The following is a 112,578-nucleotide window of genomic DNA, read 5'->3' as shown; positions in this document are numbered from 1 at the left end:
CTGGCCCCGCGATCTGGTGGGACTCACTGGCCTCCCTGGCCTGGGGCCCTACACCGCCGCCGCCGTGGGATCCATCGCCTTCCAGTGGCCCGCGCCCGCCCTGGATGGCAATGCCTTCCGGGTCCTGGCCCGGCTGCTGCTGATCGAGGGCGATCCCAAGGCGCGGGCCGGGGACCTGCGCACGTGGCTCGCCCCTGCCCTCGTGGCCCATGGTCCCTCGCGCCTGACCCAGGCCCTCATGGAGCTGGGAGCCACGGTCTGCGCGCCCGTCGCTGGCTGCGGATCCTGCCCCCTGGCGGAGATCTGCGGTGCCCGACTGGCCAGCCGAACGGCGGAGATCCCGCCCGTGGCGAAGCGGGCAGTACCGAAAGCCTCGGCCCTCTGGCTGGTGGCCATGGAAGCCGAGGGCCACATGCTGCTCCATGCCCCCGCCGCCAGTGGCCTGCTGGCTGGTCTATGGCGCTGGCCAACACTCGATGCGGAGGCGATCCCAGCAGGCAGCGTGGCCTCCGAGGCACCGGCCCTCGTCGCATGGCCCGGCTGGACCCAGGTCTACACCCATCGCCGTGAGGCCGTGAGTCCCCTGTACCTGCGCCTCGAGGCACGCTTCGAGGCCGCAAAGAGCCTGCGCTGGGTCCCCGTGGGCGACCTCACCCGCCTTCCCTTCGGAAAGCGGGATCAGCGCCTGCGGGACCTGCTGGCCACCCCCGGCCAGGCGCCCCTGGAGGCGCCGGACTCCGCCCTGCTGATCCAGAACCTGTCCAAGGCCTAGGAGGAAACCCCATGCCGATCCTGCGCCCCTACGGCTCCACCGGCATGGCTGTGAGCCTCCTGGGCTTCGGGGCCGGCCACATCGGCGATCCGGCTTTCGGCGAAAAGGACTGCGGCGCCTTCCTCCATGGCCTGCTGGACGCGGGCGTCACCCTGCTGGACACCGCCCGGGGCTACGGGCTTTCGGAAGAGCGCATCGGGCGGCACCTGGCCGGGCGGCGCGGCGAATTCATCCTCTCCACCAAGGTGGGGTACGGCGTCGAAGGGCTGGAGGACTGGACCCATGCCTGCGTGGCCGCGGGCGTGGACCGGGCCCTGAAGGTCCTCCGCACGGACCACCTCGACATCGTTCACCTGCACTCCTGCCCCCGGGAGATCCTCGCCCAGGGCGGCGTCATCGAGGCCCTCGAGCAGGCCAAGGCCGCCGGGAAGATCCGGGCCATGGCCTATTCGGGCGAGAACGAGGCCATGGCCTTCGCCCTGGCTTCCGGGCGCTTCGATGGGGTGCAGTGCTCGCTCAACCTCTGCGACCAGAGGGTCCTGGGCGACACCCTTTCCGTCACCCGGGCTCAGGGTCTGGGACTCATCGCGAAGCGTCCCCTGGCCAATGCCCCCTGGCGCTGGGCCGAACGTCCGGCGGGAGAATATTGCGAAGTCTACTGGGCGCGCCTGAAGGCCATGGGCCTTGATCCCGGGGACCTGGACTGGCCAGAGCTGGCCCTGCGCTTTGCCGCCTTCCACGTAGGCATGTCCAGCTGCATCGTCGGCACCACCAAGCTTGAGCACCTGAAAGCCAACTTCCGCCTTCTCGAGAAGGGGCCCCTTCCGGCGGACCTGGTGGCCGCCATCCAGGCTGCCTTCGCCGCCTGCGACGACGGATGGGACGGCCAGATCTGAAGTCCCGGCCTCCGATCCAGGTCAGGAGGCTTGGACCCGGTGCAGCCCCTGCGGCGTGATCCGCAAGTCCAGAGGGGGCAGGCCCATGTCTCTCAGGGCGGCTTCGGCGGTTTCCCGCATGCCATCCTTCACCACCAGCAGGCAGCAGCCGCCCCCGCCGGCGCCGCAGGGCTTCATGCCAGCGTACCAGCCCTCTCGATGGCCACGGTCGCGCACGGCGCGCATGGTGTCCGTCTCCACCGCCGGGGAGAGCCGCACCCGGGCCTGCCCCTCGCGCTCCAGCAGGGCGGCCACCGCGGCGGGGTCCCCAGCCAGGGCCGCGGCCATGTCCCAGGCGATCTCCCGGATCTCAGCCAGGGCCTGGCGGGTCTGGCGGTCACCCTCGACGAAGCGCTTGTAGGCTTCCCAGTTGGTGAGGCCCGAGTGGTGGGGCCTGCCGGTGTAGAACACCACCAGGTCCGCCAGCAGGCCGGGATGGGGCTCCAGGCGCTCCCAGCGGGGCTCCGGGCCGTCCCAGTGCAGGGCCAGGGCCCCGCCCAGGGCCGCCGGATAGTAGTCCTGCCAGCCCGCCGGAGCTTGAAGCTCCCGACTTTCCAGGTCCCTTAGAATCGGCACCTTGCGGGCCAGACTTTCACCGGCTTCCTCGCCAATGGCGGTGCCCAGCAGGCCCACGCCAAGGCAGGAGGACACCCCCAGGCCCGAACCCTGCGGCACGGGGCTGTGGATGGACAGGGCCGTCGGCGGCACACCCGAGGCGTCCAGCACTCGCCACACCCAGGACAACCCTTCCGGCGGTTCCGTCGGCCAGGCGCCGAAGGCAAGATCGATCGCCAAGTCCCGGCTGGTGATCCGGTGGCCGGCTCCGCCCCGCCTCACCTCCAGCTCGACCCACAGATCCACGGCGGCGTTCACGGTGACACAGCCGCCCATCATGGCGTAGATGGGCCAGAGATCCAGGGTTCCGCCCGCGAAATCAATGCGGACGGGGACCCGCCAGCTTTCGACGCTCATGCGCTCAGAGTCCCAGGTCGCTCAGTTCCTGCTGGGCCGTGCGGGCCTCGGCGCTGCCGGAGAACCCATCCACCAGCTCGCGGAAGGCCTTCACGGCCGCCGGCTTGAGGCCCTGCTTGAGCAGGCACTGGGCTCGCTTGAGCTTGGCGGGCAGGAACTGGGAGGAGGCCGCATGATCCTTGATGATCCGCTCGAATGCCTGCTGGGCCTTGTCGTAGGCCCTCAGGTTGTAGTGGGAGAGGCCGAGGAAGAACAGGGCGTCGGGACGCTTCGCGCTCTGCGAGTGGTTCTTCAGGAAGAGGTTGAAGCCTTCGGCGGCCAGCGGATAGTTGCCGCGGTTGTAGTCCAGCACCGCAGCGTTGAAAGCGCGCTCCTCGTCGGACACTTGCGCGGGTTGGCCCTCGGCGGCTGCGGGCCGCGCCGCCGCCCCTCGGGGCATGCTGTTCAGGCGGTTGTTCAGCACCCGCGTGGTGTCCTGCACCTGGCGCAGGCTCTCCTGCAGATCGGCCTGGAAGCGGCGGTCCTGGCCACGGGCCTCCTGGGCGGCCTTCTGCTCGGCCTCGGCGCGTTTGTTGCCGTCCTCGACCTGCTGGCGCAGCTTGAAGACCTCGAGCTTGAGGTCGCCGACTTCCTGCTCCACGCGGCGGAGCTGGTCTTCGGAACTGCAGCCAACGGCGAGGATCGCGGCCAGGACGGGGAACAGCATCGCGCGGGCGCTCATGGGGACTCCGGGACTTTCTTCATCCTAAACGAAAAGCGGGGGCCGAGGCCCCCGCTTCGCGTCCTTCGGAACGACTACTTCAGCTTGAACTCGCCGCGGCGGTTCTGGCTCCAGCAGGCCTCCTTGGCCTCGGTGCAGAGGGGCTTCTCCTTGCCATAGCTGATGGTGGTGAAGCGGGCCTCGTCCACGCCCAGGGTCTTCAGGTAGGCCAGGGCGGCGGCGGCGCGGCGGTTGCCGAGGGCCAGGTTGTACTCGTTGGTGCCGCGCTCGTCGCAGTGGCCTTCGATCTCGACCTTGGCGGCGGGGTAGGCCTTCATGAAGTCGGCGATGCCCTGGAGCAGCGCGCGATCGTTCTCCTTGATGTCCGACTTGTCGAAGTCGAAGTGGATGGTCTTGAGGGCGGCCTCGGCGGCGCGCTTGAAGGCGGCAGCCTTCTCAGCCTCGGCGGCCTTGCGGGCGGCTTCCTCGGCGGCGGCCTTCTCGGCGGCGGCCTTGCGGGCGGCTTCCTCGGCGGCGGCCTTCTCGGCGGCGGCCTTGTCAGCGGCATCCTTGTCGGCCTTGGCCTTGTCCCAACCCTCGTACCAGCCCGTCACCTTGTGCTGGTTCTCCTTGGCGTCCTTCGCGTTCACGTAGGGGTTGGTGTCGCGGGCCTTGCCATCCTTGAACGCCTGGTAACCCTCGTTGAACGCCGCCTGGGTCTCGGCCTTGATCTCTTCCGCGGTCTTGGGGGGCTTGCAGGCGAGGCTGCCGAGCGTGAGCACGATGGCAGCGGGGACGAGGTAGGTTCCGTATCTCATAGGGTTGTTCCTCCTGGATGAGCCTGAGTATAGATGGACAGTACTCAGGTAAATGCGATTTATTTTTTAACGCGCCCTAGTCCATTTGGGACTCTGGCAACCCGCAAGTTCAGTCATCCGCACCACCTGGCGGCCGGACAGATCTGTGGTGAAGATCTGCATGGAGCCGAAGCGATTGCTGGTGAACACAAGCCGGCGCTCGTCGGGGGACCAGGCCGGCGATTCGGAAGTGCTCACGCCGGTGGTGATCTGATAGGCCTTTCCTTCCCCCAACTTATAGATAAAAAGATCGAACTTGCCCTCGAATCGCGAGACATACGCGATCATGGCGCCGTTGGGGCTCCAGGCCGGGCTGGCGTTGTACAACCCTTCACTGGTCAGGCGGCGGAGGTTGGAGCCATCGTCCTGCATGAGAAACACCTGCGGGCCGCCCTCGCGATCAGAGGTGAACGCGATCTGTGTGCCGTTGGGGTTCCAGCTTGGTTCAGTATTGATGCCATTACCGTCGGTCAGACGCCGTGCGCGTCCCGTGTCCAGGTCCAGCACCATGATGTCGCTGTTGCCGCGCCGATCGCCCTGCACGAAGGCCAAGCGGCGGCCATCCGGAGACCAGGCCGGGGAGGAGACCATGACCCCGGAACCGGTCGCCGGATAGAGCTTCTCGTGGGCGCCATCCCTGCGGCGCTGACCCCAGATTTCGGGCGCCCCGCCCTTGTAGGTCACATAGGCCAGCCGGCCATCGGACGCCACCGTGGGCGACAGGGTGAGGCTGCCGTGGCGCGTGAGCTGCACCAGGTTCGCGCCGTCACGATCGATCTGGAACAGTTCCTTCACTCCAGGTGCTGTCTGGCGGACGAACACCACCCGGCTGGAGGCCACACCGCGCTCGCCCGTCAACCGGGCCACAAGGTCGTCGGCCAGCGCGTGGGCCATTCGCCGCAGGGGAACCATGCGATCCGCCTTGTAGGGCTTGGTGAACACGGCTTTCTCCGCGGCGGTGTCGATCGCGGAGGCTTCAAGCTGCAGGTCCCCCGCAGCCCCCCTCGTGAGACGGACATTCAGCAGCCACTGGGCGCCCGCCTCCTTCCAGGCTTTCACGGGGGCGCCATCGGCGGGCAGCCGCTCCTGCAGCACCGCGAACACGCCGGTCTCGTCGAGATCCCGCTTGAGCACGGCCGTGAATTCCGTGGCGACCTGGCTGTCCTCGATGCCGGAAACCTTCGGCGAAGCCATCCCCAGCACCAGTTTCGCGCTGCTGGATGCGCTCAACACCACTTCGGTCTGCTGGGCCTGGAGCGCCAGCGCGGTCAGCGCGGCCAAGGCGCACAGGAAGGTCCGAATGAAGAATCGAGGCATGGCAGCTCCGGGCCTGGGGAGAGTCCAGCCTATCAGATCAGTCCGCGACATCCGGAGACGGGACCCCATTGAGGCGGCCGATGAGTTCGACGTTGGCCGGCGGAATGGGAAGATGCGCCATCTCCTCCAGGGTGAACCACCCCCAGGCCAGCTCGGTCCGGGGGGCACCCGCCCCATGGACCACGAACGGATGGAGACGCACGGGCCCCTCCAGCGTCGGCAGCGCGGTGGCTGCTTCGGGCTTCATGCCGACCTCTTCCAGGAGCTCCCGGCGAAGCGCGTCGAGGGGAGTCTCCCGGGCCTCCACCTTCCCGCCCGGGAATTCCCACAGCCCCGGCATCACCGGATTCGAGGGCGCCCGGCGCTGGAGGAACCAGCGCCCTCGGGACTGGATCAGGGCCAGCGCCACATCGGTCATTCAAGACCTTCTTCGCTGGCGAACCGGGCGAGCCGATCCGCATACCGGCGGCGGAGCGTTTCCACCCACACGAGCTTCAGCCGGCCGTAGGCGGGCCGAAGGTCCGTCTGCACCCAGGCCTGCAGCTCCGCCACCGAGGCGCAGGTGTCCAGACTGTGGCGAAGCGCCTCGCGAAGGCCTTCATCCACCTGCTGCATGGCCGCGACTGGCGCATAGCTGATGCGGTGGATCGGGGAGACGCCCAGCTCGACGATCCGGGCCCGGTGAAGGGCAGTCCCGTAGCCTTTGTGCTGCCCGAAGCCGTAGCCAGGATGAAGCTCCTCCATGGCGATCATGAGCGCGTCCCGGTGGGCCTTGGCCAGGATGCTCGCGGCCCCGATGGCGCAGCTGATGGCATCCCCGTCCACCACCAGCCGCTCCAGCAGGCCCGTCCCGGGGGCACGGTTGCCGTCCACGAACAGGATGCGGGGACGGATGGAGAGATCCTTCGCCGCCTGCCGCATGGCCATCATGGTGGCCTCGAGGATGTTCTCCCGATCGATCGCCATCGGGTCCATCTCGGCGATGCCGTAGGCGGGGAGGATGGACTTCAGCTCTGCCGCCATGACCTCGCGCTTCTCGGGGTTCAGCTGCTTGCTGTCCCGGACGCCCCTCAGCACATGGGCCCAGCGTCGCACCGTGTCCGCGTCCAGCACCGCACAGGCGGCCACCACCGGCCCGGCCCAGGCCCCCCGGCCCGCCTCGTCCACGCCGCCCCACGGCACCCCCGGCGGAACATTGCCCAGGTCCCAATCCAGGGGATTCATCGGGCCCCGCCCCGCGCCTGCAGATCAAAAGATTCCATCGCCATGCGACCAAGGTACCCCCGAAGGGAATGGATCCCAAGTCCACCGGACGCGCTCCTTTTTTCGAATACACTCGAGCCATCCCCCCTCACGGATGGACCCAGGTCCCAGCCAGACGAAGGAAGACCCATGCGACTGCTGATCCCTCTGCTGCTCCCTTGCCTGGTGGCCGCCACCGCCCTCCTGGGCCAGGAGACCGCCCTGGCCCCGGCCGTGAAGGCCCGCGTCACGGAAGCCAGCTTCGAGGTGGTGGTCGCCCGCCCCGACCCCGCCAAGGACCCCGTGTCCTATGAGAAGGAACTCCCCTGGGACCTGGTCCCCTTCAACCTCCGGAACGATCCCTACATCTCCATCGGAACCGCCTTCGCCGTCTCGAAGAACGAGCTGGTGACGGCTCACCACGTGTTCCGGTCCATCCACGCCTCCAGGGGCTACACCACCTGCTACATCCGCGACGCCAAGCAGAACGTCTGGGAAGTGGACCGCATCCTGGCCCTGGATGAGCAGCGGGACGTGATCCGGTTCTCGGTCAAGGGGCGCACCTTCGACCGGTGGCTGGACCTGCGCCCCGGTTTCCGCGAGAACGAGCCGGTCTTCACCGTGGGGAACGCCTACGGAGAAGGCCTCGTGATCCGGCCCGGCGAGGTGATCGGCACCCTTCCCGAACCCATGAGCGGCGCCTGGAACCTGCTGAAGAGCAGCGCCGGCGTGAATCCAGGCAACTCGGGCGGTCCGCTGGTGGATCCCCAGGGCCGAGTGGTGGGCGTGGTCCTCGGGAAGAAGGACAACATCTGCTATTCCCTGCCCACCGCCGAGCTGAAGGCCATGAAACCCGACAGGGCCGCCTTCTTCAACAAGGTGACCTTCAGCTTCTCCCTCTTCCCCGAGAAATCGAAGGCGCTGGACCGAGTGTTCGATCTCCCCCTGCCGCGCCCGTACTCCGAGCTCAGGCAGGAAATCGCCGCCCGGGAGAAGACCTTCTACATCCAGTCCATGGATGCCCTGTTCGCGAGTCTCCGGGGGGAGCTGTTCCCCGAGGGCGAGGCCAGCGAGGCGGCCATCGGGGACATTCCCACCAGCGGCAAGCCCGAAGTGATCTTCCGCGACACGACCACCAAGACCTGGGCGATCTCGGGCCTGGAATACAAGAAGAACGATCTCCCGAAGAACGGCCGCCTCCTCTATGCCCAGGCCGACAATGTCTACCTCTTCATGCTCCGTCATCCGGACGACGTGGCCGTTGGCGATCTCCTGGCCAAGCCCAGGGTCGCCATGGACCTGCTGCTGAAAGGAGCCCGAGTCACCCGCACCGTGGGCGGGCAGGACATCCGGGTCACCTCCTTCGGAGACCCCTACCAGGTGCAGCCCCATGTAGACCGCCTCGGGCGCCCCTGGCAGCAGGCCATCTGGTTCACACCCTACGATGATGGCTCCGTCCTGACCTACACCACCCTGGTCCCCGGCGGCGTGGTCATGGCCGTCAAGTTCGTGGACTCGTCCAGCCTCATGCCCTGGCTCTACGACCTTCCCAAGTTTCTCGACTACACCTACATCCCCTACGCCGGCGAGCTGCGGGACTGGGTGGAGTACCTGAAGCACCGGGACCGCCTGCCCTCGGCCCTGAAGGACATGGCCTTCGACTTCAAGGAGGGCAAGCACCTCCGCCTGCAGGCGCTCTGGACAAGGCTCGAGCTGGATTCCAGCCAGGTCGAGCTCTCCCCGAAGGCCTTTCTCATCCTGAACATGGGCTTCTCCCGGAAGGGCGGGGATGTGGTCTGGGACCTGCGCCGCGTGAGCATTTCCGAAGACGAGGAAGACAACTACTTCGTCCTGCTGAAGCATCTCCACCCCACGCCGAACATGCCGAATGGCGATCAAAAGAGCTGGAAGGAGATCGCCAAGCAGCGTCACCCCTACACCCGGCGGACCTTCGAAGAGGAGGGTGCCAGCCGCATCGCCGCGGTGCACCAGGCCTTCCTGAAGCCGGGCACGACGAACGCGGACAGTCCCGATCTGTTCACCCTCTACCTGGCCCGGGTGGGCAAGGTGGACGACAAGGAGATGCAGACCCGTCTCCAGGCCCTGCTTCGCGTCATCACCCCCGCGACCGGCGCCTCCGAGGCCCAGGTGGTTCAGGCGCACGCGCCAGCCGCGCACAACGCCGCCAAGTGACCTGCCCGGCGCCGGTCCGCGAGGGCCGGCGCCCGTTCAGCACTTCAGGGATTCCCAGGCGATCAGCCAGGTCAACCCGGATCAGGCCCGAGCTTGGCGCTGCAGGGCAGCGCCAAGTGACAAGGCCTGACCGGGTTGAAGCCAGCTAGCACTTCAGGGATTCCCAGGCGATCAGCCAGGTATCCATCACGCCGCGGAAATGGCTCCTCACGGGTCCCGGCTGATAGATGGCCCGGATGGGCACGTGGACCCACCGCAGCTTCCAGTCGGCCGCCTTCATCGCGATCTCCATCTCGATGGCGAATCCGCGCGACTTCAGCTCCAGCCGATCCAGCACCTTCTTGCGGATCATGCGGAAGCCGCTCTGACTGTCCTCCCAGGTGACGCCGGCGATGCGGCCCAGAGTCCAGGTGCCCAGGGCGTTGGTGCGCCAGCGCTTGGCAGGGATCTTCGCCCGGTCCAGGAGACGCGAACCGATCAGGAAGTCTGCGTCCGGGTGTGAGGCGAGGTGATCCAGGAAGCGCTGAAGGTCGACCGGATCATGCTGGCCGTCCGCGTCCAGGAACAGGTAGAAGTCGAAGGCGTCGGGGCGCAGGCGGGCGATCCCCGCCCGCAGGGCCTGCCCCTTCCCCCCGCCCTGCCCCGGCTCCAGGCGCAGAACCTCGGCGCCATGGGCGGCGGCCACGGACCCGGTGCGGTCCGAGGAACCGTCATCCACCACCAGCACGCGCTGGAGGCCGAATGGCTTCAGGCCCTCCAGCACCGCTCCGATGTGATCCGCCTCGTCGTGGGCGGCGAGGATCGCGGCGATCCTCACCGGCGCCCGCCCCGCTTCACCGGCGCGGAGGGGAGGGCCTGGCCGTAGGACGCCGAGAACGCGATCCGCTGCGTGGTGCCGGCCCGGGAATCCACCGCCAGCCGGTGGGAGCGATCGGGGCTCTCGACCACGGGCACGTCAACCGCCAACACCCGGCCCCGGTCCGCCGCCAGGACCGCAACCGTTCCACCGGGTCCGGGGTCTGCGAGGTACCTCTGAGCCTCGGCGGCGGTCGTGGTGCGCCAGCCGTCCACCGCCAGGATCTCCATGCCGAAGCTGAGGCCTGCCCTGGCGGCGGGGCTGCCGGGAATCACGTTCTGGATGGTGGGTCCATTGGGGGTCAGCACCAGGCCCGTCCAGGATCGGGCCCGTCGCTGGGCCGCAGGGTCCTTGGCCTCTTCGGGGCCGAGGGATTCCCAGGGCGCCCGGACTTCCATCAACAGGCCGAAGGCGCGCTGGAGGGGCGCAGGGTCCAGCTCCGCACGGCCTGAGATGTAGGCGTCCCAGAAGGGCTCCGGGTCATTTCCGGAGAGCTCCCGGAAGGCTTGGCGCACATCCGTATCCGTAAGGCCGGCCTCGCCGTGGCGCGTCCAGAGCAGGGCGAAGAGATCCGCCAGTCCGGCCTTTCCGCGGCTGCCCTCCCGGAGGGTGGCATCCATGAGCCAGGCCACCATCTCGCCCTTGTCGTAGTAGCTGACCGAGCTGTTGGGGCTGAACTCATGCTGCTTGTAGAAGCGGATCCAGGCATCCCAGCTGGACTCCTCCAGACTCTGCTCCAGCCGCCCGGGACGCTGCACCTGCTCGCTCCAGCACTTGGCCAGCTCCTTCGCGGTGTGGCTCCAGGGCACCACGCCGGCCCGCAGGACGATCACGTGCTCCATGTACGACGTGAGCCCCTCGTGGAACCAGAGCATCTTCGTGGGGTTCTCCCGGCTGTAGTCGAAGGGCCCCAGGGCCGGATCGTGAAGCCGCTTCACGTTCCAGGCGTGGAAGAACTCGTGGGCTACGAGCTGATAGAGGGCGAAATAGCCCTCGGGCTTGTCGAAGGCATGGCTGTCGGCGATGAGGCTGGTGCAGTCCCTGTGCTCGAGGCCGCCGCGCAGCTTGGGCGTGAAGGTGACGAAGAAGACGTACCGCTTGAAGGGAAAGCCGCCGAAGATGGCGCCCGCGGCCTCCACGATCTTCCGCGTGGCCTCGGCCATGCGTCCTTCATCGCCGTTGTGCGGCCCGGTGAACACAAGCTCGAAGGTCGTGCCGCCCGTCTTGAAGGTTCGGATCCGGAAGGCGCCCAGCTCGAACGGCGAATCCACGAGTGTGTCGAAATCCTTCGCCAGGCAGGCGCCTTGCTTCCGCGGCAGGGCGGAAGCCACCTTCCAGTCGCCGGGAAAGCCCTCGAAACGGACCTCCACGGGCCGGTCGAGCTGATCCTCCAGGTAGAGGAAGGTGGCGGCGGGGATGATCTGCGCGTGGGCGGCGTCCACATGGTTCGTCCGCACCGTAAGGTCATTGCCATACACACGGTAGCGGAGGACGAGGTCCCGCTTGGACGCCGGCACCCGCCAGCGCTGCTTGTCGAGCTTCTCCAGGGGTCGTTCCCGGCGGCCCTCCAGAACCCGCACGCGGTCCACGAACCGCGCGTAGTCCCGCACCAGATACGAACCGGGCGTCCAGGCGGGCAGCGCGGCCACCGCGCCTGAACTCAGGGCTTCGGCGGGGACCGCCAGCTCGACTTCGAAGAGATGCTGGGGCAGGTCCAGCGGACGGAGGGTGGCCCTGATGGGGGCGAGCTTGGCCATGGTGCCCTTCCCTCGAATGTCAGCCCTGGACGCCGTGGAGCCAGCGCTGGGCCACCCACCGCACCTCATCCCCAGTGATCTGGTATTGGGGATCGCGCAGCTTCTCCTCGATGAGGGCGCCCACCAGGGAGGTGAACAGCAGCACTTCCTTGCGCGCCTGTTCCAGGCTCGTGCCGAACACATGGTTCATGAAGAGGCCCAGCGGGGCCAGCCCCTTCTCCACCAGGGGCATGAGGTCCCGGAATCCCGAATCCGGCGACGGCACGGCGATGGACCGCAGGATGAAGCCGGTGAACTCCTGACTCTCGAGGAGCAGATCGAGATAGGCCTGGGCGAGCTTCACGCTGGCCTCGTCAATGGCCTTGGCCCCCCGGATGGGCGACGCCAGGAACGGCTCGACCAGCCGCTGGATGCGCACGGCCATGGCCGAGAGGGACACGAGGCAGAGCTGCCGGAAGAGACCCTCCTTGCTGCCGAAGTGGTAGTAGAGGGTGGGCTTGGAGACGCCGGCTTCCTCGGCCACCTCCTTCACCTGCACGCCATCGTAGCCCTTGGCGGCAAAGTGGGAGAGCGCCGAGAGCAGCAGGCGGGCCTTCAAGTCGCCGCCCTCGCTGAGCCGTGCCAGCGCGTGGTGGAAGCTCACGCCGGCCTGGGCCCCGAGAGCGTCGGGCCCGAAGACCGGCACCATCTCTTTGAGACCGTGGTCGGGAACTGTGGACATAGGCTGCCTCGGAGGTAGTCCAGTCTGCCACGGTTGAGCCTACTTCTGGTTAAGAGACCTTAGGGCCTGTTTTCAAAGTGGGGCGTGGCCGCGCAAGGGGCGCCGCCCAAGCGAGGCAAGGAAAGCGACGAAGGCGATGGTGGACCCATCGACGAGGAGCTTGACGCAGCATCGCTCCGGGCGCCGCCCCTTGCCAGTTCCGCCCTCTGCCCGGCTTTCCGCCGGGCAGGAGCAGGCCCCGGGCGGGGCCTGCGATAGGGAGAGGGGGACGCTGCCCAGCCGCACCCCTGGCTGCGTTGCCGGCCTCGAACGATGTCCCGCATCGCCCTTCGGCCGCCGCCTTGCCATGAGCGCGGCTAGGCAGCGTCGCGGCGGCGTCCCACTTTGAAAACAGGCACTAATGGACAGCAGACCTCCAGGGCTGGATCCGGATCGCCTCCGCCTCCCGGTCCAGCCACCAGTCCAGCCGCTGCTGGGCGGCCTCCCGGCCGAACCGCTCCTCCGCCAGGCTCCGATAGGCCTGGGCGTGGCCGGCCTCGCACCGTTCCAGCTCCAGCAGGAAGGCCAGCCAGGGAGCGGACCCGAGGGTCGGATGCGTCGCGGCGGCGCGCTCCAGCAGCCAGAGCCGCTCGCAGCTGCGGGCCTCGATGAGGGCCGCGATGAGCAGCTGATCCAGCAGGCCCTTGGAGGCCGACCGGTGGAGCGCCTGGGCATAGGGGTTCCCCCGGTCCGGACGCAGGGTCCAGCCGAAGCCCTGGAGGCCCTCGAGCACCCGGCGGTGGTGATCCAGCTCCTCCTCCGCCAGCCGCTCCAGTAGCCCGGCGGCCCGGGCCATGTCGCCCAGGTGGCGGGCCAGGTTGAGGGCCGTGAGAGCGGCCTTCTTCTCGCAGTGGGCGTGGTCGGACAACAGGGCTTCCGGGTCCGCCAGGGCGGCCTCGGCCCATTCGGAGGGAGTCTCGGCCCGGAGGGCCAGGGGGGGCGTGAAGGCGTTCATGGCCTTGCTCCAGTGAGGCCGTTCAAGCCAAGGGCGCAGGCGATCACCGCGCCACCGGCCGCGAGCCTCGGCCAGTCCACGGCTTCACGGAACACCAGGCCCGAGGCCAGGATGGCCAGGGGGATCTTCATGTTGTTGAAGATGGCAAGGGTACCGATGTCCGTCCGCCGGGCCCCGGCATTGAAGAGGAAGAAACCCAGGCCCGACGCCACGGCGCCGAGATAGACCAGCACCGCCCATTGGCGCAGGCCCATGGCGGAGATGCGGACCCAGGGGATGGAGGGCGCGGCCATGGCCACGGCCACCACGGAGGCCCCCAGGTAGAGCAGGCCCATGAGGTCGCGATCCCGCTTGCCCGAGGCAGGCGCCAGGCGCCGGTAGAGCACCTGGCCAAGGGCGAAGCAGAGGTTCGCGGCCTGCATGAGCAGGAAGCCCAGGAGGATCCCGCGGCGCCCCAGTCCCGACCACACGCAGATGCCCGTCCCCAGCACCGCCAGGGCGGCCGTGAGGAGGAACATCCACGACATGCGGCCGTCCAGCAGGTCGCTCACCAGGGTCACGAAGAGGGGCGTGAAGATGGTGAAGAGCGCCACTTCGGAGGAGCGCAGCCAATGGAAGGAGGCGATGTAGAGCAGGTACATCAGGCCGAATTGGAGGGCGCCGATGCCCGCGAAGGCCAGGACCTGCCTCCGTGTGAGGCCCCTGGAATCCAGGAAGGGGAGGAACACCAGTGCCGCCAGGAGGGTCCGCATGGCCGTCACGAAGGGTGCCCCCAGCTCGCTCACCTGGGCCGTGAGGCCGAAGGACAGGGCCCAGAGGATCGAGACGGTCATCAGCAGGGACATGAGGCTCCGGGGCGGATTCGGTTCAGTCGAGGCTACGACCCAGTGTCAGGAAGATGTCCCGCCAGGGCTCAGGCAGGGCTTCGGCATCCCGGGCGATGGTGGCCTCGTCGCCGCGCGCGAACGGGCCTGTGCGTCCCGCGGCCCCGAGGGCGGCCACGTTGCGCAGCGTGGCCTCTGCCAGCGGGACCAGGCCCCGGCCCGGCAGTGCCACGCCCCGGGCGCGCAGCAGGGCCTCCGCCCCCAGCCACAGCGAGGCGGCGTGGCCCGAGGTGAGCACTGCCGCCGCGTGGTACAGAGGCTTCAGCTCAGCGGGCAGGTCGAAGGCCGCGAAGCCCAGGTCCCCGAAAGCCCTCCGCAGGCCGTCCGGCACCGCGCCCGTGATGGCCAGAGGCGTGCCCTTCCAGTCCCGGGCCTGCCCGTCGAAGCTGGTGAGCGGATGAGCACAGGGGACATCCGGCAGATGCAGGCTGCCCGCCAGGTGTACGCAGCGACCGGGGAAGGACCGGGCCAACTCAGCCACCGCCCGGTCCGGCACCGCCAGGAGCACCAAGCCTTCCGGCCGAGCGCCGTGATCCAGCAGGCCCGCCCGCGGCCCCCAGGCCGCCGCCAGCGCGCGGCCGGCGCGGCCCCGGCCCAGGATGGTGAACTCGGGAGTCATGGGGATAGTGTGGCGCAAATCAGGGTCCGGTCCTCGGTCTTCAGTCTTCAGTCTCTCTAGACTGTTCCCATGCCCCGTTCCTCCTCCGCCCCCTGGGCCCTGCCGCCCGAGCTGCCCTGGCCGCGGTTCCTGCGGATGCTCCGGCATCCGGAGCCGCCCCGGGGATGGCTGGAGGCGGCGGCGGACCTTCCGGACCTGAAGAAGCGCCCCCTGCTCCTCCGGTGGATCGCCCAGCACCCCAAGGCCACCGCCCACCTGCGCGCCTCGCTCATGATGCGCCTGCCCTGGCGGGCCCTGGCGGCAGTGGCGGTGGACCCGGCGGCCCACCCCCAGGCGCGCCAGCAGGCCATCGAAAAGCTCCAGCAGCAGTGGACGGCCATGACCACCGGCGAGCGCCGCAGCCTCGCCCTGCACGCCCCGCGGCCCCTGTGGGCCCTGGTGTGGCGGGCTCCCGACGCGGGCGTGCTGGCCGCTTTCCTCCAGAATCCCAAGCTGGGCCTGGAGGCCCTGGTGGCCCTCATCCAGCCGCCTCTGCGCCCTGCACAGGCCGAAGCTCTGGCCACCTCGCGCTGGCGCGAGGTGAGCCCCGTGGCGGACCAGGTGCTGCGCGCCCTGGACCGCAGCCTGGCCCTGCCGGAATCCGGCCTGGCCCTCGGGCATGCCGCCCCCTGGATCAGGGCCCTGGACGAGGAAGCCCGCATTCTGGCCGCCAGCCGGATCCTGACGCCCGCCCTGCGCCGGATGGTGCATCCGCGGCGGGAACCGGAGGGCTGAAGGCGCGAGAGAAGCCTCCGGGACGGCCGATTACTCGAAGACCTTCTCCTCGGGAGCCTCGGCGTTCACCGCATCGGCCTCCAGGTCGCGGCCGGGCAGGGGCGCTTTGAGGAACTCGTGATAGAACTCGTGCTGGATGACGAGGTCCATGATCTCGTTGGTGCCCGTCCAGATGAGGATGAGGCGGATGTCGCGCAGGAGGCGCTCCAGCGGGTAGACATTGGTGTAGCCGATGCCGCCCAGCACCTGCATGGCGTGGTTCACCACAGTCCAGGCCGTGTCCGTGGCGAACTTCTTGGACTCGGACACCATGCGCCGCACGCGCCCCGGGGCGACGCCGCCGTGGTCGATGGCGCGCCCCGTCTCCCGGCAGAGGGCGCGGGCCGCCTCGAGCTGCGTGAGGGACTCGGCGATCTTGAAGGAGACGCCCTCGAAGCGCCGGATCTCCTGCCCGAAGGCCTTGCGCTTCGCCGCGTAGCGCGCGGCGATCTCCAGCCCGGCCCGGGCCATGCCCAGGGCCCCGCCCGCGCTGGTCATGCGCTCGGGGATCATCATCTGGTCGAAGACCTCGGCCCCCTGCCCGATCCCGGCTTCGCCGCCCAGCACCTGGGCCAGGGGCACGCGGCAGTTTCGGAACCGGAGCCGCCCGGTGCCGCCGCCCCGGGTGCCCATCAGGCCGTACACATGCTCCACCGTCAGGCCCTCGCCCCGCTCCACGAGGAAGGCCGTGATGGACCGCCGGGGATCGCCATCGTCCGAGGTGCGGGCGTAGACCAGGAAGACATCCGCCCCCTCGGCGCCCACCACGAACCGCTTCTGGCCGTCGAGGATGAAGGCATCCCCGTCACGGACGGCACGAGTGGCGGCCCCGAAGAAGTCCGATCCGCCCCGGGGCTCCGTAAGCGCCTCCGCGGGCGCGAGTGTCCCCGCGATCATGGGCGCCAGGTAGCGGCGCTTCTGCGCCTCGGTCCCGAAGTGGACGAGGGCCTCGCCCACGATGGACACCAGCGAGTAGAGGCAGCCGAGCGAGGTGCCCAGGACGCCGACCTCCTCCAGCGCCGCCAGCTCGGTGGTCCAGGGCAGCGCGCGCCCTCCGTAGGCCTCCGGAAAGCGGAGGCCCAGCAGGCCCCGCCGGCCGGCCTCCGCCAGGTAGTCCTTGGGGTACCGCACCCGCTCCGCGTCCATGTCCAGCAGGAGGTCCCGGGGCACGGCCTTCACGAAGGTCCGGACTTCCTCCCGCAGGCTTCGGGTCCGCTCGTCCAGCAGCTCGTCCGGGCAGGTGGTCATGGGGCCTCCTTTGGAGTGCCTAACAAAACCCCGACGGGGCCGCGAGAAAACCAGGTGGGATGCACCGCAAGAAAGGGCCCGCAGGGCGATGCGGGACATCGTTCAAGGGCCGTGACGCCGCGAGGCGCCCACCTGGCTTTCTCCCTCCGGGCGAGGGCCGGCGGGGAGGCTCCACCTCCGCGAGGAACGAGCGGGAGGGCCCTGCGGGGCAGGGCCCACCAGGTGGAGGGCGATGCCGCTACGCCCTCCGTCTGACGGCACGCCTTGCGTGCCTCCCACTCGCCTACGGCTCGTGGAGCCGGAGCCTCCCTCGTGTTCCTCGCCTCGCTCGCCCGGCGACCCTCGCGCGGCCCCATGGGGGGTTTGTTAGGCACTCTCAGCACCGCTTCAGCACTTCGGCCACGCAGCGCTCGATGCCGACCCACACATCGCTCAGCCGTGCGTCGTCGAACATGTAGGCCGGTGTGGTGACGAGCTTGCAGGTTTCGTCGATCACGATCTGCCGGGAATCCGGCGTGTCCTTGTGCCGCTGGCCCAGCTTGGTGACGGCCGCGGCGCAGCCCGCGTCGTTGCCCAGCGTGAGGTCGGCGGAGGCCTTCCCGGAAAGCGCCAGGGCCACCAGGGCCGGGGCGATGCAGATGGCGCCCACGGGCTTCTTCGCGTCGAAGAAGGCCCGCACGAACGCTGCCACGTCCGGCCGCACGTCGGCCTCGGCGCCCTTGAAGGCGAAGCTGCAGTGGTTCTTGGCCACACCGTAGCCGCCGGGCATCACCAGGGCGTCGTAGTCACCGGGCTTGGCCTGGGCGAGATCCAGGCACTGGCCCACACGGGCGATGCGGCTGGACTCCTCCAGGATGTTGCGGGTGGCGCCGGGCACGGGCTGGCCCGTGACGTGGTTGATGACGTGGTGCTGGTCGGCGTTGGGGGCGATGCACTGGAAGGCGGCCCCGTGCTGGTCCAGGGCCAGCAGCGTCAGCACCGCCTCGCGCACCTCCGCGCCGTCCAGGTGGCCGCATCCGGCCAACAGCACTGCGACCTTGGGGGTCTTCGCCATGGGAGCCTCCTGATTTGTGGGTCGATTATCCCTCTAAAGACAAACCGCCAACCGCAGAGAACGCGGAGCGCGCAGAGAAAAACATTCCTTCCTCAGCGTTCTCCGCGGTGAGCCAGCGGTTCGATTAACCTAGCCCCATGCACCTTTCGTCGCGCCTCCCGCACGGTTTCGAGCCCAACGCCCTGTCTGCGGCGCTGGCTCGCATGCGGCGGGAAAGCCGGGATGTCCTGGATCTCACGGTGTCGAACCCCACCCGCTGCGGGTTCGCCTATCCCGAGACGGACATCCGCGCGGCGCTGTCCACGCCCGCGGTGCTGGCTTACGATCCCGATCCGTTGGGTTCCCGGGTCGCCCGGGAGGCCGTGGCCGCCCACCACGGGCATGGGCTGCGGGCGGAGGACCTGCTGCTCACAGCCTCCACCAGCGAGGGCTATGGCCTGCTCTTCAAGTTGCTGGGCGACCCCGGCGACGAGATCCTGGTGCCCAGCCCCAGCTACCCGCTCTTCGAGTGGCTGGCGCGCCTGGAGGGCCTGCACGCCCGTCCCGTGCCCTCCTACTTCCATGACCGCTGGCACCTCGACCTGGGCGCCCTGGAAGACGCGGTGGGTCCCCGCACCCGGGCCATCGTGGTCGTGAACCCCAACAACCCCACGGGACACTTCCTGTCCAAGGGCGAGTGGGACGCCCTCACGGCCCTCTGTGCCCGCCGGGGTCTGGCCCTGCTGGTGGACGAGGTCTTCGCGGACTACGCCCTGGAGGCTCCGGCGGACCGGCTCCCCACGGCCCTGGACGATGCCGCACCGCCCTGCCCGGTCTTCCTGCTGTCGGGGCTCAGCAAGGTGGCCGCCCTGCCCCAGCTCAAGCTGGGCTGGATCGCCGTGCGCGGCGTCGGCGCCGAGGCGCACCTGGAGGCTCTTGCCTTCCTGGCGGACCAGTATCTTTCCGTTTCCGCGCCGGTCCAGGCCGCGGCACAGGCCCTTCTGGCCCTGGCGCCCGCGATCCGTTCCCAGGTGCGCGCCCGGCTCTCCGCCAACCTGGCAACCCTGGACGCCGCGCTCGCCCGACACCCCCGCCTCACCCGGCTTCCCGTGGAAGGCGGCTGGTCGGTCCTGCTGCGTCGCCCCGCCGTGGACGCGGATGAGGCCTGCGCCCTGCGCCTGCTCGAGCAGACGGGGGTGCTCACGCATCCGGGTTCCTTCTTCGACCTGCCGGGGGACGGCCACCTGGTGCTCAGCCTGCTCACGCCGGAAACGGGCTTTCGGGAAGGCCTCGACTGCATCCTTCCGATCCTCTGACATAATTCGGCGATCCCCATGAGCCCCCTCACCTCCTGCCCCAGCTGCGGTGCCCCCCTGAGCTTCCGGCCCGGAACCATGGTGGCCGTCTGCTCCTACTGCAAGGCCCTGGCGGCCCGGCGCGACCGGGATCCCGAGCTCATCGGCAAGGTGGCCGACCTGGTGGACACGGGCTCGCCTCTGGGCCTGGGTGCCACGGGGCGGCATGCCGGGCGCTCGTTCACCCTGGCGGGCCGAGTGCAGCTGAAGCACCCCCTCGGCGGCGTGTGGGACGAGTGGTACCTGGCCCTCGACGACGGCCGCTGGGGATGGCTGGCGGAGGCCCAGGGCCACTTCTACCTCACCTTCACCCAGGCCCCCCACGGGGCCCTGCCCGCACCAGCAGACCTGCAACCGGGCGGCCTGGCGGATCTGGGACCGGACGGTCTCTGGACCGTGGACGAGGTGAGCGAGGCCGCCTTCCACAGCGCCGAAGGCGAGATCCCCTGGGCCGTGGAGCCGGGCGCCACCTACCGCTACGCCGACCTCTCGGGCCGCAACGGCGCCTTCGCCACCCTGGACTACGGCGAGGAGCCGCCCCTCTTCTTCCTGGGCCGCGAGGTGTCGCTGGCGGAGCTGGGAATCCAGGGCGGCACGCGGAAGCCTCCAAAGGTCGGCACCCAGGCCCTCAACTGCCCCAAGTGCGGCGGAGCCCTGGCGCTGCGCGCTCCGGACCAGACCCAGCGGGTGGGCTGTCCCAGCTGCGGCAGCCTGCTCTCGGCTGAAAACGGAAAGCTCGCCTTCCTCAAGAGCCTGCAGCAGCCCCGCCAGGATGTGGTCATTCCGCTGGGTGCGGAGGGCAATCTGCGTGGCCAGCCGGTCACCTGCATCGGCCAGCTGCGCCGGAGCTGCGCCATTGAGGGCACGACCTATCCCTGGAACGAGTACCTGCTGCTGGATGACCGCCACGGCTTCCAGTGGCTGGTGCAGAGCGAGGGCCACTGGAGCCTGGCCGTGGCGGTGGCGCCCGGCGAGATTCCCCAGGCCCGCGACGGCCAGAAGAACCTCTTCGCCCAGGGCCGTACCTGGCGGCGCTTCCAGGATGTCGAAGCGATCGTCGAAGGCGTGTGGGGTGAGTTCTACTGGCAGGTGGAGCAGGGCGAACGGGTCGAGGTGGCCGAGTTCGTGGCCCCGCCCCAGAGCCTCACCCGCGAACGCCAGCCCCACAAGGGCGGGGGCGGCGAGGTGAACTGGAGCCTCTCCACCTATCTGGCGCCGGCGGAGGTCTGGTCCGCCTTCAAGCTGCAGGGCGCCCCGCCGGAACCCATCGGCATCGCGTCCTTCCAGCCCAACCCCCACAAGGCCGCCCTCGCGAAGTCCGCCCTCTGGCTGGTCGGCGCCCTGGGCCTGCTGCTGCTGCTCGTGATGGCGGAGTCCATCACGCACCGCAACGAGGAGCTGTTCCATCGGCAGCTGGACCTGTACGACCTGGCCCGGATCCAGACCGGGGCCCCCGGCGCCGCCGGCCCGGGCATCCCCGTGCGCAGGCCGCAGACCCCGCCACCGACCCCGGCGGTTCCCATGGCCCCAACGACACCCGCGACCCCGGCGGAACCCCAGGAGCCGGTGTTCTTCTCCGACCCCATCGAAATCAAGGACGGCCGCCAGAACCTCGCGGTCACCCTCAACGCTCCCGTGAACAACAGCTGGGTGGGCGTGGAGGGAGCCCTGGTGAGCGAGACCACGGGCGTGGCGGAGCTCTTCCTGGTGGAATCGAGCTGGTACCACGGCGTGGATGGCGGCGAGTCCTGGTCCGAGGGGGGCCGCGCCGACACGGTGTTCCTCAGCGCCGTGCCGCCGGGAAGCTACGTGCTGCGTCTCGCGCCCCAATGGGACGGGAAGGTGCCGCCGGTCCGGCTGATCGACGTGAAGTTGCGCCAGGGGGTCATGCGCTGGCTCTACCCGGGCCTGGCCCTGCTGGCCATCCTGCTCGTGCCTCTGCTCATGGTGTTCCGCCTGGTCGCCTTCGAGAGCCGGCGCTGGCAGGAGAGCATGTACGCGCCGAACGCGGGCGCCTCCGGGAGCGACGACTGATGAGGATCCTCTACCTGCTCTTCCTCGGCGGCGGCTTCAGCCTCATGGTGGCCAACGGCTTCTTCGGCCGGGAGTTCTTCGGGAACCGCCGCCGCGCAGACCTGCCGCCCAGCGTGCGCCAGACGCCCGGCGCCTACCGCACCTTCCTGCACAACAACGGATTCCACGGGGGTAAGTGATGATCACGGACCAACTGCTCCACCAGCTCCTCGTCGCCGCCATCTTCTCCATCCTGGGCCTCGTCATCCTCGGCGTGGTCTGGCTCCTCCTCGTGAAGGTCCTGCCCTTCTCCCTCCGCAAGGAGATGGAGGACGACCAGAACGTGGCCCTGGGCATCGTCCTAGGCAGTCTCATCCTGGGCATCAGCCTCATCATCGCCGCCGCGATCCATGGGTGATTTGACACAGATGAACACGGATAAACACGGATTGGAGGCCGTGTGCGAAGCCATCATCGGGGCCGCATTTCGGGTCAGCAATACGCTGGGCTCGGGCTTCCTCGAGAAGGTCTACGAAAACGCCCTCGCTCATGAGCTGAGGGCCAGCGGCTTCCAGGTCGCCCAGCAGCCTCCGATCAAAGTGATGTACCAGGGTGTCGCAGTTGGTGACTATGTCGCAGACCTTCTCGTGGCCGGGTGCGTCCTCGTCGAGCTGAAGTGTGTCAAACACCTCGAAGACATACATGTGGCTCAATGCATCAACTACCTCCGCGCCACGGGGCTGCGCAGGGCCTTGATTCTCAACTTCCACCATCCCAAAGTCGGCGTGAAGCGCATCTCTCTATGACCCATCCGTGTTCATCTGTGTCCATCCGTGGCTAATTCTTCTCCTGAGATCCCCCAGACCGCACCGACGCTCAAGGCGCCGCTGCTGTTCATCAGCGTGCTGCTCATCGCCAGCTGCGGGCTGATCTACGAGCTGGTGGCCGGCACCCTGTCGAGCTACCTGCTGGGCGACTCGGTGATGCAGTTCTCCACGGTCATCGGGGTGTACCTCAGCGCCATGGGGCTGGGATCGTATCTCTCGAAGTTCATCCAGCGGGGCCTCGCGCGGCGCTTCGTGGACCTGGAGCTGGGCGTGGCCCTGGTGGGCGGCTTCTCTGCGCCCATCCTCTTCCAGGCTTTCGCCCACACCCACGCCTTCCGGGTGGTGCTCTACGGCGTGGTGATGGTCGTGGGCACGCTGGTGGGCCTGGAGATCCCCATCCTCATGCGCATCCTGAAGAACCAGGTGCGCTTCAAGGATCTCATCGCGGGCGTGCTCACCCTCGACTACATGGGCGCGCTGTTTGCCTCGATCCTCTTCCCCCTGCTCTTCATGCCCAAGCTTGGCCTGGTGCGCACCAGCCTGTTCTTCGGCCTGCTGAACGCCACCGTGGGCCTCTGGTGCACCTACCTGCTGGCCACGCAGCTGGGGCCCACGCGGCTGATCCGCCTGCGCTGCCTGGCGGTCATGGCCCTGCTGGCGGTGGGCCTGGCGTTCACCGGGAAGTTCACGCTGGTGCTGGAGGAGGAGGTCTTCGCCGACGAGATCGTCTACGCCAAGGACAGCCCCTACCAGCGCATCGTGCTCACCCGGGGCCGGGGCAGCTTCCAGCTCTTCCTGAACGGCAACCTGCAGTTCTCCTCAGCGGACGAGTACCGCTACCACGAGGCCCTGGTGCATCCGGCCTTCGGCGTGAAGCCCGATGCGAAGCGGGTGCTCATCTGCGGCGGCGGCGACGGCCTGGCTGTGCGCGAGGTGCTGAAGCACCCTTCCGTCCAGGAGATCGTGCTGGTGGACCTGGACCCCGCCATGACCGACATGGCCCGGTTCCAACCCATGGTGCGCCAGCTCAACGGGGCTTCCCTGGAGGACCCCCGCGTGAAGGTGATCAACGCCGACGCCATGGTCTGGCTCCAGGAGAATCCAGGCCCACCCTTCGACCTGGCCCTGGTGGACTTCCCCGACCCCAACACCTACGCCCTGGGGAAGCTCTACACCTCCCGCTTCTACCGCCTGCTCCAGCGCCGCCTCACCGATGACGCCATGATCGCCGTGCAGAGCACCTCGCCCCTCATGGCGCGGGAATCTTTCTGGTGCATCGCCGCCACCATGGAGGCCGCGGGCCTGAAGGTGCATCCCTACCACCTGGCTGTGCCCTCCTTCGGCGTCTGGGGCTTCGCCCTGGCCTCCAAGCGCGATTTCGCCATCCCCACGCACGTGCTGCCGGGCCTGCGCCACCTCTCCGACGAGACCACGGCCGCCATGTTCGCCTTCCCCAGGGACATGGACCGTGTGCCCACCGAAGTGAACCGCCTCGACAACCAGGTGCTCGTCCACCTCTACGCCCGGGAGTGGCGGCGGTGGTCGTGAGGGCCATCCATCTCCCATCCCCGGAACGACAAACGCCAACCGCAGAGAACGCGGGGAGCGCAGAGAATCATTTGGCCTTTCTCTGCGCTCTCCGCGTTCTCTGCGGTGAACAGACCGCTCGAATCTCCAGGGCGCCTGGATCATGAAGCGCCGCGCCTTCCTCGCAGTGGGCGCCATCTCGGCGGCTTCCCTGGCCTGCCGGCGGAAGCCGGAGTTCCCATTCCAGGGTGAGCTGGTGGGGCCGGATCTGGCCCTGGGCCACTGGCTTCGCGGCGGGGATTTCCCGGATCCGGAGCGTTTCGAGCCGGTCTCCGCCCTGGTGGTGGGCGGCGGCGCGGCCGGCCTCAGCGCCGCCTGGCGCCTGGCGGGCGGGGGCATGGACGACTTCCGCGTGCTGGAGCTGGAGCGGGATCCGGGCGGCACCTCGCGCTCGGGGCGCAATCACGTGAGCGCCTTCCCCTGGGCCGCCCACTACCTGCCCATGCCGGATCGCGGGAACCACGCGGTGCTGCGCCTGCTGGACGAGTGCGGCGTCCTGGAGGGTTTCGACGCCAAAGGCGACCCGCGCTTCGCGGAAGAGGCCACGGTGCGATCGCCCGAGGAGCGGATCTTCGCCTACGGCCAGTGGTGGGAAGGACTCTACCTGCGAGCCGGCGCCAGCGCCGAGGATGAACGCCAGTACCACGCCTTCTTCCGCGAGGTGGACCGCTGGGCCGCCTTCCGCGATAGCCGTGGGCGCCCGGCCTTCAGCATCCCGCGTTCCCGCTGCTCGGACGCGCCAGAGGCGGTGGCCCTGGATGGCCTCTCCTTCGCCGCCTGGCTCGACGCCCGCGGTCTTTCCTCGCCTCGCCTGCGCTGGCTGCTGGACTACGCCTGCCGGGACGACTACGGCTCCCGGCTGGACACCACCAGCGCCTGGGCGGGCCTCTTCTACTTCGCGGCCCGGAAGCAGGGGCCCGGCGAGGACTCCCGGCCCCTGCTCACCTGGCCCGAAGGCAACGGCTTCCTCGTGGACCACCTGCGCCGGCCCCTCGGCGACCGGCTCCGTTGCGGCGTGTTGGCCGTGGCCATCCGCGAGGAGAAGGACGGCGTCCTGGTCACCGCCTGGGACCACCTGAACCAGCGACGGGTGGGCTGGAAGGCGAGGCGCGTGATCTTCGCGGGGCCGCAGCACGTGGCCCGCCATGTGGTCGCGGGCCTGGCGGAGGCACGCCCGGCCGCGGCCCGCATCCGGAACGCGCCCTGGCTGGTGGCCAACCTCACCCTGCGCGCGCGCCCCAAGGAACCCACCTTTCCTCTGGCCTGGGACAACGTGCTCCGCGACAGCGAGGCCCTGGGCTACGTGGCCGCCACGCACCAGAGCCTGAAGGACTACGGCCCCACGGTGCTCACCTGGTACCGGCCCTTCGCCGGCGTCGACTGCGATGCGGAACGGGCGAGGCTCCGCGCCATGGACTGGCCCGCCTGCGCCCGCATGGTGATGGATGACCTCCGCCCGGCCCATCCGGACCTCGAAGGCCTGGTGGCGCGCCTGGACGTGATGCGTTGGGGGCATGCCATGGTCCGGCCGGCGCCGGGCCAGATGTGGGACCCCGCCTTCCTGGGCCTTGCCCGGCCCTTCGGGGCCGTCCACTTCGCCCACACGGAGCTCAGCGGCCTGGCCCTCTTCGAAGAAGCCCAGGACCACGGCGTGCGGGCCGCCGAGGAAGTGCTGGCCGCCTCAGGACGCCGCGGCAAGAGCTGGCGTTAGCTCCTGCACCTTCTCCACCAGTCGGGCCTCGCCTTCGGCGGGGATGGTGACGATCCAGATCCGGTCGTAGGTGCCCAGCGACCAGTAGGGCACGGGCCCCTTCACGCCCAGGGCACGAACGAGCTTCTTCATGAGGTCGTGATGCCAGCACACGATCACGGTGCGCCCGCGCTGGGAGCGGAGAATCTCCGCCGCCAGGGCCGCGCTGCCGTCCTTCGGCCGGACAAGGGGCGTCAGGCCGAGCTTGGCTGCGGCGGGGGCGAGGGTCTGCTGCGTGCGCCGCAGCTCCGACGTGTAGAGCGCCGCCGGGTGGAAGCCCGCCAGCACGGGCGCCAGCGCCTGGGCCCGGTGCAGGCCGGCCTCGGCCAAAGGAGAGTCTCCGTCGAACAGGGACTGGCGTTCCGCGTGCCGGACCAGGACCACCGTGGTGTCCTGCGCGGCGAGGCCGACCGCGAGGACGGCCAGCCAGAGCGAGAGGAAGGCGGATCGGACCCCGGTCATGAAACCTCCGCATCCGAGGTTAACGGAGGTGTGCCTCCCCTGTGATGGCGGACACATGATCTCCCAGTGACCTGGAAAGTCCCGACACGTGCGGTGATCTGTTTTTTCTCAGCATCTCCGGCATTGGAGCCATCAGACCCCTCCGCGCATGTGATAACACGATTCATTGTTTTCTTTATGAGTCGTTTGGAATGAATTTCCATGACTTGACGCCCCCTGACCCGGGGTGAGGATGGGTCCAACTCATCCATCCATAGATCTCGGTCCCACCTCCCCGGAGGAAGGTCCATGTCCACTGCCCAGGTTCCACCCCTGAAGGCCCCACCGGGCGAAGCCCCGCCGGCCGAAATGGAGTCCCGCCTTGAGGCGCTGGCGGACGTGGTCCGGGGCCTGGAGGCCCGGGTAGGGGCCCTGGAGGCGGCGCTCCGGACCTCGCCGACACCCACGGGAGCGTCCTCGGCGCCATCTGCCGGGGCCACTCCCGCGGTGGATGCGCTCCTGCCGGAACCCGCCCTCCCAAGTCCCACCCGCGTCCTGGGCCTCGTTGGGCGGGTCTGCCTCATCCTGGGCGGCGCCTACCTCATCCGGGCCCTGGTGGATGCCGGCACCCTTCCCCATGGTGTGGGCGTGGCCCTGGGACTCGCCTACGCCGCTACCTGGGCCGCGCTGGGGAGCCGAGCCCGGCGTCCCCTGGACGCCGCCTTCCGCACCCTGGCCTCCATCCTCATCGCCTATCCATTGATTGTGGAATCCTCCACCCACTTCGGCATCCTGGCCCCGGGACTGGCAGCCCTCATCCTGGTCGCCGTCGCGGCGCTGCACGCCGCTGTGGCCTGGCGCAGGGACCTCCACGCCATCCTCTGGACGGCCACGCTGGCCGCCCTGGGCTCCGGCTTCATCGTGATGATGGCCCGCCGATCCATCGAACCCTTCGCGGCGGCTTTTCTCGCCCTGGGCGCCGGGGCCCTGTGGCTCACCTACGGGCGTCGCTGGCACGGGCTGCGCTGGCCCACGGCCCTGGCGGCGGATGCCGGCGTGCTGATCCTCACGCTCCTCGCCACCTTGCCGGGTGGCGCGCAGGGCATCTATCAGGGGCTGTCCCTGGGACGGGCGCTGTTCATGGCTCTGGCCCTGGTGGGCATCTACATCGGCAGCTTCGCGGTGCGGATGCTCCAGCGCCGCCGGGTGGTGAACGCCTTCGAGTTCATCCAGACGGCCCTGGTCCTCCTCGTGGGCTTTGGGGGCGCCGTCCGCGTCGCCCAGGCCTCGGGCTCGGGCACGGTGCTGCTGGGCGCGGGAGTCTCCCTGGCGGGGGTGGGCTGCTATGCCGCCGCCTTCCCCTTCGCGGACGACCGGGAGGAGACCCGGGCGAACTTCAACTTCTTCACCTTCCTGGCCCTGATCTTCCTCCTGCTGGGTGGGCCCTTCGTCCTGCCCCTGCCCGCGTTCGCCACCCTCGCGGGAGTTCTCGGCCTGGTGGCCATGCTGGCCGCGTTGCGCCTGCGCCGGAAGGTCCTGGTGTACCAGAGCGGCATCTTCCTCACGGCCGCCGCCCTGGCCTCCCGGCTCGGTTCCTGGGCACTTCACGTGTTCATGGATCCCGCCAGTCCCACCGCCGCTCCTTCCATCGCGGGGCTGGTCAGTCTGGCCGCGCTCTTCGCCACCCTGGCGATCTTCCTGGCGCGCCGGCCGCCGGATCCCGTCACCGTCCTGATGCGCCCCGCGATCCTCGTGATGGGCGCCCTGGCCGCGGCAGGCCTCGGCGCCGTGGCGATCTGGATCTGCTGCGGCGGCAGGACCCCGGATCCCGGAGGCCTGGCCCTGGCCCGGACCCTGGTGCTGTCGGCCCTCGCCATCGCTCTGGCCTGGCTCGGGCGGCGCGTGCCCGTGCTGGAGCTGCGCTGGATGGTCTACCCGTTCCTCGCCGTCACCACGCTCAAGTTCCTGTTCGAGGACATGGCCGTGGGACGGCCCCTCACGCTCTTCCTGGCCTTCATGGGCTTCGGGGCGACGCTCATCCTCGCCCCCCGCCTGCTGAAGAACCCGGCGGTCCGGGACGCGGACGAGGAGGAGGACGCCCCATGAAGCACCCCTCCCGATGCTCCTGTCCGGGCCCCATCCCGCCGCCGTCCTGCGGCACCGTTTCACGAAAGGACATCCCTATGCGCTTTCCGACCCTGTACATGCTTGCGGCGGGCCTGCTGATGCTCCTTAGCTCAGCGGCCTTCGCGGAGCCGCCCACCGTCAAGCCGCCCGCCGGAACCCGGGCGGAGAACCCGGTGGCCCCGGAGGGCATCGAGGTGCCCAAGCCCCCCTTCAGCGAGGGCATCTTCCCCTGCACCTCGTGCCACGACGGCAAGAGCATGAAGCCGAACCTCAAGCGCCGCGAGCTGACCGACATGCACACGGACATCGTCCTGAACCACGGGCCGGCCAGCCGCTGGTGCCTGGACTGCCACGACGCCAACAGCCGCGACAGTCTCCACCTGGCCAGCGGCGAGAAGGTGCCCTTCACCGCCTCCTACCTGCTGTGCGGCCAGTGCCACGGGGACAAGCTGAGGGACTGGCGCGTGGGTGTCCACGGCAAGCGCACCGGCCACTGGAACGGCGAGAAGCAGTACCTCCTCTGCGTCCACTGCCACAACCCCCACTCACCCCGGTTCAAGCCGCTGAAGCCCATGGCTCCGCCCACCCCTCCCGAACAGATCCAGCTCCGCAAAGGGGGTGTCCGATGACGGATCCGAAACCCACGATGCCTCCTGAAAGCTGCGGTGGCTCCAGCTGTGGCACCCGGCGCGAATTCCTCGGCGCAGCCACGGCCGCCATGGCCGCCGCCCTCACGGGCTGCGGAACGCTGAGCAAGGAGGAATTCCTCCAGCGCAACTTCCGGGAGCTCTCCAAGCAGGAGGTTCTGGATGTCATTGCCCGGCTGGAGAAGGAGTACAAGGCCAAATACGGGAAGGACGTGAAGGTCGCCAACACCCCGGCCATCCCCGGCGTGATCTTCGGCTACGCCCTGGACCTCAGCCGCTGCATCGGCTGCCGGCGCTGCGTCCACGCCTGCGTGAAGGAGAACAACCAGTCCCGGGATCCCGAAGTGCAGTGGATCCGGGTCCTGCAGATGGACAAGGAGGAAGGCGTCAACCTCCAGCATGCGGACCAGTACTACAATCCGGAGGAGGTGCCCCAGGAGGGCCACTTCTACATGCCGGTGCAGTGCCAGCAGTGCAAGAAGCCGCCCTGCACGAAGGTCTGCCCCGTAGGCGCCACCTGGCGCGAGAAGGACGGCATCGTGGTGGTGGACTACAACTGGTGCATCGGCTGCCGCTACTGCATGGCAGCCTGCCCCTACGGCGCCCGCCACTTCAACTGGGGCGAGCCCAACCTGCCTGCGGACCAGGTGAACACCAACACGCACTACCTGGGCAACCGTCCTCGACCAAAGGGCGTGGTGGAGAAGTGCACCTTCTGCATCCAGCGCACCCGCAATGGCCAGTACCCGGCCTGCGTGGAGATATGCCCCACGGGCTCCCGCAAGTTCGGCAACCTCCTCGACAAGGACAGCGAGATCCGCTACGTCCTCGAGAACAAGCGCGTCTTCAAGTTCAAGGAAGACCTGAACACCCAACCCAACTTCTTCTACTTCTACGGGGTGTAGGGCCATGACCACGCTGAAGAATTTCTGGCAGTTCATCACCGACACGCTGCGGATCATCCTGAAGGGCGACCGCCTCTACTACGCCTGGGTGGGGTTCCTCGTGCTCCTCATCGCCATCGGCGCGGCAGCCTACCTGGGTCAGCTCAACAACGGCCTCATTGTCACCAAGATGCGAGACCAGGTCTCCTGGGGCTTCTACATCGGCAACTTCACCTTCCTGGTGGGCGTGGCCGCCGCCGCCATCATGCTGGTCATCCCGGCCTACATCTACGACTGGGAGCCCATCAAGGAGATCACCATCCTGGGCGAGATGCTGGCCATCAGCGCCCTCATCATGTGCCTCGGTTTCGTGATGGTGGACATCGGCCGGCCCGACCGCTTCTGGCACATCATCCCGCTGGTGGGCAGGCTGAACTGGCCGCAGTCCATGCTGGCCTGGGACGTGATCGTGCTGAACCTCTACCTGCTGCTGAACTGGTTCGTGGTCACCTACCTGCTCTTCTGCGCCTATACGGAGCGGCACTACGTGAAGAAGCTGGTGCTGCCGCTGGTGCTGCTGTCGATCCCCATGGCCGTGAGCATCCACACCGTCACCGCCTACCTCTACAACGGCCTGGCCGCCCGACCCTTCTGGAACTCCGCCATCCTGGCGCCGCGCTTCCTCGCCTCCGCCTTCTGCTCGGGCCCGGCGATCCTGCTCATCCTCCTGCAGATCCTCAGGAAGACCACCAAGCTCACCATCAAGGACGAGGCCATCTTCAAGGTGGCCGAGCTGATGGCCTACACCATGGGCTTCAACCTCTTTCTCACCGCGGCCGAAGCCTTCAAGGAGCTCTACTCCGGCACCGAGCACATGGTGTACTTCCAGTACCTCCTGTTCGGCCTCAAGGGCCACACCACCCTGGTGCCCTACGCCTGGGCCTCCATCCTCTGTGGCCTGGCGGCCTTCATCCTGTTCCTCGTGCCCCGCACCCGCACCAACTGGGTGACGCTCAACATCGGCTGCGTGCTGATCTACGCCAGCGTCTACATCGAGAAGGGCATGGGCCTCATCATCCCGGGCCTCACGCCGGACGTGCTGGGAGACATCTACGTCTACCGCCCCTCCTTCACCGAGATCGCCGTGGCCGCGGGCATCTTCGCCACCGGCTTCCTGGTCTTCACCCTCATGCTGAAAGCCGCCGTGCCCATGATGCTGGGCGAGTTCACCATCTCCAAGGGTCAGCCCCCGCAGGCGGTTCCGCCACGGGAAGTCTAGGCCTTCAGATCCCCGGATCCTCGTCGCGTTCCTCATCCGGGTTCGCGGCGAGGATCGCGGCGAACCGGTCGACATGGGCCAGGAAGAGATCCACCAGCTGCGGGTCGAAATGGACTCCCCGCCCCCTCTGGAGCAGGGCCACCACCTGGTCCTCGGGCCAGGCGTCCTTGTAGTGGCGCCGGCTGCTGGCCGCATCAAAGACATCCACCAGGGTGGTGATGCGGGCCTCGATGGGGATGGCCTCCCCCTTCAGGCCCCTCGGATAGCCGGTGCCATCCCACTTTTCGTGATGGCCGAAGGCGATGCGGGCCCCCATCTGGATGAAGGGCACCTTCGAGCCCTTCAGGATGGTGGCTCCCATGGAGGTATGCCGCTTCATGGTCACCCATTCCTCCACCGTGAGGGCGCCCGGCTTCTGGAGGATGGCGTCCGGCACGCCCACCTTCCCGATGTCGTGCATGGGCGCGGCGGCCCGGATGGTCTCGATGGTCTCCTCGTCCCAGCCCAGCAGCCGGCCCATTTCCGCGGCGTAGAGGCCGATCCGGCGGACGTGCGTGCCAGTCTCGTGGTCCCGGTGCTCACTGGCGGAGATGAGACGGAGCGCCACTTCCTCGCGGGAAGCGCGGATCTGCTCGGTCTGTTCGCGGACCTTCTGGGCGAGCTGGGCCTCCCGATCTCGGAAGGCGATCTCCAGCATCCGCCGCCTCAGCGCTGCATTCACCTGGACCAGGATCTCCCGAGGCTGGAAGGGCTTCAGCACATAGCCGAAGGCGCCCTCCTGGAGGCACTCGATGGCCGTCTCGGCCGCCTCCGTGGAGCTCACCATCACCACGGAGATGTCCGGAATGCGGGGCTGGAGTGCCTTCACCAGGTCGAGCCCCGAGGCCCCCGGCATCTGGATGTCGCTGAGCACCAGGTCGGAGGGTTCCTCTTCCAGGGCCTTGAGGGCGGCCGGTACGTCGCCGGCTGTCCGGCACCGGTACCCCGCCTTCGCCAGGATCCGCTCGAGCGACAGGCGGATGATGGGCAGGTCATCCACGATCAGGATGCTGACCTGCTGGGGCACCACTTGGATGTCTTCGCCCATGGACCTTCCCGGGACTGGTATTGAACGGCAAGACTGGTGGATCGCTATCGGCTTCGATGATGGCACAGGTGGAAAAAACCCTGAAGCATCGGTGCGGGTGAGGTGTGACGTGCCTCCACTGCCCCCCCGGTCACCGGGCCCACTCGAGGGAGTCCCGCTTGGCCCGGAAGTGGGCGCCCAGATCCAAGCCGATGGCCCGCTCACAAAGGGCCAGGGCTTCGTGGAAGTCTCCAAGCTCGCTGTGGGCCTGGATGCCCCGCTCGAAGCAGGTGAGGTTCTCCAGCATCCGCCGGTACTCATGCGGGAAGGCCGCTTCCAGATCCGGCAGGTGGCCGATCACCGCGGCCACCGATCCGGTGCAGGCCTCCCACTGACCGAGCTGTGCCAGGGCTTCGGCGGTCAAGTCGTGGGCCACGCACTTCACGGCGTTCGGCAGACTGGCCTGCCCCTCCAGAGTCCGGCGCAGGTACTTGAGCGCAGCCTCCGGCCCGCTGAAGGCCGCCTCGCGGTGCCCCGCCAGCAGGTCCTCCAGGATCTCCTTCACCGACTTGCGGACGGGTTCGACACGCTTGGCCATGGTTTTCCAGAAAAAATATCACCGCAGAGGACGCGGAGAACGCAGAGGAAAGAATGAGTGTTTTTCTCTGCGCTCTCTGCGTTCTCTGCGGTTAAACACTCATTCGTATTCGATGGTCGCAGGTGGCTTGGAGGTGATGTCGAAGACCACGCGGTTGATGCCCTTCACCTCGCGGACGATGCGCTGGGCGATCCGGTCCAGCAACTCGTGAGGCAGCCGGGCCCAGTCCGCGGTCATGAAGTCCTCGCTGGTGACGGCGCGCAGCGCGCACATCCACTCGAAGGTGCGCTCATCACCCATGATGCCCACCGTCTGGACCGGCAGCAGCACGGCGAAGGCCTGGCTGGTGCGGCCGTACCAGCCGCTCTCCCGCAGCTCCTGGAGGAAGATGGCGTCGGCGTTCTGGAGGATGGTGGCACGCTCCCGGGTGATGGCGCCCGGCAGGCGCACGGCCAGGCCGGGGCCCGGGAAGGGATGCCGTTGGTTCATCTCCTCCGGCAGGCCCAGGGCCAGGCCCGTGGCGCGGACCTCGTCCTTGAACAGCTCGCGCAGGGGCTCCACCAGCTTGAGCTTCATGCGCTCCGGCAGGCCACCCACGTTGTGGTGGGACTTCACCAGGATGGCCCCGCCGATGCCGCTGGACTCGATGACGTCCGGGTAGGTGGTGCCCTGGCCCAGGAAGTCGGCTTTCACCTTGCCGGCCTCGCGCTCGAAGACCTCGATGAACTTGCCGCCGATGATCTTCCGCTTCTGCTCGGGATCGGTCACGCCCGCCAGGGCTCCCAGGAACTCGTCCGAGGCGTCCACCCAGATCACGTTGAGCTCGAAGGGGGCGAAGTAGGCCTGCACCTGCTTCATCTCGTCCTTGCGCATGAGGCCGTGGTCCACGAACACGCAGGTGAGCTGCTTCCCGATGGCCTTGTGCAGCAGGAGGGCCGCCACGCTGGAGTCCACGCCGCCGCTGAGGCCCAGCACCACGGTGCCCTGCCCCACCTGCTCGCGGATGACCTTGACCTTCTCCTCGATGAAGTTGCCCGCGTTCCAATCCAGGGCCATGCCGCAGCGCTTGAGGAAGTTCAGCAGCAGGGGCGTGCCCTGGGTGCTGTGGGTGACCTCCGGGTGGAACTGGAGGCAGTAGATCCCGCGCTTCGGGTCCTCCATGGCCGCCACGGGCACGCTGGGCGTCTTCGCCGTGACCGTGAAGCCCGTCGGGGCGACTTCCACATGGTCGCCATGGCTCATCCACACCTGCTGGGCGTGGGGCAGCCCTTCGAAGAGCATCGAGCCCTCAGGCGTGGCCTGGATCTCCGCCTTGCCGTATTCCCGGCTCGCGGAGCGGTGCAACTGCCCGCCCAGGTTCCGGGCCAGGAGCTGCTGGCCGTAGCAGATGCCGAGAATGGGCACGCCGAGATCCAGGATGGCCGGGTCCAGGTCCGGCGCCCCGGGCTCCAGCACCGAGTTGGGCCCGCCGGACAGGATCACGCCCTTCAGGTCCGCCCCCGCGATCTCCCGAGCCGTCGCGCCGCTGTTGTAAACGAGCCCGAAGGCCCCCAGCTCGCGCAGCCGCCGCGTGATGAGCCGCGTGTATTGGCTGCCGTAGTCGATGATGGCGATGCGCTCGTGGTGCATGGATGTCCCAAAAGGACATTCTCTCAAGGGGAGTCACTTGTGACCAGTGGCGGGTCCCTGACCGGGCTGGAAGGCCAGGGCTTCTTCGAGGAAGCGAAGGCAGTCGCTGCGGTCCTTCCTAAGAGCCTGCAGGCCGGCATCCTGGTCTTTGATCTCCCATCGCACGGGCTTCTGCCGGTGGTCCAGGGCCAAGTCCAGCATGCCGCCCTGGGAGGAGGCCTTCCAGGTGGCCTCCCGCAGGGGCGTGGCCAGACGGCCGCTGGCGCACACAGGACTGGCTTCAGTCCCCACCTTGAGGGAAGCCGTCCAATGGTAATCCACCCCTGGGGGGACCTCGATCGGGAAGCGGCGCTTCGCCTTCGTCCGCTTGAGCGGAGCGGGAGGCCTCACCAGGGCGGGGAGGTTCAGCTCCCATTCGCCCCCCTTCTGGATCCGGGCACCGGAGTACTCGATCTTCAGGATCGTCTCAAAGGGGTCCTCTGGTTGCATCGGTGGCCGGATGGAGACCACCTCCCAGTGCGCCGGCAGGGCCTGAGGAGCGAACCGCAGCGAGTGCTGCTTCAGCCCCTTGGCTCCTTCGGCCTGGGCGATGCTCTGAAGTCCAAGGGCGTCGGCGGATTCCAGGATTCGCAAAGTGCCTGTCAGGACACCTTCGGACGAGATCTGGCCTTCGAGGTGGTACTCGACTCGTTCCCGGTCGAGGGCCGAATCCGGCACTTCCACCCAGGTCGCCCCCTCCGCGGTGCAGATCATGAGCCGGGCCCCCCGATGCCCCACGGGCAGCCACCCCAGCGGCGTCGTCCGGGAGGTGGGATCCACCAGGAGAAAGCGGCCTCGCGGTGTCTGCACCTCTGCGGGAAACCCCAGGGATTGGTCCAGGCGGATGGCGGCGATGACGTGATTGAAGAGGAACGGATTCACGGGTGCGTCCCCTGGAATACGCCCCTGACCCAGGCGCGCCAGGACGGGACTGCCATCCAACCGGAGGGCGCTGGCCCCACCCAGCAGGCAGGTGGCCAGGTCCTTGCAATCCCCGTAGCGACGCCGGAGGGTCTCCGTACTGCGCTCGGGGATCCAGCCACGCTCAGGGCTCAGGTAGACCATGCGATAGACGAGTGAGGTCCTCATCCACTGGCTGAGTCGCACAAGCGCGTCCCGGGCGCTCACCCCCTCCATGGGAACGGGCTGGACCTTCTCGATCATGGGTGCGTAACGCTGGTGGATCCACTTCGCGTAGCCATCCCAGTTCGACAGGTCAGGGCAGACGGTCAGCGCCGGATCCTGGAAGCGAAGGCTGACGAAAGGAACCTGCTCGAGGCCCGCGGCCGCCCAGGGCTCGTCCTTCGGCAATGCCGGGAGATCCTCCAGCTCGACCAACCGGTCGCTCTGGCGGATGACGGAGGCCCAGGCATTCAGGTTCCGGGAGTCGACGCGGACGGAGAGCAGCTCCTCTCTGCTGGTGGTCCGGAAGGGGAGGTCCACCCCCACCTCCAGGATGTAGCGCCGGATGGGGTGGCTTTCCAAGGGAAACACAAGATCCACTGGTCCCAACGGGAGCTTCAGGGTCTCCTGGGACTCGAAGGCGATGATGCAGCCGACCTCGACATCCGGCAGGGTCGCTGCGGACAGAACCTCGGTGGAAACCGTTCGCCCCGCGAAGGCATCCGCGTCGATGCTCACCAGATCGTCCCGGTCGATCTTCCGCGTAGAGCCATCCGGGCGTAGATTCCAGCCTTTGAGTTTCTGGATCTTGGACACCGTCTTGCCGAACCCGCGGCTCAGGAAGGTGCCTTCATCCCTGCCTTGCTTGGTGAGCACGCGCACGACCCTGGTGTGGATTTTCCGGAGCTCTCCCGCGCCGCGGTAGCTGACCAGGGTTTGATCCAGAAGAATCCACGCATCTTCCCCTTCTGGCGGCATTCGGGTCGCTGAATCCCGAACGGCGCTGTCCGCCCAGTTGGGAAGACCCCAGAACTGGGCTCGCACCGGCCATGCCCCAGCGAGGAGCAGGAACAGCAGGGCGATCATGCGGCTCATGACGATGACCGGGAGAGGGTGATGGTCCTGGAGAAGCTCTCGCGTACCCAGGCCAGGAAGGTCTTGAATTCGGGATAGCTGGAGGGTTCAGCCAACAATGTCGTGGTGCGGACCTTGAGCAGCACGCGGATCTCGGAGGGGGAGTCCCCGGGGCCAGCGGTCCAGTTCACCTCGCCGAAGGTATTCGACCGCTGGATCGGAGGAGCGCCGGACCAAACGAACCCCTGCGGGCATACGATGATCGCCTGGTATTCCTGAAGGCCGAGTAGAGGGAGCGCGATCCGTTCCTGGCGCTGGGCCGGAAGATCCCTCGGAAGGTCCATCGGAGAATCCACCAGCGGAAACGGGTTCACCTCGATGTGGCGCGCTGCATCCCGCTCCCTCACGGCATCGCATTTCCACTCGAAGGGACCTCTGTTGTAGGGGCCTACCGTGGCCGTCTCGATCTGCACGGCCGCATCCCTCTTCTCGAGAATCTCCTTGAGGTTCTTGTTCCGCTCCGCGGGAAGCATGGACCACCACTGGGCGCGTTCCTCCCAATCCTTGATGCCGGTACTGTGGGAGGTCAGATGGATCTGATCCCGATCCTCGCCCACGATGGTGGTCACCTTCACCACCTGCGTATTGCGGGATCCATCCTGGATCGGCACTTTCACGACCTGGTAGCCCCACTTGGGGTCGGCGGGCGTGAGCGCCAGAGCCTCCGTTCCCTGGAATTTCGGCAGAATGAGGTCCGGTGGCGCAAAGCGTCGGGCCGGTTCGATGAAGATCGGCGGCGCACCCTCCTGTTCGATCATCAGGACCCAGTCCCCCAGTTGGGCGATGTTGCACTCCTTGGGCCTCAGCTTCCGCTCGCGCCGGTCGACCATGAACACGGGCTTGGCCGGAATCCCAGACGAACCGAGCAGGCTCCAGAGAAGGAGGTGAAGGCCGGCGCCGGTGGTTTCGCCGGTCTTCAGGACCTCTCCAAAATCCCGAGGATCGATCTTTCGCTTGTTCTGCTTCTCCGAACGGGCCGCCAATTCCTCGGGGGTGAGAGCCGTGACGTCCAGAAACCGGGCCACCAGGCGGCGATGCAGCTCGAGCGCGGCCGCTTGCCGGGAAGGCGGGAGCCCTTGGCGGATCTCGTCCGAGAAAGCTCCCCAGACCTTCCCGTACTGGATTTTCTGATCGTAGAAGGGCCGGTACCAATGGTTCGCAACCTCCTCCCAGAACACCTTCTCCCCCTTCTGAGACGCCTCCACCAGGTACCGGGGTTGCTGGTACAGGACGAAGCGGGGATTGTCCTTGGCGCTCTCCTCCGAATAGGGCACCCACTCGTAGGCCGGGATCTCCTTGAAGATCGCCTTCCTGAATCCCTTCCCGTTCACGATCTGAGCGCCCCGGGGGCCGGTCTGGAGGTCGTAGCCCCAGGCGAGGTCGTCATAGACCTCCAGTTCCAACCGCCGGGTTGGAAGCCGTGCCCCCAGGGAGAACACCCGGTCCTGCACCTGGTAATCCCAGAAGGGCCCCGCGAGCCCAAAGAAGGCCCGCTCGGTCCACTGGATCTGCACGACGCAATCCGACGTCAGTCCGGGGGGGATCACCGAAGTACGGTTAAGAGACCCCTTTCCGGTCTCCACCAGAGCCTTGGTCTGGAAATCGGAAGAAGCCTTGAAGGGGGTCTCGACCCCTCCTCGCGCGATGGTTCGGCCCTCGATGGTGCTCGTGGGCAGGAATTTGGGGAACTCCACCGCATTCCTGCCTTGCTCGTTCAGGACACGGATAAGGTAGGCGTGCTCCACAGAGGCGGCATGAAACCTGATCGTCCGTTCGAGGATGATGGCGCCGAAGCCCTTGGTTTCGGCCTCTTTGACCTCCCACACGTCAGGTTTGATCTGCGGTAGCTCCGCCATCAGGCCACGCAGGCACAAGATCATCAGGGCTGACGCCATCAGGTGGGTGCGCATGGATCAATCCTCAAGGAGGGATGGATCCATCCTAAATCTGAAGGTGAAAGGCAGCCTCAGGAAGTTATTGCCAGAGGCTGAAGTCCGCAATCCGCAGGAAGGCCTGGCGGAGACGGTGGAGAAGGCTGAGGCGGGCGGCGCGGAGGGCGGGGTCGTCGCACTTCACCATGACGGCGTTGAAGAAGGCCTCCAGGGGCTCGGCCAGATCAGCGAGGGCCGCGAGCAGGGCCTTCTGGTCGGCGGTACCCTCGAGCCGGCCGAGGTGTTCAGCCAGCACTTTCTCCTCTGCCTGCGCCAGCAGGCCTCTATCGAAATCGCCTGCGGCGATTTCGTCCTTCAGGATGTTCCCGATGCGCTTGGCGCTCTGGGCGAGGCTGGCGAAGCGGGCGTCCTCCGCAAAGGCGGACAGGGCCTCGCAGCGGGCCTTGAGGTCCGCCAGGTCTTCCCAGCCCGCGGCCAGGGCGGAGCGGCGCACCGAACCGGCGTACCCGGCCAGCTCCAGCTGGTAGGCCACGCGGTCCTTGAAGAAGGCCAGCAGGGTCTCGCGGGTCTCGGCCTCAGGCTTCGTGGCCTTGGGGCCAACCACTTTCAGGGCCGCGCCGATGAGGTCCCCAGGCGTGAAGGGCCAGCCCTGCTCCCAGAGGATGCGGACGATCCCCTGCCCCGCACGGCGCAGGGCGAGGGGATCCTTGGAGCCGCTGGGGATGAGCCCCACGGCGAAGCAGCCCGCGACCGTGTCGAGCTTGTCGCAGAGGGACAGCAGGCAGCCCATGGGTGTGCCGGGGATGGCGTCCTCGGCGCCGACGGGCCGGTAGTGCTCCTTGACGGCCTTCCAGACCTCCTCGTGGGCGCCTTCGTGCTTGAGGTATTCGCCCCCCATGACGCCCTGCAGCTCGGGGAACTCGCCCACCATCAGCGTGCGCAGGTCGCACTTGGCCATGCGGGCGGCCTCCAGGGCGCGGTCGATGTGTTCGTCGTCCGTGGAGAGGCGCGTGGCCAGGGCCTTGGTGAGGGCCACCACGCGGCCGGTCTTGTCGTGGTAGCTGCCCAGCTCCCGCTGGAAGGTGAGGGCCTTCAGCTTCTCCAGGCGGTCGGACAGGGGGTGCTTGCGGTCCTCGGCGAAGAAGAATCGCGCGTCGTAGAGGCGCGCCTTCAGCACCCACTCGTTGCCGGCCTTCACGAAGCCCGCCGGGTCGTCCGTGCGGTTGGCGGCCGTGAGGAAAAACGGCAGCAGGGCCCCGTCCGCCTGCTCGATGCAGAAGCTCTTCTGGTGCTCGCGAAGGCTGGTGACCAGCACCTCCTTGGGCAGCTCCAGGAAGTCCGCGGGGAACTCGCCGCGCACGATCTTGGGGAACTCCACGATCTCCGCCAGGGTGTCCAGCAGCTCGGCATCGGACACCACCCGGCCCTTGACCTCGACGGCGAGCGCCTCCAGCTGCTCCGCGATGCGGGCGCGTCGGACCTCCAGGCTGACCACGACACCCGCGACCTCCAGGGCCGCCTCGTAGGCCTCCGGTGTGGCGACCTTCACGGGCTCGGGATGTTGGCGGTGGAACAGCCGGTGGCCCCAGGTGGTGGCGGTGGCGGTGACGCCATCCACCGTGATGGGCACGACCGCCTCACCGAAGAGGCAGAGGATGTTCCGGATGGGCCGTACGAACTCGAAGTCCGACGAGCCCCAGCGCATGGCCTTGGGCACGTGCAGGCCGGCGACGAGGCCCGGCAGGGCCTCCGCCAGCAACTCCACCGTGGGCCGCCCCTGCTTCGTGAGCGTTACCACCGCGCAGGGCTCCTTCTTGCCCGCCGGCTGCTCGAAGCGCACCGCCGAGAACGGCAGCCCCCATTTCTCCGCGAACTTCTCGCCCTGAATCGTCGGTTTGCCCTCCGCGTCCACGCACATGCGCTGGGGTGGGCCCACCTGGATCTCGGTTTGATCAGGCTGGGAGACGGGCAGGCCCGAAGCGCGCCAAGCCAGCTTGCGCGGGGAGAAGAAGGTCGCGAGGCCGGAGGTCGCGAGGCCCTGCCCTCCGGCCCAGGTCGCGAAGGCCGTGGCGAATTCGTCCGTCAGCGGCCCCAGGAACCGCGCCGGAATCTCCTCGCAGTGCAGTTCCAGCAGGAAGGTCGAAGTCCCGCTCACTTCGCACCCCCCTTCCCAGCCACCGCGCTTTTCTCGGCGCTCTCCGCATTCTCGGCGGTTGGCGTCTTTGCAGTTTCAAAGTCCAGATGCGCCCTCGCGCAGGCGCACGCCAGGTCGCGGACGCGCTTGATGATGCCGGGGCGCTCGGTGGTACTCACGGCGCCCCGGGCGTCCAGCACGTTGAAGGTGTGGCTCATCTTGAGGGCCTGCTCGTAGGCGCTGAGGAAGTGGCCCAGGTCGTTCAGCAGCCGCCAGCCCTCCTTCTCGTAGGCATCAAAGAGGGTCTTGTGCAGGTCCAGGTCCGCGTGCTCGAAGCTGTAGGCGCTGAGCTCGAACTCCTCGCGCTGTCGCATCTGGCCGTAAGTGACGGGGAACACGCCGTCGTCCGTCTTCACCTCGCCGTGCACCAGGTCGAAGATGTTGTCGTAGCCCCCCAGGAACATGCAGATGCGCTCGATGCCGTAGGTCAGCTCGGCCGAGACGGGCCGGCAGTCCAGGCCGCCCACCTGCTGGAAGTAGGTGAACTGGCTGATCTCCATGCCGTCCAGCACCACCTGCCAGCCCACGCCCCAGGCGCCGAGCGACGGCGATTCCCAGTTGTCCTCCTCGAAGCGGAGGTCGTGCTTGGAGAGGTCGATGCCCAGGGCCTCCAGGCTCTCGATGTAGAGGTCCTGCACCTTGGCGGGGCTGGGCTTGAGGATCACCTGGAACTGGAGGTGCTTGTAGACGCGGAAGGGGTTCTCGCCGTAGCGGCCGTCCGCCGGACGGCGCGAGGGCTCCACGTAGGCCACGTTCCATGGCTTGGGCCCCAGGGCGCCGAAGAAGGTCAGCGGGTTCATGGTGCCCGCGCCCTTTTCCAGATCGTACGGCTGGCCGATGAGACAGCCCCGGTCGGCCCAGAACCGCTGCAGGCGGAGGATCAGTTCCTGGATGTGCATGGAGGCCCACCAAAACGAGCATTGTAGCGGGTTTTCGCCCTCTTGATAAGCTGCAGGGATGCAGATCCGGCCCGCCCTCCCCGACGACGCCACGGCCCTCGCGGCCCTGGGTGAGCGCCTGTGGCGCGAAACCTACACCGGGCTCATCCCAGCTTCGAATCTGGAGCTGCACCTGGCGGAGACCTTCGGGCCTCGGCAGCAGGCCGCGGAGCTGGCCGATCCCGCCTGCCGGACGCTGGTGATCGCGGAGGGTAACGCCCTTCTGGGCTACACCCTGCTCCGAGCCTGTGGCCCGGAGGAAGGAATGGCCTCTTTCCACTTCGTCAATCCGCTCGAAGTGGCCCGGTTCTATGTGGATGCCTCCCTGCACGGCCGTGGCGCCGCCCAGGCGCTGATGGCGGCGGCGTTGGACCACGCGGCATCCGCTGGCCACGACGGCGTCTGGTTGCAGGTCTGGGAGCAGAATCCACGCGCCATCCGCTTCTACGCCAAGGCCGGCTTCACCGACGCCGGCGAAGCCACCTTCCGCGTGGGCGAGCAGGTGGACCGGGACCGGGTGATGCTCCGCCGCGTCACTGCCGGGAGATGAGACTCCGATCCGATTCGCCTCTCAGGGCGCGTCCTCAGCCGGTTCCGGGCCCTCCGGCTCGGCCGGGGCCGTGAGGCGGACATAGGCGAGTTGCGCGTCCCGGTCCCCCATGTCCATGGCCTTCCGGTACCACGCCAGGGCCTGGTCGCGATCGGCCTCGCCGCCCAGCCCCAGTTCGAAGAACCGCCCCATGGACGCCATGGCCGAGGCGCGTCCGAGCGCGGCGGATTCGGCGAAGGCGCGACGGGCCTTGGGAAGGTCCTGCAGGATGCCATCTGCGCCATGCTCGTAGAGGTTCGCCGCGTTCTCCCAGGCCAGCGCATGCCCCTGGGCCGCGGCCTTCAGGTAGAGCTCGAGCGCCCTACTGGCGTTCCTGGGGACCACCCAACCCCGTTCGTGGAAGATGCCCAACTGGCTCATCGAGGTCGGGTTCCCCTGGTCGGCCGCCATCTGGTAGTACCGGAAGGCCTCCGTGAGATTGCGCACCACGCCAAGCCCATTCTGATAGGCCCATCCGACCTGATGCTGGGCCCGCACCTGGCCCATGCTGGCGCCCATCTCGAAGCACTCGAAGGAACGGACCGGGTCCTTCGGGACGAGGACCCCGGCCATGAACACATGGCCCAGCTGGTACCACGCGAGCGCGAACTTCCGGTCCGCGGCTTCCTGGTAGTAGGCCAGCATCCGGGCCCCGTCCTTCTCCAGCCCCCAGCCATTCTCGGTGAACCAGCCCAGGAGGTAGACTGCGAAGGCCGATCCCAGGGCCTCCCCCTGTTTCAGCCAGGCGACGGCGCGCCGGTCGTCCGGAGCCACCCCCTCGCCCTGGTGGTACATCGTGGCCAATCGGCCGAAGGACCATGGTTCCTGCTCGGCAGCGGCCTTGGCGAACCAGGAGACCGCGCTCGCGGGATCCTTGGGGGTGCCCCGCCCGGTCGCGAAGCAGTCCGCGACCCAGTAGCACGCAGACCCCGATCCGAGGCGGGCGGCGGCCTGGAAGAGACGGAAGGCCTGTGTCTCCTGCTTCGCCACGCCCCGCCCCTCGAGGAAGAGCAGCCCGAGGCCCTCCAGGGCCGTAGGGTCCTCCAGGCATTCCGGACGCGTCCACCAGGAGACCGCCGAGGCGGGATCCGCAGGTGTCCCGATGCCCTCGGCCAGATACCTCCCCACCATGGCGGAGCCGTGGTGCTCACCCCGCCTGGAAGCCTCGCGAGCGAACGCCATGGCCTTTACGGGGTCCTTCGGGAATCCGGCGCCGCGTTCATGCATCCAGGCCAGGGTCGCGAGACAGGCGAATTGCGCGGGATCCCTCTGGGCCGCTCGGTCGAACCACCGCCGGGCCTCGGCTTCATCCCGGGCGGTGCCCCGCCCTCTCTCGAGGCATTGGCCGAGTTCGGCCATGGCATCGGGAAGCCCCTTCTCGGCCGACGACCGGAGCAGCCTGGCGTACCGGACTTGGTCTGCGGCCACCCCGAAACCGTTCTGGTACAGCTCCGCCAGATGGTAGAGCCCGCGCGCATTCCCCCTCGCCGAGCTGGCCTCGAGCCACGTCCGGGACTCTGCGGGATCTCTCGGGATCCCCTCGCCCCGGAAGAGCATCCTCCCGAGATGGGCCATCGCTTCGGGATCGCCGGCCACGGCCGCCTTCCGGTAGAGCTCCGCGGCCCTGCCCCGATCCCGGGCAAGCCCTTCCCCGCCAAGCCAGGCATGGTGCGCCTGCGCCAGGAGGTCTCCGCTGCCCTGCGCGGCGACGGGGAGCGCCGCGAGGATGAGCGTTGCCGCCGGAAGGGGCCAGGAGAGGGTTCGCATGGAGCTTGGATGGCCTTGACAGTGTGCAAACCTTATTCGTCCCTGGCAAGGGTCGGCCTGCAGCTGTGACTCCTGTCCTTGGCCCATCCTCGCGGTGCCCTGTAGAATCCTCGTTTCCCGGGGACCTGCATGACCCGAAAGATCGCACTCCTGGCCATCGGTGGAAACGCGCTTCTCAAAGAGAAGGAGCGCGGGCTCCAGGAGGAGCAGCTGGAGAACGCCCGGGAGACGGCGGAGATGCTGGCGCGGGTGGTGGCCGAGGGCTACGCCCTCTGCGTGGTGCACGGCAACGGGCCTCAGGTAGGCAACCTGCTCATCCAGCAGGAGGCCGGCTCGGGCCAGATCCCGCCCTACAGCCTGGACATCTGCGGGGCCATGACCCAGGGCTCCATGGGCTACATGCTGGAGCGCATGCTCATCAACCGCCTGCGCTTCATGGGCCTGGACGCGCCGGTGACCTCCGTGCTCACCGAGGTGGTGGTGGACAAGGAGGACAAGGGCTTCCAGGACCCGACGAAGCCCGTGGGTCCCTTCTACCCGGAGTTCCGCGCCCTGGAGCTGATGCGCTCCAAGCGGTGGAAGATGAAGGAGGACTCGGGTCGCGGCTGGCGCAAGGTGGTGCCCTCGCCCAAGCCCATCGAGATCGTCCAGCTGGAGGCCATCAAGACCCTGCTGCAGTCGGGCAGCTCCGTCATCGCGGGCGGCGGTGGCGGCATCCCCGTGATCCGCGACGCCAGCGGCTTCCTGGTGGGCGTTGAGGCCGTCATCGACAAGGACCGCCTCAGCGCCCTGCTGGCGGCCCAGCTGGACGCGGACCTGTTCATCATCCTCACGGGCGTGGCCAAGGTGGCCCTCGACTTCGGCAAGCCCACCCAACGCTGGGTGGATCGCCTCACCGCCAGTGAGGCCCGGAAGCACCTGGCGGAGGGCCAGTTCCCGCCCGGCAGCATGGGCCCCAAGATCGAGAGCGCCCTGGCCTACCTGGAAGGCGGCGGCCACGAGGTGCTCATCACCACCGCCGAGGCCCTGGCCACCGAGGACCCCGCCACCGTGGGCACCCGCATCGTGCGAGACTGAGGCCTCTTGGGAGAAAGCTTCCGATGTACGCCCTCATCCTCGTCCGCTACCGCCGCCCCCTCGCCGAAGTCGAAGCCGTCACGGAAGCCCATCGGGCCTACCTCGACACCTTGAAGAAGCAGGGCGTCCTCCTGGCATCGGGCCCCCTGGATCCCCGGTTCGGCGGCGCCTGGCTGGTGCGGGTGCAGGACGAGAACCCCCTCGCCGACCTGGACACCCTGCGCGATGGCGACCCCTTCCACAAAGCGGGCCTCGCCAACTACGAGCTGCTGCCCTGGAACGTGATGGCCGGCAAGGAATCGTTCGACCAGATCTGATCTCCGCCCGCCGGGCTTCCCCCGCAGGCGGAGATTCGTCCTCGATTCGCTCAGTGGCTGAGCTTGATGTCCACGGGGTTCTTGAAGGTGTCATAGAGGGGCGACGTCCGCACGACGCAGTCGTGGAGCTCCTGGATCTGCGCCGAGGTGCCGTTGCAGGCGAGGTTCACCTTCACGCGGATCTGGGACAGCCCGGGCCGGATGTTCTTGTCGAGTTCCAGGAAGCCCCGGATGTCGGAATCCGTCTCCATGTCGAAGCTGAGGCTGCTGATGTCCAGACCCATGGCCGCGGCCGCGTAGGCGTAGGTCACGCTCAGGCACGCGCTGAGGGCGTGCAGGGCGGCCTCACCCGCGTTCGGCGCCAGGTCCGTGCCCAGCAGGGCCTCCGGCTCGTCGGCTTCCAGGAACATCGGCATGCTCCGCTTGTGCTCCTCCCCCGCTCCGTAGAGCGAGTCGAAGGTGCTCTGGGAGTGGGCCCCGTTGATCCACTTGGCCTTGGAGCGGAAGGTGAACTTCGCAAGGCCGGGGTTTGCCTTCACCGCCGACACGGTGGCGTTCATGGCGTCCACGTTCACGCCGTTGTGGATGGTTGCGATGCTGCCCATGGATCCTCCTCGTGGATCGGGCGCTGCCCGGACGGGGGTTGGGCCTCCGAAGGGAAGCGCGTGTAGGACACCCACAAGAGTCCCGCAAGCCACGGGGCCCCCTGGAAAGAGACACCAGGATGGGCCCGGTCAAGCCTGAAACAAGGTCGCAAAATTCGAACCAGGGGCCCGCTGACCCATCTGTCGAAGGCACAGCTACTTCGGCGCCGGCGCGGCCTTGGCGGCTTCCGCCGCCTGTCGGGCCCGGGTCCGTTCCGCATCGCTGGGGGTGCCCCACACGGCCCGGCTGGGCTTCTGCTTCAACAGCTGCAGCAGTTCCTCCACGGAATCCAGGGAGCGCCGCAGCGCCTTGAGGCTGGCCTCCAGCTCCGGCTGGTCCTCGGCCCGGAACCGGGCCAGCAGCCCATCCGACTGCTGCAGCACCGACGCCAGGCTCACGAGGATCCGATCCAAGTCCGGCGCGCGCGTCTCGAGGAGGGCGCGGGTCACCGCCAGGCTCTTCTCCAGGTCGGCGAGGGCCTTGTCGGCCTCTCCCATGCTGCGGTCCGCATGGGCGGCCAGTCCGCGGCCATCCCTGGCCAGGGCCTGGAATTCGCGCAGGGTGGCATCCAGCGATCGCAGGGCCCGGGCCACGGAAGGATGCTCCAGCAGGTCGCCCAGCCCCTTCGTCTGGATGCGATCGCGCACCGCCTCCAGCGAGGTGTTCAGGCTGGCCAGGAGACGGTCCGCCCGCTCCAGCACGCCGCCCAGGGAGACCCCCTCCTCGCCTGGGATCCGGTCGCCCGGCACCAGGGGCACCGTGCGCATGTCTGACGGCGGCAGGCGCAGGTCCAGCATCACGCTGCCCACGCCCCTGGGGGCCACCACCGCCCGGGTGCCGCGCCACAGCTGGATGTCCGAGCGCACGGCCAAGGTCGCCAGGAAGTGGTAGTCCGTGCCCTCTCGCCGCATGTCCACCCGCTCCACGGATCCCACGCGATAGCCCTTCAGCTGAACGTCGGTGCCGGGGGCCAACCCCTCCATCTGTTCCAGCCGCACCACCAGCGGGTAGGTCTTCTCGGTCACCACCGCGGCGTTCTTGTAGGCCAGCAGCCCCCCGAAGAAGCCCAGCGCCAGGAGGACGAAGAGGCCCAGGCGGGCGTCCTGTTTCTCGAAGTTCATGACGGCTCCGAAGGCGAGTGGTGTGCGCGGAGATCCAGCGTCTGGAAGTCCGGCCCTGGCGGCAGGTCCGCCCCCTCCGTGGCCAGGACGAGGGTGCAACCGGAATCCAGGGCCCAGCCTGAGATGAGGCCGAGGGCCAGGCTGCGATCGGTGGCGTCCAGTCCCTCCAGGGGCGCGTCCAGGAAGATCAGCTCCGGGCCCAGAGCCAGCACCCGAGCCAGGTTGGCATGCTTCCGCGCCGCCGCGCTCACCGCATGGGGGCGGAGGTTCGCCACCGGCTCCAGCCCCAGCCGCGTCAGAGCTTCTCCAGTCCGGCGGGCGACCTCCCCTCGGGAGAGTCCCAGGAACCTCAGCGGGAGGGCCACATTGTCCGCCAGGCTGAGGTTCGACAGCAGCCCGCCGGTGGGGAAGGCGAACCCCATGCGGACCCGCCCCGCCAGTCCGAGGGCGCCCTCCCCTGGCCAGACAGGGATGCCCGCGACCGCCACCTCGCCAGCCCTGGGACGCTCTGTGCCGGCAAGCACCTTCAGCAGGTGGCCCCTTCCCATTCCGTCTGCGCCCGCCACCAGGAGGTTCTGACCCGGCGAGAGGTCCAGGTCCAGTCCCTCCACCAGAGGCCGGCCATCAGGGAGAGCGCAGGCGAGACCGCGGACCTGGAGCATCAGAAGTAGAAGCATGCGGCCAGGAGGCCGTCGACGACGAACACGGCCACCAGGGCGGAGACCACCGTCCTCGTGACGGCCTGGGGAACCTCGGTCTGGCTGCGCCGGACGCCAAGGCCGAAGTGGCAGGCGTGGAAGGTGATGGCGCCCGAGAAGAAGAAGACCTTCAGAAGGGTGGCCGTGAAATCCAGATTTGACAGCGCTTGTCGCACGGACTCCATGAAGAAGCCCCAGGTGATTCCGTATTTCAGCCGCGCCACCAGGAAGCCCCCCCCGAGGGCCGCCGCGTCGAAGCACACCACCAGGGCGAAGACTGCCACGAGCACGCCCACCCAGCGGGGCAGGAGCAGGTAGCGGTAGGGGTCCACCCCGTGGGCGGCGAGCGCGTCGACCTCTCCGTTGAGCTGCATGGTTCCCAGCTCGGCCGCGATGGCCGTGGCGCTCCGGCCGATGACCAGCACGGCGGTCAGCAGCGGGCCCAGTTCCCGCAGGATGATGAGCACCATGAGCGTGCCGATGTAGTTCTCCGCCCCCAGTCCGGAGAGCTGGCTGAAGGCCTGGATGAGCGTCACCGCGCCAAGCAGCAGCGCCGTGCCCGCCACGAGCACCCCGGCATCGAGACCCGTGAAGCGGATCTGGAGCTTCGTCTGCCCGCCCACCACGGCCAGCTGGCCGGCCCGGAGCGCCAGCCCGGAACGCAGGGTCCGCCATACCAGGTGCGCCTGGTCGCCCAGGAACTCCAGGAAGCCGCGCGCCGGCGCGCCAATCCGCGCTAGGAAAGCCATCATTCACCCGAGGGATGGCTCCAAGGCTAGCAGAATACCGGCGGCCCTAGTGCCCGGCCACGAACCCGTCGGCGTAGTCGATCACGGTCACTGTTCGGTAATCCCGATGGGGCGCCGAGCCGGCACCGGCCTGATGGAGATCCGGGTTGAAGAGGTTCTTCCGGTGGCCGCGGCTGGCCACCCCGTCGTCGACCAGCAGCTGGATCACCACCTGCCGGGCCTCGTCCTCGCCGGCGCTGATGTTCTCCGCGATGAGCCCCTGCCATCGGCCCAGCCGGTTCAGGCGGACCGAGAGGCTGCTGCCGTCGGAGCCCGTGTGCTCGATGCTGCCCTTGGGGCCGATGTCCTGCGCATGGAGGCGGGCCGCCCGGGCCAGACCTTCGTTGAAGCGCAGGGGACCCACCGGCTTGGCGGATTCCAGGAACCGGATGGCCTCGTCCAGCGCCGCCACGCCTTCCTCCGTGCGGAGCGGCACACGCTCCGGCCGCTTCCACAGGGTGCCTTCGAAGTACGGCCGCAGCTCCCGAAGGTGCTTCGCATAGGCCTTGGGCTGCACCCGGGCATCGCTCATCTCCTGGACCACCGCCCGCTCGAAGGCCGTGGCCTTCGCCGGTTCACCGGACACCGCATGGATGGGAACCAGCAGCGCGGCAAGGAACAGGATGGCGATCCTCATGGGCATCTCCCGACGGACCCTCAAGGATAGGCGCTCTTAGAGGGCCGGTTCATCGGCTCCGGTGGCAAGAAGCTGGGCCGAGGCGCTCCGCACCCAGGGCAGCCAGGGATGGATCCGGCAGGCCAGACAGAACCCGAAGAAAGCCTCGAGGCCCGCGCAAGTCCCCAGGATCGACGCCATGGCCAGGCCGAGGGACCGGAGCTCGGCCAGGAGTGCCAGGCCGATGCCCAGGGAGAACAGGAAGCCCACGGAAGCCGCGAAGCGCTTGGGGCCCGCATTGATTCGCCGCTCGGGAAGGCCCACCCAGCGACGGAGGGCACCCGCCGCACGGGCCACCGGGCTGAAGGCCGGGCGGCCCGCGGCGCGAAAGAGGAAATCCGCGGCCAGAGCCAGGACTGCCCAGCCCCGGCCCTGCCAGACGCACACCCCGAGGAGGGCCAGCGACAGGAAGGCGGCGATCCGCCCGGCCGACTCATCGGTCAGGTCCGGCGTGATGGGGCAGCTCGGTCCCGGGCGAATCGCCTTCTGGTTCATCGCACCCCCTCAGATCGCGGGTCCATCGATCTCGGCGAAGAGCGGATGGGTGAGGTAGCGCTCGCCGGTATCGCAGAGCACGGCCACCACGGTCTTCCCCTCGCCCAGCTCCTTCGCCACCTCCAGGGCCGCGAAGACGATGGCACCGGTGCTGATGCCCGTGAGCAGGCCTTCCTCCCTGGCCAGGCGGCGGGCGATGGCGATGGCGTCGTCGTAGCCCACGGGGCGGACGCGCTGGAAGGCCTTCCGGTTCAGGATGCCGGGCACGAAGTTCGGCCCCAGGCCCTGGAGCTTGTGCGGGCCGGCCTTCCCCTCGCTGAGCAGGGGCGACGTCTCGGGCTCCACGGCCACCACCAGGGTGCCGGGCTTCTTCTCGGCCAGCACCTCGCCCACGCCGGTCACGGTGCCGCCGGTGCCCACGCCCGCCACGAAGGCGTCCAGCTCGGGCACCTGCTCCAGCACTTCCAGGGCGGTGGTGCGGCGGTGGACGGCGGGGTTGGCCGGATTCTCGAACTGGCGCACCAGGAAGTAGGAGGGGTCGCCGTCCGCCAGCTCCTGGGCCTTGTCCACGGCGGCCTTCATGCCGCCGGAACCCGGCGTCAGCAGCAGCTCCGCGCCGTAGGCCTTCAGCAGGGAACGGCGCTCCTGCGTCATCGTGTCGGGCATCACCAGCGTGATCTTGTAGCCCTTGGCCGCCGCCACGAAGGCCAAGCCGATGCCGGTGTTGCCGCTGGTGGCTTCCAGCAGGGTCATGCCGGGCTTCAGCGCGCCGCGGGCCTCCGCGTCCTGGATCATGCTGAGGGCGATGCGGTCCTTCACGCTGCCGCCGGGGTTGGCGCTCTCGAGCTTCACGTAGACCTTGGCCGAGCCCTTGGGCACGAGGCGGTTCAGGCGCACGACGGGCGTGTAGCCCACCAGCTCGTAGGCGTGCTCGACGCGGTTGGGGCGATCGGTGGGACGGGCCATGGGTTCCTCCTGGGTTCGGGCAGGGCCGGAATCCAGGAGTATGAAGGGAAATTGGATATTGTCAAGTTTGTCAATTCTTTTTGTTATGTATTAAAGTAGCTCTCCAAGGGAGGCATGTCATGCGCGGATCGGCCAAGGGGCGCTACGGCTTGCAGTTCATGGTGGAGCTGGCCCTCCAGGCCGGCCACGGCCCCGTGCAGGTGGAGGTGGTGGCGGAGCGCCAGGCCCTGCCCTCGAAGTTCATCCGGGTGCTCCTGGGGCCCCTCAAGGCTGCCGGCCTGGTGAAGGTGCAGCGCGGTCCCAATGGCGGCTGCCAGCTGGTCCGGCACCCCAGCCACATCACGGCCCTGGAGGTGCTGGAGGCCCTGGAGGGCCGCCTGGGCCCGGCCAGCCTGCCCCCCGACGCCACCCCCGGCGCCCGCGCCGTGCGGGACCTCTGGACCCGCAGCACCGAGGCCGCCCGCACCGTCCTCCGCAGCGCCACCCTCGCTGACCTCGCCTTCAAGCAGCAGGCCCTCGAAGTGGACAGCCACGGATATTCGATTTGACCGACCGCCGGATGGCGAAGTAGAGGACTTGATGTCCTCTGCGAAGCCAGGATCCGGCGAGGAGGTCATGCCACAGGACCGCCGGATGGCAGAGCAGAGGACTCGATGTCCTCTGCGGAGCCAGGATCCGGCGAGGAGGTCATGCCACAGGACCGCCGGATGGCAGAGCGTATCCCGTCAGTCCCCCTCGAACCGGAAGGTCCCGATGTCCACGGTGCGGCCCGGACCCTCCAGGCGCAGGGTGATCGACTTGTTCTCGACCCGCCCCGTCCCGTAGCGGAGGTACAGCTCCAGGGTCACCGTCGTGGCGCCGATGGCGGTCTGCTCGCGGGTGCCGTAGAACCGGGCCCTGACCGAGTAAGCGCCTGGAAGGGCGCGGCGCAGGAGGAACTCCTCCGGTCCGTAGCCGGCGGTCACGTCCTGGCTGATGCGACCCCCGATGGCGGTCCGGTTGTGGCCGTAGAAGCACTCCTCGCCCCGGGGATCCACCACGTGCAGGTCCATGTCGCTGTTGTCCGTGTCCCAGTTCAGCACCACGCGCACATCCACGGGCAGGTTCGCCACCAGGCGGGGATCGATGGCCGAGGCGTCGAGCTTGGTGTTCGAGGTCGCCAGGAGGGCATTGAGCTCACCGAGGGCGATGAGGTTCACCTCATGGAACCGCCCGTCCCAGGGCGTCTTCACCAGCTCCCAGAAGAGGCCCACGGCCTTCTGGGGCTGCCTGGCCTCGACCAGGGCCAGGGCCAGGTCCCTCCGGCTCTGGGGCTCCTCCTCCCGGATCCGCAGCACCTCGCCGAAGGTCCACACCGCCAGGTCCGGCAGACCCAGCTGGCGGAGACGGTAGCCCAGGATCCGCAGCAGGGGGGCGCTCTCCAGCTTGAGCTCCGCCAGGTTGGAGAGGATGCGCAGGGCCAGGTCCTTCTCGCCCTGGTCCCGGAAGAAGTCGGAGACGTCGAGGAAGAAGCCCGGCGTCTTCCCGTAGGTCTCCCGCTGCCGGAGGTAGAGGGTGTAGCGGTCCTTGGCCGGGGCGGCCTTCAGTTCCTTCAGGTAGGGCGTGTCGGGCGACCAGGGCTTGAGGTCGATGGTCCCCATGGCGGCCGACTCCATCCCTTCGGTCACACCGGGCGAGAGGTTCGCGGCCGTGTTGACCTCGGTCCGATCTGAAACAGGCACCGACGCCACCACCTCCACCACGGCCTGGGCGGGTGGGCGATTCCGCTGGGTCCGACCCGCCCCCGGGGGCGGGGGCGGGGGCGGCGGAGGTGGCGGTCCATCCTCGCGGCGCACGGTGCCGCCGACGACGCCCCCCACGACCCCGCCGATCACACCGCCGGGGACGCCGCCAGGGGCGCCAGGTGGCGGAGGTTCCGTGGACGAAGGCCGGGGCTTGGGCGGCACCTTGAACTCGGTGGCCCACCAGGCTTTCCGCTCCTCGAACTGCTTCACCAGCGCCTCGAGGTGGTCCTTCTCCCGCGTACCTGCATGCTGGGTCTCGTCGGCCACACGGCGGTCGTACTCGGCCCGGAGATCCTCCGGCGGGGCGATCCGGTAGCGCACATAGTCGGCCACGTCGTCGAGCACGATCAGGCTCGTGCCTTCGGTGACGAGGCCGTGGGCCTGGCCGAGGGCGAGGATGGCCTTGGCGTTCCGGGCCGGATCCAGCTCCAGTTCAGCGAGCTTCCGCTGGGCCCACATCCGCGCCACGGGCGCCGCTTCGGCGGCCTTGGCCGCATCGAGGTCGAAGGTCCGAGTCACCCGGACGCTGCGGCCGAACCCGAACTGGAGGGTGAGCCGGGCGCGCGGGGTCTTGAGGAGGCCCGCCAGCCCGAAGGGCCCCCGGACCACCCGCCCCGCGCCAGGATAGACCTCCGCCACTTCGCCACGCTCGGTGACCGCCCGGAGGAAGGCCAGGGGCCGGGTGGTGAGGGCCTTCAGGGCCTCCTCCGCGCTGAGGTTCTGGAGGTTGAGGTACTCGCCGCCCTGCCCTTCGCCGAGGGCCCGCAGGAGGGCGTGCTCGGCCGTCAGCGCGCTGTTGACCGCCACCAGGGGGGCCTCAGGGAACTGGGCCTCGCGGGGGCCGAAGGTGCCCAGGCCATCGGAGAACAGCAGGGTCTCGTCCACCCGCAGGTCCTTCAGCTTCACGGCGCCCAGGCAGGTCCCGCCGTCCAGCGGCAGGTTCTTGAGGTGGGCGATCAGGCCGGCGGCATTCCCGTCCTGGATCCGGAAGGCCTTCAGGGGCTCGGCCGCGTCACGGAAGACGGAGAGGTTCACCTCGCAGGTGCCCAGGCGCCGAAGGTAGGCCTCCAGCAGGCCCAGCTCCCGGGCCAGGTCGCGGTTCCGGGCGCTGGCCGAGGCGTCCCACACCACCAGCAGGCGCCGGGGAAGGGGCTTCGCCTCCCGGGCCATCCGCGGGTGCACCATCACGAAGAAGAAGTCCTGCCCGTCCCGGCGCTCCACGAACACCTGCCCGCTGTCGGAGGCCCGCGGGATGGACATCACGAGGGGTTGGTCCGGCAGGAAGTCGCTCCGCACCTCCTCCGCGAGGTAGCCCCGGCGCACGGACTTGAACGGGAAATTGGCCAGGGGGCTGGCCGTGGCCCGGGGCGCCACCGGCTGGTCCAGGACCTCCACCTTCAGGCCGAAGGTGGCCACCTTGTCCGTGAAGGCCAGGGGCAGCCGGTAGAGCAGCTCTCCGGGCCCGCTGTCCGCCAGCTCCTGCTCGTAGGCCAGGACCACCCGCTTGTACCCCCGGGCGGGAATGGGATACACCCGCGCCTTGAAGCTGTTGCCCACCGTCTTCTCGAGCAGGCCGGGATCCACGCCCCGGCGGACGATCTCCTCGAAGGCCCGGCGGCCCTTGGCCTTCTCCACCACCACGCCCTCGCGGAGCCGCCCGTTCACATCCATGGCGAAGCGGGAGACGGTCTGGCCCTCGCCGAGGGGGAAGACCAGCTCGCCCTCCAGCACTCGGGTCTGCGGGTTGTGGATGGTCAGGTCCCAGGTGGTCGTGGCGACATGGCCCACAACTTTCACATCGATCCTCAGATCGTGGATCCGGGCGGGCACGGATCGGTCCCCTTCCTGGATGCGGATCTGCGGCATGGGCAGCCGCTCCTGGGCGCACAGCGGGAGGAGGGCCAGAAGGGCGAGCGCGAAGCGGCGAAACATGACGCACCTGTGGGAGGGTTGGAACCACTGTAGCGGTCCCGCCCCTTCCGCCCCAGGAAAGATGATCCTAAGGTCTCCATCCTTGCCCGGGGACGCGCGCCCGTACGCGAAGAAGCCGCCAGGCGGCGGCTCCTTCGTCCAGGCCGGGACAGGCCTTCAGGGCTTGAAGTCCACCACCGTCCCCTCGGTGGCGGCCTGGCCCTTCTCCTTCACCTCCCCGGCGCGGTAGACCGCCCACCCGAGCAGGCCGCGGGGCACGGTCTTCGTCATGGCCCACTGCTGCACGCGGCTGTTGGCGAGGACGAGAACCATCATGCGCTTGGGGTTCCAGGGATTGGGGAAGGCGGCCAGGAGGCCGTCGTCGGGGCGGCCGTAGGTGCGGCCCTGCCACCGGAACCACCCGGCGCCAGTCTCGACGGGCAGCTTGCCTTCGGCCTGGAGGCGCGCCACCACGCCGTTGTCGGCGGGGCCGCCGAAGAGGACCAGGTCGCTGGCGGCCAGGTCGGCGTCGCCCACCTCGGCATCGGGCTGCAGGGGCAGCAGCACCTCGGTCATGTTGTCCGCCAGGGACTCGCGGTAGGCCTGCGCCAGGGTGCGCTGGGCCTCCACCTCGCGGCCGGTGCCGAAGACCAGCCTCGCGTGGCCCCAGTCGTCCAGCAGGTTGCCCGGCACCCAGGCGTTGGCCCGGGGCATGGGGAGGTCGCTCCCCGCGTTGAAGACCAGGCGCGTGGGCCGGGCCTGGCTGTGGAGCGTGAAGGTGGCCTGCGCGCCGGCCACGGCCAGCCGCTCCAGCTTCGCCCCCTGTTCCGTCTCCAGACTGGCGAAGGCCACGAAGGGATAGGCGAAGCCGGCCTGGGCCACCACCACCTTCACATCAAAGCCGTCCTTGACCTTCTCGACTCGGGCCTGGACCTTCGGCGCGGGCAGGTCCGCCCGCTCCAGCCAGGGCCGGACGAAGGGCGCGACGTCCTTCCCGGCCCCGTCGGAGAGCGCCTTGAGGATGTCGGCGGTGGAGGCCGATTTCCCGGCGAAGCGGCCTTGGACAGTCTGCATGGCCTTGGCGAAGGCGGCGTTGCCCAGCTGCAGCCGCAGCTGGTGCAGGGCGAAGACGCCCCGGATGCGGGGAATCTGGTAGGCCCCGTAGTGGTCGTAGTCGGTGACCGTGGCGAGCGGCGCCTTGACGCCCTCGACGCGCTCCAGCCAGAGGTGGCGCGTGGCGAGCTCCGCCAGGTCCGCGGACTGCGCCTCGAAGGCCTTGGCGGGGCTGGACGGCAGGTGCTTCAGCTGCCGCCAGTAGGCCGCAGACCCGCTGACGAACCAGTTGTCCGCGTCCGAGGCCGGCTTGACCGTCCCCGTCCACAGCCCCTTGGCATCAAACGAGAACGCCTCCTTCACCCCTGCCACGTCCGGCACCGGAGCCGCCTTCGCAGGCTTTTCCACACTCCAGGCCGCCCGAGCGGCCTGGAGCTTGGCCGTCACCCAGATCGGACTGAACGCCGTATACCCGTAGGTGAGGTGGGGCGTGGCGCCGGGCAGGTCGGCGATCCAGCGGCCGCCCACCATCTTTTCGCGCTGGGTGGTCTTGCCCTGGTGGGCGATGAAGACGAGCTTCTCCGCCATCTCCGAGGTGGTCAGCTTGCCGTCGCAGGCGTGGGGCCGGTTGATGGGGCTGCTGGCCAGGAGGCGAGTGGAGGCATCGATGTCGAAGCCGCCCTTGCCGTAGGCCTTGAAGGCCTCCTGGAAGGCGATGTCGCGGTTCCAGGTATTGAAGGCCAGGTCCGCGGGGGCGTTGTCGGGGTTGGCGACATACTCGCCGCGCACCTCCAGGTCCCGGTTGTTGTTGTTGGCCCAGATGAACTCGCGGTGGTGAGCGGGCGTGTCGGCTGCCTTGCCCTTGGTGCCGGTGCGCCACATCCGCGTCTTCTCGGTGCCCAGCAGGAAGCAGGCGCCCTCGTCGGTCTTGGTGTCGGCCATGGTCCAGTCGTTGGTGTAGAGGCCGTTGTTCTGCTTGAAGAGGATCTCGGCGGCCTCGTCGATGCTGTTGGCGTACTGGGCGGCCTTGCGGATGCGGTTGCTCTGGGGCGTGCCGTCGGGGTTGAAGGGCGTCTGACCCACGGTGGTCTCGCCCATCACCAGGCCCGCGGCATTCAGGTACCAGTCGGTGCCGCTGTGGATGCCGCCAGCGAAGGTCTGCATCACGAAGCGGTGGCCCTTCTCGGGGACGACGTCGAGCATCACGTTCCACTCGGTGCCCGTGTAGCCGTTCCACATGAACATCTGCGTGAAGATGAAACGGCCGGACTTGGTGGCGCCCTTGGTGGCCACGAAGGAGGAGCAGTGGTCGCCCTCGCCGCCCTTGGCCATCTCGTCGTCGCCGGTCATGAAGGTGCGGCCCGTGAGCGGGTTCGCGGCGCGGGCCAGGCCTTCCTGGAGGGAGCTCATGTCCACGACGCTATTGAGCGTCACGATGTCGAGCAGGTCCACGGGCCGGCCCTTGAAGGCGGCGCCAGCCTTCGCGGCGCCGTCGGCGATGCCCTTCATCTCCTCCAGGAACTCCACGTCGTATTTGCGGAAGAAGAGGGCGTCCGCGGTCTGCCGCTGGTCGGTCCAGCCGCGGACAGGGTCCGCCGCGTTCTTCAGCACCCCGAGCTTCGTCATGTAACGCACGATCTCGTCGGCCATCAGCTCGCCGTGCTGGCGGCCCCGGGCGTAGGGCGAACCTTCGATGTGCAGGAAGGTCCAGCCGCCCATCTCGTAGCGGAACCCCTTCCCGGCCCAGCGCACGGTCTGCAGAGGGATGAACTGGGTGATGTCCTCCACTTTCTCCAGCTTCAGGTTGCTGAAGGTGGCGGCGCCGGTGGCCCTGCCGTTGCGGCCCAGGTGCAGCTGCACGCGGTCCGTGGGACTGGTGGCCAGGAACAGCACGGAGACCTGGCGCTCGGAGGTGCCTGCCACGCTCTGGGAGGCGTTGGTGAAGGGGAAGCTCTCCATGGAGAGGCAGGCGCCCAGGGCCGTGGGGTAGCGGGCCAGGGCATCGGCCTTCACGCCCTGGGTGCGGAGGGTGGCGGTCAGGCGGTACAGCTCACCCACCTTCAGCGTCACGGGCGCCGACGCCAGCGTGGCCTCCGAGCCTTCCGGCGAGGCCGTCAGGCGGAGTCCCTGGGCCTGGGCGGTGGAGCCGGGCTTCAGGGCGAACCCGGACATGGGGATGTCGGCGGCGGTGGCCAGCACCGCCAGGGCCATCAGCAGCCCGGCGCGAAGCGTTCGGATCCCGACGCGAAGCGTTCGAATCATGGGGGAGCCTCCGCCCTCCAGCATGCCAAAACCCGCCGCGGAATTGCCTCGCTTTTTGAGGCACCCCCTTCATTGATTCCACCCCCTCAGGCAAAAAGAGGAACGCGAATAGCGCGAAGAGAGCCAAGACCGCGAAGAAAGACCATTGGCATTTCGGCATAGGACATCCGGGCATTCGGCCCCAGGTCGCGCCTGGCGCGGCCTGCTTCGTGCGCCCGAAGGGCGTTTTCGCGGTCTTCGCGTTCCCTTTTTTGACGGACCAGGCCGCCAGCCGAAGGGATGGGTTCGTCACACCCGCTACGCTGGAACCATGACGCTTCGCAAATGGACCTTCACCGTGGATCCCGAGGACGCCGAGCTGCGCCTCGACCAGCTCATCGCGAAACGGACGGACCTGTCCCGCCGGGCGGCCCGGGAGGCCCTCAAGTTGGGCGGTGTGCAGGTGGACCGCAGGCGGGTGAAGGTGGCCGGCAAGCTGGTGAAGCCGGGGCTCGAGGTCCGCGTGGCCTACGATCCCGACCTGCCGCCCGTGCCGACGACGGCCATCCCCATCGTGTTCGAGGACGCGTGGCTCCTGGCCGTGGACAAGCCGGCCGGCATCGCCACCCAGGGCACCTGGGCCACGGACCGCCACGACCTGCTGGCCCTGCTGAAGACCCAGCGGCCGGAGCTGAAGCTGTTCCTGCACCACCGCCTGGACCAGGGCACCTCGGGCCTGCTGGTGCTGGCCAAGGACGCCAAGGCGAACCCAGGCCTCGCTGCCGCCTTCGCGGACAGGAACCTTGAAAAGCTCTACCTGGCGCGGATCTCCGAGCCCCTGGAGGCCTGCACCATCGAGGCCCCCATCGGCCGCCTCCGGGGCGCCGACCCCGGCCGCTTCGGCTGCGAGGGCGACCTCATGGAGCCGAAATCCGCCCGCACGGACTTCCGCCCCGCCACGGCCGAGGAGACCGCAGGCCTCGTGCCCGGGCACTATGTCGTCGCCCGCATCCACACGGGTCGCACCCACCAGATCCGCGTCCACCTGGCCCACCTGGGCCGGCCCGTCCTGGGCGACGCTCTTTACGGTGGCGGTCCGTCCGACCGCCTCTGGCTCCACGCCTGGCGCCTGGGGCTGAAGCATCCCGTCACCGGCGAAGACCTGCGCCTGGAGGCCCCGCCGCTGCGGTTCCGGGTCTGACCGAAGCCGCTGGCCCCAACCTATCTCCTGGTCCAGAATGGGCCCACGGAGCCTCGACGGGCCCTGCACGGACGGCATGCATGAACCTCCCCGCCCCAGCCCCTGCCCGCGTGGCAGTCCTCATCCCCTGCTTCAACGAGGAGGCCGCCATCGCCCGCGTGGTGGCGGATTTCCGGGCGGCCCTGCCCGGCGCCGTCATCCACGTCTACGACAACAACTCGACGGACCGCACCGTCGAGGTGGCCCGGGCGGCCGGGGCCCTCGTGGGCTTCGAGACCGCCCAGGGCAAGGGCCACGTGGTGCGCCGCATGTTCGCGGACATCGACGCGGACGTCTACGTGATGGTGGATGGCGATGCCACCTATGACGCCGCAAGCGCCCCGGCCCTGGTGGACCTCCTGCGGAGCCGGTCGCTGGACATGGTGGTGGGCTGCCGGGTAGAGAGGGACACCCAGGCCTACCGCCGGGGCCACCGGTTCGGGAACCGCCTGCTCACCACGGCCGTGCGCCTGCTCTTCGGCCAGCGCTTCACGGACATCCTCTCGGGCTACCGGGTGTTCTCGCGCCGCTTCGTGAAGAGCTTCCCCGCGCTGTCCCGGGGCTTCGAGATCGAGACGGAGCTCACCGTCCACGCCCTGGAGCTGGCCATGCCCGTGGCCGAGCTGCCCACGCCCTACGGCGCGCGGCCGGAGGGCTCGGCGAGCAAGCTCCGCACCTACGCCGACGGGTTCCGCATCCTGCGCCTGATCGCCTCGCTCTACCGGAACGAGCAGCCGCTCCAGTTCTTCTCTGTCCTCTCGACCTTCCTGGCCCTGGCTGCCATCGGCCTGTCGGTGCCGATCTTCGTGACCTACTTCCGCACGGGCCTCGTGCCGCGGTTCCCCACGGCGATTCTGACCACCGGGATGATGGTCATCTCCGCCCTGGGCTACACCTGCGGCCTGATCCTCGACACGGTCACCCGGGGCCGCAAGGAGCTGAAGCGCATGGCCTACCTGGCCATCCCAGCCGTGGGCGGAGGCCCGGCCAGGGAGGAAGGGCGATGAACCCACCCCAGATGCAAGAAGGATGGACGTCCCGCCTGAAGGCCTGGGCCGCCCCGGGGGGCCTGTTCCTCTATGCCCTGCTCCTGTTCGGGGGCACCGCCTGGCTCCAGAAGGGCCTCTTCGAGCGGGACGGCTACTTCCACGCCCGCTTTGCGGCGCTGATGCCCACCCAGGGTCTGTCGCGGAGCTTTCCCTGGACCCAGCTGAGCACCTGGCGGGAGCACTTCTGCGACAAGGAGTTCCTCTACCACCTGGCCATGGCCCCCTTCGCGCGGATCGGCCACGACCCCATCCTGGGCGCCCGGATCTTCGGCGTGCTGCTGTCGGTGGCGGTCCTGGCGGCGCTCTACGCCGTGCTCCGGGCCCACCGCGTCCGTTTCCCGGCGTTCTTCACGGCCCTGACGCTGGCCACGGGCGGCCTCTTCATCGCCCGCCTGGGGATGCTCCGCTCCCATGTGCTCAGCATGCTGCTCCTGGTGCTGGGCCTCCACTTCCTGCTGCAGAAGCGCTGGAAGGCCCTGCTCGCCCTGGGCTTCGTCTATGCCTGGGCCTACACCGTCCCCTTCGTGCTGCTCATGACGGCGGTTCCCTTCGTGCTGGGTACCTGGCTCGGCGGCGAACGGCCGGACCTCCGGCTGCCCCTGGCGGCGGGGGCCGGCTCGGTGCTGGGGCTGGCCATCCACCCCTACACGCCCCTCACGCTCGAGACCTTCCTCACCTACGTGCAGGTCTTCCGCCTGGGCCTCCAGGGGTCGGCCGCCTCCGGCTTCGAGCTGGGCAACGAGCTCTACCCGTACTCCTGGCCGGTCTTCTGGGACATCTACCCCCTCCTGCTGATCCTGGCCTTCGCCCTGCCCCTGACCCTCCTCCTCGCCCGGAAACGCCTCGCCCCGGGCACCCTCGGCCTGGGCGCGGCGGCCCTCTTCTGGTTTGGCCTCACCATCGCCACGCCGCGATTCGCCGAGTACTCGGCCCTGCTCGTGCCTGCGGCCTGGGCGCTGGTGGCCCGCGACCTGTGGCCCCTGCTGGAGGCGTCCACCTGGTGGACCGCTCGGCGGCCCGTCCGCTTGGCGGCGGGGGCGCTGGCCCTGGCCGCGCTCGTGGGGTACCACGCAAGATCCCTGACGTTCTACCGGTTCTACCAGACTCAGGCTGCGCCTCCCCGGCACTTCACCGGCGCCTGCACTTGGATGGCCGCGAACCTGGCCCCGGGCGAGACGGTCATCAACCTCTACTGGGACGACTTCCCCGAGCTGTTCTACGACGGCTACCGGCAGCGGTTCCTCTGGGGCCTGGATCCCACCTACTCCCTGCGGGAGGACGCGGACCGGGCCAAGCTCCTGGAGCGACTGCGGCGGCACCAGGTCCGCCTGGACGCCGAGCAGATGAAGGCCCGGTTCCACGCTCGGTACCTTGTCCTCCGGGCCGCCCGGGCTCCCGGCTACCCCGAGCTCCGCCAGGCCCCCTTCCGGGTGGCCTACGAGGATCCCACCGCGCTGGTGGTCGCCCTGGATTGAGGGCACGAGCGGGTATCCTCGCCTCATGAGACTTCCGATCCTCTTCAATCCCGCCTCGGGCACGACCCCGAAGGATCCTGACGCCCTGCTGCGGCCGCTGCCCAAGACCCTGCGGGACCGCGTAGAGGTCCTCCCCTTCGGGCCTCCCTGGGACTTCGAACCCGCCATCGACCAGGCCCGGCGGGCGGAGGGGCCCCTGCTCGTCTGGGGCGGGGACGGCACCATCCACCACGCGGCCAGGGCGCTGTTCGAGCGTGGCTGCCCCGTGGCCCTCGGGGCCATCCCCGGCGGCAGCGGGAACGGGCTGGTGCGGGGCCTGAGGACCCCCCTGGAGCCTGCCGGCGCCCTCCGGCGACTGCTCGAAGGACGGGAGGTGCACATGGACCTTCCGCTCCTGGACGGCATCCCCTTCGTGAATGTCTGCGGCACCGGCTTCGAAGCCGCCGTGGCGCACCGCTTCGCGGGCCTTCCCGGCCGCGGGTTCGCCGCCTACGCCCGGGCCACCCTGGAGCTGTGGCGCACCTGGAAGCCGGCCGCCCTGGCCTGGGAGGCGGAGGAGGCGCCCATGCCCCCCTCGGACGGCCGGATCGAGCGCATCCGCGCCGCCTTCCACCCGGACGCGTCAAGGCTGCCGGAATCCGCCTGGAGCCTCTGCTTCGCGAACCTCCCCACCTACGGCAGCGGGCTGTGGATCGCTCCGTACGCCGATCCCACGGACGGCTGCCTCCAGTGGGCCACCCTGGCCCGGCCCACCTGGCTCACGCTGTTCACCGAAGCGCCCAGGCTCTTCCAGGAGGGCGGACACACGGCCCTCCGCCACGAGGGACGGATCCGCCGGGCTACCCTGCGCCTGGAGCGCCCCCTACCCTGGCACCTGGACGGCGAGCCCGCCCCGGAGCGGGACCGCGCCGAGCTGACCGTGGAGCCCCGGGCCTTCCGGATGTGGGTGACGGGCGCCTGCCCCTGGCAGTGAGTCTCTCCGGGTGGATAAAGCAGAAGCCCGGCTCAGCCGGGCTTCTGCGCGGGGGTCTGGGGGCGTGCGCGCAGCGCGACCTCAGATCCCCGCAGCGCATGCGTTGCGGGGGGAACCCCCAGACCGCATCAATGCGGAAAGACCGCCGGTCCGGTGAGGCTTGGTCCGCGGAACTCGGCGCTGACGCTGGGGCTGGCGCCCCAGAGGCCGGCCACCATCTTCACTCCGCTCAGGTCCACCGTGGCGGGGTCCCAGTTCCGGCGGACCACCAGGGTGTAGGGATCCCGGGCGTCTGACCACCAGGCGGGATCATCCACGATGACGTAGACGGCCGTGGCCTCCTTGTGGGGGTTCTTGTAGGTCACGAGGACGGGCTGGTGCGCATAGGCGGCCTGCATCATGCCTGGTCCGGGCTGGCCCCACTTGTCCACCAGCATGAGCCTGAACCAGCCCAGCTTGGTGTGCTGGACCTCCACCTGAATCGTGCCACCCGCGGGGACAGAAACCCCATAGGCGCGCCACCCGGCGGGAACCTGGACATAGTCCGAGAGAGACTCCACCGTACCCCCCAGGGGCGTCACGGGGATGTAGCCGCGGCGGGAGAGCCACTGGATCTCCGCCATGATGTCGCGCCGCTGCCAGTAGCGGGCCGAGGGAATCGCAGAGCAGCGGTTCCAGGCCGGGGGCACCACCACCTGGGTGCCCGGGTACAGGCTGATGTTCCTGGCGCGGGGGGCGAGGTCTGCAGGACGGGGATCGACCCGGGGCGTGCGGATCCCCGGGTGCCGGTCCGTTCGATCCATCCGGTCGCCCGCCATGGGCCCGCCCAGGCTCCGGGGACTGCCGGCCCGCGATGCGTCAGGCGCGGGCCGGTCGGCCATGGGACGCATGGGCTGTGGCGTTGCGCGACGGCCCCGCTCCTCCTGTGGCGAAGCGCCACAGACGGGAGCGACGGCTAGAAGACAGGAAACGAGCGCAGTGGCGCGGAGTTGCGTATCGAGCGTCCTCATCACACACCCCCCATGGTTCCGTGGGAACCCCATCAGGATGCCAGAGCCATGCCAGGAGCTGGGGTATCCTGACACCTGCTTAAACATGGGGGTCTCCAGGTGTTCGGCAAGATCCAGCACATCCATTTCGTGGGCATCGGCGGGATCGGCATGTCCGGCATCGCGGAGGTCCTCGCCAACCTGGGCTATCGGGTGTCGGGCTCGGACCTGCGGGAGACAGCCGTCACCCAGCGCCTGCGGGGCCTGGGCATCGAGGTGCACCTGGGCCACAAGGGCGAGGCCATCGAAGGCGCCCAGGTGGTGGTGATCTCGTCGGCCGTGAAGGGCGACAACCCGGAAGTGGTGGCGGCCCACGCCGCCAAGGTGCCCGTGATCCCCCGGGGCGAGATGCTGGCGGAGCTCATGCGCATGAAGTACGGCATCGCCATGGCCGGCTCCCACGGCAAGACCACCACCACCAGCATGGTGGCCCAGGTGCTCAGTCAGGGCGGCCTCGACCCCACCATCGTCATCGGCGGCAAGCTCGGCACCATTGGCAGCAACGCCAAGCTGGGCAAGGGCGACATCCTGGTGGCCGAAGCCGACGAGAGCGACGGCAGCTTCCTCATGCTGAACCCCACCCTGGCCACCATAACCAACATCGACCGGGAGCACCTCGACCACTACCGCGACCTGGAGGAGATCCAGGAGGCCTTCGTGGCGTTCGCCAACAAGGTGCCCTTCTACGGATCGGTGTTCCTCTGCATGGACGACCCCCACGCCGCCGCCGTGCGCCCGCGCCTGAAGCGGCAGGTGCGCACCTACGGCACCCACCCCCAGGTGGACATCCGCGCCCAGGAGATCCGGCAGGAGGGCTTCCGCACCCACTTCAAAGTCCGCGCCTACGGCGAGGATCTGGGCGCCTTCAGCCTGGGCGTGCCGGGCCACCACATGGTGCTGAACGCCCTGGCGGCCATTGGCGTCGCCCTGGAACTCGAAATCGACCGCGAGACCATCCGCACCAGCCTGGCCGCCTTCACGGGTGCCGACCGGCGCTTCCAGGTCAAGGGCGAGAAGGACGGCGTGCTGGTGGTGGACGACTACGGCCACCACCCGACGGAGATCGCCGCCACCCTCGCCGCGGCCCGCGCCGGCTTCCCGGACCGCCGCATCGTGGCGGCCTTCCAGCCCCACCGCTACAGCCGAACGAGGGCGCTGCTGGAAGAGTTCAGCACGGCGTTCTTCGAGGCGGATTCCGTGGTGGTCACCGACATCTACCCCGCCGGCGAGCCCCCCATCCAGGGCGTGGACAGCGCCGCGGTGGTGGAGGCCCTGCGGGCCCACGGCCAGAAGGACGTCCACCTCGCCGGGCGGATCGACGATCTGCCTGAGGTCCTCAGGCGCCTGACCCGCAGCGGGGATCTGCTCATCACCTTCGGCGCGGGCTCCATCACGCAGGCCGGACCGGCCTTCCTGGGCCTGGCCTGAGGCGCCCATGAGGCGGCGCTCCCTCCTCCTGCCTGTCCTCATCGTCTCGGCCTGCGGCCCGATCAGCCTCCTGGCCGGTCTTCCGCCCGGTCTGCTGCCGGCCGGAGACCGCCGTCCCGAGGTGCCCCGGCCAGACCTGGGCACCCGCTACACCTCCCACCACGACCTGCTCGCCTACGTACGCGCCCTGGCTTCGGCCGCGCCGGACCGGGTGAAGCTCCTCACCCTGAACGTCACGGAGGAGGGGCGGGAGCAGCCCTTCCTCGTCATCAGCGCGCCGGAGAACCTGAAGCGACTCGACGAGCTGCAGGCCTTCAACGCGAAGCTGGCGGATCCCCGCACTTGCGGGGAGGACGAGGCCCGCCGCATCGCCGAAACCAACCCCGCTTTCGTGTGGCTGGGCTACTCGGTGCACGGCTCCGAAGCCTCCGGCTCCGAGGCGGCCCTGGCCGTGGCCTACCACTTCGCCTCCTCCCGCCAGCCGGAGGTTCTGAAGCAGCTCGACCGCGTGGTGCTGCTCATGGACCTCACGCAGAACCCGGACGGGCTGGCCCGGCACCGGCAGGCCGTGGCGGAAGCCTCGACCCCCTTCAACACCAACGACCCCATGGACGCCGCGAACACCGGGCGCTGGCCCGGGGGCCGCTTCAACCACCGGCTCTTCGACCTGAACCGCGACTGGGCCTGGCAGACCCAGGGCGAGTCGCGGGCCAAGACCGCCGCCTTCCTGCGCTGGAACCCCCAGGTGCTGGCGGACCACCACGAGATGTGGCCCGAAGCGACCTACTACTTCCCGCCCACCATGCAACCCATCCACGAGGCGCTCCCCGCGGCCTTCTCCGGCCGCTGGCAGGCGACCTTCGGGAAGGGCGTGGCCCGGGCCTTCGACGCCCGCGGCTGGGCTTACTTCAGCCGGGACGTGTTCGATCTCTTCTACCCCGGCTACGGGGATTCCTGGCCCACCTTCCAGGGCGCCGTGGGCATGACCTTCGAAGTGGCGGGCCAGGGCGGGCCCGCCTACAAGCGGCAGGATGGCGAGATCCTCACCCTCGAGGGGCGCATCCAGCGCCACGTGGCCGCCAGCCTGGCCACCGTGGCCACCGCCGCCAGCGAGCGCCAGGCCCTTCTCTGGGACTACCAGCGGGCCCGCCGTGAGCGTGTGGCCCTGGGCGACCGCGCCGGAGCCTTCCTCCTGGCGGAGGGGGACGATCCGGGCCGGACGAGGGCCCTCGTGGACCTGCTGGGGCGGAACGGCGTCGAGGTGCTGCGTACCACGGCCCCCTTGGGAACCGCGGGTCTGGAGCCCATCGGCGTCGCCAGGGCCCCGGGCCTGCCCGCGGGCAGCTACCTGGTGCCCCTGGACCAGCCCCGGGGCGATCTGGCCCAGGCCCTGCTCGAGGGTGAGGCCCACATGGGCCCCAAGCCCACGTACGACCTCACGGCCTGGAGCCTGCCCCTGGCCTTCCATGTGCCCGCCTGGCGGGCAAAGGGCCGTCCCAGGGTCGCCACGGCAGCCCTCACGGTGGCCGAGGAGGGAGCGCTCCCCGAGGCGGCCTGGGGCTACCTCATCCCCGCCGGCCACGAGGGGGCCGAACGCACCGTGGCGGCCCTCCTCCAGGAAGGCTTCTCGGCCATGGTCCTGGCCGAACCGGCCAGCTTCCGGGGCCAGCGGTTCGGAGCGGGCACCATCATCCTGCCCCGGCGCACGAACCAGGAATTCCTGGCCGGGCGGCTGCAGGCCCTCGCCCGGGAGAACCACCACCCGGTGGTGGCCATGGACACCGCCCAGATGGACGCAGGGCCCGATCTGGGGTCCAACCGGACCCTGATCCTGCGGGCCCCCCGCATCGCCATCCTCATGGACCGTCCCGCCAACCCCATGGCCTTCGGCGCCCTCGCCCACACCCTCACCGAGGCCGGCCTGCCCTTCGTGCAGCTTCGGACCGACCGGTTCGGAGCCGTTCCCCTGGGCCGGTTCACCCACATTCTCGTCGTGGACGATGGCGCCCAGGGCAAAGCCTGGCAGCAGGCCCTCGGCGAGGGCGGCACAGCGAAGCTGAAGGCCTGGGTCACCGAGGGCGGCAGCCTGCTGGCCTTCCAGGGCGGGGCGGCCTACGCCTCCCGCGCCGGTCTCACCCCCACGGGCTACCACCTGCTCGCCAAGGCGGCCGAGGAGGCCCGGCTGAAGGAGAAGGACCCCAAGCGCGAGGCGCCCAAGGCCGATCCCGCGGACCTGGTGCGTCCCTGGGACAAGCGCGAGGAGCGGGCCCTGGAGGAGAGCATTCCGGGAGCCTTCCTGAAGGTCCAGGTGGACGGCGGCCATCCTCTGGCCTGGGGCCTCCACGCCGAGGGCGGCGCGGCGGTGCTCGACACCAGCGACCCCATCCTCGAGCTGAGCCAGGGGGGCGAGAACCCCCTCCACTACGGCAAGGAGGAGCTGAAGGTCTCCGGCCTGGTGCCGAAGGCCATGGAAGCCAGGCTCCAACAGACCGCCTACGCCCTCCGCGAGAAGCTGGGCCGGGGCGCGGTGATCCTGGTGGCGGGCGATCCGGTCTTCCGCGGGCAGGCGCCCTTCACGCGCCGCCTGCTGTTCAACGCCATCTTCTTCGGGGCCTACCGGCCTGCTCCAGAATGAACCCTGGCATGAGGGACGACCGAATGACGAACCCCGGCGGCCTCCGCTTCACCCTCGCCATCACCGGCGCTTCCGGCTCGGCCTTCGGCGTGGCCGTGCTCCGGCGCCTGTCCGCCAGTCTCGCCGTGGAGGAGATCGCGCTGCTGTTCTCTCCCACGGGGAAGCGCTGCCTGCTGGACGAGACGGGCCTCATGCCGAAGGACCTGGCCGCCCTGCCGAAAGTCGGCCTGCGGGACGAGCGCGACCTGGGCGCGGACATCTCGTCCGGCTCGCACCGGCACGACGGCATGGCCATCGTGCCGTGCAGCGCGGGCGCCCTGGGCCGCATCGCCTCCGGCGTGAGCGAATCCCTCGTGAGTCGCGCCGCGGACGTGTGCCTGAAGGAGCGCCGCCCCCTGGTGCTCTGCCTCCGGGAGACGCCGCTCAACCGCATCCACCTGGAGAACATGCTCCGCGTCCACGACGCCGGCGCCATCGTGATGCCCCTCATGCCCAGCTTCTACACCGCCCCCCAGGCCCTCGACGACCTCTACGACACCTTCGCCACCCGGGTGCTGGACCAGCTGGGGCTGCGGGAACGCGATTCCCGCCGGTGGAAGGAATGATCCCCCCCGAGGTCGTCGTCGTCGGGTGCGCGGGCCTCGACACCAACGTGTACCTTCCGCCGGAAGGCATCGACTGGACCGTGGAGGGGAACTTCACGGAGAACCTGGACTGCGTGGGCCAGGCTGGGGGCTACGCCAGCCTGGGCTACGCGGCCCTGGGGCGGCGCGTGGGCTTCATCGGCCACGTGGGCGAGGACGCCGCGGGCGGGGCCGTCCGGGAGCGCCTCGCGGACGCGGGCGTCGACCTGCGCGGCCTGGGCGTGGACCCGACGGGCACCGCCCGAAGCGTAAATCTCATGTATCCCGATGGCCGGCGGAAGAACTTCTACGACGGAAAGGGGCGCGCCGGCCTCGATCTGGACCTGCCGCGCTGCCGCGAGGTGATGTCCGGCGCCCGGCTGGCGCACGTCAACATCCCGGACTGGGCCCGCCGCCTGCTTCCGGTGGCGAAGGAGCTGGGCCTCACCGTGGCCTGTGACCTCCAGGATGTCGTCGACCCGGCCGATCCCTATCGGCGCGACTTCATCGAGCAGGCGGACATCCTCTTCTTCTCCGCCGCCAATCACGGGGATCCCTCCACGCTCATCCAGGCCTTCCTGGCCGGTCATCCCGATCGCATCGTGGTGTCGGGCATGGGCGCGCAGGGCTGCGCCCTGGGCACCCGCGGCGGCATCGCCTTCTTCCCGCCCGTGGCCGGCGAGCGGCCCGTGGTGGACACCAACGGCGCCGGCGACGCCCTCGCCGTCGGGTTCCTCGCCAGCTACGTGATGGAAGGACAATCGCTGGAGGCATCCATCCGGCGGGGCCAGATCGCCGCCCGCCACGCCTGCACCCTTCGGGGGACCTCTTCCGGCCTCATCACGGCCCGGGAACTGGACGCCCGGTCCCGCTGAGGCCCGGAATCAGCCAGCGCTCTCCATCAGCGCGGCCTCGGCACGCTGGGCCCGGCGGGTGCTCCAGAAGGCCCAGAGCGCGCCCAGGGCACCGGTGACGGCCCCCACGAAGGCGAGCAGCGCCATGCTGCCGGCGGAAAAGAAGCCCAGGCGGGCCAGGTCCACGAGGAGCGGCGAGAGGCCGCCCATGCCCCGGGAGACGGGCAGCCACAGGCCGAACAGGCCCAGCAGGGCCAGGATGCTGCCCCCGAAGCCCAGGGCCGCGCCTTCCAGCACCAGGGGCGTGCGGATGAAGCTCTCGGAGGCCCCCACCAGGCGCATGATGCTGATCTCCTCCTCCCGGGCCAGGATGCTCATGCGGATGACGTTCCCCGTGGCGAAGCCCGCGGCCACCAGGAGGAGCGCGCCCAGGCTGGCCAGGGCCGAGCGGAGCATCCGGGCCATGCGCTGAATCTGCTCCAGCCGTTCCTGGTCTGCCAGCACATCGCCCACGCCCGGGAGATTCCGCAGGCTCGCGGCCACCTCCACCGCCTTGGCGCCTTCGGCGAGGTCCTGGCGGAGGCTCAGCTCCAGGCTCTCCGGCAGGGCGTCCTGGCCGGCACTCTCCAGCAGCAGGCCCGCTTCGCGCGTGGCCGACTGGAAGCGCTTGCGGTTCTCCACGGCGGTCACCCGGCGCACTTCCCGGAAGCGGGGATCCCGCCGGAGGCGGGCCTCGGCCTCATCGAGGGTCTTGCCATCGGCGGCGTAGACGACCACCTTGGCCATGTCCTCCAGGCGCCCCACGAAGCGGTCGAGGCTCTCCACCAGGAGCAGGCCGCCGCCCGCCAGGAGGAGGCCCGAGGCCAGGGTGAGCACGGCGAGGAAATATTGGCCCCGGTGCCGGAAGAGGTCCCGCAGCACGTCCTGGAGCAGCAATCCCAGGAGGCGGAGGGCGGTCACGAGGCGTTCCCGTCCACCGCCACGCCCTTGAATAGGGCCGTGGTGGGCGAGGCGACGATGGTCTTGGCCGCGGTGCCGCCCATGGGCGACTTCCACAGGTCGATGGTGGCGAAGGCCGTGGAGTCGTTTCCGCGCAGGCCCACCAGCCAGTCCTTGGTGCCGGCGTGGGCGATGACGCGGAGGTTGGGCTGGTCCGTGGCGCTTCCCAGGGTCGCGGTCGGGGCCTGATCATAGGCCTGGCCGAACATCCCGGTCGTGAACACCAGGATCGGCGCCGTGGAAACGCCGGCATCGGTATTGTGCCGGGCCACGAAGAGATAGCCGTTCCCCGTGTCCAGGGCGAGGGAGCCGTACTGGCCGAGGAGCGTGGAGGGGCCGATGATCGTGTTGGCGCCGACGAACCCCGAGGCGGTACCCTTCCGGAGGCGGGGCCCCGTGTAGGTCGTCACGGTACCCACGGTGTCGCCCGAGAGCATGAAGGCGTAGACCGAACCTGAGGCGGAGGCGACCCCGGTGCCGCCGGTGTCTCCGCTCGCCGCCAGCGCCTGGAGCGTGATCGTGGCGCTCTGGGGCTGGGTGCTGGCGTTGCTGACGACCCAGATCTGCGTGCCGCTGCTGCCGTTCTCGGTGATGTAGAGGGTGTCGGTCTGAGGGTCCAGGCTGGCCTGCCCGAACGTCGAGCTGGAGAGCCGGCCCGTGCTGGACAGGCTGAAGGAGACCACGTCGGAGCTGGCCACGTCGCCGCTCTGCGTCCGGATGTTGCTCACGCGCACGATGGTGCCTGTGTCCGAAACCATGTACAGGTAGCCGTTCTGCCGGTCGAAGCAGAGCCCGCCCCAGGCCAGGCTGCCGATCTTGGTGCTGAACACCGAGGAGGTGATCGTCTTGGTGGGCGCCACCGAGGTGGCGGTGCTGTCGTACAGGGCGCTCAGGTCGCTCCAGACGAACACCGAGCTCGTGGTGCTGTCGTAGGCGTACAGAGCCACGCCCGTGGTCCCGCCTGAACTGCCATCAGGTTCCTTGCACCCCATGGCCACCATCGAGAGCACTGCCGCGAGGCCTGCGAGAAGACGTCGGATCATGGAAACCGCCTACGTGGTGGCGAGGGGCGCCTTGAGAGGGATGCCCAGGGCGCGCGCGATGTTCCCGGTGCCGGAGGCCGGTGCGGGTAGAGGTCGGATCATGGGGGTTCGCCTACTTGGTGGCGAAGAGCGCCTTGAGGTGGGTATTCAGGGTGCGCACCATGTCGGCATCGCAGCCCGCATCCACGGCCCCTCGGCTGATGGCCAGGGCGAGGTTCTTCACCGCTTCCGGTCCGTCGCCGGAGATGATCTGCTGGGTGGCCTTGGCCTGGTAGCGGTGCACCATCTCGTGCTGGGCTTCGGGAAGCACCATCTTGGCCGCCTGGGCGATGCGCTGGGTGAAGTTCATCAGCTTCACCATGCGCTGGGGATCGTCCGCCGGCGCGGGCTTGGCCGGGGCGGGAGCCGGAGTTCCGGCGACCCCTCCGCCCACGGTCTCAGGGAACGGCTCGGCGTTCTCCGGGAACCCTGCGGTGACGGGAGGGGGAGGAATGGACGGCCCGGCGGCATCCATCTCCCGGATGTCCGGAAGAACTTGCGCCGATTCGGGTTGGATCCCGGATGGGAGCCCGGGCTGGGGGGGAGCGGCGGGAACGTCGATCTTGGGGGGCTTGCCGGACCGGATGCCCTTCAGCGTCACGTGGCCGGCCATCACCAGGCCATAGAGATCCTTGGCGATGGTGAGCACGGGCTTCTGCATGGCCTCGGCCACCTCGGCAACGCTGTAGTACCCGGTGGAGAGCGCCAGGACCTGCGCCTCCCGGGCGTTCACGCCGTGCGGCGTCTCTCCGGGGAGCAGGGTGGAGGCGGGGTAGAGGTCCACCGAAGGGACCTTCTGGCTGATGACGCGCCACTCGTCCATGCGTCGGCCCAACTCCATGAGAATGGAGGCGTTGGGTTTGGTGATGGTGGCCTGGACATCGGGCACCAGCTCCTCGAACCGGTAGGAGCCGTCGAGCCACAGCGCCACTTCCATGAGGGCTTCGAAGCCTTCCCCGGCGTGGGTCACGGCGTGGATGATCCGCCCATCCTTGAGGTAGATGCGGGCGCGGGAGGCCTCCTGCTGCACGTGGAAGCACCCCGACTTCCCGCCCTGGCTCACGAGCTGGATGATGTCGGGCAGCGGCGCCTCACGCATGGAGCCTTGGATCACACCCTGGGACATGGGTCGTTCCTCTCGGGAAAATGAAGGCCTACAGAAGATGGTCAACCTTACCATGGAGTGCGCCCTTCCCCCCCGGGTCCTCCTGAGCGATCCTGATGGGTCTATGAGCACCCGCCCCGACTCCCCCTTCGCCTCCATCGAGGAAGCCATCGACGCCATCCGGCAGGGCCGCATGGTGGTGGTGGTCGATGACGAGGACCGGGAGAACGAGGGCGACCTCACCCTGGCCGCCGAGCATGTCACCCCGGAAGCCATCGCCTTCATGGCCACCCATGGGCGCGGCCTCATCTGCGCGGCCCTGGAGGGCCCGGTGCTGGACCGCCTCCAGATCCCCCTCATGGTCCGCGACAACACCAGCCCCTTCGAGACGGCCTTCTGCATCTCGGTGGAAGCCCGGGAAGGCACCACCACCGGCATCAGCGCCCAGGACCGGTCCCGCACCATCCAGGCCCTCATCGCCCCGGACGCCAAGCCCCAGCACTTCGTGAAGCCCGGCCACGTGTTCCCCCTGCGGGCCCGGCCCGGCGGCGTGCTCACGCGCACAGGCCAGACCGAGGCCAGCGTGGACCTGGCCCGTCTGGCGGGCCTGCATCCCAGCGGCGTCATCTGCGAGATCATGAAGGACGACGGCACCATGGCCCGGGTGCCGGACCTGGTGCCCTTCTGCAAACAGCACGGCCTGCCGCTGGTGACCGTGGCGGACCTGGTCGCCTACCGTCTCCGCCAGGAACCCCTGGTGACGCACCTGGGAGCCCGCGACATGGTGAGCCAGTGGGGCGCCCTCAAGGTCCACAGCTTCCGGAGCCTGCTGGACGGCGGGAGCCACCTGGCCTTCGTGCTGGGGGACCTGGGGGGCGATCCGCCCCTGGTGCGGGTGCATGTGGAGACGCTGCCCGACGACCTGCACGGCTTCGAGACCGGCCTCTTCCAGCGGGCCATGGCCGCCCTGGCCAAGGAGGGCCGCGGCGCCATGGTCTACCTGCGCCGCCATGCCCACACCCCGGGGGTGGCGGAGGAGGGCCACGCCCAGCTCCAGGCCATGAACGACCGGGATTTCGGCGTGGGCGCCCAGATCCTGCGCCAGCTGGGGGTTGGAAAAATGCGCCTGCTCAGCCGGCATGAAACCAAGTACATTGGACTCCGTGGCTTCGGCCTCGACATCTGTGCCCACGTGCCCTTGGAACCTTCCTCGGATCCCCGGTGATCGACGCCCGCTTCCTGACCCAGTCGCCCCTGTTCAGGAACCTGGACGAGGTGGAGCGCGCCCAGATCCTGATCATCGGCCAGAAGCGCCAGGTCGCGGCCGACGAGGTGATCTTCCGGGAAGGGGACGCCGGCGACGGCCTCTTCATCGTGCTGAAGGGTTCGGTGCGGATCTCCAAGCGCGGCGCCACGGGCGAGGAGGCCCTCGCCGTCCTGGCGCCGCCGGCCTACTTCGGCGAGATGGCCCTCATCGACCTGTCCGCCCGCGCCGCGGATGCCATCGCCAACGAGCCTTCCGAGCTGTTCTTCATCCCCCTGCAGGACCTCCGGTCCATCATCGAAACCCAGCACAAGATCGCGCTCAAGATCCTCTACGCCCTTTGCGAAGTGCTCGCGCAGCGCCTGCGGGAAACCAACGACCGCTACATGAGCATCTTCACCATCGCCCAATGGGGTGGCGCCAATCCCGGCGGCCCCATTCCCGTACCCTGAACCTGAAAGGAGTTCCCATGTCCGACCTCGTCGCGCACATCACCGACGCCGAGTTCCCCCAAGCCGTCGCCCAGGGTGTCACCCTCGTGGATTTCTGGGCCCCCTGGTGCGGCCCCTGCAAGATGATCGCCCCCGTCCTGGACGAGCTGGCCGCCGAGATGAAGGGCCAGGCCAAGTTCGTGAAGATGAACGTGGACGAGAATCCCCAGGTGGCCGGTCAGTTCGGCATCATGAGCATCCCCACGCTCATCGTCTTCAAGGACGGCAAGCCGGTGAACAAGCTCATCGGCGGCCAGCCCAAGCCCCAGCTCAAGGCGTTCGTGGAAAGTGCGTTCTGAAGGCAGTCCCCAGTCTTCAGTCCTCAGCCTTCAGTGGAACGGCGCCCCCAGGGCGCCGTTCCTGTCTTTACTGAGGACCGAGGACTGATCCCTGAGGACCGTCCCTACTTCCTTCGCAAGACCAACCTCACCTGGTTCCCCTTCTCGTTGAAGTGGACTTCGTCCATCACGAGGAGGATGAGGGGCAGGCCGCGCCCGCAGTGGGGCGCCATCTCCGAATCGGGCTGGGGCGGAGAGAGCCGGCCGGCGTCGAAGCCGCGGCCTTCGTCGCTGATCTCCACCTCGAACCGCTCCGTGTCCATGGCCAGGCGGACTTCGATGAGGCGCCCCGCATATTCCGGGTCCCCCATGCGCTTGGCGCGGAGGGTCGCGTAGGCATCCTCCTTGGCGAAGAGGTCCCCCTTCAGCCGCGAGTCCAGGTCGAGGTTGCCATGGTCCAGGGCATTCACCAGCGCCTCATGCATGGCCATGGCGATGACGTCGATGTTGCCGGCGGAGGCGAAGCCCATGGGCACCAGGCGGTCCGTGAGGTGGTGCGTGAGGCTTGGAATGTCCAGTTCGTCCGACCGGAACAGGAAATGCCGCCGCTCGTTCACCAACCCGCGCAGGCCGTCATCCGTTTTCCGCAGGTCCCGGTGCAGGTCCACCAGGTGGAACACGCTCTGCACCAGATCCTTCATGGCGATGGGCTTCATGAACAGGTTGGAGGCGCCCAGCCGCATGGCCTGGATGGCATAGTCCACCGAGGCCTGGCCGGTCATCAGCACCACGGGCAGGTGGGGGTGCGAAGCCTTCACCTTTTGGACCACCTCGAACCCGTCCATGCCCTCCATGTTGATGTCGCTGATGACCAGGTCGAAGGGCGGGGCCTTGGGGTTCTGGAGGAGCTCCAGGGCCTGCGCGGCGTCGGGGTAGCCGTGGACCTCCATCCCGTAATGGGCCAGGGCGGACTGGACCATCTCGAGCACCGAGGGGTCGTCATCGATCAGAAGGATGTGCGTCCCACGGCGAGTCATGGCGGCTCCACGCTTCAGGATACTCGATGCGATTCCAGCCCGCTGGCAGCCGAAAGGGTGGCCAGATAGGGCTCCACAAGCCCCATGGTGCGGTCCAGCGTGCCCCTCAGGCCCTCGGGCAGCGGAGCCGGCCCCCCTGAGCGCAGCGGCGCGGCGGCCAGGACCGCATCCAGCGCCGCGCCCAGCCCGGCGGCGGGAACCACCTGGAGCAGCCCCGCCTCGCGCAGGGGCGGAACCAGGTCCTCGAAATTAGAGAAACCCGGGCCCACCAGGGCCGGAACTCCCACGCGGACCGGCTCCAGCGGGTTGTGCCCACCTGCCGCGGCCCAGCCACCGGCCACCAGGGCCACGGTGCCTTCGGCGTACGCGGCCGAGAGCTCGCCCAGGGTGTCCAGGAGCAGCACGTCCGTCCCCGACCAGGGGACGCCTTCTCCCCATCCGCCGGAGGCACGGCGGAAGGCCAGGCCCCGGGCCGCCATCAGGTCCGCCACGGCATCGAAGCGGCGGGGCTGACGCGGGGCCAGGATGAGCTTCAGGCCAGGATGCTTCTCCCGGGCCGCGCGCCAGGCCCCAAGGACCAGGTCTTCCTCGCCCTCCACCGTATTGCCCGCCACCGCCACGGGCAGGCCCGCCCAGGCTGCGCGCAGGGCCGTCCAGCCTTCCTGCAGGGGACGCGGGGGAGGAAGGTCGGCCTTGAGGTTGCCGCCCAGGCGCACATCCGGAGCGCCCAAGTGCCGGAAGGCCTCTGCGCTGGCCTCGTCCCGGGCGGCCACCAGGCTCAGCCGCGAGGCGGCCCGCCGCATCCAGGGGCCGCCCTTCCGGAGGGACTTCTCCGTGAGCCGTCCGTTCACGATGACCCGCGGGACGCGACGTGCTTCCAGGGCCTGGAGCAGCCCCGGCCAGATCTCGGTTTCCAGCGCCAGGAACAGGCCGGGCGGGCGTCGCAGGAACGGCTCCAGACCCTCGGGATCATCCAGGGGGAAGGCCCCGCCGCTGATCCGCCCCGTGCCCGCGTCCCAACCCGGCAGCCGCTTCACCATCAGCGCCAGCCCCGCTGGCGTGCCCGTGCTCAGGTGGACGCGGTGGCCGGCCTCGCGCAGACGGGCCACCAGGCCGTCCGCCAGCAGCAGTTCGCCCACGCTCACCGCGTGCAGCCAGATCCAGCGACCCTGGGGCAGGTCTGGCGCCTCCGCCTGCAGCCGGATCCGCCAGCCCTCCGGCAGCCCCTTGGCGCAGGACCGGGCCACGGCCCCCGCCAGGGAGACGGCTGCGAGATAGCTCAGGTCCAGGGCATCCATCCGTTTACGCTCTCACACTTGCCCGATGCAGGACAAAGAAGACCTTGAATAGGCAAACGCGAAGGGCGCGAAGCGGGCAAAGGCCACGAAGGAACGTCCGCGGTGGGTCGAGTTCCATTCGCGCTCTTTGCCCGCCCGAAGGGCACCTTCGCGGCCTTCGCGTTCCGCTGTTTCTCCAGGGCATGATGGAGGCATGTCCGATCGCGCTCCGCTCGAAGTCCTCATCGTCACCGGCCCCCTGGGCGCCGGGAAGACCACCGCCGTGAACCGCCTGCTGAAGGCCGAGGTGGCGGCGGGCCGCCGCGTGGCCGTGCTCATCAACGAGTTCGGCGCCGTCAGCGTGGACGGCACCCTGGTGGATGCCGAGCGCCCCGAGCTGGCGGGCGTGGAGAACCTGGTGAACGGCTGCGTCTGCTGCAGCCTCCGCAACGATGTGGTGGCCACCCTCCAGGCCTGGTGCGACCAGCCGGACGGCCAGCGGCCCGAGCGCGTGGTCCTGGAGACCACGGGCCTGGCGGACCCCACGGACCTGCTGGACCTGGAGGTGGAGCCCGCCCTGGCCGGACGCCTGCGGCTGGCGGGGCTGCTCACGGTGGTCTCCAGCTTGGCCCCCGTGGACCACCTGAAGACCAAGCCCCTGCTCCACCGGCAGGCCGCCCTGGCCAGTCTCATCCACCTCAGCAAGGCCGATCTCGACCCTTCGGCGGCCGTGGCCTGGGAGGGCGAGCTGCGTGCGGCCTTCAGGCACATCCCACTGATCCCCACGCGCCACGGGCTCGCCCCCGAGGGCAGTCCCGATCCCTGGCGCGGAGACCTGCGCCCCGTGCCCGAGGGCTGGGAACCCTCCGGAGGCCCCAGTTTCGCCGAGGCACGGTCGCTCACCCTGCACTGGGATCACCCCATCGACCCCGCGGCGCTGGAAGCCCTGCTGCTGGCGCCGCCGGAATCCGGCGAGCTGCTGCGCGCCAAGGGCGTCTGCGCCTTCGCGGGCTGGGCCGCCCGAAACGACGGCAGCGACCGCTGGGCCTTCCAGCTGGCCGATGGGCGCCTGGAAATCTCTCCCCTGCCCCTCCTCGCGGATGGCAGCGCCCCGGCCTGCGCGGCCGTGGTCATCGGCACGGGCCTGGACGCGACCCAGTGGAAGAAGGCCCTGCGCGCGCTGGAGCGCGCGCCCGCGGGTGCGCGGCGCAAGGCCTTTCTCTAGCGCGGAGCGGTCCATCGCCGGATCCGAGCCCGGCTTGGTATCATCGCAGTTCGCCCGGACCCGGGATGCAAGGAGCAAGTGTGGATCAAGTGCTCGACCTCATGGCCAAGGAGCTGAAGCTCCCCCGCGCCGGCGTGGCCGCCATCGTGGCATTGCTGGAGGAGGGCAACACCGTGCCCTTCATCGCCCGCTACCGCAAGGAAGCGACGGGATCGCTCGACGAAGTCGCCATCCGCGCCGTCGAGGACCGCCACGCCTATTACAAGGACCTACTGGACCGCCGGAAGACCGTGCTGAAGTCCATCGAGGAGCAGGGCAAGCTCACGCCTGAGCTGAAGGCGAAGATCGAGGGCACCTGGGTGAAGGCCGAGCTGGAAGACCTCTACCTGCCCTACAAGCCCAAGAAGCGCACCAAGGCCACGGTGGCCCGGGAACGCGGCCTGGAGCCCCTGCTGGATTCCCTCCTGACCGACGCGACGGGCGCCGATCCGTTCATCTTCGCCGAGCCCTTCATCAAGGACGAGGACGGTCTTCGCTCGCCCTCCGAGTGCCTGGAGGGCGCCGGCCACATCCTGGCGGAGCGCCTGGCGGAGGATGCCGACATCCGCGCCTGGCTGCGCCTGGAGTTCCACGAGCAGGGCGTGCTGAAATCCGAGATCCGCGAGGAGCGCAAGGCCGACCAGGCCGCGCTGCGCTTCAAGCCCTACTTCGACTTCTCCGAGCCCATCCGGAAGATCCCCAGCCACCGCCTGCTGGCCCTGCGCCGCGGCGAGAAGGAGGAGATCCTGACCGTGAAGCTCCTGGTGGAGCGCGAGAACCTGGTGAGCCAGCTCGTCTCCAAGGTGCAGATCGATCCGGCCAGCGGCTACCGCCGTTCCCTCAACGAGGTGGCCGGCGACGCCTTCGACCGCCTGCTCTCGCCCACCATCGAATCGGAAGTTCGCTACGAGGCCAAGAAGAAGGCCGACGGCGAGGCCATCAAGGTGTTCCAGACCAACCTGGACCACCTGCTGCTGGCGCCCCCTGCGGGCCAGCGCTGCACCCTGGGCGTGGACCCCGGCATCCGCACCGGTTGCAAGCTGGTGGTCATCAACCGGCTGGGCCAGCTGGTGCAGAACGAGGTGATCTACCCCCTGGAGCCCAAGCGGGACCTGGAGGGCAGCCGCGCCATCCTCGAGAAGCTCTGCACCGAGAACCCCGTGGAAGCCATTGCCGTGGGCAACGGCACCGGCGGCCGCGAGGTGGAGGCCTTCATCCGCGAGTGGCTGAAGGAGACGAACCGCCAGGGCCTCATCTGCGTGAGCGTGAGCGAGGCCGGCGCCTCGGTCTATTCCGCCAGCGACATCGCCCGGGAGGAGTTCCCCGAGCATGACGTCACCGTGCGCGGCACCGTGAGCATCGCCCGGCGCTTCCAGGACCCGCTGGCCGAGCTGGTGAAGGTGGATCCCAAGAGCATCGGCGTGGGCCAGTACCAGCACGACGTCAACCAGACCGCCCTCAAGAAGGGCCTCGATGATGTCGTCGAGAGCTGCGTGAACCGCGTGGGCGTGGACCTGAACAGCGCCTCCTACAAGCTGCTGGCCTATGTGGCCGGTATCGGAGAGGGGCTGGCGAAGAACATCGTGGCCCACCGCTTCGAGCACGGCGCCTTCAAGCGCCGCGAGCAGCTCCTGGAGGTCGGCCGCTTCGGCGCCAAGGCCTTCCAGCAGGCCGCGGGCTTCCTCCGCATCCCCGGCGGCGAAGATCCCCTGGACGCCTCTGCGGTGCACCCGGAGAGCTATCCCGTGGTGCAGCGCATCTGCCAGCTGGCGGGCAAGACCGTGCCCGAGCTCATCGGCAACGACGCCGTGCTGGACGCCCTGGATCCCAAGCTGCTCGTGGACGAGAAGTTCGGCGTGGAGACGGTGAAGGACATCCTGGCGGAGTTGAAGAAGCCCGGCCGCGATCCCCGCCACCAGTTCGAGGCCGTGCAGTTCCGCGAGGGCGTCAACAAGCCCAGCGACCTGGAAGTGGGCATGGAGCTCCAGGGCATCGTCACGAACGTCACCGACTTCGGCGCCTTCGTGGATGTCGGCGTCCACCAGGACGGCCTGGTGCACCTCTCCGAGATCGCCCACCGCTATGTGAAGAACCCGGCGGACGCCCTCAGCGTGGGCCAGGCCGTGAAGGTGAAAGTGCTGGCCGTCGACCTGGAGGCCAAGCGCATCGCCCTGTCCATCAAGGCCCTGCTCGCCGCCCCCGAAGGCGTCGAGCGGCCGCAGCCCCACCATCGCCATCCTCAGGGCCGGCCCCAGCGCGGGCCCCAGGGCTCTCCCCGTCCCCAGTCCGGCCCCCAGGCTGGCGGCCGGCCCCAGGGGCCGCGGCCGCCCCGGCCCGAAGGCTCGCGGCCACCCAGACCCGAAGGTCCCCGGCCACCCCGGCCGGAGGGCGCCCGGCCCCCGCGCCCCCAGGAGGCTCGCCCGGCGCGGCCCGAGCGCGAGGCCCGTCCGCCCCAGCCCAAGCGTGAGCCGGCGGTTCCGGCCTCAGGCGCCTCGCTGACCGACCTGATGGCCAAGTTCAACAAGGGACCCCGCTGATGCGTCCGCGCCTGCCCCGGCTGGCACCAGCGGCCTTGCTGGCGCCAGCGGCCCTGCTGCTGGCCCTGGCCTGCCAGCCGCGCCCGGCCGCCCCCGTCTACGGCCCCTGGGAGGAAGGGCTGACCCTGGCCTTCGAGGACCCGTCACGGCCCCAGCCGGAGCGCTCCTCGGACCGCCTGCAGGTGCGCGTGGCCCGGTCGTCCATGGCGCCAGGTTCCCCCCGGGTGGTGCAGCTGGATCTCACCAGCCTCCGCGGCCACATGAGCCTGCTGGTCCGCCACCAGGACGGCGGCATCGCCCTCCTGGGCGAGGATGGCCGGGTGCTCGCCCAGCCCCTGCCGCCAGGTTTCCCTTCCACCACCGCCTGGGAGGACCGGGGCACCCGGTTCCGCGTGGTGGGACGCGCCACCTGGGAAGGCGCGTCCCTCCTGCCGTCCACCTCGGACCCCGTCGGCGTGTGGGTGGAGGCCCAGCCGCCCCACGGGCCCCGGCGCCGCACGCTCTACCTGCCGAACCTCGGCGAGGTGGAGTCCCAGGAGGAACGCGACGGCGCGTGGGTGACCACCAACCGGCTGGTGGCCCGCGGCTTCGTGGACCTGCCTGCCGCCCCCCTCTCCGGCCCGTTCCCCGGCCAACGTCCCTGATCGACCAATCCCGGAGCCGACATGGCCGCTGAATCCGCTTCCGACACCTCCACCGACCTCGAGATCGAGCTGCCCCCCGGCGCCGCCAAGGGCGCCGTGCGGGACAACCTGGAAGTGATCTGCTTCGCGATGATCCTGATCCTGTTCTTCAAGACCTTCGTGGGCCAGCAGTTCAAGATCCCTTCCGCCTCCATGCGCAACACGCTGATGATCGGGGACCACCTGCTGGCCAACAAGTTCATCTTCGCCGAGCCCCAGTGGGCCTGGGAGGAGAAGCTCTTCCCCATGAGGAGCGTGAAGCGCGGCGACATCATCGTGTTCCGCTACCCCATCGACCGCGACCAGGACTATGTGAAGCGCTGTGTGGCCCTGCCGGGCGATACGGTGGAGATGCGCAACAAGCGGCTCTACGTGAACGGCAAGCTGATCACCGGCCCCTTCGAGTTCCAGTTCGGCCGGAGTCCCGAGGGTCCCACGCCCGGCCCCTGGCCCCTGACCCGGAACGCCGGCGAGGCGGAGCATCCCGTGGGCCTCTGGCGCCATGCGGATCCGGAGGTGCTGGCCCTCCATGACCACAACCAGATGCAGGCCATGAACAGCCTCATCCAGGAAGGCTTCAAGGACAACCTGGGCCCCGTCACCGTGCCGGCGGGCCACCTCTTCGCCATGGGCGACAACCGCGACAACAGCATGGACAGCCGCTACTGGGGCTTTCTGCCCATGGACCACCTGCGGGGCCGGCCCTTCATCGTGTGGTGGAGCTTCCGCGAGGGCGACACGGACAACGACAACGGCCGCGTGCCCGACGGCCCCGCGGACGTGGCCGCCGATTTCATCGACGCCGCCCGCCACTTCTTCACCCGCACCCGCTGGGAGCGCACCGGGACCATCCCCGAGTAGCCCAGCCACAAAAGATCTCCACGAAGGGCACGAATGAATGCCTCTATATTCGTGCCCTTCACGTATTTCGTCGTGTCCTTCGTGGGGTTCGTTTTCAGAGAGTCGCCAAACACCGTGAAGATCCCCCTGCTCGCGCTGCTCCTGGCCGCCCTTCCCCTCTCCGCCTGGGGCGACAAGGGCCACCGGGCCGCCTGCGCCCTGGCCCTGAAAGGTCTGCCGCCGGAGCTCCGCGCCTGGTTCGCAGGGCGCGAGGGCGAGATGGAGGATCATGCCTCGGACCCGGACCACTGGCGCCAGGATCGCAAGGAGGGCCCTCGCCACTTCCTGGACATGGAACCCTACGGGGGACCCGATCACCTCCCCCGCACCCTGGAAGAGGCCCAGGCCCGCCTGGGCGGCGACTTCTACCGCACGGGCGTGGTGCCCTGGATCATCCAGGACCGCTGGCGGGACCTGGTGGATGCCTTCCGATCCGGCGACGCCGCCCGGGTGTCCATGGCCACGTCCATCCTGAGCCACTACGTGGCGGACGCGCACGTGCCCCTGCACACCACTGAGAACCATGACGGCCAGGCCACGAACCAGCGCGGAGTCCACAGCCGCTGGGAGACCGGCCTGGTCGAGCGGTACGTCCAGCCGGAGGCGCTTGCCCCGCTTCCCGCCGAGGTGGACCCGCGATTCCTGGAGCGCCCCTGGGAATGGCTCCGCGCCTCCCACGCGCTCATCCCCCAGCTCCTGGAGGACGACCGGACCGCGGACCGCACCACGCCCACCGACACCCGCGGCCGGGCCATGCGCACCCCCGCCTACTGGACGCTCTTCTGGGCCGGGCAGGGTCCCGTGGTGACCCGGCAACTCCAGCTGGCGGGCAAGCACCTGGGGGATGCCATCCTCAGCGCCTGGGTCGCAGCCGGCAAACCAGAGCCCTGATCGCCTACTTGCTCTCCTCCCAGCGCTTCCGGTCCAGCCAGACCTGCTCGGCCTTGCCCTGGGGATCCCGGCCCTGCCAGTGGAGCTTCCGGGGTCCCGCGGCATCCTTCTTCAGCACGGACACGCCAGGGCCTTCTCCCTGGCGGAGCATGCGCAGCAGGGCCTCGACGCTGGCCACCTGGGGCAGGAAGGGCAGCGGCAGCTCCGCCAGGGTGGCGGCCCGCTGGTCGACCTTCTGCCGGGGCACCCGGAGCCGGTAGCCGGAGGCGCGGTCTCCCTCCAGGAGCAGCAGGCGCTCGCCGAGCCCATGCAGTTCGGCCACCAGGCGGCCGGAGACCGGTTCCATGAGCAGGTTCAACGTGCCGGTCCCCTCGCCGCCGGAGCCGGAATACCCCCAGCCGTACTGGGCGCGCACGGGCACTGCCGGGGCTGGCGTCACATCAGCGGGGGGAACCTGGAAAACCAGCATGATCATTCCTCGTCGTCGTCATCAGGGGTGGCGTCCGGTGCGGGCGCCTGGGCCTCTCCGACCTTCCGGGCCTGCTCGCGGGCCAGGCGGACGCGGAGCTCCCCCAGCCGCTTCTCCAGGGCGGGGCGGTCCGGGAAGACGAACGCCAGGGCCCGTTCCCACTGTTCGGCCGCCTCGGCCAGCTTGCCCTGCTTCACCAGCACTTCACCCAGGTGCTTCCGCACCTCCGGACTGAAGGGGCTCAGCTCCGCCGCACGGCGGAGGGTGACTTCCGCCTCCGCGATCTTCCCCAGCTTGAACTGGGCCCACCCCAGGCTGTCGATGACGTTGCCGTTGTCCGGGGTGGCCTTGGCGCTGGCCTCGATGAGCGAGGCGGCCTCCTCCAAGTTCTGCCCCTGCTCCAGCAGCTGGTACCCCAGGTTGTTCTGCACCATGGGGTTGCCCGGGTTCGTCTTCTGCGCCTCCCGGAGCACCCGGAGGGAATCGTCGGCCCGCCCCAGCTGGTCATAGGCGCTGCTCTGCATGATCAGGATGTCCACGTTCTTCACCGGCCCCAGGCTGCGGGCCCGCTCGAGCGCCTCCAGGCACTTGTCCCAGCGGCGGAACTCGGACCAGATGGCCGCCATGCCCTCCAGATGGAGCTGCTCCAGGACGGCGCGGGTCTCCTTCCGCGAGAAGAAGCGGTATTCCAGGCAATCGGGCGGAAGTTCCGCGGCCTGCTGGAAGAAGGGCACCTTGGGGAATCGCGCGATGCCGTCCTTCAGCGCGGCCAGGGCGCTCTTCCAATCGTTGCGGCTGATGAGGGCCTGGCAGGTGAACACCTGCAGCTCGCCCGCGACCTGCTCCCGTCCCGGGTGCTCCTTGAGGTAGGTCAGCAGGGCGCCGCCCTTGCCCTGGAGAAGGAGCGTCTCCGCATAGAGGGCCTGCGATCCGTCGGCGATCCAGTCCTCCTGGATCTTGCCGGCGAGAAGGGTCGCGAGCCGGGTCTCGGCCTCCTGGAAGCGCCCCAGGTTCATGAGGGCGCGGGCCGTGTTGAAGGTCGTCCGGGGCGTCACCTTCAGGGCTTCCGCCTTGCCCAGGCTCTCCAGGGCCTCTTCGAACCGCGAGGTCTGGAGGCGCACCAGGGCGACGTTCTCCCAGAGGCCCGCCTCCCGCGGGAGGTGCTGGGCGAGCAGGAGGAAGCTCTCTTCGGCGTGGGCCAGGTAGCCCGCCTGGATCTGATCCCGGGCCAGCTCTTCCAGCATGCGGAGTTGGCGCTCGTCGGGGTTGCGGGCATTGAGGGCGAGCACGGACTCGCGCCGTCCCTCGTAGTTCTGGAGGGCCCGCGCGTGGATGGCCGCCCGCTCCCAGGCCGCCTGGAAGCTGGGACGGAGCCGGCCCAGATGCAGCCAGGCCTGAAGGGCCCCCTCGTTATCCTTCAGCTTCTCGGACACCTCGCCCAGCCGGGCCCACAGCTCCGGATCCTGGGGCAGCAGGGCTGTGGCAGCCCGCAGTTCCTTCGCGGCCTCCGCCGCCATGGCCTCGTCCGACTGGGAGAGCTGGTACAGGAGCAGGCCCAGGTGGGCCCGCGCCTCCGCGCTCCGGGGCGCCAGGGTCACGGCTTTGCGGGCCGGCGCCAGGGCGCCTCGGGGGTCCTGGGCCTCCTGGAGGGCCTCGGACAGCCGCAGGTGGACCTCCGCGCTCTCAGGCACCTGGGCCGCCACCCGCCGGTAGATGGCCACCGCGGCGGCGGGATCCGAACCGCCGCCGCGCAGCTGCAGGGCGCGGGCCTGGAGCATCAGGGCCCGCACGTCTTCCGGCGGTGCCGCGGCCAGGCTGGCCGCCAGCAGGACGGCGAGGAGGGGAAGGCGGACGTCAGGCACGGGGAGCCTCCCGGTGGAGCAGATCGACAAGACGGGCATGGGGGGATTCCCAGGCCCCGGGGGCCAGGGCGCGCTGGATCGCCGGTTCCCCGAGGCGGGGGAGGATGCAGTGGATCTCCGTGGCCGGCGCGTCCTCGGTGGCCCCGGGCGCGTGCCTGGCCTTCTTGTCCCGGTGCAGCAGCGGAAGGCAGGCCGACCAGGGGGCGACCATGGGCGCCAGCGGGGCGAGCCGCCGGGCCAGGGAGGCGAGGAAGGCGGCGGGGAAAGGCTTGAGGCCGAGGTCCTCCGCCAGGAGGCAGGAGCCCAGCAGGCCCAGGCCCACCGCCTCCCCATGGAGCAGGTCGTAGCCCGACGCCGCCTCGAGGGCGTGGCCGAGGGTGTGGCCGAGGTTCAGCAGCCGCCGCTCGCCCGCCTCCCGGGGGTCCCGGTGCACCACACCGGCCTTGTAGGCCAGGGCCCGCTCCACCCAGGGGACCTTCACGGGCCCGTCCTGCAGCATCTCCACGGCCCAGGGCGTCTCGCCCTGGATGAGGGCGGTCTTGACCAGCTCCCAGCGGCCATTCTCCAGGTGCCGCTCGGGCAGGCTGGCCAGGAAGGAGGTGCAGGCCACCAGGCGCCTGGGGGAGTGGAAGGCTCCCACCAGGTTCTTGCCCGCGGCGAGGTCCACGGCAGTCTTGCCGCCCAGGGCCGCGTCCGCCATGGCCAGCAGGGACGTCGGCCAGACTTGCCAGGCGATGCCCCGCAAGTAGAGAGCTGAGGCCAGACCCACCATGTCCGAGAGGACGCCGCCGCCCAGGGCCACCACGGTGGCGTCCCGGTGCAGGGGCACCCGGGCCCAGTGCTCCAGCCAGGGGAGGATGGTCCGGAGTTTCTTCTCCTCCTCGGACACCGCCACCCACAGGGCGTGGCTGGGCTCCGGGAGGCCCGCGCGGGTCCAGGCCTCCCTCAGGTGCAGATCGCCCACCAGCGTCCAGGGCCCCTCGGGCAGCAGGGCCGGATCCGGCGCCTCCTGGAGGAAGACCTCGGTGGCGAACCCGATGGGGGTGGCGAGTCTCATGAGCGGCCTTTCAGGGTGGCCTCGGCCTGCATGGTCTGGTCTCCCCGGAGCCATCGGACCACGGCCTTGTCGCCGGGCTTGTGGGCACCGAGGGCGTCCATGAAATCGTAGATGTTCTTCACCGGCCGGCCACCGAAACTGATGATGATGTCGCCGGCCTGAAGCCCGATGGCCTCTGCCGTGGAGCCCCGGGATACCCCGTTGATGCGGAAACCCCGGGGGTTGTCCGCGTAGTCGGGGAGGGTTCCGAAGGCGACCCGCATGGGTCCGCCAGCGCCCGGCAGGACCACCTTGGCGGTATCCGGATCAAAGGCCGGCAGCGTGTCCGCGTCGGCGAGATCCAGGGCCACCGTGCGCCCGTAGGCCGCCAGGGCCGCCATGCCGGCGACATTGATGCGGTCCGCCGTGTCCGTGGGCCGGTGGTACTCGCCGTGGACTCCCGTGAAGAAGAAGAACGTGGGGATCTTCGCCTGGGAGAAGGCCATGTGGTCCGAGCCGCCCACGGCCGCCCCCACGTCCCCGCTGATGGAGAAACCCTCCGGCGCCAGCTTCTTCGCGGCCTCCAGGGCGGCTTTCGGGGCGCCCAGCCCGCCCATCAGCAGCTTCGGGGCGGCGGGATCCAGCCGGCCCACCATGTCGAAGTTGAGCATGAACTTCACGGATTCCAGCGGGTGGGTGGGGTGCTGGATCCAATGGCTGGAGCCCAGCAGGCCCTCTTCCTCGCCGCCGAAGTGCATCAGCAGGATGGAGCGCCGCGGGCGGGCCTGCTTCAACTCCCGGCCCAGCTCCAGCACCAGGGCCGCGCCCGAGGCGTTGTCGTCCGCGCCGGGGTGCACCTGTCCCCGCGCTTCCGCGCCTCCCAGGCTGTGGCGCTCGCCCAGGCCCAGGTGGTCCAGGTGCGCGCCGATGACGATGCATTCCTTCCGCAGCCTGGGATCGCGACCGGGGATCAGGGCCACCACGTTGGGCACCTGGGCTTCTTCGCGGCGGAGCCTCAGCTTCAGCGTGAGCGTGGTCCAGGGAGCGTAGATGAAGTCCTGGCTGGCGGGCGTCCCGGTATTCCGGATGGCTTGGAGGCGGGCCTGGAGGTCGCCGCAGGCGTCCCCGAGGGCGCCCGTCGAGAGGCTGAGCACGGGGATGTCCAGCTTCACCGGCCCCTCCTCCCGCTGCAGGGGCCGGGCCGGTCCATCCTCCAGCACGAGGACCGCGGCGGCCCTCCCGGCCTGCAGGCGCTTCACGCGGGCCAGCAGGCTCCGCTCCCCCCGCGGCAGGTGCGCGAAGGCCTCCGTATCGGGCAGGGTGCGGGCAATGACCACCACGTGATCCTTCACCTCGAGGCCCGCGAGATCGTCGTAGCCGCCGGGGATGTGCACACCATAGCCGGCGAAGGCGAGGGGCTTCATGCGGAAGTCCGCGTCCCCGCTGTAGCCGATGGCCTCGATGTCCCGGCCCCAGACCAGCGGCCGGGCCTCCTCGCCGTGGGTCAGGAGGGCGCCCTGGGCCTCCCGGACCACCTTCGCGACGAACGGGAACCGCTGGATCTGCGCCTTCAGGCCCAGTTCCTTCCAGGTCTGCAGGACATGCTCGGCGGCCTGGTCAAGCCCCGGGTACCCGTTGCCCCGGCCCTGGAGGCCCGGCGAGGCCAGGAACGCCACATCCCGGCGCAGCCGGCCCTCGACCGCGGATCCGGAGGGCGGAACCTGCGCCACGAGGGCGGCGGCAAGAAAGGCGGGAATCCAGGGGCCCATGACGTCTCCGGCAATCTTCTACTTTACAGGCGCGGCCCCGATCCGTCCTGGTCGCGACGGGAATCGGGGCGCCTGTGGGAGAATGGCCCCATGTCCGAACAGGAAGCCTACTTTCAATCCGACCGGATGGACCAGCGGCCCATGCGCCACACCCTGCTCTGGCGCCTGGCCGGCTATCTCCGCCCCCAGTGGGCCGCCCTCCTGGCCCTGCTGTTCCTGATGGCCCTGGGCGCCTTCCTGGAGGTCATGCCCTCGGAGCTGACGCTCCGGCTCATCAACCGGTTCATGGCCCAGGGCAGCCTGAAGGGCGCGGCTCCCATGATCGCCGGGTTCTTCGGAGTGCTCATCGCCGGATTCCTCGTGAGCTTCGCGCGCTACTTCCTGCTGGCCCAGGTGGGCCAGAAGGCCATGCTCGACCTGCGGGTGCAGCTCTTCGAGCACCTCATGGGCCGCAGCACGGACTTCTTCCACCGGAACCCCGTGGGCCGCCTCATGACCCGGGTCACCAGCGACGTCCAGAACCTCAACGAGATGTTCGCCTCGGGCTTCGTGGCCATCGTGGGGGACGCGCTCTCCCTGCTGGCCATCGTGGCCTGGATGTTCTGGACCCATCCGGGCATGGCCCTGGTGGCCCTGGGCATCCTGCCCTTCCTGCTCGTGGCCACGGAGATCTTCCGCCGCCGGGCGGGCGAGGCCTTCCGGGAGACCCAGCGGCGCTACGCGAGCATCAACGCCTTCCTCCAGGAGCAGATCTCCGGCATGGGCCTGGTGCAGGTGAACGCCCAGGAGGCGCGCAGCGACGCCCAGTTCAAGGGCCTGAACGAGGACTACTTCCAGGCCTTCCTCCGCACCATCTTCGCCTACGCCGTGTTCTTCCCCGTGGTGGAGTTCATCACTTCCGGCACCCTGGCGGCCCTCATCTTCTACGCGGGCTTCAAGCTCCAGGCCGGGGCCATCACCTGGGGCCTGCTCCTGGCCTTCATCCAGCAGTCGGGGCGGTTCTTCCGGCCCATCCGGGAACTGGCCGAGCGCTACAACGTGATGCAGACGGCCCTGGCCTCCAGCGAGCGCATCTTCCGCCTGCTGGACAACCAGGAGGAGATCCCGGAAGCCGCCAACGCCAAACCGGCCACCTTCACCGGCGAAGTGCGCCTGGAGAACGTCTCCTTCGCCTACGAGGAGGGCGGCCGGAAGGTGGTCCGCGAGCTGAGCGGCGTCATCCCCAAGGGCCGCCGCGTGGCCGTGGTGGGCCACACCGGGGCCGGCAAGAGCACGCTCATCAACCTGCTCATGCGCTTCTACGACGTGCACGAGGGCCGCATCACCGTGGACGGCGTGGATGTGCGGGAGCTGAAGATCCGCAGCCTGCGCGACCTCTTCGGGCTGGTGCTCCAGGATGTCTTCGTCTTCTCCGGCAGCCTGCGCGACAACATCGTGCTGGACCGCACCCTCGACGAGGCCCGCCTGGCCTCGGTGCTGGAGCAGAGCCAGCTGAAGGACCTGGTGTCCCGGCTGCCCCAGGGCCTGGAGACCCAGGTGGGGGAGCGGGGCCAGAAGCTCAGCGCCGGGGAGCGGCAGCTCCTGGCCTTCGCCCGCATGCTCTACCTGGAGCCCGCCGTGCTGCTGCTGGACGAAGCCACCGCCAACATCGACTCCGAGACCGAGGCCAAGATCCAGTCCGTCATCGAGCGCGTGAGCCACCGCCTCACCACCTTCACCATCGCCCACCGCCTCTCCACCATCCGGGACGCGGACGAGATCTGGGTCATGGACCAGGGCGTCCTCGTGGAGCGCGGCAACCACGACGCCCTCATCGCCCAGGACGGCGTCTACGCCAAGCTCGTGCGGCTGCAGTTCGCGGAGGGCGAGGCGGCCTAAGGGGGGTAGGCTGGACGCCTGGGAGGCAGGATGCGTCTAGCAGCGATCGGGTTTGGGCTGGCAGCACTGGTCGCCCAGGCGAACGGCTCGACCCAGTCCACCCCCATGGAATCTAGTCTGTTCGGGATCCCGGTCGTCAAAGTCCACCTCCTGCGTGGCGACGGCACCTCGAAGGAAGTGCGCATGGTGGTCGACACCGGATCTGAAATGTCCGTGCTCGACCGGTCGATTGGCCCTGAGTTCTGGACTCGGGACGCGGATCTGAAGGGGAAGAAGGTCGAAGCTGTCGCAGCTGGAGGATCGGCCGTAACCGCCGAACCTGTCCGGGTCCACCAACTCCAGTGCGGCCCCTTGCACGCCCGCGCCTTCCGGGCCATTCTGCTCGACCTCAGCTATCTGAACCAGACCATGGACATCCCAGTTGCGGGTCTGATCGGCATGAACCTGCTTCGGGACCAGACCTTCTTGATGGACTTCCACCACCAGGTGATTTGCTGGAATAGCGGCTCTGAGGGGCTCTACTTGCAGAACTTGGCTTTCAAACATTCAAATGGGGTGCCGCTCGTCCGGCTGGACGTCGCAGGATTTCGGCTCGAGGCCGTTTGCGATACGGGCCTGACTGGGTTCCTTACGGTTTCAGAACGGGCGGCCAAGAACCTCCCAAGGCGGACAGTCCCGAGCCCGACCTCAATTTCGGTGACTGTGGCCGGCAAGGAATCCCCCCAGCAGGTCAGATCAATTTCAGCAGCTGTCGGCATCGGCGCGAAGCAGTGGTGCGACCCTTATGTGGAGATCGAGGAGGAGGATCTCCTTGGGTTATCGGCCATGTGGCCCTCCATCTGGCTCGATTTCAGAGGAGCCCAAGTGGGGTTCAAGGTCGGGCCGAACGGGTGCCTGGACGCAAAGCCTGCGGTTCGGCAATCTCTTCATGCTGTCTGGGACCGGTCGGGTGCCACACCCAGGCTGGTCATCCTGGGCGTCAAACCGGGTAGCGTCTACGAGCGGGCAGGACTTCGGGCGGGAGACCGTCTGCTGGCCTTCGGGGATCTGCAGGGTGATTCCCTCAACCTCGCCACGCTTCGGGCAGCTGTGCTCAGTGGAAAGGCTCGGTCGCTATCCATCATGCGAAACGAGAGACCGGCCCGGATCGAACTTCCCGAACCGAAATGATGCTTCGAGCAGAGACAGTCGCCTGGCGTGGTGACGACCGGGCTGCGAAGGTCGGCCACCCTTTTCTGGCCCAGGTACACTGCCTGCATGCTCCACCTCCCGCCCCTCTACCCGATCACGGACGCATCCCGTCCCGAGCCGCTGTCCGCCCAGATCCGCCGCCTGGGCGGGGCGGGGTTCCCGCTGGTTCAGTTCCGGGGGAAGCCCCTGGATGCGAGATCGCAGTGGCTGGAGCTGCGCGCGGCCCTGGCGGACGCGGCGGCGAACGGCGGCTGGCCCTTCATCTGCGTGAACGATCGGGCGGACCTGGCCATGCTTGCGGCCCAGGAAGGGCTCGCCCCCTGGGGCCTGCACCTGGGCCAAGGCGACCTGCCCGCGACCGAGGCGCGGCGCCTCCCTGGACTGGGCGGCTGCCATGTCGGCGCCTCGACCCATGGCCCAACGGAGTGGGAGGCCGTCGACCCGGCCTGTGACCATGCCGGCCTGGGCCCCTTCCGCGGCACGGCCACGAAGTCCGATCACGCCACGCCCATCGGCCTCGAAGGGCTCCGCGCGGGCTGCGCGGCCTTGCGGGCCCAGGGCCTCGCGCCCATCGCCATCGGCGGCCTGGGGCCCGCGGACGCCAGGGCCTGCTTCGAGGCCGGGGCCGAGTCCCTGGCCATGGTGGGCGAGGTCCACCGCAGCACCGACCCCGCCACCCTGGGCTGGGAGGTCCAGCAGGCGCGGTGGCACGTCCGGCCGCCCTTCCGGCAGGGGCAGGGCGTGGTGCTCCTGGGCGGCAGCGGCGCCGGGAAGAGCACCCTCGGCCGGCTGCTGGCCCGGCAGCTGGGCCTGGCCTTCCATGACCTGGATGACGTGATCGAGGCGGATCAGCGCCTTCCGGTGAGCGTCATCTTCGCCGAGCGGGGCGAAAGCGCCTTCCGGGCCCTGGAGACTGCCCTGCTGCCCACCCTCCTGACCCAGCCCGCCGTGGTGGCCCTGGGGGGCGGCGCCTGGGAGTCCCCGGCCAACCGGGAGGCCGTCGCCGCCGCTGGTTGCGCGCCCCTCTGGCTGGCGGAGCCGCCGGCCCGGGCCTGGGAACGGGTGGGACGGGATCCCCTGCGCCCCCTGGCCCAGGACCGGAGCGCCTTCATGGCCCGGTGCGCCGCCCGCGCCTCGGCCTGGTCCCTCGCCCCCGCCCTGCTCTCCTTCGGCCGAAATCCCGAGGATCTTGTCTCCGCCATGTTGAGGGCTTGTTAGAATGGGGGTCTCCCCCAGGAATATCCCATTGGATTTGATCCTTTCCGATCTGCATTCGAACCTGCACGCCCTCCGGGCCGTGCTGCGGTTCGCGCGACGGAGGGCCATCCGCCGCTTCGTGCTCCTGGGGGACCTGGTGGGCTATGGGGCCCATCCGAACCAGCTGCTGGACAAGGTCCGCGAGCTGCGGCCCCGATTCATGGTCCGGGGCAACCACGACAAGGTGTGCGCGGGCCTCGAGCCCGACGGCACCTTCAGCCTGCCCGCCCACATGGCCGCGGACTGGACCCGGGAGAAGCTGCGGCAGGACAACTGGCGGTTCCTGGCGGACCTCCCGGTGGGACCCCAGTGGGTGGGGGATGACTACCAGATCGCCCACGGGTCCCCCGTGGACGAGGACGCCTACCTCCTGCACATGCGCGAGATCAGCCAGGCCTTCGACGCCTTCCAGGGGCCCCTCTGCTTCTTCGGCCACACCCACCTGCCCGGCTGCTTCGAGCTGGACGAGGCCCAGGGCCGGCTGAACTGGATCTGCCTCGATCCCGGCGTCTGGTTCGAGATGCAGCCGCATTGCCGGTACCTGGTGAACCCCGGCTCCGTGGGTCAGCCCCGGGATCGCGATCCCAGGGTATCCTTCATGACCTTCGACCCCAGGCGGAAGCGGCTCCGTCTCCACCGCATCGAGTACGACGTGAAGGGCGCGGCCAAGGCCATCCTGGAGGCGGGACTGCACCGCACCCTGGCCGAACGGCTGAGCCAGGGCATTTGAAAGGCATCACCCCATGGGACACTCCACCTTGTCGGCCCCCGTCCTGGAACAGTTCCTCATCCAGGCCCGCCTCACCAAGGCGGTGGCCAGCCTGAGGCTCCAGGGCATCAGTTCCCGGCTGCTGGGGGACCTCCGCCTCCACAGCTTCCGCCCCGGCTCGACCCTGGAGCTGTCCGGCCTGCATGCCCGGGATGCGATGCCCGCCGAGGGCACCGCTGTCACCCTCACCGTGCTGCTGGGCGAGGAGGTGCTCACCCTGGACTCCATCCTGCTGGCCCCCCTCCAGGACGAGGCCGGCGATCCGCTCCTGCGCCTGGACTGGCCCCACGAGTCGGCGCAGCTGCACCGCCGGCGGGACATGCGCGTGGCCGCGCCTGAGCAGGCGCCGCTGAAGGTCCGGGTGGGCCTGGGGGGGCGAACCCTCGATGCCCTGCTGGTGAACCTCACCGAGACCGGCGTGGGACTCGCCCTCGACGAGCCCCTGATGGTGGACCTCCACGCCCCGGTGGAGATCGACGCGAAGCTGCCGGACGGATCGGTCCTCCACTGCCCCGGAGAGGTCCGCCATCTCGCCTACCTCGAGGGCCAGGACTACCCCACGCGCCTCGGCGTGGTGCTGCATCCGGGCCCGGACATGGACCTTGAGCCCATCCACCGCTTCATCCAGGCGCGGCGCACGGACCGCTCCCAGGGATTCCGGCAGAGCTGAGCCCCCGAACGAGGTTTCAGCCCTTGCGCAGGCTGACCACCGTTCCGCCCGCGCCCAGGGCCAGCATGATCACGGCCTGGACCAGGGTTTTGTAGGAGACGGAGGGGCCGGCCACCGCCGACCAGACGAATGCCACGCCCGCGGCGAGGAGCAGGACGTAGATCCCCAGCATGATCTTGCGGGCCTTCTCGTTGGTCTCCGGCGTGTCCATGGCGAAGAAGCGGTCGTAGAGGACGAGGCCGACGGCCGCCACCACGTTGAGCGCCACGAAGAACAGCCAGAAGGCGCGGGCCGCGGCAGGGCCGCCGGGCTGGCCCACCATGGGCTTCAGCATGGCTCCGTAGAGGGCGCCCCCCAGGCTCGAGCCGATGAGGCTGCCGATGACGCCGTAGAGGAAGGCATAGCCCATGTAGACGGCTTTCTTGTCCGCCGGCGCCACCAGGCCCACGTAGCTGTAGTACTTCGGGTGGGCCGTCATCTCGCCGATGGAGAAGACCGAGATGCCCAGGATGAACACCCACACGTTCGTGGAGGCCGCCAGGCACAGGAAGCCGAGGGTGCCGATGACGATGCCCGAGACCATGGTGGGCAGGGGCCGGATCTTCTTCACGATGCGGCTGACGAGCACCTGTAGCAGGATGATGGTGCCGCCGTTGACCACGGTGACATGCTCGGCGTCGAACTTGAGGGGCACGCCGAAGGATGCGAAGAAGCGGTTCACGGGCGTGGCATCCACGAAGTCGCGCAGGTACCAGAGCACGGACCCGAAGTTCTGGAAGTAGAGGATCCAGAAGCCGGAGTACACCACGATCATCAGCATGAAGCGCGCGTCGCCCAGCACGAGGGCCGCCCCGTGGGCCACCTCCTTCAGACTCTTGGTGTTCTCGGGTTTCGGCGGGTCCTTGAACAGGAAGACCGTGGGCACCAGCATGGCCGCGCAGTAGAGGGCCGAGGCGATGAACACGTAGCGCCACGAGAACCCCTTCAGCACGCTCACGACCAGGGGCGCCAGGAAGGCGCCGATGTTGATCATCCAGTAGTAGATGCCGAAGCCGAATCCGGAGTTCTCCTCCGTGGTGGTGCGGGCCAGGGTGCCCGAGATGATGGGCTTGAACAGGCCCGCGCCGGTCGCCATCACCAGCAGCCCCGCGAAGACCGCGCCGTAGGAGGTGACGTTCCCCGCCACGAAATAGCCTGCCGTCAGGATCGAGAAGGCGAAGAGCAGCATGCGTCGGTACCCGTACCGGTCCGCCAGGGCTCCGCCGGCGATGGGAATGACGTAGGTGAAGGCGTAGATCAGGCTCTGGAGGAAGCCCACGGACTGCTCCGTGAAGCCCAGGCCGCCCTTCACGACCTCGTTCGTGAGGTAGACCGCGAGCACCGAGTTGAGGCCGTAGTAGGCCGCCCGCTCGAAGAGCTCCATGACGTTCGCCAGCCAGAAGACCGGCGGGAAGGAGCGGAGGATTCCGGAGGAGCGCTGGGTGGGCATCCGGGGATTATACGGGACCTTGGGGTTTTCTAGCCCCCGCCCCGCATGAAGCCGCGGAGAAGCTGGGCCATGAAGGCCTGGGCCGCCTCCGCCGGGCAGTCGGCGAGGCGGACCTCGACACGGTGACGGGGCAGGACCACGCTGCCCAGGCGGAGCTCCGCCAGGGGCACGAGCCGGATGATCCAGCGACCGGCGCCATCCGCACCCCGGAAGAGGCCCTCCTCCCCTTCGGCGAAGGACCCCACAGCCCCGGGCAACAGGCGCAGGAACTCCTCCCGGGAGATGGCCATCTCCAGATCCAGGCGGTGGTCCATCAGCCGCCGGCCACGGGTGGCCAGATGGCCAGGGCCTGCCCTTCGGTCAAGGTGCGGGAGTCCCATTCCGAGGCGGCCACCCAGGCGCCGTCCACCAGCACGATGGCGCACTGGGCTGGCGGAACGCCCTGGCGGCGGATCACCTCGCCCACCGTGCAGCCCGGATCCACCTCCAGGTCGATGCGATGCCGCCTTCGCGCCTCCGGCGGCAGGTGGACCGCGAGGGAGGCGAAGAGCTTGAAGGTGATCTTCATGCCACCCGGTGCGCGGCCGCGAGGTAGGCCTGCATGATCCGCGTCGGATCCTCCAGGAGGCGCTGCTTCCAGATGCCCAGGCGGATCCGCCCTTCGATGAGCCCGCGGAATGCGCCCACGTGGTCGGCGAACCCCACGCAGTTGGCGCCTACCAAGCGGTCCCCGTCGAACTGGAGGTTCAGGTAGCGGTAGTGGGCCTCGTCGAGCACCTCGGTGGATTCCCCGCCCGGCACCCCCTGCCATTCCCCGAAGGAGGAAGACACCAGGCCGAGCGTGGTCAGCACGTTGAAGACAAAGCTCCCGCGGAACTGGGCAGGCTTTCCGGCCATGTTCAGCGCGGCGATCCGGCCCTGCTCCACCGCGTTGGGCTGGATGGCGTTGATCCGCCGCTGGCCCGTGAGGCAATCCGTCGCCTCGGCCACGTCCCCCGCAGCATAGATGCCGGGAACGCTGGTCTGCATGGCGGCGTCCACCAGGATGCCGTGACCCACTTCGATGCGGCTGCCCTCCAGGAAGCCCAGGGTGGGGTCCACGCCCACCACGCTGAGGTAGAGGTCCGCCGGCAGCACGCGCCCTTCGCCCAGAGCCACCTGGAGGACGCCCTCCTTGATCGAGAGGCCCTGGGGCTGGGTGTGGGTGAGGACCTTCACGCCCTTGGCCTCGCACCACTTGCGGATGAGGCCGCTGGCGGTGGGGTTCATCATGCGGCGCACCATGTAGCCGCTGCGGACGAGGATGGTGAGGTCCACGCCACGGGAGAGCAGGCCCTCCATGATGATGCAGCCCACGAAGCCCGCGCCCATCTGGACGATGCGGGTGCCGGGGCGGGCCTGGGCGAGGATGGTCCGGGCGTCCTCGAGGGTCCAGCAGCTGTGAACGCCGGGGAGGTCCATGCCTGGGATCTTCTCCAGGCTGGGATGGGACCCCGTGGCGATGAGCAGCCGGTCGAAGGGGAGCTGGCGGCCGTCGCCCAGATCGACGGTGCGGCGGGCCGTGTCAATGCCCTTCGCCCGGGCCTGAACCAGCTGGATCCGCAGGCGCTCGTAGTGGTCGGCATCCTTCCGGATGTGGGTGCCCGCCTCCTCGATCTCTCCCTTCAGCAGGTAGGGGATGGCCATGCGGGCGTAAGGAGGCTCCCCCTCGCCGCAGAGCAGGGTGATCTCCGCGGCGGGGTCGGCCTTGCGCAGGGTCTCTGCCGCGACCACCCCGGCGGGCCCGCTTCCGATGATGAGGTGCTTCATGGGAACCTCATGCTCTCTTCATACGCCGAGGCGCTTGCGCGTTTCGGCGGTGGGGACGCCATCCTTGGTCCAGCCGCGCACCTGGTAGTACTCCGGCAGCATGACGTCGAGCTTGGACACGGCGCCCTTCTGGGGACCGGTCTGGGCGGGTTCCTTCATCAGCCGCGGCGGGAGGCTGTCGTCCTTGGCCGTGAAACCGGCGGCGAGATTGAACTCCCGCTCCATGTTCCAGATGCGCTCGCCGACCAGCAGCAGGCGCTCCTCGGACCAGTCGCCCTCGCAGGCGGCCTGGATCTGCGGCTGGATGTCCGCGAGGCCCCAGGCGAAGGTGGTGAAGAGGCAAATGCCGGCGGAATCCACCACGGCCGTGAGGTCCTGGAAGGCCTTCAGCATGGCCGGTTTCCCTTCCGTGGCCTGGGGTTCCATCTTCACCGGGATGCCCAGGACCTCGGGGGACACCATGTAGCCGCGCAGGTGGCAGGCGCCGCGGTTGCTGGTGGCATAGGCCAGGCCCATGCCCTGCAGGGAGCGCCCGTCGTAGGCCGGGAACTCCTGGCTCTTGACCGTCATGGACAGCTCGGGGTGGCCGTACTTCGTGCAGAGCCGCTTGGAGCCCAGGCCCATGACCTTGCCGAAGCCTTCACCCTTGGCGGTCAGCTCCGCCAGCTTGACCATCGCCTCCGTGGAGCCGAAGGGCAGCTTGAAGCCCACCTCCTGCTCGGTGAGCACGCCCATCTCGTAGAGCTCCATGGCGGCGCCCACGGTGGCCCCGAAGGTGATGGGATCGAAGCCGTCCTCGTTGCAGAGGAAGTTGGCGTAGGTGAGGGCCTCCAGATCGTTCACGCCGTTGGCCGCGCCCAGGGCCCAGGCGGCTTCGTATTCCACGCCGCCGGAGGCGCCATGGTACTGGGGCTTGTCCTTGACGCTGAAGTGGCCGGGATCCATGCGGGAGATGCGGCCGCAGGCGATGGTGCAGCCGAAGCAGGCGCCGTTGGTGACGAGGTTCGCCTTGCCGTCCGTGGGCCGCTTCTCGTGCATGGCCTCGCCGGAGATGTCGTGGGCGCCTTCGAACTGCACCTCCCGGTGGTTGCGCGTGGGCAGCGCCCCAAGCTCGTTGATGACGTTCATGAGCACCTGGGTGCCGTAGGTGGGGAGCCCCTGCCCCGTCACGCCGTTGGCGGCCAGCACCTTCTTGCCGGCTTCCGTGGCAGCGAAGAAGGCCTCAGGGTTGGCCATCTGGTACGCATCCGTTCGGGTGCCCCGGACAGCCACGGCCTTGAGGTTCTTGGAGCCCATGACGGCGCCGACGCCGGAGCGGCCCGCGGCGCGGTGCAGGTCGTTCACGATGGCCGCGTAGAGCACCCGGTTCTCGCCGGCCCGGCCGATGGCAGCCACGCGGATCTGGGGATCCTGGTGCTGGGCCTTGATGGTCTCCTCGGTCTCCCAGACGGTCTTGCCCCAGAGGTGGGATGCATCGACCAGCTCGGCCTTGCCGTCGTTGATGAGGAGGTAGACCGGCTTCGGAGAAGCCCCTTCGAGGATCACCATGTCCCAGCCCGCGAACTTCAGCTCCGCGCCGAAGTAGCCGCCGGAGTTCGAGCAGGCGATGGCGCCCGTGAGCGGCCCCTTGGTGACCACCGAGTAGCGTCCGCCGGTAGCGGCCATGGTGCCCGTGAGCGGGCCCGTCACGAAGATGAGCTTGTTCTTGGGAGAGAAGGGATCGACCTTCGGGTCGATCTCAGACACGAGGTACTTGGTGGCGAGACCCCGCTGGCCCAGGTAATCCTGGGCCCACTGCATGTTCAGCGGCTCCGTGGTGCAGGTGCCGGTCTCGAGGTTCACGCGGAGAACGTTCTTGGTCCATGCCATGGCAGTCGCTCCTCACACCGTCGCCGGGTTGGTGTCAGTCTTGCCGGCCCACTGGCGCATCTTGCCAAGCCCCGTCCAGTCCGCGTCCACATAGGTGATGGCGCCGGTCGGGCAGGCCTTGGCGCAGGCCGGCTCTCCGTCGCAGAGGTCGCACTTCTGCACCTTGCCGGTGGAGGCCACGTAGTTGATGGTGCCAAAGGGGCAGGCGATCGTGCAGACCTTGCAGCCCACGCAGGTGGGCTCCAGCACGATCTTCGCGCCGGTGACGGGATCCAGCCGGATGGCGTCCACCGGGCAGGCGGTCATGCACCAGGCCTCGTCGCACTGCGTGCAGGTGTAGGGCACGAAGCGTCCTTCCTTGTGGAAGGTGAACACCTTGATCCGCGACTTCGCGATGGTGAAGCTGCGGTGGTTCTCCCAGGCGCAGGCCATCTCGCACTGGAGGCAGCCCGTGCACTTGTTGGGATCGATGTGGAGGGACTTCTGCATGGCGGAACCTCCTATGTGATGGCACTGTCAGGAATGGATCGCGATGATCATAGATCGGATAACGGAGGACGGAAGGGCCCTTTTTCTGATTTCCTCTGACAAGAAAAGGGCGCCTTCCGGCGCCCTTTTCCCCTCAGCCCAAGGGCTCGTAGGTGACGCGGAACCGCGGCGGCCGGTTCACGTAGAGGATGTAGCCCGCGCCCACCAGGGCGAAGAGGAGGCTCACGAAGCCCGACCCGTTCTGGAAATTGACTTCGTAGAAGTGGGTCGCCACCGCCGAAGCGAGACGGAGGCTCAATCCACCTTCCGCTTCCTGAGCGGCTGAGAAGAGGATGAACAGGTAGTCCCCCGCGAGAACCGTGGCCAGGGTCAGCAGCACCGTGAGCGCCCGCCCGAAGTGGTTCACCTTCTCCATGCCCCGGTTGATGGTCCAGGCCAGCGCCACGCCGATGCCGATGGCACCCCAGAGGAAGATCCGGTGGATCAGGTAGGCGAGACCGCCCCAGGCCACGGCCAGCACCGCGCCCGTGGCCAGCCCGTAGAGGAGGCCGGCCAGGGGGTTGGAGGCCATCGCCTGGTAGGCTTCCTGCGCCCGCCGCGCCTGCTCGTCCTGAGAGGCCCGGCAGGGGGTGCAGACCCGGACGGGCACGCCATCCGCCATCCAGAGGCCCTCCCGCGTCTCCCGTCCGCAGCCCTCGCACTGCTCCGACACCGGCTTGGCCGCCCGCTCCGCGAAGGCCACCAGGACCTTGAGCACCGCGGCCACCGCTTCGGGCCTGGGCGCGAAGAACGAATACGGCCACTGGCAGAGGAGCCCGTCCTCCAGGAGCTGGAAGGACTTCAGCATGGCCTTGGGGAGGGTCTTCTTGCCCACGGCCGCGCGGAGTTCTTCCGAGGATTCGGCGAACTGCTTCAGCCCCTCCGGTCCCGCGGTCCAGGAGCCCTTGGCGAACCGCACCAGGAGGGTGGCCTGCGCCTGGCGGTCATTGCGGGTCCAGGCGACGGCCACGGGGAAGCCTCTCACGGAGCCGGCCACGGCCGGGCCCTGCCAGGGGCCCTTGGGAACAGCCTTGAGGCCGGTGAGTTCCGACAGGCGTACCAGACGTTTCTGAGTCATGGGTTCCTCGATCAAGTGTGGTGAGCGGGCCAAGCATACAGGCGACAGGGCGATCCACAAAGCGGCCCTGGCGGGGTTTCGGCCCGCCGGGAACAATGGGAGCGGGAAGGAACCTCATGAAAGCCATTTCGCTTCGCGTGGACGTCGACACCCTGGAAGGCTCGGTCACGGGCATCCCCACCCTCCTGCGCCTGCTGGACAAGCACCAGATGCGGGCCAGCTTCTACTTCAGCTTCGGCCCCGACAACAGCGGCAAGGCCATCCGGCGCATCTTCCGCAAGGGTTTCCTGGCCAAGATGCGGCGCACCAACGCCACCAAGCTCTACGGCTTCAAGACCATGATGTACGGGGTGCTGCTGCCCGCGCCCATCATCTGGAAGCGTGCCGCCGCCGAGATGCGGGCCGCCCAGGCCGCGGGTCACGAGGTGGGCATCCACGCCTGGGACCATGTGCAGTACCACGACCTGCTGGACCGCAAGTCGCGGAAATGGCTGTCGGACTGGTACGCGAACGCCCATGAGGCGTTCGGCACCGTCTTCGGCGAGAAGCCACTGGGCGCGGTGAGCCCGGCCTGGCGCTGCAACGACACCACGCTGGAGCTGCAGGAGACCTACGGCCTGGCCTACGCGGGGGACTGCCGGGGCCTCGCGCCCTTCTACCCCATCGTGAAGGGACGCACGCTGTCGACCCTCCAGATCCCCACCACCCTGCCCACCCTGGACGAGCTGCTGGGCCTGGAGGGGCGCACGCCGGACCAGGTGAACCGCGAGGTCTGGGACCTGGTGCGGGAGGACGCCCTGAACGTCTACGCCCTCCACACCGAGGTGGAAGGCGGCGCGCTCTTCGAGACCTTCGACGCCTTCCTGGGCGGCCTCAATGAACGCGGCGTCGTGGCCCGGACCCACGCGGACTGGCTGCCGGAGCTGAAGGCGGCGAACCCGCCGGCCAAGGCAGTCTCCCGCCGGGAGATCCCCGGCCGGGCGGGCTGGGTGAGCTGGGAGGGCTGATCATCGCAAGACGATGTCTGTTGCAGTAACCTCGGGAAAGCCCATCCCGAGGTTCCCATGCGCCTTCCCGTCCCGCTCCTGCTCTGCGCCCTGGCCCTGCCCCCCCTCGCGGCCCAGGCCCCGGAGGACGCCCGCGTCAAGCGACTGGAGTCCCGCGTGAGCGGCCTCCACTGGGAGCTCGATTCTTTGCGCAAGGCCGCCGACGACCAGCTCTGGTTCCAGCGTCTCTCCGACGTGGCCGTGGTGGACAAGGTGACCTACACGGGCCCGCCGAACCCCCGGGGCGAGGAGACCTATGGCATCAAGAACCAGCGGCACCCCCTGAAGATCCAGCAGTACGTCTTCGTCCCCCGCAAGGCCGAGAAGGGCCGGAAGCTGCCCCTCATCGTGCTGCCCCACGGAGGCGTCCATGGCGACTTCGGCACCTACCACGCCCACATCGTGCGGGAGATGATCGAGCGCGGCTACATCGTGGTGGCGCCCGACTACCGGGGCTCCACAGGCTACGGGAAGGGCCTCTACGATGCCATCGACTACGGCGGCCTGGAGATCGACGACGTGGTGGCCGGTCGCGACTGGGCCGTGGAGCACCTCCCGGTGGACCCCAAGCGCTGCGCCATGGTGGGCTGGAGTCATGGCGGCCTCATCTCGCTCATGGCCGTCTTCGACCACCCCGAGAAGTTCGCCGCCTGCTACGCCGGCGTGCCCGTGTCCGACCTCCTGATGCGGGTGGGCTACGCCGGCGAGGAGTACCGGGACGACGCCGTGGTCCGCACCATGTTCGCCGGCAAGACCCCCAGCGAAGACGTGGAAATGGTGCGACGCCGCAGTCCCGTGTGGAACGTCCAGAAGCTGCGCACCCCCCTGCTCGTCCACAGCACCACCAACGACCGCGACGTGAACGTGGTGGAGGTCGAGACCCTCATCAATGCCCTCAAGGCCGCCGGCAAGACCTTCGAGCACAAGATCTACCAGGACGCCCCCGGCGGCCACAGCTTCAACCGCATCGACACCACCCTGGCCCAGGAATCGCGAAAGGAGATCTACGCATTCCTCGAGAAGCACCTGAAATAGGCCACAGCGCTATTCGGGGAACAAGAAGAAGCCCGGCTCAGCCGGGCTTCTTCTTGGGGGTCCGGGGGTGTTCGCGCGGCGAAGCGGAGCGTGGACCTTAGATCCCCGCCACGCAGGCGTGGCGGGGAAACCCCCGGAATGGATCAAGCGTGCTGCTTCAACTTATCTTTGCCGCCGAACCACTGGTCCCAGTACACCACCACGGGACTGGCGATGTAGATGGACGAGTAGGTACCGGTGATGACGCCGATCACCAGCGGGAAGGCCAGGTCGTGGAGGGCCGGCCCGCCGAAGAGCCAGAGGCAGACCGAGACGAACAGCACGGACAGCGAGGTGAGGATCGTCCGGCCCAGGGTCTGGTTGATGGAGTCGTTCACCAGCTTGGTGACGCTGGCGCGGCGGTATTCCGGCCGATGGCTGTTCTCGCGGATGCGGTCGAACACCACGATGGTGTCGGCCATGGAATAGCCCATCAGCGTGAGGAAGCTGGCCACCACGGGCACGTTGAACTCGTAGCCGAAGGCCGCGAAGAGGGCCAGGGCCATGAGCATGTCGTGAACCAGGGCCACGATGCCGCCCACGGAGAAGCTCGCCGTGAACCGGAACATCACGTAGACCAGGATGGCTCCCAGGGCCCAGGCCACGGCCGTGAGGGTCTTGCGGGTCCACTCGCCGGAGATGCTGGGCGAGAAGCTCTCGTCCTTCAGGATGCCCACCGAGCCCAGCCGGTAGCTCTTCTGGACGGTGTCCCGCAGCGCCTGGGGCAGGTCCTGGGGCAGCTCGGCAAAGCTCTGGTAGAGGCCCGATGGCAGGCGGTCGCGGCCGGCAATCACCTTCTCCGCGAAGGGCGTGTAGGCGGCCTGCAGCGCCATCTCGTCACCGCCGATGCCAGCGGGATTGGCCTTCACCAGCGTATCCGTCAGCGTCTTGGAGCCTTCGAGGTTGAGGGCCGGCAGCGCGCTGGTCGCGCCTTCGGGATCCAGTTTCTTGAAGATGGCCCGCAGAGCGTTGGCCTGGATGGTGCTGTCCTTCTGGTCCCCATCCTTCTTGGCCTTGACCTTCACCGAGAAGTCGTGGATGGATTTGTCAGGGTTCTCGTAGGCCACCACGGAGGCGTCGGAGTAACCCTGCCTGGCAAGGGCAGCCCGGATGGTCTCCGGTTCCATGGCGCCGCGGAACCGCACGGTCATGTCGTTGCCGCCCACGAACTGCATGCCGAGGTGGATGCGGTTGTTGTGGGTGAGGTTCCAGGGCCGCACATAGAGGAGCGAGATCAGGATGATGCCCCAGCTGATGGCGATGGCCGTGCCCTTGTACTTCATGAAGTCGAAGGACGAGCCCTTGAAGAAGGTGTGGCTGCCCACGGAGAGGGTCTTGGTGCCGGGATGGTGCTCGAGGACCCAATCGTAGATGAAGCGGCTGATGTAGATGCTGGTGAACAGCGAGGCTACGACGCCCACAGTCAGGGTCACGGCGAAGCCCTTCACGGGGCCCGTGCCGAAGATGAAGAGCAGCAGGGCAGCGAAGAGCTGAGTCACGTGGCTGTCCACGATGGTCCAGAACACGCGGTCGAAGCCTGCGTCGATGGCGCCGGGCACGCTCTTGCCCAGGCCCAATTCTTCCTTGATGCGCTCGAAGATGAGGATGTTGGCGTCCACCGCCATGCCCAACGTGAGCACGAAGCCCGCGATGCCCGGCAGGGTGAGGGTGGCGCGGAAGGAGCCCAGCAGGCCCATCATCACGATCACGTTCACGGTGAGGGCCACGATCGCGTTGACGCCTGACCAGTGATAGAAGATGACCATGAAGCCGATGATGGCGGCGAAGCCGATGACCGCCGCCCGCACGCCGGCATGGATGGAGTCGCGTCCCAGGCCGGGGCCCACCACGCGCTCCTCGAGAAACTTCATGGGGGCGCGAAGGGCGCCGCTCCGAAGCTGGCTGGCCAGGTCGTCGGCTTCCTGGGCGGTGAAGCTGCCGCTGATCCGGACTGCGCCACCGATGATCTTTTCCTTGGCCGTCAGCTCGGTGACGATCTTCCGGTCGAGCACGATGGCGATGTAGCGGCTCTCCTCCGAGGCGATGCCCGTAAGGCGGGCGAAGTCGTCATCCCCCTTCTTGTTGAGGGTGAAGTTGACCTCGTTGGCCTCGGTCTGGGAGTTGGAGGCGCGGTGCGAGTCGATGATGTCGGCGCCGTCCACGGCCACGCGGCTCTCCAGGAGGACCCACCTGCTGATCCTCTCCTCGCCGGGCTTGGCCTTCGTCACGGACTGGCCCGTGCGGCGGGCCTGGCGTTCGCTCTCGATCTCCGGGAACAGCTCGAATTCCGGCGGGATGGTCCCCTTGAAGAAGGCCAGGGCCTCCTCCTTGGTGTTGAAGTAGACCTGGGGGGCCTTGGCCACCAGGCGCTGCTCCAGGTGACCCGGCGTGGCAAGCAGCTTCTTGATGCGCTCACGGTCGCCCTCCTCGATGCCGGGGATCTCCACCACGATGCGGTTGCCTTCGGCGCCGCTGGCGGTGATCTCGGGCTCCAGCACGTTGGCGGGGTCGATGTCGCGGATGCGCTTCTCGATGACCTCCAGGGCGCGCTTGTTGGCATCGTCCTTCAGCTGCTTCTGGTAGGAGTCCCGCTGGGTGAGCCGGAAGACGTCCCCATCGGCGCTGAAGGCGTAGCCCGAGAAGTAGTCCTTGGCGACCTTCTCCACCGTGGCCTTCTGGTCCGCGCCCACGCCGTCGACCCGGAGGGCGTCGCCGTCCACCTGCACCACCGCGCCGGGGAGGCCCTTCTCCTTGAGGCGGGCGGTGAGGCGATCCCGGCTGTCGCGCAGGTCGGCCGCGAGGGCCTCCTGGCCCTGGACCTCCAGCTCGAAGTGGACGCCGCCCCGGAGATCGAGGCCCAGCTTCACCTTCGAGAGAGGCATGAAGAAGTAGCCGCAGCCGAACAGCACGGCGAGAACAATGGCGAGGCGCCAGAGGCTCCGCTTGGTCACGGGGCGCTCCTACAAGAAGCGGGCCGGCGGGGGCCGGCCCGGAAGGTCAGGGGATCAGTTCTGCTGCTGTTCGGGTTCGGAGGCCAGGGCCGCCACGGCCGCGCGCCGGGCCTTGACCACGGAGCCGCCGAGCTTGATCCAGATGTGCTTGTCCTCGACGCGGTCGATGGTGGCGTAGAGGCCGGAGGTCAGCACGACTTCGTCGCCGGCCTTCAGCTTGGACAGGCGGGCCTCCATCTCCTTGCGGGCCTTGCTCTGGGGCCGGATGAGGAGGAAGTAGAACATCAGGGCCATGCCGCCGATGAACACGAACTGGATCCAAGCGGGCCCGCCGCCGGCCTGGGTCTGCTGAAGAAGTGCGTACATCATCTAGGGCTCCTCGGTCTGCCATCGGGCGCGCGCGGTCTGGGCGAACTCCGGAAATCGGTTTTCCAGCAGGGCCTGCCGCGCGTCGCGGGTGAGCCCCACAGTGTAGCTCAGGTTGTGGATCGTGTTCAGCGTGAAGCCCAGCAGCTCGCCGCAGCGGAAGAGATGGTGGAGGTAGGCCCGGCTGAAGGTCCGGCAGGTGTAGCAGCCGCAATCCGGATCCAGCGGCAGGTCGGTTTCCCGGTGCCGGGCGTTCTTGAGGTTGAGCTTGCCCCTGCTGGTCAGGATGCGGCCGTGGCGGGCCTCCCGGCTGGGCAGCACGCAGTCGAAGAGATCGACCCCCTGCTCGATGCCGAAGAGCAGGTCCTCCGGCGTGCCCACGCCCATGAGGTACCGCGGCCGGTCCGCGGGCAGCTCCTTCACGAACTCCGCCAGCACGCCGTTCATCTCGTCCTTGGGCTCCCCCACGCTGAGGCCGCCAACGGCGAAGCCCTGGAAGGGGGTCTTCGCGTCCATGTCCATGGCCTCGGCCAGGTGGCGCCGGCGCAGGTCCAGGTGGGTCCCGCCCTGGTTGATGGCGAAGAGACCCTGGTGCGGCTGGAGCGGCACGGCGCGGCTGCGGGCCAACCACCGCGTGGTGCGGGCCATGCTGGCCTCAAGCTTGGCGCGCTCCATGCGGCCCGGGGGGCACTCGTCCAGGGCCATGCAGATGTCCGAGCCCAGGTTCCGCTGGATCTCCAGGCTCCGCTCGGGTGACAGGAACTGCGGGCTGCCGTCGACGTGGCTCTGGAAGGTGACGCCGTCCTCGGTCATCTTCCGGAGCGAGGCAAGGGAGAAGACCTGGAAGCCGCCGGAATCCGTGAGGATGGGCCCATCCCATCCCATGAACCGGTGGAGGCCTCCCAGCCGGGCCACCAGGCTGTCTCCGGGGCGCAGTCCCAGATGATAGGTGTTGCCGAGGATCACCTGGGGGCCCACCTCCCGGAGCTGGACCGGCGTGATGCCCTTGACGGTCCCCTGGGTCCCCACGGGCATGAAAGCGGGGGTCAGGACCTCGCCATGCGAGGTGTAAAACCCGCCCGCCCTCGCGGCCCCCGAGGGGGGGGCGGGAGCGGGGGTGAATGAAAAATATGGGGTTGTGACCTTCGACATGGGACGTCCAGACCTTCTTAACAAAAATTAACAATTTCATTTGCTTGGGTCGCAGACGGGTGTTGCGAAACCAAGCAAAAAACAGCGAAAGACAGATTTGGCGGGGATCAGGCCCGTCTTTCGAGCTTGACCATCCGTCCGCCCTTTGCCATCTTAGCCGTTGGGCCAGCCCCAGCTCTTTATCCTCACCCTTCGTTGCCGGACCGAAGTTCCCATGGGTCCGGCGCGCTGTTTTTTCCCCTGGATTTTTCAAGGGAGTCGCATGAGCAAAGATCCCAAAAAATCACCCCCCGCCAAGCCGGTGGCTCCCGTGGAGACCCTGGAGGACGCTGTATACAAGTCCTCCCTCGTCGCCGGGAATGAGGCGATCAAGCGGGGCAACCCCAAGGTCACCATTCCCACGACGATCGCCATGTACGCGCTCTTCGCGTTCATCGGGTTCCAGCTGGCGAAGCACACCGAGGCCGGGAAGAAGGTGATCAGGACGGTGGGCATCGACCTGGCCGAGCAGGTGGAAGCCGCTCCGCCTCCGCCTCCGCCGCCTCCTCCGCCTCCACCGCCGCCGCCGCCGCCGCCGATGGCCGTGACTGCCAGCAAGGTGGACACGACTCCCATCGATCCGCGGCAGGAAGTGGTGCCTGAGCAGGCGCCCAAGGAGCTTCCGAAGCAGGACCACTCCCTTGGCGGCGTCCCCGGCGGCGTCCCTGGCGGTGTTCCCGGCGGCGTCATCGGCGGTGTGGTCGGCGGTGTGGTCGGCGGCGTCGTCGGAGGCACCGGCAAGGTGGTGGACTTCGACTTCAGCCAGATCAAGGTGAAGTACCAGCCCCCCGCCCCTCCTTATCCTCCTCTCGCCAAGATCGCCAAGATCCAGGGCACGGTGGTCGTGGAGATCGTGGTCGGCCCCGATGGTGTGCCCACCTCGGCCGTCGCGAAGGAAGGACCTCCCCAGCTGCGGCCCACGGCAGAAGCCTACGCCATGCAGTGGAAGTTCGAGCCTGCCCTCCTGAACGGCGCACCCCAGTACGCGCGATTCAAGCTCACCATGCCGTTCCGGCTCCGGTAGCCTGCGCACCTTCCCACGTCCAATCCTCTCTCCATTCCATAAGGAAACCTCATGAACCTGTTCACCACCCCCCTGATGCTCGGTCTTGCCGAAGGCGGCCACGACAGCTTCTCCGCCGCCGAGATCTGGCGTTCGGCCTCCATCGCCAACAAGTTCATCATCTCCGTCCTCTTCATCCTGATGGCCTACCAGATCTACGTGGCCATCGAGCGCTTCGTGACCTACGCGCAGAGCAAGCAGGCCTCTGACAAGTTCCTGAAGCTCTTCATGGACACGCTCCGCCGCGGCGACTTCGAAGCCGCCAAGCGCGCCGCCACCACCCACAACAAGAGCCACATCGCCCTGGTGCTGAAGCACGGCCTGGACATCTTCCAGTACGAGAAGCAGCTCAAGACCATGAATCCCAACCACGATGCCATCCAGCCCGTGGAGCGCGCCATCCAGCGCGGCACCGCCGAAGTGGTCGAGCTCCTCAAGAAGGGCATGAGCGGCCTGGGCACCATCGGCGCCCTCGCCCCCTTCATCGGCCTGCTCGGCACCGTGATCGGCATCATCAAGGTCTTCTCCGACCTGAAGACCAAGGGCGCCGGCGACATCAACGCCCTGGCCGGCTCCATCGGTGAGGCCCTGGCCACCACCGCCCTCGGCCTGTTCGTCGCCATCCCGGCCGTGTGGATCTACAACCTGCTGACCAACAAGCAGGATGTCGTCGTCACCAACATCAACAACGCGGCTTCCCAGATGATCGACGAGTTCATCCGCCGCGAGAGCCAGAGCTAAGGAACCGCCACCCAGCCCGGGGGCGCGAGCTCCCGGGCTATTTCTAAGGAGAACACACCATGGATACAGGTGGTTCCAAGGGTGGGATGAAGTCCGACATCAACGTCACGCCGCTTGTGGACATCGTGCTGGTGCTGTTGATCATCTTCATCGTGATCACCCCCGCCGTGAACAACGCTGTGAAGCTGCCGCTGTCGAAGCATGCCCCGAAGGTGGATCAGCAGCAGGACGCGGGCCAGAAGTACCTGACCCTCATGCTGACCTCCAAGCGCGACCAGAAGACCGGCGACGTGACTGGCCCCGGCCCGATCCTCATCGATGACAAGGACGCGAAGGATATGCGCTTCTTCATCGACAACGAAGGCCAGCGCCAGCAGCTCGAAGACTTCATCAACAAGAACGTCTCGATGCTGAACGACAAGCGCGTGTTCGTGAAGGCTGACGCCGACCTGCCCTTCAAGTACATCAACGAGCTGTTCCAGTCCTGCCGGAAGGGTGGCGCCGACGAGGCGTCCATCGTGACCAGCGAGGACAAGGACACCAAGAAGGAAGGGGGTAACTGATGGATACCGGCGGCGCCAAGGGTAAAGCCAAAACCGATATCAACGTCACCCCGCTGATCGACATCGTGCTGGTGCTCCTCATCGTCTTCATCGTGATGGTGCCCGGTCTCAGCAAGGCCATGAAGGTGGTGGTGCCCCAGGTCGTCCAGACCGCCACTCCTCCCAAGCCCGATCCGAACAACATCCTGATCCAGGTGGATCAGGACGGGACCATGACCCTCCAGCAGGACAAGATCGACGCCCAGGGCCTCAAGGACAAGCTGCCTGATGCCGTGATGTTGCAGCCCCTCAACTACCGGAAGGTCTTCCTGAAGGTGGACGAGGATGTGAAGTTCCAGGCCATGGTGGACGTGCTCGACGCCATCCGCGTCGCCTCGGAAACCGCCAAGAAGAAGTCCCTCGAGAACCTCGACAAGTTCCAGGGCCAGGATGGCGGCGACGTGAAAGTGGCCGTCTCCCTCAAGAAGCGCATCGTGGCCGCACCCGTCACCTAGGTGCCCCCGATCCCATGGAAAGGGCCCCTCCCGGGGCCCTTTTTCATGCCCGTGCCCGGTGCCCCAGCACGGTGCCATAGGCGACGCCAGCCACGGTGATCAGGACGCCCGCCAAGCCGGCGGCCGTGGCGCGCTCGCCCAGCATGGGCATGGCCAGGAGGTACTGGACGATGGGCAGCAGCTGGAGCCACACCGCGGCCTCGGATACCGACAGCACCCCATAGGCCTCGGACATCAGCATCTGCCCGCTCAGTGCCAGCAGGCTCATGAGGACGGCCAGCCCCCAGGCGGCCAGGCCCCCGTGGAGGAGGCCGGGCCAGGGCGAGAGGGCGAAAGGCAGCACCACGGGCAGGCCCGCCAGGCAGAAGTAGAAGAAGATGGTCGCGGCGTTCTCCGTGTGGCGCGCCGCGCGGATCGCGTTGGCGCTGGTGGCCGCGAAGACCGCTGCCGCCAGCGCCGCCAGCTCCCCCCTGCCCAATCCCAGGCCCAGACCCAAATGCCCCTGGCCGAGCACCAGGACCACGCCCAGGGAGGCCGCCAGGATCGCCAGCCAGAGGTGGATGGTGGGACGTTCCTTGAAGATCGCCAGAGACATCGCCACCGCGATCACCGGGAAGACATTGTAGAGAATGCCCGCCTCGCCCGCCGGGATGTGGGCCAGGGCGTAGAAATAAAGCACCACCACCGCGCCGCCCGAGATGCCGCGGGTCACCAACAGCCTATAGTTGCTCGGCCGGTAGAGTCCCGGGATCAAGGCGAAGGCCGCAAGGCTCGCCAGGGCGCCCACCACGAAGCGCAGGACAGCCAGATGACCCGCCGAGAAGCCCATGCCCGGCATCGTGAGCTTCCGCGCCAGGATGGCCATGAGCCCGAAGCAGAGTGCCGAGCCCGCCAGCTCGGCGCGGGCCACCATGCGGCGGCGGGACTGGGCGGGAATGGAAGCGGTCATTCTCGAATCAACCAGGGCTGGACCATAAAGAATCCAACAAGCGGAGAAAGCGGAATCACTGAGGAAAGCGGAGAACAGCATGTTTCTGTCTCAGCAATCCTCCCTCCTCCACGATCCTCCGCTTACATTCATTCCTATTCTTGGAAGGGAAGAATCAGGGGTTGTAGGCGCCCTGCGGCAGGTTCAGGCCCGCGGTGTGGAAGGCCGAGCTCAGGGCCCCGCCCCGGAAGGCGCCGCGGTCCGCGGCCTCGAGATGATCCAGCAGGTGGGACAGGTTCGCCCCGCTGGGCACCGCGGGCACACCCAGGTCCAGGGCCAGCTCGGGCAAGGTGAGGTCGTCCAGGAAGGTGCCTTCCTCCCGCACCACCTGCCCCCGCAGGGTGTACTGATCCGTGGGGCCCGTATGAGTGCGGAGGCTGGCGGATGGCACCACCACCGCGTCCACCCAGTCGGTCCGGCCGCCCTTGGCCTCGCGGTCGGCGTGGGCGGCGTACTTCAGGTCCTCGCCGCAAAGCAGGCCCGCCACGGTGACGCTGTCGCCGAAGCTGAAGTTCCGGGCCGGCACCACCCGCAGGTGACTGCCCACCGCACGGTTCAGCTCCGCGGCCACGCGGGAGAGCGTGGGCGCGAAGCTCGATCCTGTCAGCAGCAGCACCCGTCGCCCCGCGAAACCCTTCGCCCGGGGGCTCTTGATGAAGCGCCGGCTGTGCTCCAGGAAGCGGCGCACCAGGCCCACGCCGTTCTCCAGCTGGGCCCAGGAGCGGGAGTAGAACCCGCGCCCGGGCACCTCAATCCCGGCCCGGGTGAACCACTCATCCGCCAGCAGCAGCCAGGGCTCGCCGTCATTGGCCTTGGTGTACTTCCGCACCTCGGGCATCCACCGGGCCACCCACTCCCGCGCGAACTCGGCCTCCACATCCTGCACCACGGGCAGGTTCTCCCGGTGGGCCGTGAGCCCCACGGGGACGCAGGACAGGCTCAGGACGCTGCCCCTGCCCTCTTTCCGGCGCGCCCAGAGGTCATCCACGGTCTGCTGCCAGATGGCCCCGTCGTTGAGCCCGGGCGCCACCACGGCCTGGGTATGGACGTCGATGCCGCCCGCCAGCAGCCGGTCGATCTTCTTCAGGATGTGGCCCTCGCGAGGATTGCCCACCACCTTCACCCGAGCCTCAGGGTCCGTGGCGTGGACGGAGACGTGGATGGGGCTCAGGCGCTCGCGGATGATGCGGTCCAGCTCCGCGTCGTCGCTGCTGGAGAGGGTCGTGAAGTGGCCATAGAGGAAGGACAGGCGCACATCCTCGTCCTTGAGGTAGAGCGACTTCCGGAACCCCTTCGGCATCTGGTGCACGAAGCAGAACACGCAGTTCTGCTTGCAGACCTTCACCTCGTCCTGGGCCAGGTCCACGCCAAGCCCTTCGCCGCCGTTCTCCACGGAAGCCTCGAAGGTGCTGCCGTCGGGGCGCTGGAGGCGCAGGTCCGTCTCGTCCCGCTGGGTCACCAGGAACTGGTAGTTCAGCTGGTCCAGGACGGGCTCTCCGTTGATGGCCACCAGGGTGTCGCCCGGGCGGATCCCCGCCTCCTCGGCCAGGCTGCCGGGTTCCACCGCGATCACTTGAACGCCCTTCTGTGCCAATGCGCCGCTCCATGCTCCGGATTCCCGGGCGGGAATCCGGAGATAGATTGTCTCATTGCGAAGGGGTTATGGCTTTTCCTATCTCCGGTCCGCCAGGTCAAGGCCCCGTTGGAGCTCGCGTGGAGACCAAAGAACGAGCCCGGGGGGGTTCGCGCACCGGAGCGAAGCGAGGAACCCCCGGAAAAACGGCTAGGCAGTGGCTTTGCTCTGCTTGCGGGCCTCGACCACCTTGTCGGCGTCGCGCCCGATCAGTTCCTGCAGGTGGTGGAAGGCCCAGGTGAAGGAGCCGACGCCCATGGTGAGGCTGCGGAGCTCCACGATGACGTCGCTCATCTCGGCCTGGGGGATGTAGGCG

At 68.8% G+C, this 112,578-nt stretch carries 101 protein-coding genes (2 of these 101 only partly in view); 46 read left to right on the top strand and 55 right to left on the bottom strand.

Annotation, left to right across the window (positions count from 1 at the left end; genetic code table 11):
* Together ML539_RS03475 and ML539_RS03470 are read left to right on the top strand one after the other, a co-directional pair.
* Window positions 1-772, top strand: partial view of a hypothetical protein gene (locus ML539_RS03475; RefSeq protein WP_243320675.1) — the 3' portion only. 323 nt of this gene lie to the left of the window's left edge; the window shows 772 of its 1,095 coding nt (coding positions 324-1,095); its start codon lies off the left edge, out of view; it ends in the stop codon at window positions 770-772.
* Window positions 773-783: 11 nt separating this feature from the next.
* Window positions 784-1,668, top strand: coding sequence for an aldo/keto reductase (locus ML539_RS03470; RefSeq protein WP_243320673.1), 885 nt, complete (start codon window positions 784-786; stop codon window positions 1,666-1,668).
* Window positions 1,669-1,689: 21 nt separating this feature from the next.
* On the opposite strand, the gene ML539_RS03465 is transcribed toward ML539_RS03470, so the two are convergent.
* From ML539_RS03465 to ML539_RS03440, 6 genes are all read right to left on the bottom strand, one after another.
* The gene (locus ML539_RS03465) at window positions 1,690-2,679 is read right to left on the bottom strand and encodes a hypothetical protein (RefSeq protein WP_243320672.1); all 990 of its coding nucleotides are present in this window, start codon (window positions 2,677-2,679) and stop codon (window positions 1,690-1,692) included.
* Between the two features lie 4 nt (window positions 2,680-2,683).
* On the bottom strand, window positions 2,684-3,400 hold the full coding sequence (locus tag ML539_RS03460) for a tetratricopeptide repeat protein (protein WP_243320670.1): 717 nt from the start codon (window positions 3,398-3,400) through the stop codon (window positions 2,684-2,686).
* A 74-nt stretch (window positions 3,401-3,474) separates the two neighbouring features.
* A complete protein-coding gene (gene pal / locus ML539_RS03455) occupies window positions 3,475-4,197 on the bottom strand; it encodes a peptidoglycan-associated lipoprotein Pal (protein WP_243320668.1) in 723 nt (240 codons plus the stop codon).
* 66 nt (window positions 4,198-4,263) lie between these two features.
* Complete coding sequence (locus ML539_RS03450; RefSeq protein ID WP_243320667.1) at window positions 4,264-5,553, bottom strand: hypothetical protein; 1,290 nt, start codon at window positions 5,551-5,553, stop codon at window positions 4,264-4,266.
* 37 nt (window positions 5,554-5,590) lie between these two features.
* Window positions 5,591-5,971, bottom strand: a complete 381-nt coding sequence (locus ML539_RS03445) for an NUDIX domain-containing protein (protein ID WP_243320665.1) — start codon at window positions 5,969-5,971, stop codon at window positions 5,591-5,593.
* Entirely contained in the window at window positions 5,968-6,777 is an 810-nt protein-coding gene (locus tag ML539_RS03440) for a ribonuclease HII (RefSeq protein ID WP_243320662.1), read from the bottom strand. The genes ML539_RS03445 and ML539_RS03440 overlap by 4 nt, the downstream gene beginning before the upstream one ends.
* 168 nt (window positions 6,778-6,945) lie before the next feature.
* On the opposite strand from ML539_RS03440, the gene ML539_RS03435 reads away from it, so the two are divergent.
* Window positions 6,946-8,988, top strand: a complete 2,043-nt coding sequence (locus ML539_RS03435) for a serine protease (protein ID WP_243320660.1) — start codon at window positions 6,946-6,948, stop codon at window positions 8,986-8,988.
* A gap of 145 nt (window positions 8,989-9,133) precedes the next feature.
* Here the strand turns inward: ML539_RS03435 and ML539_RS03430 are convergent, their stop codons facing one another.
* The 6 genes from ML539_RS03430 to ML539_RS03405 all read right to left on the bottom strand — a co-directional run bounded on the left by ML539_RS03430 (window position 9,134) and on the right by ML539_RS03405 (window position 14,819).
* Complete coding sequence (locus ML539_RS03430; protein WP_243320658.1) at window positions 9,134-9,805, bottom strand: glycosyltransferase family 2 protein; 672 nt, start codon at window positions 9,803-9,805, stop codon at window positions 9,134-9,136.
* Window positions 9,802-11,601: a PDZ domain-containing protein gene (locus tag ML539_RS03425; RefSeq protein WP_243320656.1), complete on the bottom strand. Its 1,800-nt coding sequence runs from the start codon at window positions 11,599-11,601 to the stop codon at window positions 9,802-9,804. The genes ML539_RS03430 and ML539_RS03425 overlap by 4 nt, the downstream gene beginning before the upstream one ends.
* Before the next feature lie 19 nt (window positions 11,602-11,620).
* Window positions 11,621-12,322, bottom strand: a complete 702-nt coding sequence (locus ML539_RS03420) for a TetR/AcrR family transcriptional regulator (protein WP_243320654.1) — start codon at window positions 12,320-12,322, stop codon at window positions 11,621-11,623.
* Window positions 12,323-12,719: 397 nt separating this feature from the next.
* Entirely contained in the window at window positions 12,720-13,316 is a 597-nt protein-coding gene (miaE, locus tag ML539_RS03415; protein WP_243320652.1) for a tRNA isopentenyl-2-thiomethyl-A-37 hydroxylase MiaE, read from the bottom strand.
* The gene (locus ML539_RS03410) at window positions 13,313-14,161 is read right to left on the bottom strand and encodes an EamA family transporter (RefSeq protein ID WP_243320651.1); all 849 of its coding nucleotides are present in this window, start codon (window positions 14,159-14,161) and stop codon (window positions 13,313-13,315) included. Before ML539_RS03410 ends, miaE begins: the two co-directional genes overlap by 4 nt.
* Window positions 14,162-14,183: 22 nt before the next feature.
* The gene (locus ML539_RS03405) at window positions 14,184-14,819 is read right to left on the bottom strand and encodes a DUF2520 domain-containing protein (RefSeq protein WP_243320649.1); all 636 of its coding nucleotides are present in this window, start codon (window positions 14,817-14,819) and stop codon (window positions 14,184-14,186) included.
* Between the two features lie 69 nt (window positions 14,820-14,888).
* On the opposite strand from ML539_RS03405, the gene ML539_RS03400 reads away from it, so the two are divergent.
* Window positions 14,889-15,593, top strand: a complete 705-nt coding sequence (locus ML539_RS03400) for a hypothetical protein (RefSeq protein ID WP_243320648.1) — start codon at window positions 14,889-14,891, stop codon at window positions 15,591-15,593.
* Between the two features lie 30 nt (window positions 15,594-15,623).
* Here ML539_RS03400 and ML539_RS03395 read toward each other — a convergent pair whose 3' ends face one another.
* Together ML539_RS03395 and elbB are read right to left on the bottom strand one after the other, a co-directional pair.
* Window positions 15,624-16,880, bottom strand: a complete 1,257-nt coding sequence (locus ML539_RS03395) for an acyl-CoA dehydrogenase family protein (RefSeq protein WP_243320645.1) — start codon at window positions 16,878-16,880, stop codon at window positions 15,624-15,626.
* Between the two features lie 376 nt (window positions 16,881-17,256).
* Window positions 17,257-17,934 (bottom strand): isoprenoid biosynthesis glyoxalase ElbB, encoded by a 678-nt coding sequence (gene elbB / locus ML539_RS03390; protein WP_243320643.1) that lies wholly within the window; start codon window positions 17,932-17,934, stop codon window positions 17,257-17,259.
* Between the two features lie 137 nt (window positions 17,935-18,071).
* On the opposite strand from elbB, the gene ML539_RS03385 reads away from it, so the two are divergent.
* From ML539_RS03385 to ML539_RS03355, 7 genes are all read left to right on the top strand, one after another.
* Window positions 18,072-19,229, top strand: a complete 1,158-nt coding sequence (locus ML539_RS03385) for a pyridoxal phosphate-dependent aminotransferase (protein ID WP_243320641.1) — start codon at window positions 18,072-18,074, stop codon at window positions 19,227-19,229.
* 18 nt (window positions 19,230-19,247) lie between these two features.
* Entirely contained in the window at window positions 19,248-21,302 is a 2,055-nt protein-coding gene (locus tag ML539_RS03380) for a DUF4178 domain-containing protein (protein WP_243320639.1), read from the top strand.
* Window positions 21,302-21,481, top strand: a complete 180-nt coding sequence (locus tag ML539_RS03375) for a hypothetical protein (protein WP_243287879.1) — start codon at window positions 21,302-21,304, stop codon at window positions 21,479-21,481. The genes ML539_RS03380 and ML539_RS03375 overlap by 1 nt, the downstream gene beginning before the upstream one ends.
* Window positions 21,481-21,699 carry a DUF350 domain-containing protein gene (locus tag ML539_RS03370; RefSeq protein ID WP_243320637.1) on the top strand — a complete coding sequence of 73 codons (219 nt, stop codon included), beginning with the start codon at window positions 21,481-21,483 and terminating at the stop codon, window positions 21,697-21,699. Before ML539_RS03375 ends, ML539_RS03370 begins: the two co-directional genes overlap by 1 nt.
* Window positions 21,692-22,087, top strand: a complete 396-nt coding sequence (locus tag ML539_RS03365; protein WP_243320635.1) for a GxxExxY protein — start codon at window positions 21,692-21,694, stop codon at window positions 22,085-22,087. Before ML539_RS03370 ends, ML539_RS03365 begins: the two co-directional genes overlap by 8 nt.
* Window positions 22,088-22,114: 27 nt before the next feature.
* Window positions 22,115-23,656: a polyamine aminopropyltransferase gene (locus ML539_RS03360; protein WP_243320633.1), complete on the top strand. Its 1,542-nt coding sequence runs from the start codon at window positions 22,115-22,117 to the stop codon at window positions 23,654-23,656.
* A gap of 142 nt (window positions 23,657-23,798) precedes the next feature.
* Complete coding sequence (locus ML539_RS03355; protein WP_243320630.1) at window positions 23,799-25,406, top strand: FAD-dependent oxidoreductase; 1,608 nt, start codon at window positions 23,799-23,801, stop codon at window positions 25,404-25,406.
* Here ML539_RS03355 and ML539_RS03350 read toward each other — a convergent pair.
* Window positions 25,377-25,907: a phosphoglycerate mutase family protein gene (locus ML539_RS03350; RefSeq protein ID WP_243320628.1), complete on the bottom strand. Its 531-nt coding sequence runs from the start codon at window positions 25,905-25,907 to the stop codon at window positions 25,377-25,379. The genes ML539_RS03355 and ML539_RS03350 overlap by 30 nt on opposite strands.
* A 288-nt stretch (window positions 25,908-26,195) precedes the next feature.
* Here ML539_RS03350 and ML539_RS03345 point away from each other — a divergent pair, with 288 nt between their 5' ends.
* The 4 genes from ML539_RS03345 (at window position 26,196) to dsrP (ending at window position 30,823) form a co-directional block, all read left to right on the top strand.
* Window positions 26,196-27,992 carry a hypothetical protein gene (locus ML539_RS03345; RefSeq protein ID WP_243320625.1) on the top strand — a complete coding sequence of 599 codons (1,797 nt, stop codon included), beginning with the start codon at window positions 26,196-26,198 and terminating at the stop codon, window positions 27,990-27,992.
* 77 nt (window positions 27,993-28,069) lie between these two features.
* On the top strand, window positions 28,070-28,642 hold the full coding sequence (locus ML539_RS03340) for a cytochrome c3 family protein (RefSeq protein WP_243320623.1): 573 nt from the start codon (window positions 28,070-28,072) through the stop codon (window positions 28,640-28,642).
* A complete protein-coding gene (locus tag ML539_RS03335) occupies window positions 28,639-29,565 on the top strand; it encodes a 4Fe-4S dicluster domain-containing protein (RefSeq protein WP_243320622.1) in 927 nt (308 codons plus the stop codon). Before ML539_RS03340 ends, ML539_RS03335 begins: the two co-directional genes overlap by 4 nt.
* A gap of 4 nt (window positions 29,566-29,569) precedes the next feature.
* Entirely contained in the window at window positions 29,570-30,823 is a 1,254-nt protein-coding gene (dsrP, locus tag ML539_RS03330; protein WP_243320620.1) for a sulfate reduction electron transfer complex DsrMKJOP subunit DsrP, read from the top strand.
* Window positions 30,824-30,827: 4 nt separating this feature from the next.
* Here dsrP and ML539_RS03325 read toward each other — a convergent pair whose 3' ends face one another.
* From ML539_RS03325 to ML539_RS03295, 7 genes are all read right to left on the bottom strand, one after another.
* Window positions 30,828-31,910: an HD domain-containing phosphohydrolase gene (locus ML539_RS03325; protein WP_243320618.1), complete on the bottom strand. Its 1,083-nt coding sequence runs from the start codon at window positions 31,908-31,910 to the stop codon at window positions 30,828-30,830.
* A gap of 130 nt (window positions 31,911-32,040) precedes the next feature.
* Window positions 32,041-32,487 carry a hypothetical protein gene (locus ML539_RS03320; protein WP_243320615.1) on the bottom strand — a complete coding sequence of 149 codons (447 nt, stop codon included), beginning with the start codon at window positions 32,485-32,487 and terminating at the stop codon, window positions 32,041-32,043.
* Between the two features lie 99 nt (window positions 32,488-32,586).
* A complete protein-coding gene (gene guaA, locus ML539_RS03315) occupies window positions 32,587-34,116 on the bottom strand; it encodes a glutamine-hydrolyzing GMP synthase (RefSeq protein ID WP_243320613.1) in 1,530 nt (509 codons plus the stop codon).
* 33 nt (window positions 34,117-34,149) lie between these two features.
* Entirely contained in the window at window positions 34,150-36,036 is a 1,887-nt protein-coding gene (locus tag ML539_RS03310; RefSeq protein WP_279341490.1) for a DUF3857 domain-containing protein, read from the bottom strand.
* A 113-nt stretch (window positions 36,037-36,149) separates the two neighbouring features.
* Window positions 36,150-38,102, bottom strand: coding sequence for a hypothetical protein (locus ML539_RS03305; RefSeq protein WP_243320609.1), 1,953 nt, complete (start codon window positions 38,100-38,102; stop codon window positions 36,150-36,152).
* A gap of 64 nt (window positions 38,103-38,166) precedes the next feature.
* Window positions 38,167-40,239 carry a glycine--tRNA ligase subunit beta gene (gene glyS / locus ML539_RS03300; RefSeq protein WP_243320607.1) on the bottom strand — a complete coding sequence of 691 codons (2,073 nt, stop codon included), beginning with the start codon at window positions 40,237-40,239 and terminating at the stop codon, window positions 38,167-38,169.
* Window positions 40,236-41,177 (bottom strand): glycine--tRNA ligase subunit alpha, encoded by a 942-nt coding sequence (locus ML539_RS03295; protein ID WP_243320605.1) that lies wholly within the window; start codon window positions 41,175-41,177, stop codon window positions 40,236-40,238. The genes glyS and ML539_RS03295 overlap by 4 nt, the downstream gene beginning before the upstream one ends.
* Window positions 41,178-41,235: 58 nt before the next feature.
* Here ML539_RS03295 and ML539_RS03290 point away from each other — a divergent pair, with 58 nt between their 5' ends.
* Window positions 41,236-41,766, top strand: coding sequence for a GNAT family N-acetyltransferase (locus ML539_RS03290; protein ID WP_243320604.1), 531 nt, complete (start codon window positions 41,236-41,238; stop codon window positions 41,764-41,766).
* 21 nt (window positions 41,767-41,787) lie between these two features.
* Here ML539_RS03290 and ML539_RS03285 read toward each other — a convergent pair whose 3' ends face one another.
* Window positions 41,788-43,572 carry an SEL1-like repeat protein gene (locus ML539_RS03285; protein ID WP_243320602.1) on the bottom strand — a complete coding sequence of 595 codons (1,785 nt, stop codon included), beginning with the start codon at window positions 43,570-43,572 and terminating at the stop codon, window positions 41,788-41,790.
* Between the two features lie 129 nt (window positions 43,573-43,701).
* On the opposite strand from ML539_RS03285, the gene ML539_RS03280 reads away from it, so the two are divergent.
* Together ML539_RS03280 and ML539_RS03275 are read left to right on the top strand one after the other, a co-directional pair.
* Window positions 43,702-44,649, top strand: a complete 948-nt coding sequence (locus ML539_RS03280) for a carbamate kinase (RefSeq protein ID WP_243320600.1) — start codon at window positions 43,702-43,704, stop codon at window positions 44,647-44,649.
* Between the two features lie 23 nt (window positions 44,650-44,672).
* Window positions 44,673-44,966 (top strand): YciI family protein, encoded by a 294-nt coding sequence (locus ML539_RS03275; RefSeq protein ID WP_243320599.1) that lies wholly within the window; start codon window positions 44,673-44,675, stop codon window positions 44,964-44,966.
* A gap of 50 nt (window positions 44,967-45,016) precedes the next feature.
* On the opposite strand, the gene ML539_RS03270 is transcribed toward ML539_RS03275, so the two are convergent.
* From ML539_RS03270 to cysK, 7 genes are all read right to left on the bottom strand, one after another.
* A complete protein-coding gene (locus ML539_RS03270; RefSeq protein WP_243320597.1) occupies window positions 45,017-45,571 on the bottom strand; it encodes an OsmC family protein in 555 nt (184 codons plus the stop codon).
* Window positions 45,572-45,766: 195 nt separating this feature from the next.
* On the bottom strand, window positions 45,767-46,732 hold the full coding sequence (locus ML539_RS03265; protein WP_243320595.1) for an MlaD family protein: 966 nt from the start codon (window positions 46,730-46,732) through the stop codon (window positions 45,767-45,769).
* On the bottom strand, window positions 46,729-47,409 hold the full coding sequence (locus tag ML539_RS03260) for an ATP-binding cassette domain-containing protein (protein ID WP_243320593.1): 681 nt from the start codon (window positions 47,407-47,409) through the stop codon (window positions 46,729-46,731). Before ML539_RS03260 ends, ML539_RS03265 begins: the two co-directional genes overlap by 4 nt.
* Complete coding sequence (locus tag ML539_RS03255; protein WP_243320591.1) at window positions 47,394-48,182, bottom strand: ABC transporter permease; 789 nt, start codon at window positions 48,180-48,182, stop codon at window positions 47,394-47,396. Before ML539_RS03255 ends, ML539_RS03260 begins: the two co-directional genes overlap by 16 nt.
* A gap of 43 nt (window positions 48,183-48,225) precedes the next feature.
* On the bottom strand, window positions 48,226-48,855 hold the full coding sequence (locus tag ML539_RS03250; RefSeq protein ID WP_243320589.1) for a CAP domain-containing protein: 630 nt from the start codon (window positions 48,853-48,855) through the stop codon (window positions 48,226-48,228).
* Window positions 48,856-48,891: 36 nt separating this feature from the next.
* Window positions 48,892-49,389, bottom strand: a complete 498-nt coding sequence (locus tag ML539_RS03245; protein ID WP_243320587.1) for a DUF4395 domain-containing protein — start codon at window positions 49,387-49,389, stop codon at window positions 48,892-48,894.
* Window positions 49,390-49,398: 9 nt separating this feature from the next.
* On the bottom strand, window positions 49,399-50,355 hold the full coding sequence (cysK, locus tag ML539_RS03240; RefSeq protein WP_243320585.1) for a cysteine synthase A: 957 nt from the start codon (window positions 50,353-50,355) through the stop codon (window positions 49,399-49,401).
* Between the two features lie 119 nt (window positions 50,356-50,474).
* Between cysK and ML539_RS03235 the strand changes: the two genes are divergently transcribed.
* Entirely contained in the window at window positions 50,475-50,903 is a 429-nt protein-coding gene (locus ML539_RS03235; RefSeq protein ID WP_243320583.1) for an Rrf2 family transcriptional regulator, read from the top strand.
* 177 nt (window positions 50,904-51,080) lie between these two features.
* On the opposite strand, the gene ML539_RS03230 is transcribed toward ML539_RS03235, so the two are convergent.
* Together ML539_RS03230 and ML539_RS03225 are read right to left on the bottom strand one after the other, a co-directional pair.
* The gene (locus tag ML539_RS03230; protein WP_243320581.1) at window positions 51,081-54,071 is read right to left on the bottom strand and encodes a VIT domain-containing protein; all 2,991 of its coding nucleotides are present in this window, start codon (window positions 54,069-54,071) and stop codon (window positions 51,081-51,083) included.
* A 156-nt stretch (window positions 54,072-54,227) separates the two neighbouring features.
* Window positions 54,228-57,365, bottom strand: a complete 3,138-nt coding sequence (locus ML539_RS03225; RefSeq protein WP_243320580.1) for a C45 family autoproteolytic acyltransferase/hydolase — start codon at window positions 57,363-57,365, stop codon at window positions 54,228-54,230.
* A gap of 310 nt (window positions 57,366-57,675) precedes the next feature.
* Between ML539_RS03225 and ML539_RS03220 the strand changes: the two genes are divergently transcribed.
* The 4 genes from ML539_RS03220 to ML539_RS03205 all read left to right on the top strand — a co-directional run bounded on the left by ML539_RS03220 (window position 57,676) and on the right by ML539_RS03205 (window position 62,081).
* Complete coding sequence (locus tag ML539_RS03220) at window positions 57,676-58,545, top strand: RluA family pseudouridine synthase (RefSeq protein ID WP_243320579.1); 870 nt, start codon at window positions 57,676-57,678, stop codon at window positions 58,543-58,545.
* Window positions 58,546-58,625: 80 nt separating this feature from the next.
* On the top strand, window positions 58,626-59,591 hold the full coding sequence (locus ML539_RS03215) for a glycosyltransferase family 2 protein (RefSeq protein WP_243320577.1): 966 nt from the start codon (window positions 58,626-58,628) through the stop codon (window positions 59,589-59,591).
* Window positions 59,588-61,108, top strand: coding sequence for a hypothetical protein (locus ML539_RS03210; protein ID WP_243320575.1), 1,521 nt, complete (start codon window positions 59,588-59,590; stop codon window positions 61,106-61,108). The genes ML539_RS03215 and ML539_RS03210 overlap by 4 nt, the downstream gene beginning before the upstream one ends.
* Window positions 61,109-61,133: 25 nt before the next feature.
* A complete protein-coding gene (locus tag ML539_RS03205) occupies window positions 61,134-62,081 on the top strand; it encodes a diacylglycerol kinase family protein (protein ID WP_243320574.1) in 948 nt (315 codons plus the stop codon).
* A 128-nt stretch (window positions 62,082-62,209) separates the two neighbouring features.
* On the opposite strand, the gene ML539_RS03200 is transcribed toward ML539_RS03205, so the two are convergent.
* Window positions 62,210-62,971: a hypothetical protein gene (locus ML539_RS03200; protein WP_243320572.1), complete on the bottom strand. Its 762-nt coding sequence runs from the start codon at window positions 62,969-62,971 to the stop codon at window positions 62,210-62,212.
* Between the two features lie 219 nt (window positions 62,972-63,190).
* Between ML539_RS03200 and murC the strand changes: the two genes are divergently transcribed.
* Genes murC through ML539_RS03180 form a run of 4 tightly spaced genes read left to right on the top strand, consistent with a single transcriptional unit; the run spans window position 63,191 to window position 68,691 of the window.
* Window positions 63,191-64,558, top strand: a complete 1,368-nt coding sequence (murC, locus tag ML539_RS03195; RefSeq protein WP_243320570.1) for a UDP-N-acetylmuramate--L-alanine ligase — start codon at window positions 63,191-63,193, stop codon at window positions 64,556-64,558.
* 7 nt (window positions 64,559-64,565) lie between these two features.
* Window positions 64,566-67,193: a M14 family zinc carboxypeptidase gene (locus ML539_RS03190; protein ID WP_243320568.1), complete on the top strand. Its 2,628-nt coding sequence runs from the start codon at window positions 64,566-64,568 to the stop codon at window positions 67,191-67,193.
* Window positions 67,194-67,201: 8 nt separating this feature from the next.
* Window positions 67,202-67,798, top strand: a complete 597-nt coding sequence (locus tag ML539_RS03185) for a UbiX family flavin prenyltransferase (protein WP_243320566.1) — start codon at window positions 67,202-67,204, stop codon at window positions 67,796-67,798.
* A complete protein-coding gene (locus ML539_RS03180) occupies window positions 67,795-68,691 on the top strand; it encodes a carbohydrate kinase family protein (RefSeq protein ID WP_243320564.1) in 897 nt (298 codons plus the stop codon). Before ML539_RS03185 ends, ML539_RS03180 begins: the two co-directional genes overlap by 4 nt.
* A 9-nt stretch (window positions 68,692-68,700) precedes the next feature.
* Here ML539_RS03180 and ML539_RS03175 read toward each other — a convergent pair whose 3' ends face one another.
* The 3 genes from ML539_RS03175 to ML539_RS03165 form a co-directional block, all read right to left on the bottom strand.
* Window positions 68,701-69,630 (bottom strand): permease-like cell division protein FtsX, encoded by a 930-nt coding sequence (locus ML539_RS03175; protein WP_243320563.1) that lies wholly within the window; start codon window positions 69,628-69,630, stop codon window positions 68,701-68,703.
* Window positions 69,627-70,712, bottom strand: coding sequence for a hypothetical protein (locus ML539_RS03170; RefSeq protein WP_243320562.1), 1,086 nt, complete (start codon window positions 70,710-70,712; stop codon window positions 69,627-69,629). The genes ML539_RS03175 and ML539_RS03170 overlap by 4 nt, the downstream gene beginning before the upstream one ends.
* A 112-nt stretch (window positions 70,713-70,824) precedes the next feature.
* The gene (locus ML539_RS03165; RefSeq protein ID WP_243320560.1) at window positions 70,825-71,877 is read right to left on the bottom strand and encodes a DUF4388 domain-containing protein; all 1,053 of its coding nucleotides are present in this window, start codon (window positions 71,875-71,877) and stop codon (window positions 70,825-70,827) included.
* Between the two features lie 103 nt (window positions 71,878-71,980).
* On the opposite strand from ML539_RS03165, the gene ribB reads away from it, so the two are divergent.
* The 3 genes from ribB to trxA are packed head-to-tail and all read left to right on the top strand — an operon-like array spanning window position 71,981 to window position 73,910.
* Window positions 71,981-73,081 (top strand): 3,4-dihydroxy-2-butanone-4-phosphate synthase, encoded by a 1,101-nt coding sequence (gene ribB, locus ML539_RS03160; RefSeq protein ID WP_243320558.1) that lies wholly within the window; start codon window positions 71,981-71,983, stop codon window positions 73,079-73,081.
* Complete coding sequence (locus ML539_RS03155; RefSeq protein WP_243320557.1) at window positions 73,078-73,572, top strand: cyclic nucleotide-binding domain-containing protein; 495 nt, start codon at window positions 73,078-73,080, stop codon at window positions 73,570-73,572. Before ribB ends, ML539_RS03155 begins: the two co-directional genes overlap by 4 nt.
* 17 nt (window positions 73,573-73,589) lie before the next feature.
* On the top strand, window positions 73,590-73,910 hold the full coding sequence (trxA, locus tag ML539_RS03150; protein ID WP_043483480.1) for a thioredoxin: 321 nt from the start codon (window positions 73,590-73,592) through the stop codon (window positions 73,908-73,910).
* Window positions 73,911-74,014: 104 nt separating this feature from the next.
* Here trxA and ML539_RS03145 read toward each other — a convergent pair whose 3' ends face one another.
* A complete protein-coding gene (locus ML539_RS03145) occupies window positions 74,015-74,926 on the bottom strand; it encodes a response regulator (protein WP_243320555.1) in 912 nt (303 codons plus the stop codon).
* Window positions 74,927-74,940: 14 nt separating this feature from the next.
* Window positions 74,941-76,224, bottom strand: a complete 1,284-nt coding sequence (locus ML539_RS03140; protein ID WP_243320554.1) for a glycosyltransferase N-terminal domain-containing protein — start codon at window positions 76,222-76,224, stop codon at window positions 74,941-74,943.
* Window positions 76,225-76,417: 193 nt separating this feature from the next.
* On the opposite strand from ML539_RS03140, the gene ML539_RS03135 reads away from it, so the two are divergent.
* The 5 genes from ML539_RS03135 (at window position 76,418) to ML539_RS03115 (ending at window position 82,478) form a co-directional block, all read left to right on the top strand.
* Window positions 76,418-77,428: a CobW family GTP-binding protein gene (locus ML539_RS03135; protein ID WP_243320551.1), complete on the top strand. Its 1,011-nt coding sequence runs from the start codon at window positions 76,418-76,420 to the stop codon at window positions 77,426-77,428.
* A gap of 80 nt (window positions 77,429-77,508) precedes the next feature.
* Entirely contained in the window at window positions 77,509-80,004 is a 2,496-nt protein-coding gene (locus ML539_RS03130; RefSeq protein ID WP_243320549.1) for a Tex-like N-terminal domain-containing protein, read from the top strand.
* Window positions 80,004-80,648 (top strand): hypothetical protein, encoded by a 645-nt coding sequence (locus tag ML539_RS03125; protein ID WP_243320547.1) that lies wholly within the window; start codon window positions 80,004-80,006, stop codon window positions 80,646-80,648. The genes ML539_RS03130 and ML539_RS03125 overlap by 1 nt, the downstream gene beginning before the upstream one ends.
* 21 nt (window positions 80,649-80,669) lie before the next feature.
* Complete coding sequence (gene lepB / locus ML539_RS03120) at window positions 80,670-81,548, top strand: signal peptidase I (protein WP_243320545.1); 879 nt, start codon at window positions 80,670-80,672, stop codon at window positions 81,546-81,548.
* Between the two features lie 33 nt (window positions 81,549-81,581).
* Window positions 81,582-82,478 carry a S1/P1 nuclease gene (locus ML539_RS03115; RefSeq protein ID WP_243320543.1) on the top strand — a complete coding sequence of 299 codons (897 nt, stop codon included), beginning with the start codon at window positions 81,582-81,584 and terminating at the stop codon, window positions 82,476-82,478.
* 4 nt (window positions 82,479-82,482) lie between these two features.
* Here ML539_RS03115 and ML539_RS03110 read toward each other — a convergent pair whose 3' ends face one another.
* Genes ML539_RS03110 through ML539_RS03095 form a run of 4 tightly spaced genes read right to left on the bottom strand, consistent with a single transcriptional unit; the run spans window position 82,483 to window position 87,614 of the window.
* Entirely contained in the window at window positions 82,483-82,947 is a 465-nt protein-coding gene (locus tag ML539_RS03110; protein ID WP_243320540.1) for a hypothetical protein, read from the bottom strand.
* 2 nt (window positions 82,948-82,949) lie between these two features.
* A complete protein-coding gene (locus ML539_RS15635; RefSeq protein ID WP_243320538.1) occupies window positions 82,950-84,809 on the bottom strand; it encodes a tetratricopeptide repeat protein in 1,860 nt (619 codons plus the stop codon).
* Window positions 84,802-85,866, bottom strand: a complete 1,065-nt coding sequence (locus ML539_RS03100; RefSeq protein ID WP_243320536.1) for a 3-dehydroquinate synthase family protein — start codon at window positions 85,864-85,866, stop codon at window positions 84,802-84,804. Before ML539_RS03100 ends, ML539_RS15635 begins: the two co-directional genes overlap by 8 nt.
* Window positions 85,863-87,614 carry a M28 family peptidase gene (locus ML539_RS03095; RefSeq protein WP_243320534.1) on the bottom strand — a complete coding sequence of 584 codons (1,752 nt, stop codon included), beginning with the start codon at window positions 87,612-87,614 and terminating at the stop codon, window positions 85,863-85,865. Before ML539_RS03095 ends, ML539_RS03100 begins: the two co-directional genes overlap by 4 nt.
* Window positions 87,615-87,704: 90 nt before the next feature.
* Between ML539_RS03095 and ML539_RS03090 the strand changes: the two genes are divergently transcribed.
* The 5 genes from ML539_RS03090 (at window position 87,705) to ML539_RS03070 (ending at window position 93,379) form a co-directional block, all read left to right on the top strand.
* A complete protein-coding gene (locus tag ML539_RS03090; protein WP_243320533.1) occupies window positions 87,705-89,492 on the top strand; it encodes an ABC transporter ATP-binding protein in 1,788 nt (595 codons plus the stop codon).
* A gap of 30 nt (window positions 89,493-89,522) precedes the next feature.
* Window positions 89,523-90,662, top strand: coding sequence for an aspartyl protease family protein (locus ML539_RS03085; RefSeq protein ID WP_243320529.1), 1,140 nt, complete (start codon window positions 89,523-89,525; stop codon window positions 90,660-90,662).
* An 87-nt stretch (window positions 90,663-90,749) separates the two neighbouring features.
* Window positions 90,750-91,901: a shikimate kinase gene (locus ML539_RS03080; RefSeq protein ID WP_243320527.1), complete on the top strand. Its 1,152-nt coding sequence runs from the start codon at window positions 90,750-90,752 to the stop codon at window positions 91,899-91,901.
* Window positions 91,902-91,935: 34 nt separating this feature from the next.
* Complete coding sequence (locus tag ML539_RS03075) at window positions 91,936-92,670, top strand: metallophosphoesterase family protein (RefSeq protein WP_243320525.1); 735 nt, start codon at window positions 91,936-91,938, stop codon at window positions 92,668-92,670.
* A gap of 13 nt (window positions 92,671-92,683) precedes the next feature.
* Window positions 92,684-93,379: a PilZ domain-containing protein gene (locus tag ML539_RS03070; RefSeq protein WP_243320524.1), complete on the top strand. Its 696-nt coding sequence runs from the start codon at window positions 92,684-92,686 to the stop codon at window positions 93,377-93,379.
* A gap of 16 nt (window positions 93,380-93,395) precedes the next feature.
* Here ML539_RS03070 and ML539_RS03065 read toward each other — a convergent pair whose 3' ends face one another.
* From ML539_RS03065 to ML539_RS03035, 7 genes are all read right to left on the bottom strand, one after another.
* Window positions 93,396-94,868, bottom strand: coding sequence for an MFS transporter (locus ML539_RS03065; RefSeq protein WP_243320522.1), 1,473 nt, complete (start codon window positions 94,866-94,868; stop codon window positions 93,396-93,398).
* 29 nt (window positions 94,869-94,897) lie between these two features.
* Window positions 94,898-95,182: a hypothetical protein gene (locus ML539_RS03060; protein WP_243320520.1), complete on the bottom strand. Its 285-nt coding sequence runs from the start codon at window positions 95,180-95,182 to the stop codon at window positions 94,898-94,900.
* Window positions 95,182-95,436, bottom strand: a complete 255-nt coding sequence (locus ML539_RS03055) for a MoaD/ThiS family protein (RefSeq protein WP_243320518.1) — start codon at window positions 95,434-95,436, stop codon at window positions 95,182-95,184. The genes ML539_RS03060 and ML539_RS03055 overlap by 1 nt, the downstream gene beginning before the upstream one ends.
* On the bottom strand, window positions 95,433-96,677 hold the full coding sequence (locus ML539_RS03050; RefSeq protein WP_243320517.1) for an FAD-dependent oxidoreductase: 1,245 nt from the start codon (window positions 96,675-96,677) through the stop codon (window positions 95,433-95,435). The genes ML539_RS03055 and ML539_RS03050 overlap by 4 nt, the downstream gene beginning before the upstream one ends.
* A gap of 18 nt (window positions 96,678-96,695) precedes the next feature.
* Entirely contained in the window at window positions 96,696-98,546 is a 1,851-nt protein-coding gene (locus ML539_RS03045; protein WP_243320515.1) for an aldehyde ferredoxin oxidoreductase family protein, read from the bottom strand.
* A 12-nt stretch (window positions 98,547-98,558) separates the two neighbouring features.
* Window positions 98,559-99,035, bottom strand: coding sequence for a 4Fe-4S dicluster domain-containing protein (locus ML539_RS03040; RefSeq protein ID WP_243287939.1), 477 nt, complete (start codon window positions 99,033-99,035; stop codon window positions 98,559-98,561).
* Between the two features lie 133 nt (window positions 99,036-99,168).
* Window positions 99,169-100,152 (bottom strand): hypothetical protein, encoded by a 984-nt coding sequence (locus ML539_RS03035; RefSeq protein WP_243320513.1) that lies wholly within the window; start codon window positions 100,150-100,152, stop codon window positions 99,169-99,171.
* 116 nt (window positions 100,153-100,268) lie between these two features.
* Between ML539_RS03035 and ML539_RS03030 the strand changes: the two genes are divergently transcribed.
* Window positions 100,269-101,159, top strand: a complete 891-nt coding sequence (locus ML539_RS03030; RefSeq protein ID WP_243320511.1) for a polysaccharide deacetylase family protein — start codon at window positions 100,269-100,271, stop codon at window positions 101,157-101,159.
* Window positions 101,160-101,216: 57 nt separating this feature from the next.
* Entirely contained in the window at window positions 101,217-102,233 is a 1,017-nt protein-coding gene (locus tag ML539_RS03025; RefSeq protein WP_243320509.1) for an alpha/beta fold hydrolase, read from the top strand.
* Between the two features lie 143 nt (window positions 102,234-102,376).
* Here ML539_RS03025 and secD read toward each other — a convergent pair whose 3' ends face one another.
* From secD to tgt, 3 genes are read right to left on the bottom strand one after another with little or no spacing between them, the layout of a single operon-like run.
* A complete protein-coding gene (secD, locus tag ML539_RS03020) occupies window positions 102,377-105,223 on the bottom strand; it encodes a protein translocase subunit SecD (protein WP_243320507.1) in 2,847 nt (948 codons plus the stop codon).
* 54 nt (window positions 105,224-105,277) lie between these two features.
* Entirely contained in the window at window positions 105,278-105,592 is a 315-nt protein-coding gene (gene yajC / locus ML539_RS03015) for a preprotein translocase subunit YajC (protein WP_243294051.1), read from the bottom strand.
* Window positions 105,593-106,741, bottom strand: a complete 1,149-nt coding sequence (gene tgt, locus ML539_RS03010) for a tRNA guanosine(34) transglycosylase Tgt (protein ID WP_279341431.1) — start codon at window positions 106,739-106,741, stop codon at window positions 105,593-105,595.
* Window positions 106,742-107,003: 262 nt separating this feature from the next.
* Between tgt and ML539_RS03005 the strand changes: the two genes are divergently transcribed.
* From ML539_RS03005 to ML539_RS02990, 4 genes are read left to right on the top strand one after another with little or no spacing between them, the layout of a single operon-like run.
* Window positions 107,004-107,804, top strand: coding sequence for an energy transducer TonB (locus ML539_RS03005; protein ID WP_243320503.1), 801 nt, complete (start codon window positions 107,004-107,006; stop codon window positions 107,802-107,804).
* Window positions 107,805-107,855: 51 nt separating this feature from the next.
* Entirely contained in the window at window positions 107,856-108,584 is a 729-nt protein-coding gene (locus ML539_RS03000; RefSeq protein ID WP_243294054.1) for a MotA/TolQ/ExbB proton channel family protein, read from the top strand.
* Window positions 108,585-108,643: 59 nt separating this feature from the next.
* Window positions 108,644-109,147, top strand: a complete 504-nt coding sequence (locus tag ML539_RS02995; protein ID WP_243320501.1) for a biopolymer transporter ExbD — start codon at window positions 108,644-108,646, stop codon at window positions 109,145-109,147.
* Entirely contained in the window at window positions 109,147-109,641 is a 495-nt protein-coding gene (locus ML539_RS02990) for a biopolymer transporter ExbD (RefSeq protein ID WP_243320500.1), read from the top strand. The genes ML539_RS02995 and ML539_RS02990 overlap by 1 nt, the downstream gene beginning before the upstream one ends.
* 43 nt (window positions 109,642-109,684) lie before the next feature.
* Here the strand turns inward: ML539_RS02990 and ML539_RS02985 are convergent, their stop codons facing one another.
* The 3 genes from ML539_RS02985 to ML539_RS02975 all read right to left on the bottom strand — a co-directional run.
* Window positions 109,685-110,590, bottom strand: coding sequence for a DMT family transporter (locus ML539_RS02985; RefSeq protein ID WP_243320498.1), 906 nt, complete (start codon window positions 110,588-110,590; stop codon window positions 109,685-109,687).
* Window positions 110,591-110,744: 154 nt separating this feature from the next.
* On the bottom strand, window positions 110,745-112,223 hold the full coding sequence (locus ML539_RS02980; protein WP_279341430.1) for a DUF512 domain-containing protein: 1,479 nt from the start codon (window positions 112,221-112,223) through the stop codon (window positions 110,745-110,747).
* Between the two features lie 189 nt (window positions 112,224-112,412).
* Window positions 112,413-112,578, bottom strand: the 3' portion of a protein-coding gene (locus tag ML539_RS02975) for an elongation factor G (RefSeq protein ID WP_347710729.1). Its footprint extends 1,874 nt past the window's final position; the window shows 166 of its 2,040 coding nt (coding positions 1,875-2,040); the start codon falls outside the window, past its right edge — the gene reads right to left on this strand; its stop codon occupies window positions 112,413-112,415.

The organism is Geothrix sp. SG200 (assembly GCF_022808935.1).
In the GTDB taxonomy this organism is placed as follows: Bacteria; Acidobacteriota; Holophagae; order Holophagales; family Holophagaceae; genus Geothrix; species Geothrix alkalitolerans.
This window is presented reverse-complemented; position numbering and strand designations above follow the sequence as displayed.

Coding starts and splice junctions, on each gene's coding strand:
- ML539_RS03470 (WP_243320673.1), top strand. CDS start 784: ATGCCGATCCTGCGCCCCTACGGCTCCACCGGCATGGCTGTGAGCCTC.
- ML539_RS03465 (WP_243320672.1), bottom strand. CDS start 2,679: ATGAGCGTCGAAAGCTGGCGGGTCCCCGTCCGCATTGATTTCGCGGGC.
- ML539_RS03460 (WP_243320670.1), bottom strand. CDS start 3,400: ATGAGCGCCCGCGCGATGCTGTTCCCCGTCCTGGCCGCGATCCTCGCC.
- pal (WP_243320668.1), bottom strand. CDS start 4,197: ATGAGATACGGAACCTACCTCGTCCCCGCTGCCATCGTGCTCACGCTC.
- ML539_RS03450 (WP_243320667.1), bottom strand. CDS start 5,553: ATGCCTCGATTCTTCATTCGGACCTTCCTGTGCGCCTTGGCCGCGCTG.
- ML539_RS03445 (WP_243320665.1), bottom strand. CDS start 5,971: ATGACCGATGTGGCGCTGGCCCTGATCCAGTCCCGAGGGCGCTGGTTC.
- ML539_RS03440 (WP_243320662.1), bottom strand. CDS start 6,777: ATGAATCCCCTGGATTGGGACCTGGGCAATGTTCCGCCGGGGGTGCCG.
- ML539_RS03435 (WP_243320660.1), top strand. CDS start 6,946: ATGCGACTGCTGATCCCTCTGCTGCTCCCTTGCCTGGTGGCCGCCACC.
- ML539_RS03425 (WP_243320656.1), bottom strand. CDS start 11,601: ATGGCCAAGCTCGCCCCCATCAGGGCCACCCTCCGTCCGCTGGACCTG.
- ML539_RS03420 (WP_243320654.1), bottom strand. CDS start 12,322: ATGTCCACAGTTCCCGACCACGGTCTCAAAGAGATGGTGCCGGTCTTC.
- miaE (WP_243320652.1), bottom strand. CDS start 13,316: ATGAACGCCTTCACGCCCCCCCTGGCCCTCCGGGCCGAGACTCCCTCC.
- ML539_RS03410 (WP_243320651.1), bottom strand. CDS start 14,161: ATGTCCCTGCTGATGACCGTCTCGATCCTCTGGGCCCTGTCCTTCGGC.
- ML539_RS03405 (WP_243320649.1), bottom strand. CDS start 14,819: ATGACTCCCGAGTTCACCATCCTGGGCCGGGGCCGCGCCGGCCGCGCG.
- ML539_RS03400 (WP_243320648.1), top strand. CDS start 14,889: ATGCCCCGTTCCTCCTCCGCCCCCTGGGCCCTGCCGCCCGAGCTGCCC.
- ML539_RS03395 (WP_243320645.1), bottom strand. CDS start 16,880: ATGACCACCTGCCCGGACGAGCTGCTGGACGAGCGGACCCGAAGCCTG.
- elbB (WP_243320643.1), bottom strand. CDS start 17,934: ATGGCGAAGACCCCCAAGGTCGCAGTGCTGTTGGCCGGATGCGGCCAC.
- ML539_RS03385 (WP_243320641.1), top strand. CDS start 18,072: ATGCACCTTTCGTCGCGCCTCCCGCACGGTTTCGAGCCCAACGCCCTG.
- ML539_RS03380 (WP_243320639.1), top strand. CDS start 19,248: ATGAGCCCCCTCACCTCCTGCCCCAGCTGCGGTGCCCCCCTGAGCTTC.
- ML539_RS03375 (WP_243287879.1), top strand. CDS start 21,302: ATGAGGATCCTCTACCTGCTCTTCCTCGGCGGCGGCTTCAGCCTCATG.
- ML539_RS03370 (WP_243320637.1), top strand. CDS start 21,481: ATGATCACGGACCAACTGCTCCACCAGCTCCTCGTCGCCGCCATCTTC.
- ML539_RS03365 (WP_243320635.1), top strand. CDS start 21,692: ATGGGTGATTTGACACAGATGAACACGGATAAACACGGATTGGAGGCC.
- ML539_RS03355 (WP_243320630.1), top strand. CDS start 23,799: ATGAAGCGCCGCGCCTTCCTCGCAGTGGGCGCCATCTCGGCGGCTTCC.
- ML539_RS03350 (WP_243320628.1), bottom strand. CDS start 25,907: ATGACCGGGGTCCGATCCGCCTTCCTCTCGCTCTGGCTGGCCGTCCTC.
- ML539_RS03345 (WP_243320625.1), top strand. CDS start 26,196: ATGTCCACTGCCCAGGTTCCACCCCTGAAGGCCCCACCGGGCGAAGCC.
- ML539_RS03340 (WP_243320623.1), top strand. CDS start 28,070: ATGCGCTTTCCGACCCTGTACATGCTTGCGGCGGGCCTGCTGATGCTC.
- ML539_RS03335 (WP_243320622.1), top strand. CDS start 28,639: ATGACGGATCCGAAACCCACGATGCCTCCTGAAAGCTGCGGTGGCTCC.
- dsrP (WP_243320620.1), top strand. CDS start 29,570: ATGACCACGCTGAAGAATTTCTGGCAGTTCATCACCGACACGCTGCGG.
- ML539_RS03325 (WP_243320618.1), bottom strand. CDS start 31,910: ATGGGCGAAGACATCCAAGTGGTGCCCCAGCAGGTCAGCATCCTGATC.
- ML539_RS03320 (WP_243320615.1), bottom strand. CDS start 32,487: ATGGCCAAGCGTGTCGAACCCGTCCGCAAGTCGGTGAAGGAGATCCTG.
- guaA (WP_243320613.1), bottom strand. CDS start 34,116: ATGCACCACGAGCGCATCGCCATCATCGACTACGGCAGCCAATACACG.
- ML539_RS03310 (WP_279341490.1), bottom strand. CDS start 36,036: ATGCCGCCAGAAGGGGAAGATGCGTGGATTCTTCTGGATCAAACCCTG.
- ML539_RS03305 (WP_243320609.1), bottom strand. CDS start 38,102: ATGCGCACCCACCTGATGGCGTCAGCCCTGATGATCTTGTGCCTGCGT.
- ML539_RS03295 (WP_243320605.1), bottom strand. CDS start 41,177: ATGCACATCCAGGAACTGATCCTCCGCCTGCAGCGGTTCTGGGCCGAC.
- ML539_RS03290 (WP_243320604.1), top strand. CDS start 41,236: ATGCAGATCCGGCCCGCCCTCCCCGACGACGCCACGGCCCTCGCGGCC.
- ML539_RS03285 (WP_243320602.1), bottom strand. CDS start 43,572: ATGCGAACCCTCTCCTGGCCCCTTCCGGCGGCAACGCTCATCCTCGCG.
- ML539_RS03280 (WP_243320600.1), top strand. CDS start 43,702: ATGACCCGAAAGATCGCACTCCTGGCCATCGGTGGAAACGCGCTTCTC.
- ML539_RS03275 (WP_243320599.1), top strand. CDS start 44,673: ATGTACGCCCTCATCCTCGTCCGCTACCGCCGCCCCCTCGCCGAAGTC.
- ML539_RS03270 (WP_243320597.1), bottom strand. CDS start 45,571: ATGGGCAGCATCGCAACCATCCACAACGGCGTGAACGTGGACGCCATG.
- ML539_RS03265 (WP_243320595.1), bottom strand. CDS start 46,732: ATGAACTTCGAGAAACAGGACGCCCGCCTGGGCCTCTTCGTCCTCCTG.
- ML539_RS03260 (WP_243320593.1), bottom strand. CDS start 47,409: ATGCTTCTACTTCTGATGCTCCAGGTCCGCGGTCTCGCCTGCGCTCTC.
- ML539_RS03255 (WP_243320591.1), bottom strand. CDS start 48,182: ATGATGGCTTTCCTAGCGCGGATTGGCGCGCCGGCGCGCGGCTTCCTG.
- ML539_RS03250 (WP_243320589.1), bottom strand. CDS start 48,855: ATGAGGATCGCCATCCTGTTCCTTGCCGCGCTGCTGGTTCCCATCCAT.
- ML539_RS03245 (WP_243320587.1), bottom strand. CDS start 49,389: ATGAACCAGAAGGCGATTCGCCCGGGACCGAGCTGCCCCATCACGCCG.
- cysK (WP_243320585.1), bottom strand. CDS start 50,355: ATGGCCCGTCCCACCGATCGCCCCAACCGCGTCGAGCACGCCTACGAG.
- ML539_RS03235 (WP_243320583.1), top strand. CDS start 50,475: ATGCGCGGATCGGCCAAGGGGCGCTACGGCTTGCAGTTCATGGTGGAG.
- ML539_RS03230 (WP_243320581.1), bottom strand. CDS start 54,071: ATGTTTCGCCGCTTCGCGCTCGCCCTTCTGGCCCTCCTCCCGCTGTGC.
- ML539_RS03225 (WP_243320580.1), bottom strand. CDS start 57,365: ATGATTCGAACGCTTCGCGTCGGGATCCGAACGCTTCGCGCCGGGCTG.
- ML539_RS03220 (WP_243320579.1), top strand. CDS start 57,676: ATGACGCTTCGCAAATGGACCTTCACCGTGGATCCCGAGGACGCCGAG.
- ML539_RS03215 (WP_243320577.1), top strand. CDS start 58,626: ATGAACCTCCCCGCCCCAGCCCCTGCCCGCGTGGCAGTCCTCATCCCC.
- ML539_RS03210 (WP_243320575.1), top strand. CDS start 59,588: ATGAACCCACCCCAGATGCAAGAAGGATGGACGTCCCGCCTGAAGGCC.
- ML539_RS03205 (WP_243320574.1), top strand. CDS start 61,134: ATGAGACTTCCGATCCTCTTCAATCCCGCCTCGGGCACGACCCCGAAG.
- ML539_RS03200 (WP_243320572.1), bottom strand. CDS start 62,971: ATGCGTCCCATGGCCGACCGGCCCGCGCCTGACGCATCGCGGGCCGGC.
- ML539_RS03190 (WP_243320568.1), top strand. CDS start 64,566: ATGAGGCGGCGCTCCCTCCTCCTGCCTGTCCTCATCGTCTCGGCCTGC.
- ML539_RS03185 (WP_243320566.1), top strand. CDS start 67,202: ATGAGGGACGACCGAATGACGAACCCCGGCGGCCTCCGCTTCACCCTC.
- ML539_RS03180 (WP_243320564.1), top strand. CDS start 67,795: ATGATCCCCCCCGAGGTCGTCGTCGTCGGGTGCGCGGGCCTCGACACC.
- ML539_RS03170 (WP_243320562.1), bottom strand. CDS start 70,712: ATGATCCGACGTCTTCTCGCAGGCCTCGCGGCAGTGCTCTCGATGGTG.
- ML539_RS03165 (WP_243320560.1), bottom strand. CDS start 71,877: ATGTCCCAGGGTGTGATCCAAGGCTCCATGCGTGAGGCGCCGCTGCCC.
- ribB (WP_243320558.1), top strand. CDS start 71,981: ATGAGCACCCGCCCCGACTCCCCCTTCGCCTCCATCGAGGAAGCCATC.
- trxA (WP_043483480.1), top strand. CDS start 73,590: ATGTCCGACCTCGTCGCGCACATCACCGACGCCGAGTTCCCCCAAGCC.
- ML539_RS03145 (WP_243320555.1), bottom strand. CDS start 74,926: ATGACTCGCCGTGGGACGCACATCCTTCTGATCGATGACGACCCCTCG.
- ML539_RS03140 (WP_243320554.1), bottom strand. CDS start 76,224: ATGGATGCCCTGGACCTGAGCTATCTCGCAGCCGTCTCCCTGGCGGGG.
- ML539_RS03135 (WP_243320551.1), top strand. CDS start 76,418: ATGTCCGATCGCGCTCCGCTCGAAGTCCTCATCGTCACCGGCCCCCTG.
- ML539_RS03125 (WP_243320547.1), top strand. CDS start 80,004: ATGCGTCCGCGCCTGCCCCGGCTGGCACCAGCGGCCTTGCTGGCGCCA.
- lepB (WP_243320545.1), top strand. CDS start 80,670: ATGGCCGCTGAATCCGCTTCCGACACCTCCACCGACCTCGAGATCGAG.
- ML539_RS03115 (WP_243320543.1), top strand. CDS start 81,582: ATGAATGCCTCTATATTCGTGCCCTTCACGTATTTCGTCGTGTCCTTC.
- ML539_RS03110 (WP_243320540.1), bottom strand. CDS start 82,947: ATGCTGGTTTTCCAGGTTCCCCCCGCTGATGTGACGCCAGCCCCGGCA.
- ML539_RS03100 (WP_243320536.1), bottom strand. CDS start 85,866: ATGAGACTCGCCACCCCCATCGGGTTCGCCACCGAGGTCTTCCTCCAG.
- ML539_RS03095 (WP_243320534.1), bottom strand. CDS start 87,614: ATGGGCCCCTGGATTCCCGCCTTTCTTGCCGCCGCCCTCGTGGCGCAG.
- ML539_RS03090 (WP_243320533.1), top strand. CDS start 87,705: ATGTCCGAACAGGAAGCCTACTTTCAATCCGACCGGATGGACCAGCGG.
- ML539_RS03085 (WP_243320529.1), top strand. CDS start 89,523: ATGCGTCTAGCAGCGATCGGGTTTGGGCTGGCAGCACTGGTCGCCCAG.
- ML539_RS03080 (WP_243320527.1), top strand. CDS start 90,750: ATGCTCCACCTCCCGCCCCTCTACCCGATCACGGACGCATCCCGTCCC.
- ML539_RS03070 (WP_243320524.1), top strand. CDS start 92,684: ATGGGACACTCCACCTTGTCGGCCCCCGTCCTGGAACAGTTCCTCATC.
- ML539_RS03065 (WP_243320522.1), bottom strand. CDS start 94,868: ATGCCCACCCAGCGCTCCTCCGGAATCCTCCGCTCCTTCCCGCCGGTC.
- ML539_RS03060 (WP_243320520.1), bottom strand. CDS start 95,182: ATGGACCACCGCCTGGATCTGGAGATGGCCATCTCCCGGGAGGAGTTC.
- ML539_RS03055 (WP_243320518.1), bottom strand. CDS start 95,436: ATGAAGATCACCTTCAAGCTCTTCGCCTCCCTCGCGGTCCACCTGCCG.
- ML539_RS03050 (WP_243320517.1), bottom strand. CDS start 96,677: ATGAAGCACCTCATCATCGGAAGCGGGCCCGCCGGGGTGGTCGCGGCA.
- ML539_RS03045 (WP_243320515.1), bottom strand. CDS start 98,546: ATGGCATGGACCAAGAACGTTCTCCGCGTGAACCTCGAGACCGGCACC.
- ML539_RS03040 (WP_243287939.1), bottom strand. CDS start 99,035: ATGCAGAAGTCCCTCCACATCGATCCCAACAAGTGCACGGGCTGCCTC.
- ML539_RS03035 (WP_243320513.1), bottom strand. CDS start 100,152: ATGACTCAGAAACGTCTGGTACGCCTGTCGGAACTCACCGGCCTCAAG.
- ML539_RS03030 (WP_243320511.1), top strand. CDS start 100,269: ATGAAAGCCATTTCGCTTCGCGTGGACGTCGACACCCTGGAAGGCTCG.
- ML539_RS03025 (WP_243320509.1), top strand. CDS start 101,217: ATGCGCCTTCCCGTCCCGCTCCTGCTCTGCGCCCTGGCCCTGCCCCCC.
- yajC (WP_243294051.1), bottom strand. CDS start 105,592: ATGATGTACGCACTTCTTCAGCAGACCCAGGCCGGCGGCGGGCCCGCT.
- tgt (WP_279341431.1), bottom strand. CDS start 106,741: ATGTCGAAGGTCACAACCCCATATTTTTCATTCACCCCCGCTCCCGCC.
- ML539_RS03005 (WP_243320503.1), top strand. CDS start 107,004: ATGAGCAAAGATCCCAAAAAATCACCCCCCGCCAAGCCGGTGGCTCCC.
- ML539_RS03000 (WP_243294054.1), top strand. CDS start 107,856: ATGAACCTGTTCACCACCCCCCTGATGCTCGGTCTTGCCGAAGGCGGC.
- ML539_RS02995 (WP_243320501.1), top strand. CDS start 108,644: ATGGATACAGGTGGTTCCAAGGGTGGGATGAAGTCCGACATCAACGTC.
- ML539_RS02990 (WP_243320500.1), top strand. CDS start 109,147: ATGGATACCGGCGGCGCCAAGGGTAAAGCCAAAACCGATATCAACGTC.
- ML539_RS02985 (WP_243320498.1), bottom strand. CDS start 110,590: ATGACCGCTTCCATTCCCGCCCAGTCCCGCCGCCGCATGGTGGCCCGC.